The following is a 111,435-nucleotide window of genomic DNA, read 5'->3' as shown; positions in this document are numbered from 1 at the left end:
TGATCTATTGGGCACTGAATCAAAACAGGCGCTGCCCGGGTCCAGTTAGCGCCTGTTTCATGTGCTCTAGCCGAAAGATTATTCTTCGGCCTCGTCCTCATCGCCCTGATCGGCGATCCAGGCGACGCTGACGACCTCTTCTCCTTTGCCGGTGTTGAATACCCGCACACCGCCGGCGCTGCGGGACCGGAAGGAAATTCCATCGACCGGCACGCGGATTGACTGACCTTTTGAAGTGGCCAGCATGATCTGGTCATCAATCTCGACCGGGAACGAGGCGACAAGTTCGCCGCCGCGCATCGCCTTGTCCATTGCCGCAACGCCCATGCCGCCACGTCCGCGGACGGGGTAGTCGTGGCTGGAGCTCAGCTTGCCTGCACCGCCCGCTGTGATGGTCAGGATCAGGTTCTCCGCAGCCGACATCTCGGCATAGCGCTCCTGAGGCAAGACGCTGTCGGCATTGCCTTCTTCCTCATCGCCCTCGGCCTCATCAGTGACGCCCGCCATCAGACGGCGCATCTTGAGGTAGGCGGCACGCTCATCCGAGGTCGCATCGAAATGGCGGATGACAGACATCGAAACCACTTCGTCATTGCCGGAGAGGCGCACGCCGCGCACACCGACCGAAGAGCGGCTGTTGAACACTCGCACATCTGTCGTCGGGAAGCGGATCGCACGGCCGGATTTGGTGACCAGCATCACATCATCCTCTTCCGAGCAGATGCGCGCGTTGATCAGCTTCGTCTCGGCATGCTCATCCTCGAACTTCATGGCGATCTTGCCGTTGCGCTTCACATTGGTGAAGTCCGACAGGCGGTTACGCCGTACGGTGCCCGCGCTTGTGGCGAAGACGACCTGAAGGTTTTCCCATTCCTCGTCCGGAACGTCGACCGGCATGATCGCCGCGATGGAGACTCCGGTCGGGATCGGCAGGATGTTGACGATCGCCTTGCCCTTGCCGGTACGCCCTGATTGCGGCAGGCGCCAAGTCTTCAGCTTGTAGACCATCCCGTCGGTCGTGAAAAACAGCAGCTGCGTATGCGTGTTGGCCACGAAGAGGGTGGTAACCACGTCCTCTTCCTTGGTCTGCATCCCCGACAGGCCCTTGCCACCACGCTTCTGCGCCCGGAAATCGGCCAGCGGAGTACGCTTGATATAGCCGCCCGAGGTGACGGTCACGACCATGTCTTCCCGCTCGATCAGGTCCTCGTCTTCCATGTCGCCGGACCAGTCGACGATCTCGGTGCGACGGGGCACGGCGAACTGATCTCGTACTTCGCGCAGCTCATCGCCGATGATCGACATGATGCGTTCGCGCGAGGAGAGGATATCCAGGTATTCCTTAATCTTGGCAGCCAGTTGCTCCAGCTCGTCCGTGACTTCTTTGACGCCCAGTTGGGTCAGGCGCTGCAGGCGCAATTCGAGGATCGCACGGGCCTGAACCTCGGTCAGGTTATAGGTGCCGTCGTCGTTCATTTTGGACAGAGGATCGTCGATCAGGCGCAGATAGCCTTCGATCTCGGCGGCGGGCCAGCGTCGGGTCATCAGTTTCTCGCGTGCCTCAGCCGCGTCTGCCGACGAACGGATGGTGGCAACCACTTCGTCCACATTCGAGACGGCCACGGCCAAACCACACAAGATATGGCTACGCTCGCGCGCTTTACGCAGATCGTATGCGGTGCGGCGGGCTACCACATCCTCGCGGAAGTCGATGAAGGATGTCAGGAACCGGCGCAGGGTCAGCTGCTCGGGCCGACCACCATTCAGGGCCAGCATGTTGCAGCCAAACGACGTCTGCATTGGCGAGAAACGATAAAGCTGGTTCAATACCACCTCAGGTGTCGCGTCGCGCTTCAACTCGACCACCACACGCACACCGTTGCGGTCGGATTCGTCCTGCACATGCGCCACGCCTTCGATGCGCTTTTCGCGCACCGCTTCGGCAATCTTTTCGATCATCGAGGCTTTGTTCACCTGATACGGTATCTCATCCACGACAATGGCGTAGCGATCCTTGCGCAGTTCCTCGACACGGGTCTTGGCACGGATGATGACGCTGCCACGGCCTTCCAAGTAGGCTTTGCGCGCACCGGAACGACCCAGCATCACACCGCCAGTCGGGAAGTCGGGGCCGGGGACGTATTCGATCAGCTGCTCGGAGGTCAGGTCCGGGTCGTCGATCAGAGCCAGAGTGGCGTCGACCACTTCGCCCAGATTGTGCGGAGGGATATTCGTGGCCATACCCACGGCGATACCGCCAGCACCATTGACCAGCATGTTCGGGAAGCGGGCGGGCAGGACGGTGGGCTCTTTGTCTTTGCCGTCGTAGTTGTCCTGAAAATCGACCGTCTCTTTTTCGATATCGGCCAGCAGGGCGGCGGCGGGCTTGTCCATCCGCACTTCGGTGTAACGCATGGCCGCCGGGTTATCGCCGTCCATCGAGCCGAAGTTGCCCTGACCATCCAGCAGCGGCAAAGACATCGAGAAATCCTGCGCCATCCGCACCAGCGCGTCATAGATCGCGCTATCGCCGTGTGGGTGGTATTTACCCATCACATCGCCGACCGGACGGGCCGATTTGCGATACGCCTTTTCATGCGTGTTACCCGTCTCGTGCATGGCGTACAAAATCCGCCGATGCACGGGTTTCAGGCCATCGCGCAGATCTGGGATCGCGCGGGAAACGATGACCGACATGGCATAGTCCAGATAGGACGTGCGCATCTCGGATTCGATGGAGACCGTCGGGCCGTCATAGACAGGGCGCTCGGGCGGGGTTTCATCCATGTTTTCAGGTGTTTCTGGCGTATCGCTCACGTAAACTGCTCGTTTCTTGTGCAGACTCTATATTTTGTGGTTCTACTCTATCAGACCCAGCACATAAGGTGCAAGCAAGCAACGAATCCGCGCGTGAAAATCCAAAGTAACACTCGGGTAACATCTTGTTATCCAACTGTTAGGTGGTTTTGCTGCTATCATGGAGAGACCCTGAATGAAATCGGAGGTCTGAATGCAGCAAAGCGAAACCGAATTGATGCTGAAGGGATACGGTCTGACGACGGCGGAATTCTTCTACCATATGCCTGACTATATCCATGTCCTGAACACGTTCATCTGGCAGGAATATGATCTGGCGCCAGATCATCCAAAACTGTTCGAATTTATCGACTTTTGGCAGCGAGAGATTGAGGGGCCTTTGCACTCGGTCAAGTTCACCCACCGCAAGATGATCGCGCCGGGGGAATGGCGCAATATGGTGGGTGAGTTCCGCGTGAACTGACGCCTTATCCCGCCCGCCACGCGTAGACCGAACACCCGGTTGAGCCCGAGCTGGTGAAGCTGTTGCCATCTTCAGCCAGACGACCGCGCCATTGAACTGTGATGCCAGGGAAATAGTCGGTGCCGCTGATCTGTTGGTCATTCACGTAGATCACCGTGTTGGCTTTTTGACCCAACGAGTCGGTGAGGCTTCCGGTGTATTTGTTGCCTCCGGCATGAGAGTAGCGCACTGTTCCGGTCACTTTCACGACCACCGCGCAGGTGGCCTTGAACTGCCAGGTGCCAGCCATAGAAAGGCTGGTGGATACCGACGGCGCAGGGGACGGTGTGGGGGATGGAGCAGCGACCACTTTGCAGATCGTGCCGCTTTTGCCCTGCAACTCTTCCAATGCGTGCTGAGTTCCCAAATCATCCGCCCCCAATTGCGACGCGCTCGCTTCACGGTAGCGCGCAAAGGCCTGACGGGTGCGCGGTCCGGCGACACCATCTGCGCCGCCTGCACTGCAGCCCAGCGCGTTCAAGGCCGATTGCGTGGCGCGCATCACTTCGCGCGAATCTGAAATAATCGGGGTGTCTGGGGCTTCGGGGGCCGGAGTACGCTCTGTCTCGATTGGCAGCTCAACCGAGGCAAGGCTGTCGCGCAATTGCAGAGCCACCTCGTAGGAGTAGTTCTCGGACCGATCCTCATACTTCTCAAGAAATGCGTCCAGTGCGGTCACCGTTCCGACCGAGCGCGCAAGCTCTAGATCGGCGCGCATGTCATCTGTCGGGGGCGTTGGTGCGGTCCGCGGGACCGTTGCGACAGCTGGGGTGAAATAGAATTCTCCCAACAGTTCATCATAGTAGGCGGGGATCTGCGTATGCTGAACGGTGCGGGACAGATCACGCACCTCGCGCCGCAGGTCTGAGACCATGCTGCGCAGCTCAAGACCGGGTTCTGACAGACGCGGCAGCAATGCGCGGGTGAAGACCGAGTTCTTCGCGGGTTCATCATCGCTCAGGCGGTCCAGCGCCATCTGGCCAGCCCCGGCGGAGAAGATCACGAACATACCCTCAGGCGCGTTGATGCGGCCCAAGCCACGCGTACGCCCTACGCTGCGCCCCGATACGGTTTCAAACGGATTGTCGCGGCAGGCGTCAATAATGGCGATTGAGGTGCGCGCGCCGGTGGCACGGACGCGGTCTAGCAGGTTCGACAGGGCGATGGATTCGGACTTCACGAAATCGGTCTCGCCGGACGAGGGCGCGACAATATCGGTGGGCAGCAGGTAATTCTCTCCGTCAATCTCGACGCCGTGACCGGCAAAGAACACAAAAGCGGTATCGCCAGCCTCAAGCCGAGCCGTAAAGTCGGCGATTTTCTGGTTCATGCCGCGCCGGTCGAGGTTGAGACCTTGGATAGTTTCAAAACCCAGATTTTCCAGCTTGTCGGAAACAGCCTCGGCATCGGCGACGGCTTTCTTCAAATCAACGACCGAGTTGTACTGATCATTGCCGATCACCAGCGCCAAACGCTCTTGCGCCCAAAGCGGGGCGGCGAAACATGCAAACAGAAAAAACAGAAACTTGTTCATCTCAACAACCCAAACTGGAATGATCCTGTTACATCTATATCGGAAAACCGCCGCGTCCCTCAGTGATTTGGATTACTTTGGCTGTACCAGTCGAATAAGAGGCGGTTTTCAGGTCATGCGACGGAAAAAAGACGCAATATGATTGCGCTAACATTGGACATGACCTTAGGTGCAGGTTAAGGACAACTCATGGTTTCACGCGTCATTCCCGTCGATCCGTTCGATCTGGTCATTTTCGGCGGCACCGGGGATCTTGCGCAGCGCAAGATCCTGCCCGCTTTGTTTCGCAGATTCTGCGCGGGGCAGTGGCCCGAAAGCGCGCGCATCATTGCGGTTGCACGCAGTGAGCTTTCGGCGGATGCGTTCCGGATCCTCGTGGCCGAGTCGTTGCGGAGCTATGCGCCCAGGCGGTCGGGTGAGGTTGAAAATCTCCAAGGTTTCCTGCAGCGCCTCGACTATGTTCGGCTGGATGCGCTCTCAACCGGCGGGTGGGATGAGCTGGCAGGCAAACTGACCCCGGACCGGGTGCGGGCTTTCTATTTCTCGGTCGGTCCCAGCCTGTTTGCCCCTCTGGCCGAACGTATCCGCGCGCATGCGCTTGCAACCGAGGATACAAGGATCGTGGTAGAGAAACCCTTTGGCCACGATCTAGATAGCGCACGGGATTTGAACGCTACGCTGGCGGCGCATTTCGACGAAGGGCAGATCTATCGGATCGACCACTATCTGGGGAAAGAAACCGTCCAAAACCTGATGGCCGTGCGGTTTGGCAACATGCTGTTCGAGCCGCTTTGGAACAGCCAGTATGTGGATCACATCCAGATCACCGTGGCCGAAACGGTCGGTGTCAAAGGGCGCGAAGACTATTACGAGCGCGCCGGAGCCATGCGCGACATGGTGCAGAACCACCTGATGCAACTGCTGTGCCTGATCGCGATGGAGCCGCCCGCAAAATTCGATCCGGACGCTGTACGCGACGAAAAGCTCAAGGTCATCCGCGCGCTTGATCCGGTTGAGCCGCACCACATTGTACGCGGGCAGTTCGCCGCCGAGGCTGATGGGGCGGGCTATCGTGAAGTTGTCGGAAATCCCCGCTCGACTACGGAAAGCTACGTGGCCTTGAAGGCGCATATCAGCAACTGGCGATGGGCCGGGACGCCGTTCTACCTGCGCACCGGCAAGCAGCTGGTGGCGCGCTCCTCGGTGATCAACGTGCAGTTCAAGGATGCACCGCATTCGATCTTTGGAGAGGCGGCGGGGCGACACGCCAATGCGTTATCTATCCGGTTGCAACCGAATGAGGGGATCACCCTGAAGGTGACAATCAAGGAACCGGGGCAAGGTGGAATGCGTTTGATCGACGTCCCGCTCGACATGAGCTTTGCCGAGGCGCTCGGGCCGGAAAATCAAGACCCGCCCGATGCCTATGAACGCCTGATCATGGACGTGATCCGGGGCAACCAGACCCTGTTCATGCGTGGTGATGAGGTCGAGGCCGCCTGGGCCTGGACCGATCCGATCATCGCCGGATGGCAGGCGCGGGGCGATGTCCCCAAACCCTATGACAGTGGCAGCACAGGGCCGGGCGACGCCGAGCTGCTGATGAAACGAGACGGTCGCCACTGGCAAGGAATCAAGCCATGAATATTCAGGAATATGCCGACCGCGACATGTTGGCGATCGACGTGGCCAACGCATTGGCCGGAGAATTGGAGGCCGCGTTGTTGCATGACGACAAGGTGGCCCTTGCAGTGCCGGGCGGAACGACTCCGGGGCCGGTTTTCGATGTCCTCTGCGCTGCAGATCTCGATTGGGCGCGGATACGCGTGCTGCCGACCGACGAACGCTGTGTACCTGCCGACAGTGACCGCTCGAACGAGCGTCTGATCCGCGAACGTCTTCTGACCAACCGTGCCTCGGTGGCGCAATATGTACCTCTCTATGTCCCTGGGGTCGCTCCTGAGGACGCACTGCCTGAGATCGAGTCATTGATCGCACCAGTGCTGCCTTTGTCGGTGCTGGTGTTGGGGATGGGTGGTGATATGCACACCGCCTCGCTGTTTCCGGGAATGCAGGGGCTGGCCGAAGCGTTGGACAGCAACGCGCCGACGCTGGCTGTGGCGCGGACGGATGTGCAGCCGGAACCGCGTATCACCCTGACGGCTCCGGTCCTAGATGGGGCCTTGTCGAAACATCTGATCATCTTCAGCGCCGAGAAGCGGGAAGCGCTGGAGAAGGCCATGTCTCTGCCGCCCGAAGAGGCGCCGATCGCGGCCGTTCTGGGCGGCATGACCGTGCATTGGGCGGAGTGAGCCATGCGACTGGATAGATTGAAAGCACTAGCAGCATCGCAGCAGGCGCGCATTCTAGACCTGTTCGAAGCGGACGCGGATCGTGCACAGAATTTCTCCGCCACAACCGGCGATATGCTGTTCGACTACTCAAAAACGCAGCTCGACGGCGAGATTCGGGACGCTCTGATCCAACTATGTGACCAAGCCGATCTGGAAGCACGCCGCGAGGCGATGTTTTCTGGCCAGAAAATCAACGAGACCGAAGATCGCGCGGTGTTGCACACGGCGTTGCGAAACCTGGACGGCGACGCGGTGCAGGTCGATGGTCAGGATGTCATGCCGGACGTTCTGGACACTTTGCAGCGGATGCGCGTCTTCGCTGAGGAAGTGCGCGGAGGTACCGCTGCCGGGGCAGGGGGCAGCTTTACCGATGTTGTGAATATCGGTATCGGAGGTTCGGATCTGGGGCCGGTGATGGCGACCCACGCGCTGTCGCCCTACCATGATGGGCCGCGTTTGCGCTATGTCTCGAACGTCGATGGCGCGCATATCGCTGATACGTTGCGCCAGCTGGACCCGACCCGGACATTGGTGATCGTGGCCTCGAAAACCTTCACGACGATTGAAACCATGACCAACGCCCTCACCGCGCGGGCCTGGATGAGCGAGGGCGGAGGCGATCCTTCTAAGCAGTTTGCCGCCGTCTCAAGCGCGTTGGACAAAACACACGCCTTCGGCATCCCCGAGGATCGCGTATTCGGTTTCGCAGATTGGGTCGGCGGGCGGTACTCTGTCTGGGGACCTGTCGGTTTGCCGGTGATGATCGCGATCGGCTCGAATGCATTCGATGCTTTCCTGCGGGGTGGACAGGCGATGGACCTGCATTTCCGTTCGGCCGAATGGGCCGAGAGTGTGCCGGTAATGCTGGCTTTGGTCGGAATCTGGCATCGTCAGGTGCTGGGCCATGCTAGCCGAGCGGTGTTGCCCTATGACCAAAGGCTGCTGCGCCTACCGGCCTATTTTCAGCAGCTCGAGATGGAATCGAACGGCAAATCGGTTGCAATGGATGGCAGCGCGCTTTCGGTGCCGTCCGGGCCTGTTGTTTGGGGTGAGCCGGGCACCAATGGTCAGCATGCCTTCTACCAGTTGATCCATCAGGGCACCGACGTGATCCCCTGCGAATTCATGGTCGCTGCCGAAGGGCATGAACCTGAACTGGCCCATCATCACCGCCTGCTTCTCGCCAATTGCCTTGCCCAGTCCGAGGCTTTGATGCGCGGCAGGTCTCTCGACGAAGCCAGCGCCCGTATGGCTGCCAAAGGCCTGCAGGGCGATGAACTCGACCGTCAGGCACTGCATCGGGTGTTTCCGGGCAACCGGCCTTCGACCACCTTGATCTACCCCAAACTGACGCCCTTTGTGTTGGGGCAGATCATTGCGCTCTATGAACATCGGGTGTTCGTCGAAGGCGTTCTTCTGGGCATCAATTCTTTCGATCAATGGGGCGTCGAACTGGGTAAAGAACTTGCCACTTCACTCGGGCCGATCGTGGACGGAGAAGAAAGCGCCGACGACAAGGATGGCTCGACCGCCGCCCTTGTCGCCTATGCCCTGCGCCACCGCAATTGACGTGCTGAAATGCGGCCCGGGCCAATCTCGGGCCGCAATCTTTTTATTGTCAGACAAATAATTGCTTGGCAGGGTTCTTTCCAATGAACCGTCATGATTGATCGCCCTGCCACAGGCCCGCGTATCTCTCAATGTACGGAATGGCCGCCGACAGCGTGGCCTGAACAAGAAAGGGAGTATGTCCATGCTGGGACAGATGATGACGCAGCCCTTGCTGATCTCGTCACTGATTGATCACGCCGAGCGCTACCACGGTCAGACGGAAATCGTGTCGGTTGAAACAGACGGCACCGTAACGCAGACCAATTGGTCCGAAGTGGCACGCAACGCTCGCCGGTTGGGATCGGCATTAACCAAGCTTGGACTGGAACCACAAGACCGCATCGGCACCCTGGCCTGGAACAACCGCCGCCACCTTGAGATCTACTATGCGACTTCGGGCGCCGGTTTCGTGTGTCACACGATCAATCCGCGCCTCTTCCCCGAGCAGCTGACCTACATCATCAACCACGCCCAGGATCGCGTTCTGTTCTTCGACGCCACCTTCATCCCTCTGGTCGCCGCGTTGCAAGAAGGGCTAGGCGAGGTTCATCACTTTGTTTTGATGGGCCCTCGTGATGACGAAGCGGCGGCGCAGATCGACGGGCTGCAATTCTATGTTGAATTGATCCAGACGGGTGATACCGATTTCGCATGGCCGGTCTTGGATGAAAACACTGCCTCCGGCCTGTGTTACACCTCGGGCACGACGGGCCATCCCAAGGGGGTGCTCTATTCGCATCGCTCGACCGTATTGCATGGCTTTGCCTCGAATGCGCGAGACGTCATTGGCTATTCGGCCATGGATGTCGTGATGCCCGTGGTGCCGATGTTCCATGTCAATGCCTGGGGGTCGCCCTATGCCTGTGCCATGTCCGGGTCGCGCATGGTTCTGCCGGGGCCGGGACTGCATGGTGAGGCGCTGGTCAATCTGATTGACAGCTATGGCGTGACGGTCGCGATGGGTGTTCCCACGATCTGGCAGGGCCTTCTGGCCCATGCCGCGCAATCCGGCAGCAAACTCGCCAGCCTTGATCGCACCGTGATCGGAGGTGCCGCTTGCCCACCCTCGATGATCGAAACCTTCCGTGAGGTCTACGACGTCGACACCGTCCACGCGTGGGGCATGAGTGAGATGAGCCCGCTTGGTACAACCAATGTCCCGATTGCCAAACATCGCGACCTACCGATCGAAGAGCAACACCGTCTACGCGAAAGCCAGGGGCGGCCTCCCTACGGGGTTGAGCTGAAGATCGTGGATGACGACGGTAACGATTTGCCCCATGACGGCGAAACTCAGGGCGACCTGATGGTGCGCGGCCCGTGGGTACTGGACAGCTATTTCCAGATGCAGGACGAGGCGCTTTTACAGGATGGCTGGTTCGCCACCGGGGATGTCGCAACACTGGATGCCGACGGCTACATGACGATCCGCGACCGGTCAAAGGACATCATTAAATCGGGAGGCGAATGGATAAGCTCGGTTGAGTTGGAAAACATCGCAGTCGCTCATCCAAAACTCGCCACAGCTGCAGTGGTCGGGGTTTCGCACCCCAAATGGGACGAGCGTCCGATTCTGGTCGCCGTGAAGGCCGAGGGAGAGGAGCCGTCAGAGGAAGAACTGCTGTCCTTCTTTGATGGCAAGATCGCCAAATGGCAAGTGCCGGATAAGGTTGTGTTCATCGACGCTTTGCCGTTGAACGCAACAGGAAAGGTGCTGAAACGGACCCTGCGCACGCAGTTTGCCGACGCGTTGACGGGGTGATTTGGGGGAATTGGCTCCGGCGGTAGGGATCGAACCTACGACCAATTGATTAACAGTCAACTGCTCTACCGCTGAGCTACGCCGGAACGGTTCGCGCCGTATAGCAAGCTGTTTTCATGGCGTCTAGATCATCTTGTGGGATTTTGAGTAAAATTATCAAACAGGCCGCTTCTCCCCGGCACTGATCTCTTCAGACTTCGGTTCAACCCCCGGTTCGTTTGCCGCGAGAACGAATTGCAATTTGCTATCGTCGTTCGAAAAAGGCACAAGAAGTACGCCAAATACGGCACTCGTCGGCATAAAACGCAACAGCCGTTTCGAGACAGTGTTTGTCAGGCTTGAACACTGGCGTCGCGAAGTAGAGCGATGCGACCGATGACTCAAAAACCTCTTCCTAGACCATCGCCCTGGCTTTGACACTCATTTAGCTGCAAAAGAACTCAATGAGTTCAGAACCCAAAGGCCTCTGCGCGTATTTTAGTACGCTTGACCTTGATTTAGTTTTCTTTTGTTTGTCAGCTGCGGAGCGCAGTATCTGGTTCAAATCACTGTCGTTCATGATACTTTTCTTTGGAGGTCAGTTAGATGCATTGCAACAACTTGGAGACCGAATTGAACACAGCTCAGCTCAAGAAACCAGTTCTAACTATGCCTAATGACGTGCAGGAAGTACTGCGCGAGCATTATCAAAAATCTTCTGTCATTCTGGAGTATGGATCCGGGGGATCCACTGTATTGGCAGGGGAATTGGAGAATAAAAAAGTCTTTAGTGTGGAAAGTGATCAATACTGGGCTCAAATGATGCATCGGTGGTTCCAGGAAAATCCTCCTAAGACGAGTACTGAAGTCAATATTTCATGGGTGAACATTGGGAAGACAAAGAAATGGGGTTTCCCGGTAAATACGAAGGAATCGAACCTGTTTCCCAGATACCCATTGTCAATTTGGCAAAGCGATGGGTTTCAGCATCCTGATGTAGTGCTGGTGGACGGACGGTTTCGCGTCGGTTGTGCCCTGGCGACGGCTTTTAACATCAAGCGACCGGTGACACTTTTGTTTGATGACTACCTTCACCGCCCGCGTATGCGCGCTGCCGAAGAGTTTCTTAGGGCTCCGAAGTTTGTCGGTCGGATGGCGATTTTTGACGTAGAGCCTATGGAAATTCCAGTAGATCGGTTGGTTCGTGTGATTCGTTTGTTGACAACCGCCTAGTCGAATCCTTCGACCCCACGTTGTGTGGCTCTGTAGGTGCTATGATTTGTTCATAGGCGTTAGGATAGTGTGGGTTCTACCAAACGGAGGCGGTGGGCTTTATTGTCCGATTAATACCCGAAAAAGCTCTAACCCTATTTGTCTTTTTCTCACCAAGACCTGCGAAGGTTCTACGCAGAGGAAAACTAACCAACTTGCTGAGAAGATTGGCTCCGGCGGTAGGGATCGAACCTACGACCAATTGATTAACAGTCAACTGCTCTACCGCTGAGCTACGCCGGAACTGAGGGGCGTATAACAACCCCGATTTTTGACGTCCAGAGGGGAAGCGCGCGAAATCAGAATTTTTTCTCATGCTCACGAAAGTCGCCGGAAAACCGCATCTGATGCGAGGGCGCCATCGTAGGTGACCTTGGATTTTCCCGTCAAATCAATCAAATGCGCCAGGACGTTACGCTCGGCTGCGGGCAGCAGAGCTTTCGGGGTGTCGGTGTAGATACGCTCGGCCAATTGCCGGGCCGAGCCTTGCCGATCTGCCAGCGCCGCGAGGATTTGCGCTTCTCGTCCTAGCCTATGCTGAATCAACCACTGCAGCCGCTCGGCAGGATTTTCGATCGGCGCGCCGTGACCCGAGTGAAAGACGGACCAGTCGCGTTGTTGCAACCTATGGCAGGCCGCCATGAAATCGGTGAGGTCTCCGTCAGGGGGAGAGACGAGCGAACTGGCCCAACCCATCACGTGATCCGCCGTAAAGCACACATCGCCCCAGGCCAGCGCAATATGATTGCCCAGATGGCCGGGGGTGTGAATGACCTCAAGCTGCCAGTCGTCACCTGTGATGCGTTCTCCGTCCGCCAATTCGATATCTGGCCGGAATGCGGTGTCGATGCCTTCTCCGCCTTGCACCATGCCACTCTTGGCGAGGTCGGACATGACCGGACTGCGCCCGGCCTCGGGTCCTCCGAAGGCCAGAATTGGTGCACCCGTGCGGGCCGCGAGCGGGGCAGCCAGAGGCGAATGATCCAGATGGGTGTGAGTCACGAGGATTTGGCTGATTCTCTGATCAGGTGTCAGCGCGTCCAGAATCGCCTCCAGATGCGCGTCGCTCAGTGGTCCGGGATCGATCACCGCCAGATCCCGCGTCCCCAGAAGATAGGTGTTTGTGCCCCGATACGTCATCGGCGAAGGATTCGGAGCCAGGATGCGCCGTAAACCCGGGTGCAACTCCTGCGCCACGCCAGCCGGCGGGTTGAATTCGTCAGGTGCCTGCATTCTGTCCTCTTTCTCTTGTCCGGGCAGCCCGCTAGGTTTAGCGCATGTCCACGCAATGGCTCAAACCCTATATGCCGCGCGGCCTGTATGTCCGGGCCGCGCTGATTCTCGTCCTGCCGGTGGTGGCCTTGCTGCTGGTGGTGGGCATTGCGTTCCTGCAAAAGCATCTGGAGGACGTGACCGCGCAAATGACGCAAGCTGCCGCGCGTGAGGTCCGACTGATCACTCAGACGATGGCTGAGTCTGAGACCCGGCAACAGGCGTTGGCCGCTGTGCGTCCTGATCTGAGCGCTCTGTCGATGAAGATGCAGTTCCTCGATGCGGATGAGATGCCAGAAATCGGCCGGCGAAGATGGTACGATTTTATTGCGCCACAGGTTGAGGCAGATCTCATTGCAGAATTGCCTGACCTTGAAGCGGTTGCCCTGCCTAGTGGGCAAGAGGCGCGCCTCTATATGCCCACCCATCTGGGCCTGTTGCAGTTGACCTTTGATCGACGGCGTCTGTCCCCCGCGGCGCCGCATCAGTTGATTGTGACGATGGTTTTCTTTGCCATCATCATGACCTCGATCTCGTTTCTATACATGCGCAACCAACTGCGACCCATTACGCGGCTTGCGGATGCTGCACAGGCTTTTGGTCGCGGACGGGTGGTGCCGTATTCCCCCGGCGGCGCGGTCGAGGTTCGGGCCGCGGGCAACGCTTTTCTCGACATGCGGGCGCGGATTGAGCGGCAGATGGAGCAGCGGACAATGATGCTATCGGGTGTCAGCCATGACCTGCGTACTCCGCTGACACGGCTTAAACTGGGCCTGTCTATGCTGCCCGAAGAAGAGGCTGCGCCGTTGCAGCAGGACGTAACCGAGATGCAATCGCTTCTGGATGCGTTCCTCGACTTTTCCCGCGGTGCTGCCGAAGGTGCTCCCGAAGAGGTCGATCCCGAAGCTTTGCTGACGCAGATCGTCAGCGATGCAAGACGGGCTGGCCATAAGGCGGAACTGGTTACCGTCGACGGGCAGGGGACAGCGATGTTGCGACCATCAGCCATGCGCCGGGCGGTCGAGAACCTGATCGGTAATGCCGTGCGGTATGGCAGCAAGGCGGATGTCAGCCTGACGCTGACGCCCAAATCTCTACGCATCCGGGTCGAGGATGATGGGCCAGGTATCCCGCCCGAACAGCGGACCGAGGCCGTTAAGCCTTTTTCCCGGCTGGACCCTGCACGCAATCAGAACCAAGGCAGCGGTGTTGGTCTGGGCCTTGCCATCGTGGCCGACATCGCCCGTGCCCATGGCGGCGTCTTGCGCCTTGGCAAAAGCGAGAGATTAGGCGGGCTGTGTGCCGACATCATTGTAGGGCGCTAGAGGCGCGGCGTTCTTATGAAAACAGCGGAATTTGGTAGGCCCGGCAGGACTTGAACCCGCAACCAAAGCGTTATGAGCGCTCTGCTCTAACCAATTGAGCTACAGGCCCGCCTGAGCGCTTTGAGTACCACGGTGAACGCCCGCGTCAAGCCTGACCGTTGCATCAAAGCGCACAATCGACTAACTCGCCCGCAAACCATTCATGAAGGATAGGCCATGACAGCGGGCAAGAACGGAATCACCTACGCCGACGCGGGTGTGGATATTGATGCAGGCAACGCTCTGGTCGACCGCATCAAGCCTGCTGCAAAACGCACCAATCGCCCCGGTGTCATGAGCGGTCTGGGCGGGTTCGGCGCGCTGTTCGACCTCAAGGCCGCTGGCTATGAAGATCCGATTCTGGTGGGGGCCACCGACGGTGTCGGCACCAAGCTGCGGATCGCGATTGATACTGGTGTTGTGGATGGCGTTGGCATTGATCTTGTGGCCATGTGCGTCAACGACCTGATCTGCCAGGGCGCTGAGCCATTGTTCTTTCTCGATTATTTCGCCACTGGCAAGCTGGACACCGATACTGCCGCGCGGATCATCGAAGGGATTGCCGAAGGCTGTGCGCAGTCGGGATGCGCCTTGATCGGTGGCGAAACTGCCGAGATGCCGGGCATGTATCCCGATGGCGATTTCGATCTGGCCGGGTTCTCGGTCGGCGCGATGGAGCGCGGTGCCGATCTGCCCGACGGCGTAGCGGCGGGCGACGTTCTGTTGGGATTAGCCTCCAACGGGGTGCATTCCAATGGCTACTCTCTGGTGCGCAAACTGGTCGAGATTTCCGGGCTGGGCTGGGAGGCCGACTCGCCCTTTAGCGACGGCACGTTGGGCGAGTCGCTGCTGACGCCGACGCGGCTTTATGTAAAGCCTGCACTGGCCGCGATCCGCGCCGGGGGTGTGCATGCGCTGGCTCATATCACCGGCGGCGGTCTGACCGAAAACCTGCCGCGTGTTCTGCCCGAAGGGCTGGGCGCGCAGATCGATCTGGACGCATGGGATTTGCCGCCTGTCTTCGGTTGGATGGCCGAAACTGGCGGGACTGCCGAAGCTGAGATGTTGAAGACTTTCAACTGCGGCATCGGCATGATCGTGGTCTGCGCCGAAGATCAGGCCGACGCGCTGACTGCTTTGCTGACTGAGGCGGGTGAGACCGTGTCGCGCATCGGCACCGTGACTGACAAGGCTGGCGTGGCCTATTCGGGCAAACTGCTGTGAGCCACAAGCGCGTCGCGATCCTGATTTCCGGCGGCGGGTCAAACATGGTTTCTCTGGTCGACAGCATGACCGGAGATCACCCTGCGCGCCCATGTCTGGTTCTGTCTAACGACGCGCAGGCCGGTGGTCTGGCAAAGGCGCGGGATCGCGGGATAGAAACGGCTGTGGTTGATCACCGCCCTTTTAATGGGGATCGAGCGGCGTTTGAGGCGGAGTTACTGAAGCCGCTTGAGGCCGCGCAACCCGATATTGTATGTCTGGCCGGGTTCATGCGGGTCCTGACCGGCGATTTCGTCTCGCGCTTTCAGGGGCGGATGCTGAACATTCACCCCTCGTTGCTGCCGAAATACAAAGGCCTGCACACCCATGCCCGCGCGATCGAAGCCGGTGACGCCGAACACGGCTGCACCGTGCATGAGGTCACCGCGGCGCTGGATGATGGCCCAATTCTGGGGCAGGCGCGGGTCGCCATTGAACCCGAGGACACCCCCGACAGCCTGGCCGCCAAAGTGTTGGTTTTTGAGCATCAGCTCTACCCGCCGGTGCTGCGGCGGTATGCGGAAGGCAACAGGTCCGTTCTTATGCTGCCCTGATCGTCCTTGGGTGATTTACACCCGGCGGAAATTCGTCCTATGGTCGCCGATAACGCTCGGGACGGTAGAAAAACGGGCAGTCACACAAAGAACAAGAATAGTACGGCGCATGAGAACTCTGACAACGACGCAAGAGCTGGCTGATTTCTGCTGGGCTGCTGCTGCCTTTCCCTATGTCACTGTAGATACAGAATTTCTGCGCGAGCGGACCTACTATTCAAAACTATGTCTGGTGCAATTGGCCGTCCCCTCCGAGGAAGAAGACAGTGCCGTTCTGGTTGACCCACTGGCCGAAGGTATCTCGCTTGAGCCGCTCTATGAGCTGTTCCGGAATGAGAGCGTGGTCAAGGTGTTCCACGCCGCACGTCAGGACCTTGAGATCTTCTGGGTCGATGCGCATGTATTCCCGACCCCGCTGTTTGACACGCAGGTTGCCGCGATGGTCTGCGGCTTTGGTGAACAGGTCGGCTATGAGACGCTGGTGCGCAAGATCTGCAAGCAGGGGGTGGATAAAACCTCGCGCTTTACCGACTGGTCGCGGCGTCCTCTGACAGATGCGCAAAAGACCTATGCGCTGGCCGATGTGACCCATCTGCGCAAGATTTACGAACATCTCGCGGCCGAGCTTGAGAAAACCAAGCGCAGCCATTGGGTGTCCGAGGAACTACGCATCCTGACCCAGCCCGGCACTTATGACATCCGGCCCGAGGATGCTTGGAAGCGTGTTAAAACGCGGACGAACTCGGCCAAGTTTCTGGCGGTTGTGCGGGAGTTGGCGCAGTTCCGCGAAACTCACGCACAGGACAACAACATCCCGCGCAACCGCGTGTTCAAAGATGACGCGCTGATCGAACTGGCCTCAACTAAACCCAAAACGCCATCGGACCTTGGCGGCTCGCGCCTACTGCTGCGAGAGGCGCGCAAAGGGGCAATTGCGGAAGGCATTCTGGCGGCCGTTAAAAAGGGTGTGAACTGCCCACTCGAACAGCTGCCCAAGGTCGACACGAGCCGCGACAAACTGAAGGTGAACCCAGCGCTGGCTGATCTGTTGCGGGTGCTGCTGAAATCGAAAACCGAAAGCTCGGGCGTGGCGGCAAAGCTGATCGCCACCAGCGCCGAACTGGACCAGATCGCAGCGGGCGAGCGCGGCCTTCCCTCAATGACCGGCTGGAGGTTCGAGGTGTTCGGTGAGGATGCTCTGAAGCTGTGCGAAGGCAAGATCGCACTGGCTGCAATGGGGCAAAACGTGAAGGTCGTGCCCCTCTGATCGCTTAGCGGCGACGCGATTCCAAGGCGTTTTGCTGCCCAACCACGCGGACCAGACGGATGCCTTCTAGCTCTTGCCGGGAGACGTTGATGGCGTCGGAGACCATGCGCGAACGCTCTGTACCCTGCGCAGTCTGCGCCTTGGGGTAATTCACTAGGAAGGTGAACTCCATCACGGCGTTCTTCTGGTTTTCCTCCGAATTCACGGGCACCAGACGGGCGTTGAACGCGCCTTGGCGTTGCGCCGTGCCCGAAGAATAGACAATCGCTCCGGTCGGTGTTGCGTCGATCCGCAGTTCGTCAATTTTTGCAATTGGAACACTGGTGTCTTCTTCTATGGGACGGTCAAAAAGGCCGATGCCATCGCTTTGTCTTGGCACCAGCGCATAGGCCTCGTCTACCGGGGCTGTTTCGACTGGGGCGGGCTGGCTGGATCCGAACCAGTTCGACGGGTTCGCTCGAGAATTGCGCCAGCTGTTGCAGGCAGACAGGGTCAACGCGGCGATGATAAGAAGAGACAGTGATTTTTGCATGGACCCACGGCTTTAACAGTCATTCACGCAATGGGTTAGCGCAATTTCCTTGCCTTGAAAAGCCACGGCGAGGGCTGGACAGGTGGCTATCGTCGGCATAGGTCACAATTGTGAATGAAACAGAAGGACCGCCGCGCCATGGCAACGCCCGCCTTTGAAGAAATTGTCGAAGACTTCGAGTTCCTCGAAGATTGGGAGGACCGCTATCGCCATGTGATCGAGCAGGGCAAAGCGATGGAGCCGCTGGACGATGCGCTCAAAGTTCCAGCCACCAAAGTGGACGGTTGCGCCAGCCAGGTGTGGCTGCACCCTATGATCGATGGCGGCGTGTTTCGTTTCGATGGGGATAGCGATGCGCTGATCGTTCGTGGTCTGATTGCGGTTTTACGTCTTCTTTACAACGGCTTGCCGGTTGCTGAGGTGATCAAGGTCGACGCCGGCGGAGAGTTGGCGCGGCTGGGCCTGAATGACCACTTGTCCGCTCAGCGGTCGAACGGTCTGAGGGCGATGATCGAACGCATCCGCGAAGTCGCGCAGGAAAAAGCGTAGCGTCAGCGCGTTCTAGTCGCCCAATCGGTTAGCGTGGTTTCCAGATCGCCATAGCCGGTCAAGCGGCGCTCAAAATCCAGTCCCATACGCTCGGCACATTCCTGCGCGCGCGCCGTTAGCGCGGGATCATCCGTTTGGGCCTGATAGACCAGTTTGGTGTAGTTCCCGAAATACATGTCTCGCAGCTGGGGATGGCGATCCAAACCCAGCGGTTTCCAGACAAATGCGTCGAACTGCCGGGCCAGAAAATCGGTAAGGTAAAAGGCGGTTGTCTCGTCCTCGCCCTGTGCGGCAAAGGCTTCATTCCCTTCGAAGAACGAATAGCAATGCGGGCCCTTGACCATCTCGACACCAAGCCGGTCGCAGGCCTGCTGTAGCAGGCCACCGGTGCCGCAATCCGCGTAGACGACGAAGACCTGATCATACTGCTCACGATGCTTGGCAATCGCATCTTCAACGGCCTGAGTGATCTTCTCAGGGTGGACATGAAGGATCGCGGGTAGGCAGGTCAGGTCCATATGGTCCCAGCCGTTGCGGTTCTTGAGGTCCAGAATCTCGCGCGCCAAGGCCCCGCAGGCCAGCAAAAGGATACGCCCCTTGCCGGTTTCGTCATATCCATCGGTCGTTAGACGGGCGTCATCGGGATGCTGGTTCTGTGACATTCCGGAGTCCTCTGGCTGGCTGGTCCGGGTGATTTTGCCCGAAAACGCGGCTTGAAACAAAAAGGCCGCCCGAAATCGAGCGGCCCTTTCAGAACAGAAACGGTGTTCTTATCCCGCCAGCTGGTTGTGCTTGCGCGAGACGAAGTCCTTAGCGGTCTCAACAGCCACAGCCGCGTCACGGCAATATGCGTCAGCGCCGATGGCTTTGCCGAACTCTTCGTTCAGCGGTGCGCCGCCGACCAGAACGATGTAGTCATCGCGAACGCCTTGCTCGACCAGCGTGTCGATCACAACCTTCATGTAAGGCATGGTCGTGGTCAGCAGGGCCGACATGCCCAGGATGTCGGGCTGTTCGTTTTCCAGCGCTTCCAGGTAGTTCTCGACCGGGTTGTTGATGCCGATGTCTACAACTTCGAAGCCAGCGCCTTCCATCATCATCGAAACAAGGTTCTTGCCGATGTCGTGGATGTCGCCCTTCACGGTGCCGATGACCATCTTGCCCACGCGCGGTGCGCCTGTTTCAGCCAGCAGAGGCTTCAGGATCGCCATACCGCCCTTCATGGCGTTGGCGGCCAGCAGAACCTCGGGCACGAACAGGATACCGTCGCGGAAGTCGTGGCCAACCACGGTCATGCCGCCGACCAGAGCTTTGGTCAGGATGTCGTAGGGGGTCCAGCCGCGCTCGAGAAGGATGTTGGTGCCTTCTTCGATCTCTTCTTTCAAGCCGTCGTAGAGATCGTCGAACATCTGTTCAACAAGCTCTTCGTCGTTCAGTTCGGACAGGATGATGTCTTCTTCGTCGGACATGGGGTGTTTTCCTGAGCTGTGCGGACCCTTGGTCCGGGGTGGCATTTTTTTCGTTTTGGCCAAAACGTCGCAGATTTACTGTGACGATTGCGACCTCGGCGGTTTCGGGACCGACGTTTATGTCAAAAATCGGCATCGGGCGACAGAATAATATGCATGATCATCCTGTGTCTGGCTCAGGTTAGCTAAAACAGGGGGTGGTTGCCTCGCGTTCAGTATTCGCTTACCTATAGTATGAGAACGTATGGTGAACAAATGCAACCTCAAACCAATATCCGCGCTCGGGGGACCGCATCCAACGACGCGGGTCGCTTTGAAAAACTTGCCACGGTCCAAACGGATGACGGCTGGGACATCGAAGAAGACCAACCGCTTCTGAGGACCGAGGTCCGGGACGAGGTGGCGCGCAGTGTGATCACCTATAATCGCTCTCCCGACCTGCCGTTCGACCGCTCGATCAACCCGTATCGGGGGTGCGAACATGGCTGCGTTTATTGCTTTGCGCGGCCCAGTCATGCCTACCTTGGACTGTCGGCAGGGCTGGATTTTGAGACCCGTTTGACCGCGCGTGGCAATGCAGCCGAGGTACTGCGCAAGGAATTGTCCGCACGGTCCTACAAAGTCGCGCCGATTGCCTTGGGCACCAACACCGACCCTTATCAACCCGTTGAAAAAGAACGCGGGATCACGCGGGCCTGTCTTGAGGTTCTGAGGGATTTCAACCACCCCGTAGCGATCGTGACCAAAGGGACCCTGATCGAGAGGGATCTGGATATTCTTGCCCCCATGGCCGCGCAGGGTCTAGTTCGGGTCGGGATATCCCTAACAACCTTGGACGCGGGCCTCTCTCGCCGGATGGAGCCGCGCGCGCCGTCTCCCAAACGGCGGCTGGAGGTCATTCGACGTCTCACCGGGGCAGGGGTGCCGGTGCGGGTAATGACCTCGCCCGTTGTGCTCGGGCTAACCGATCATGAACTGGAGGCTCTGCTGGAGGCCGGGCATGAGGCCGGTGCCGACACCGCGAGCTGGATCATGTTGCGCCTACCCCGAGAGGTTTCGGTGCTGTGGCAGGACTGGCTGGCCGAACATGAACCCGCGCGGGCCGAAAAGGTCATGACGCGGCTGCGCGAGATGCATGGAGGTCGCGACTATGACCCGCGCTGGGGTCACCGGATGCGGGGAGAAGGCGAGTATGCCGAATTGATCTCAAAGCGCTTCAAGGTAGCCGTTAAACGTTTGGGCCTGAAGGTGAAGTCCGACGAACTGCGTCGCGATCTTTTCGCAAAACCTGCGCAGCCGGGCGATCAGATGAGCCTGTTTTAGGTCGCGCGTCAGAAACTGATACCGATCCCGGCTGTGAACCCGTTGACCGTGTCGCTGCCATAGTAGCGGACCATGATCCGTGTGGTACTCACCCATGGCACCCAGGTGTCGGACAGATCAACCTCGATCCCGCCGCCGACGCGGGCCAGCCAATCTGTGCCCAGAACAATCGACTGATCCCCGGCCAGGTAAGAGATAGACAGATCCCCGACCCAACGTACCGGTCGGCCAAACATCCGACCGCCTGTCGGAAACCGGTACCGTGACCAAAGCACTGCATTTGCAGCCGTCGATTGCACGAGGAGGTCTTCGTCGTCACCAATGGGCCAGTATTCGATATGCGTGTAGCGAAGGCTCATCTCGAACTCTCGGTCATTGGTCAGAGGGCGTGCGTAATCCAGCGTCAGCGAACCGCCCGCACCTCCGGCCCAGAGACCGCCGCTTTCGAGGAAATCAGCTTCTATGCCAAGCCGCTCGGCGATCACTTGAGCGGCGACTGACGTGTCAGATTGGGTGCGCCCGATCGAGATATGCGCCATGGGCGTCAGTTTCCATCGCTCTCCCAAGTCAAATTGGTAGCCGATACCGCCTGTTACAGCGGCGCTTGTCCATTTGAGTGGCAACGTGGTGGTCTCGCCGGAGCCAGAGAAGAACAGGACCGGGTCATAGCGCGCATAGCCGATATAGCCTTCAAGGTAGATGGGTACGCCTTCGCTCAGCCGAAAGCCCCCGCCCAATTGCGCGGATTTGAAGTCGTACTCGCGGTTTCCCGTGTTCGATTGCAGCGAGATCGCACTGGCTGAGTCATCAGGGATGCCAGCAAGGCCTAAAATCGCCAGAGAACCCGCCGCGTTTTCGCGCTGGACCTGTTTGAAAATGTCCTCAAGAATCCCTTGCGCCAAGCCAGACGCCGGAAAGGCAAAGAACGCCAGAAAGGCTATTTGAAGGAACCGACATACCATCGCAACACAGGGTTTCTACAATTTCACGAGACCATATCCATGGTCTTAGGCTGAGAGAAGCAGGTGCAAAAACCGACGGGGCAAGTGACGCAGCGCTACAACAACTCAGGATCAAAAAAGGCCCCGGAGAACGTCCGGAGCCTTGGTTCTGTTTGGTTTGACGCGCGGTTCAGCGCTTTTCGATATCCACGTAGTCGCGGAGTGTTTCGCCTAGATACAGCTGACGCGGGCGGCCAATCTTGTTCTGAGGATCGGCGATCATCTCTTTCCACTGGCTAACCCAGCCAACAGTGCGCGACAGGGCGAAGATCGGTGTGAACATCGAGGTTGGGAAGCCCATCGCCTCGAGGATGATGCCCGAATAGAAGTCCACGTTCGGGAACAGCTTTTTCTCGGCGAAATACGGATCTTCCAGCGCCTGTTTTTCCAGCGCTTTTGCGACCTGAAGCTTGGGGTTGTTTTCGACACCCAGCAGATCCAACACTTCATCCGCCGATTGCTTCATGACCTTCGCACGCGGATCGAAGTTTTTGTAAACCCGGTGACCGAAGCCCATCAGGCGGAACGGATCGTTCTTGTCCTTGGCGCGGGCTATGTATTCGGGGATACGATCGACGGTGCCGATCTCTTCCAGCATCTCAAGGCAAGCCTGGTTCGCACCACCATGCGCCGGACCCCAGAGGCAGGCGATACCGGCGGCGATACAGGCAAACGGGTTCGCACCCGAAGACGATGCCAGACGCACGGTCGAGGTCGAGGCGTTCTGTTCGTGATCCGCGTGCAAGGTAAAGATGCGATCCATCGCACGGCTGAGGATCGGGTTCACCTCATACTCTTCGGCCGGAACGCTGAAGCACATGCGCAGGAAGTTCGACGCATAGTCCAGATCGTTGCGCGGATACACGAAGGGCTGACCTGTGTGGTATTTGTAGGCCCAGGCCGCAATCGTCGGCATCTTGGCGATCAGGCGGTGCGAGGCGACCTCACGCTGATGCGGGTCCGAGATGTCGGTCGAATCGTGATAGAAGGCCGACATCGCGCCGACAACACCGACCATGATGGCCATCGGGTGCGCGTCGCGACGGAAGCCGCGGTAGAAATATTGCATCTGCTCGTGCAGCATGGTGTGACGCGTGATCGTGGATTCGAATGTTTCGAGATCGTTCGCGCCCGGCAGTTCTCCGTAAAGAAGCAGGTAGCAGACTTCGAGGAAGTGGGATTTCTCGGCCAGCTGATCAATCGGATAGCCGCGGTGCAGCAGCTCACCTTTGTCGCCGTCGATATAGGTGATGGTGCTGTCGCAGCTGGCAGTCGAAGTAAAGCCGGGATCGTAGGTGAACACACCTGCCTGACCGTAAAGCTTGCGAATATCGACAACATCAGGCCCGGCAGTTGGAGAGTGAACGGGCAACTCATACTCTTTGCCATGGACGGTCAGAGTTGCTGTCTTATTGCTATCAGTCATGGTTGTCCCTTCTTCATTTGTGCGCAGGTCAGTTCATTGCCCTGACCTGCGGGCAATGGCTGCGCGCGGGCGCGCAGCCCGGGTGTGTTAGCGGTGCAGCGTTACCCGAATATGAAGATTGGGTTTAATCCGCTGCTTCAGAAAGCCGCGCCAGGGTTTCATCGCGCCCCAGCACAAGCATCATGTCAAAAACCGAAGGAGTGACTGCCCGACCCGCCAATGCCGCCCGAAGCGGGCCTGCCAGCTTACCGAACTTGACCTCCTTTGCTTCTGCAAAGGAATTCAGAGCCTCCTCCAGCTCGTTCCGGGACCAGCTAGCATTTTGCAGCTGCGGCGTCAATTCACTCAGTATACCATCGGATACAGATGACAGCGCCTTTTGGGCTTTCTCATCGCACTCGATGGGGCGCGAGGTCAGTACAAAATACGCTTTTTCAAGCAGTTCCGGGAAAGTCCGAGCGCGGTCCTTGAGACAATACATCGCGCTTTCCAGATCACTGGATTGTGTTTCTGAGAGAGGTGGCAGGTCGGCCGCCGCCAAGTAGGCTTCGATTTCACGCCGCAGCGCAGCATCATCTGAGATCGCAATATGCTGGCCGCACAGGTTCTCGAGCTTTTTCAGATCGAACCGCGCCGGGCTTTTGCCGATTCCGCCCAGATCGAACCATTCTTTGGCCTGTTCATCGGTAAAGAACTCGTCGTCGCCGTGGCTCCAGCCGAGCCGGGCCAGATAGTTGCGCATCCCTGCGGCGGGGTAGCCCATCGCCTGATATTCCTGCGCGCCGAGGGCCCCGTGACGTTTCGACAGCTTCTTGCCGTCGGGCCCGTGTATCAGTGGGATATGGGCCCAGACCGGAACATCCCAGCCCATCGCCTCGTAGATCATCATCTGGCGCGCAGCGTTGTTCAGGTGATCGTCACCCCGGATCACATGGGTCACCCCCATGTCGTGGTCATCCACCACAACCGCGAGCATATAGACCGGTGTCCCATCCGAGCGCAGCAGAATCATGTCGTCCAACTGGTCGTTCCGGATGGTAACGTCACCCTGCACTTGGTCACGGATCACGGTGGCACCGTCTTGCGGGGCCTTGATGCGGATCACGAAGGGCATATCCGGATGCGTGGCCGGATCAGCATCGCGCCACGGGCTGCGGAACAGGGTCGATTTACCCTCGGCCCGCGCCTGCTCACGAAAGGCCGCGATTTCGTCCTGAGTCGAGAAACATTTGTAGGCTTTGCCTTCGGCCAGAAGCTGATGCGCCACCTCGGCGTGGCGCGCAGCCCCTTCGAACTGGCTGATGACATCTCCGTCATGATCCAGACCTAGCCACTCCATCCCTTGCAGGATGGCCGCCGTGGCCTCAGGGGTCGAACGTTCGCGGTCCGTGTCCTCAATCCGCAACAGGAACTTACCGCCGCGTCCACGCGCATAGAGCCAGTTGAACAGCGCAGTGCGCGCGCCGCCAATGTGAAGAAAACCGGTAGGCGAAGGGGCGAAACGGGTGACGACCTGATCGGACATTGTGTTGATTAACCTTTTGGTAACCGCGATGGGCTTAGCTTGGCGCCTGTCTAACGAGCCTCAAGGACGGGGGCAACCATGCGCGTTCTCGCACAGATCCGGTTGGCGCTGCTGAACCAGATCGGGTTTTTGTTTCCGTGGTCTCCGGTGTGTTTGGCCCTTGGGATCGGTCTCTATTTCGGATTGCGGTTCGAACCTGAGGGGCCTTTGTACCTGGGTTTGGCCGTCGCAGGTTTGGCTTTGATCGGCTTGGGTCGTGTGTTGCCCGCCGGATGGGGCGCGTTGGCAATCGGGGGGGCGCTGGTGGCGGCTGGCTTTCTGCTGGCAGGTGCCCGCGCCCACATGGTGGCGGAACCGGTTCTGTCGTGGCGATACTATGGCCCTGTCGAGGGGAGGGTCGTTGCCATGGACCGCTCCGCCTCGGATGCGCTGCGATTGACGTTGGATCAGGTGCGGGTAGGGGACGTGCCAGAGCACCGACGTCCGCAGCGCATCCGTCTTTCCGTTCATTCCCAGGTCGGGCCCATCGCGCCGGGACAACGGATCATGACCACGGCGCATCTGTCCCCGCCGCAAGGCCCTGTCGAGCCCGGAGGGTTCGATTTCCGTCGTCACGCCTGGTTTCAGGGACTGGGTGCCGTTGGGTACACCCGGGTACCGGTGATGACCATCGCGCCGCCGCAGGACGCGGTGAAGGGCGTTCGGGTCACGGCCATTCGCATGGCAATCTCAGACCACGTGCGGGCCCATCTTCCGGGTGAGGTCGGCGGGTTCGCAGCCGCTGTTACAACAGGCGACCGCAGCGGCATGGGGCAGGACACGCTCGATGCGCTGCGCGCGTCAAATCTAGCGCATCTGTTGGCGATATCGGGCCTGCATATGGGGCTTCTGACCGGGTTTGTCTTCATGGTCTGCCGCGTTGGATTGTCTGCAATCCCCGCGCTGGCCCTCCGTGTACCCGTCCGCAAACTCGCCGCTGGATGTGCGTTGTTGGCCGCCGTTATTTACCTGATGCTGTCCGGCGGCAATGTCGCGACCGAACGGGCCTTTGTCATGGTCAGCGTCATGTTCGGAGCAGTTCTGATCGACCGGCGCGCCATTTCGCTGAGGGCCGTCGCGGTGGCTGCATTGATCGTGTTGACCCTTCGCCCCGAAACCCTGCTCAGCCCCGGCTTTCAAATGTCTTTCGCGGCGACCACCGCTCTGGTCGCTGTGTTCGGAGCGCTGCGTGATTTTGGGCCGATGCCGGGGCCGAAATGGTCCAAAGCCGCTATTGGCCTTCTGATGTCCTCTGCCATCGCGGGCCTTGCAACCGCACCTATCGGAGCTGCGCATTTCAATACGATGTCGCATTACGGCCTGCTGGCCAATCTGCTTTCCGTGCCGGTCATGGGGTTCATCGTCGTGCCCGCAGCCGTTGTCTCGGCGCTGTTGGCACCTTTCGGGCTGGAGTGGATCGCGCTTGAGGTCATGGGGCTTGGACTGCGTTGGATATTAATGATCGCGAACTGGGTGTCCGGGTTGGACGGATCTCAGGGCTATGTGGTCGGCCCGCCATGGTTTGTTCTGCCCATGATCGCGTTAGGGGCGCTTTGGCTGGCTTTGTGGCAGGGCCGTGCGCGATGGGTCGGGGTGGCTCCGGTGGTCGTGGCTTTCGCGCTTTGGACCTCGGACAGTCGGCCTGAGGTTCTGATCGCCGAATCCGGTGGGCTGGTCGGCGTCTTGACCAGAGAGGGCCGCGCGCTCAGCAAAGAAAAGGGCAGTGGATTCGTGGCCACGGTCTGGCTTGAGAATGACGGAGACGGTCTGACGCAAGGGCAGGCGGCCAGTCGATGGCCTGGCAATGCGGATCGGGTTCAAAGGATCGCTCTAACCGGGGCCGAGGTGATCCACCTCACCGGCAAACGCGCGGCGCTTGAGTTTGACGAATGCAAAACCGGTCAGATCATTGTGTCTTCGGTCGATCTGAAACTTAGTGGAGGTTGCACCATCTTCGACCCGGACCGGCTGTATGAAACCGGAAGCCTGTCAATTTCAGGCGGGAAAATGACCTCAAGCGCCGACATATCCGGCAACCGGCTGTGGTCCCCGAAAGCCACGGGGACCCGCGCGAAAACGGACAATCAGTAGGTCCGGATCAACCCGACCAGACGGCCCTGAACCTTGACCTTTTCCTGCGGTAGAACGCGGGTTTCATAGGCGGGGTTCGCGGCCTCCAGCGCAATGGCTTTGCCACGGCGGAAGAACCGTTTCAGCGTCGCCTCCTGATCCTCGACGAGAGCAACAACGATATCGCCATTGTCTGCGGTTGAGGTTTCGCGGATCACCACAACATCGCCGTCGTTGATCCCGGCGTCGATCATCGAATCTCCGCGGACCTCAAGCGCGTAATGCGACCCTTGACCCGAGACCATCGGGCCGGGCACCGCCACGCGGTGTGAGACATGGCTGATCGCCTCGATCGGCACACCGGCTGCGATCCGGCCCATAACCGGCAGTTCCATCGCGTCGACCGAAACCGGCTCGAAATTGGCAGGGCGCGGGCCTTCGGGCTTGTCGCCCTCGATCACGCGGGGGGTGAAGCCCGCCGTGGGCTCTCCGCCTAAGCTCTCTGGAAGTTTGACAATCTCAATCGCGCGGGCGCGGTGCGCCAGACGCCGGATAAAGCCGCGTTCTTCAAGCGCTGTGATCAGTCGGTGGATGCCGGATTTGGATCGAAGGTCCAACGCCGCCTTCATTTCGTCAAAGCTGGGCGGAACGCCGTCTGCTTGTACGCGTTTGTGGATGAATTCCAGCAAATCCAGCTGCTTCTTGGTCAGCATCGCTCATACCTCGTCGCTTATGCGTTTGCATTTGTTCTACGCATGTTCACGTTTTGTGTCAACGATTTTGAGGATGTTCTACAGCGGCAGGTACTGAACTTTGGCCCCTACGGGCAAGGCCGGATCCTGAGGCGGGCGCATCAGCAGAGCATTGGCGTCGGCCAGAACGCTCAGCAAAGAACTGTCCTGATCCGCGCAGGCCCGAATGCCGTTTTCATCGAAAACAGCGCGCATGTAGTGTTCACGCGGACCATTGGCTGCAAGCGGTTCCGTCAATACGGTCGTTTTGAACGGGTTGAGAATGGCCTCCAGCCCCAGCATCCGCCGTACCAGAGGAACAAGGAACAAATAGCCGCAAACCATTGCGCTCACAGGGTTTCCAGGCAGTCCGACCATCGCTGCATCCCCCATGCGACCCGCCATCAGAGGTTTTCCGGGTCGCATACGGATTTTGTAGAAGGACCTATCCATGCCCAACGCCTCGGAGACGTCAGAAACAAGATCATAGTCGCCGACAGAGGCGCCTCCGATCGTGACCACCAGATCCGCACCTTTGGCCAGCCCAAAGGCGGTTTCCAGCGACGATGCGGTATCCCGCGCGATGGGGAGGATGCGAACATGCGCGCCCTCACGCTCCAACAGCGCCTTCAGGCCGAACGTATTGGACGCGATGATCTGATCCGGACCCGGAACCTCTCCGGGCATCACCAACTCATCCCCGGTCGAGATCAACGCGATCTGAGGTTTCCGCGTCACGGGGACCTGAGGGATATTCATCGCCGCCATAAGCGCCATATCCTCGGGGCGGATCACGCGCGGGGCGGTGATTGTGGTGCCCTTTGTGAAGTCAATGCCCGCCGGTCGGATGTTGGTCTTTTGGCCGGGATCGTCGCTGATGGTGATCAGGTCGCCCTTACGATCAACATCTTCCTGAATCACAACGAAATCAGCACCTTCCGGCACCGGCGCGCCGGTGAATATCCGCACGGCCTGACCCGGACCCACCACGCCGTCAAAGCGGTTTCCGGCTGCCGATTCACCCACCAGTTTGAACATGGCGTGCAATTCGACCTCGGCCGCTTTGACTGCATAGCCATCCATGGATGAGGCCGCGAAAGGCGGTTGATCGCGCGTTGCGCTCACGTCCTGCGACAGGACACGACCTGCGGCCTCGGCCAGAAGGACGGTTTCTACGGGAAGGGTCTCAACCAGATCAAAAAGCAGGGCGCGGGCGTCTTCGACAGTGATCATGTCGCTTCGTAACGCCCTGATTTACCGCCGTCTTTCAACAACAAGCGAATGCCGCCGATCTCCATCGCTTTGTCGACCGCCTTGGTCATGTCATAGACCGTCAGCGCCGCTGTCGAGACGGCGGTCAGGGCCTCCATCTCAACGCCTGTCTGGCCCGAGGTCTTGACGGTCGCCTCAATCTGAACGCCGGGCAGGTCGGGATCAAGCGTCAACTCGACCGCGACCTTGGTCACCGGCAGAGGGTGGCAAAGCGGGATCAGGTCCGGAGTTTTCTTGGCCCCAATGATTCCCGCAAGCCGTGCGATACCCAGTACGTCACCTTTCTTGGCGCGACCTTCTGAAATTAAATCAAAGGTTTCTCGGGCCATCTTGATGTGGCCGGCGGCCACGGCCACGCGGTCGGTCACCTCTTTCTCCGAGACATCGACCATATGAGCCTGTCCCTGCGCATCAAAATGGGTGAGAGGCATCACATCACCCCGGGTATCAGCGGGTTGGAGAGGATGTGGCGGGTGGCCGAGGTAACGTCATCCTGCCGCATCAGGCTTTCACCGATCAGAAAGCAGCGCGCGCCGTAACGAGCGATATCCGCCAGATCCTCGGGTGTACCCAAGCCGCTTTCACAGACGATGGTGCGATCTCCAGGCACCAACTTGGACAGGCGGCGCGTTGTATCCAGAGTGGTCTCGAAGGTCTTGAGATTGCGGTTATTTATCCCGATCAGCGGGCTCTTGAGTTCCGTTGCGCGCTCTAACTCTTCCTGATCATGAACCTCGATCAGGACGTCCATGCCCCAGTCAAACGCCGTTTGCTCCAACTCGGCGGCCTGACTGTCCTCGACCGAGGCCATGATGATCAGAATGCAGTCAGCGCCCAAAGCGCGTGCTTCGACCACCTGATAAGGGTCATACATGAAATCCTTGCGCAGCGCAGGCAGGTTGGTCGCGGCACGTGCGGCGGTCAGGTATTCCTTGGCACCTTGGAAACTGGGCGTATCCGTCAAAACCGACAAACAAGCCGCACCACCTTCTTCATAGGCCTTCGCCAGAAGCGGCGGATCAAAGTCGGGACGGATCAAACCTTTGGACGGGCTGGCCTTTTTCACCTCGGCAATCAGGCCATAGCCAGACCGGGCGGCTTTACGCAGAGCTTCGGCAAAGCCGCGAACCTCGGGTGCGCTCCTGGCTTCGCTTTCAAGCTCATCCAGGGATTTTTGCGCCTTGTCCGCTTCGATTTCTTCCAGCTTGTAGGCTTTGATTTTGTCCAGAACGGTCTCGGTCATGCAGCTTCCTGTGTGATCCGCGCTAGTGCGGTAACTTTTTCTTTTGCTTTGCCACTGTCGATGCTTTCAGCAGCCATTTCAACACCTTCGCGCAGATCTGACGCGGCATCAGCCACGACCAGAGCGGCCGCCGCGTTCAACAGCGTCGCATCGCGGTAGGCCGAGGGCGCGCCGTCGAGCAGAGCGCGGAACGCGACGGCGTTGTCTTCGGGTGCGCCGCCGACGATGTCTTCGAACGGATGGACGGGCAGGCCAGCATCTTCGGGATGCAGTTCGACCTCCTTGATGCGGTCGTCTTCCAAAGCGGCGACCCAGCTGATGCCGGTGATTGTCAGTTCATCCGTGCCGTCTGAACCATGTACCAGCCACGCGCGCTCGGACCCCAGCAGACCCAGCGTTTCGGCCATAGGACGGATCAGCTCGCGCGTGAAGGCACCGGTTAGCTGACGCTTCACGCCTGCAGGGTTGGTCAATGGCCCGAGAATGTTGAAGATCGTGCGGGTTCCAAGCTCTTGTCGCGAGGGCATGACATGAGCGATCGCAGGGTGATGCATGGGGGCCATCATGAAGCAGATACCGGCTTCATTCAGCGCCTTTTCAACCACTTGAGGGCCGACCATCACGTTGATCCCCATCTGCGACTGCAGATCAGCGGTCCCCGATTTCGAGCTGAGATTGCGGTTGCCGTGTTTGGCGACCGTCACACCGGCCCCGGCAGTCACAAAGGCCGTCGCGGTGGAGATATTGAGGGTGTGCTTGCCGTCACCGCCCGTTCCGACGATGTCCATCGCGCCGTCGGGTGCGTTCACCGCATTACATTTGGCGCGCATCACGGCGGCGGCGGCGGCGTACTCCTCGACCGTCTCGCCACGCGTGCGCATCGCCATCAACAGACCGCCAATCTGGCTGGGCGTGGCTTCGCCGTCGAAGAGGATGGCAAAGGCCTGCTCGGCCTCGGCACGGGTCAAGGGGCGGTCGGCGGACGCTCCGATCAGCGGTTTCAGGGCGTCGCTCATGCGGGGACTTTCAACTCTTGCAGGAAGTTCTTTAGCAGGGCGTGGCCATGCTCGGAAGCGATGGATTCCGGGTGGAACTGGACGCCGTGGATGGGCAGCTCTTTGTGTTGCAGACCCATGATGGTGCCGTCTTCCAGCTCTGCCGTGATCTCGAGGCAGTTGGGTAGGCTCTCGCGTTCAACCACCAGCGAGTGATAGCGCGTGGCCTCAAAGGGTGAAGGAAGCCCGGCGAAAACACCTTTGCCGGTGTGGTTCATGGTGCCCATCTTGCCATGCACGATCTCATGGCAGCGCACGACCTTGCCGCCAAAGGATTGCCCGATGGTCTGATGCCCCAGGCAGACACCCAAAAGCGGAGTTTTGGTTTCGGCCGCAGCTTCGGTCAGGGCAAGACAGATGCCCGCCTGATCCGGGTCGCAGGGTCCGGGGCTCAGCAGGATACCGGCGGGATTCATCGCCATGGCCTCTTGCACGTCCAGCGCATCATTTCGGCGAATGACCATTTCGGCCCCAAGTTCGCCCAGATAATGCACCAGGTTGTAGGTAAACGAGTCGTAGTTGTCGATCAGCAGCAGCATTTGGCACTTGTCTTCGCTTGGGCATTTCAGGCTGGCGATGCAGCCCCGGGCCACGGTATAATGTCCGGACATACATGCTCAGGCTTGTGAGGCAGCGTCAAGAGGACATCCCGTTCTTGACACGCCATCAGGTCGAGCGCCACAGAAGATGGCGTAGGATGGGCGAGGCAAGATAAGAAGGCGAGAGGCACGAGCAATGCGTGGATTTTTCGGAGGAATGATCGTCGGGGCGGTCGTTGTTTTGATCGTAGGGGTGATGTTGTCGCTCAACACACCGCTGGCCGATAAGCCGGTGGTCAAGACCCAGGCTCCCGAACCGGTGGATGTGGAAACACCCGAAGCACCGGAACAAATCGCCGAGACCCCGTCGGATGCGGATCTTGTCGAATTGCCGCCTGCTGGGCCGAAACCCGCCGAAGAGCCGGATGAGGCGCTTGATCTGTCCGATCTGGAAACGGTGCCCGACGAACAGCCCGTCGTGGCTGAGGCCGAGGACGCGTTGCAGGAACCTGAGGCCGAAGATCAAACCAGCGTGACCGTCATGACCGACGCGCCGGCTGCTCCGCAGGCACCTATTACCGCCCCCACCTTGCCGGAAACAGACGCGGCACCTGTTGTTGTGGATGAAGCCCCGGAACCCTCTGACGAGCCAGAAGATGTGGCGACGCTTTTGCCTGAACTGCCGTCGCAGCTTGCACCGGAAGAGGCTGAGTTGGATGAAGAGAATCCCTTTGAAAACAGCCCAATCGCTGTGGAAGGGGATGAGGACACCTTACCCCGCAATCTGCCCAAACTGGCCGCACTCCCCCAAATCGGCGGAGAGGATACGACCTCGACCAACTCACTGGTTGGCACGCGCGTTGTCCCCCTGACCGAACGAGACGATGCCCCGGTCGAAGCCGATGAAGCAGTCGTAGAAGAGATGACCGGAAAGCCGATCGAGGACTACGCTGCCAGCTTTGAAAACCCCGAAGCCAAGCCGCTGATGTCGATTATCCTGATCGATGATGAGGGCTCTTTCGGAGCCGAAGCTTTGCAGGATTTCCCATATCCCGTCAGCTTTGCGATCAGCCCCTCTGATCCCGACGCCGCCGAGAAAATGGCCCGCCACCGCGCCGCCGGGTTTGAGGTTCTGGCCATGGCCGATCTGCATGAATCCGCCAGCGCGCAGGACGCCGAGGTGTCGATGGCCGTATGGTTGGACACGCTGCACGAGACAGTCGGGATTCTGGAAGGGGTCGAAAGCGGAATTCAGGGCAATCGCAAACTGGCCGATCAGGTTGCGTCGATTGCGGCGGCCACCGGTCGTGGGTTGATCACGCAGGATAACGGGCTGAACACGGTCCAGAAACTGGCCGCACGCAATGGCATCCCCTCGGGCGTGGTGTTCCGTGACATTGATGGTGCGCGGCAGGACCCGAAAATCATGCGTCGTTTCCTGGATCAGGCAGCGTTCCGCGCCGGGCAGGAGGGGACGGTTGTGATGCTGGGACGCGTTCGCCCCGAGACGATCTCGGCTCTGCTGCTGTGGGGGCTTGAGGATCGCGGCAACCGGGTTGCCATGGCGCCGATTTCGGCGGTTATGAAACGCGAAGTTCAGTAACGTTTCCGCAGAAAAGAGAAGGGCGGTTGATCCTGTGATCAGCCGCCCTTTCTTTATGAGTTGCGGTTGCCCGTGAACCGGGCCGCATCAGCCGCCGCGCGTCGTATGGCGTTGGATTTATGGACCGTTTCCATATATTCCGCCTCGGGGTCGCTGTCATAGACAACACCTCCGCCGGCTTGAATATAAAGCTTGTGGTCCTTCACGATGGCCGTGCGCAGGGCGATACACATATCCATGTCGCCGCCCGCGCTGAAATACCCAACACCGCCGCCATAAACGCCGCGCTTTTCGGGCTCCAGCTCATCAATGATCTCCATCGCGCGCACTTTGGGCGCGCCGGATACGGTGCCCGCAGGCATCCCGGCAAAGAACGCATCCAGTGCGTCTTTGTCTTCGGCCAACTCTCCGACCACGTTCGAGACGATATGCATCACGTGGCTGTAGCGCTCGATGATGAACTCTTCGGTTGGGCGAACGGTGCCGATCTTGGCGACGCGGCCGGTGTCGTTGCGACCAAGATCCAGCAGCATCAGATGCTCGGCCAGTTCCTTTTTGTCGTCCAGCAGGTCAAGTTCATTTGCCTTGTCCTCTTCCGGGGTCGCGCCGCGAGGGCGGGTGCCGGCGATCGGGCGAATAGTCACTTCGCTGCCGAAGACGCGCACCAGGATCTCGGGGCTGGCGCCCACGACCTGAAAGCCTCCGAAGTTGAAGTAGAACATAAAGGGCGACGGGTTCGTACGGCGGAGCGACCGGTAGAGCGCAAAAGGCGGCAGCGGGAAGTCCTGCGTCCAGCGTTGGGCTGGGACGACCTGAAAGATATCGCCTGCGCGGATGTACTCCTTGGCCTTTTCGACCGCCTCCATATAGCCGGATTTGGTGAAATTCGACACCGGAGGCGCAACCTCATGCGCTTCGCCCAGATCGCGGGTTTCGGCGGGCATGGCACGTTCCAGATCACGCACCGCGTCCATCACACGCTCGGCGGCCTGCGCATAGGCGGCCTTGGCGGACTGGCCATCGGTCACCCACGCCGGGGACACGACGGTCACTTCGCCCTTCACGCCGTCCAGCACCGCAATGACAGAGGGGCGTTGCATGATGGCGTCTGGCAGGCCCAGTGGGTCGGGGTTCACGTCGGGCAGATGCTCGACCAGACGGACCATGTCATAGCCCAGATAACCAAACAGCCCAGCCGCCGCCTGAGGCAGATCATCGGGCAGGTCGATGCGGCTTTCGGCCAGCAGCGCGCGCAGATTATCCATCGGATTGCCGTCTTGCGGCGTGAAGGCTTCGCCATCGAATCGGGCCGAGCGGTTCAGCTCGGACTCCTCGCCCCGGCAACGCCAGATCAGATCGGGCTTCATACCGATGATCGAGTAGCGCCCGCGCACTTCGCCACCGGTGACCGATTCAAGCACAAAGGCATCCTTCTGCGCCCCTGTCAGTTTCAGCATCAGCGAGACAGGTGTGTCGAGATCGGCCGCAAGGCGCGTATATACAACCTGGTTTTCGCCCGCTTCATAGGCGCGCGCGAAGCTTTCATATTCGGGTGTCAGGGCCATTTGGGTCTCGTTTAATAACTCGCCTGCACGGCGTTCAGGGCCTGCTGGTCGACAACCGGGCGAGCGCGGGTTTGGGCGTCGCGGACATAGGCATCAAAGATATTCTGCGCCAGTGCCTGATTCATTTGCGCGGTCAGGGCGTCGCTCAGTTGGCGTAGCTCACCACTTTCTGCAGGAGGCAGAACCTCGTCCAGGCGAACGATCAGGGCCGTTCCTTCGCCGCCAATGACGCGCAGGTCGCCCGGCTCCATCTCGAAAACTTCGTTCATGAAGTTTGCGGGGACGTCATCCAGAAACGCAGTCCGCGTCAGGGCGTTTTCCACGCGGAACGGCAGGCCGGTGGCGGTGAAATCGCCATCTGTTGCCAGGGTGGTGACAACAGAATTGGCCTGCTCTTGCAGTGCTTTGGCGGTCTCGGCGGCAACCCATGCAGCGGCCACGCCGTCACGGGCGCTGTCCAGAGGCTCCGGGCGCGGCGCCAGTTCTTCGTTCAGACGCAGGGCGAAGATTGATCCGTCCTCCAGGAAGTCGATCTCGGGGAAGTCGCCGTCGCGTACAGCCTCAGCCGCGCTGCGGAAGCCGTCATATGCGGCGACTTCATCCACACTGTCGCGGGTCCAGTCGATTTGGCCCAGCTCCATATCGGTTTCCTGGGCCAGCTCTTCCAGCGTGGCGCCACCGGCGAGCATATCGTTGATGTCTTCGGATTGTGCTTCGATCAGACGACGTGCGCGGTCCGAGGCCAGTTCTTCCCGCAGGGCAGGCTCGGCATCCTCGAACGGGACGTTGTTGGCCGCCAGAGAGCCGTTGATGCGGAACAGCGCCGGGCCGAACACGGAGGGCAAAGGGCCAACGACCGAGTCCAGCTCCGCGGCAAAGACCTCATCTGCAGCTTCGCCCAAATCGTCGCGAGTCACGTCGCCCAGATCAATGTCGCTTAGCTCCAGCTCGCGTTCGCGTACGAGTTGCTCGAAGGTTGTACCGCCGACCTCAAGCTGGGCTTTGGCGTTGTTCGCGGCGTCCTCATCCGGGAAATTCAGGCGTTCGACCAAGCGGCGCTCAGGCTGCTGGTATTCGTCGGCGCGCTCATCATAGAGGCGGCGCAGCGTGTCCTCATCCACTTCGACCGTATCCAGCAGCATTTCTGGCGACAGGATCGCATAGGTCAGACGCTTGGTGCGGGGCAGGGTGAATTGGTCGGTGTTCTCGTCATAGTAGGCTTGGATTTGCGCATCGGTCGGATCGCCGACTGGCGTTTCCAGCGCATCCGCACCCAAAGTCGCCACGGTAAAGCTGCGGCGCGCGCCAATATAGTCTGTCAGAGTGTCGGTCAGCGTTGCAGGCATTTCAACACCGCCGATGATCGCGCCCTGCACGATGGTGCGCGAGGATTCTTTGCGCAGGTCCGATTCGAACTCGGTATCGGTCATCCCGATCTGTTCCAGCTGAAAGCGATAAGCTTCGCGGTCGAACGTGCCGTTCACGCCTTGAAAGGCCGGGATCGAGACGATCTCGTCCTGCAGGTTTTCGTCGCCGATAGACAGACCCAGTTGACCAACCTCGTTATCAAGCGCGGCCAGAGCGGTCAGGCGGGACAGGGCGAGCTGTTCCAGACCCAGTTCGCGCGCCTGAGACATCTGCAGGGCTTGGCCGGTCTGCGCCTCAACCGCGCGGATTTCGCGTTGAAGCTCGCGGACATAGGCGTCGACCGAGATACTCTCATCCCCGACCTGCGCAACCGTGCGGATGGTGCCGGTCAGGCTGGTGGCGCCAAACCCTGCGAGGCCTACGAACAGAAGGCCCATCAGAATCCAGACAAAGGTTTTCGAGATGCTGTTTTTGCCTGCGGCCATGATGCCCTCTTACTGCTTGCCCTGTTGGTTGCGGCCCTGAATACGACGGGCACCGCCGGGGGGCAAGCTTAGAAGGACAGAGCCTGCAACCGGTCGAACAATTGGGCGATCCCGGCGCGGTCGAGATTGGCGAAGGCGATGCGCACCTGACGTTTTCCGGCCGGGTCATGATCAGGCATGAACATGGTGCCGGGCAGCAGCAGGATACCGGCCTCGGGCACCAGTCTTTGCGCCAGCTCGTCCGACGGGAGGTCGAACGGGTGTTCGAGATAGGCGAAATAAGCGCCGAGTCCCAGCAGGCGCCACCCTTGGGCCTCGAGCTGAGGCATGCCTTCAGCAATCGCGGCGCGGCGGTCGAGGATTTCGTCCCGCTCTCCGGCAAGCCACTGCGACAGGTTCTGCATGCCCCACAGGGCGGCAAACTGGCCGATCTGACCGGGGCATATGGCGACGGTGTCTAGAAATTTCTCGGCCTCGGCCAGCAGGCTTGCGCTGGTTGCAACCGCGCCGACGCGATGTCCGGTCAGGCGGTAGGCTTTGGAGAAGGAATAAAGATGCACCAGCGTCTCATCCCAGCCGTGCTTTTGGAACAGGTCATGCGGAGGACCGCTGCGGCTGTCAAAATCGCGGTAGGTTTCGTCGACCAGCAGGCGAATACCTGCATCGCGCGCGAGATCGTAGAAGGTGCTGACCAGTTCGGTCGGGTATTCGACGCCGCCCGGGTTATTTGGGGTCACCAGAGAAATGGCGCGGGTTTTTTCGGTAATCAAAGCGCGCGCCGCCTCTGGATCGGGCAGCAGATCGTCGCCCGTGGGCAGGTCAACGGCCCGCACGCCTGCCATGTCCAACCACATTTTATGATTGAAATACCATGGGGTTGGGAGGATGACCTCATCCCCCTCGTCGGTGAGCGATGAAATCACAGCTGAGAATGCCTGATTGCAGCCCGACGTTATGGCGATCTGATCTGCTGAAACCTGCCCGGCATAGTGATTGCTGATTTCCGCGGCCAATTCGGCGCGGAGATCGGCATTGCCGAGCACTGGCCCGTAGAGATGGGCGCTGTCTTCGTTTACAGCGAACTCTGCCATGGCCTCCCGCATGGACAACGGCGGAGGGTCAACCGGTGCAGCCTGGCTGACATTGATGAGGGGCCGGTCATCAGGAAACACGACCCCGTCCAACCAACGCCGTGCCTCCATCACTGGTGGCGGGAAGGTGGACCGGGTGCGTGTTTGGGACATGGCAGAATCTTTGCGAGGCTCTGCCTCGCGCTCCGAGGTATTTTTGAACAGAAGAAGTTAGTCGGTGCCGCGATAAGGCTCGACATATTGCAGGGCCATATCCCAGGGGAAGAATATCCACGTGTCCTGGCTGACTTCGGTGATGAACGTGTCCACCATGGGGCGGCCTTTGGGCTTGGCATAGACGGTGGCGAAATGCGCCTTAGGGTACATCGCGCGCACCAGTTCCAGCGTTTTGCCGCTATCGACCAGATCGTCGATGATCAGAACGCCTTCACCATCGCCCATCAGATTTGCATCTGGTGCCTTCAAAACTTCGGCCTCGCCTTGTTCCTGATGGTGATACGAGCGTACGCTGATTGTATCGACGGTGCGGATGTCCAGCTCGCGGCTGACGATCATGGCGGGGGCCATGCCGCCGCGGGTGATCGCGACAACGGCGCGCCATGCGCCGTCATCCGGGCCTTGACCATCCAGCCGCCACGCCAGAGCGCGCGAGTCGCGGTGAATTTGGTCCCAGCTGATGTGGAAGCCTTTTTCGTGGGGCAGGCGGTCTTTGGCGCTCATTTTATCTTAACCCTTTTCAACGTCCGGGGCATCGACGGCTTTCATACCAACGATGTGATACCCCGAATCCACGTGCAGATTCTCACCGGTGACACCGCTGCTGAGGTCGGACAGCAGATACAGGGCCGAGTTGCCCACATCGTCGATCGTCACGTTGCGGCGCAGGGGCGAGTTGTATTCGTTCCACTTCATGATGTAGCGGAAATCTCCGATGCCGCTGGCGGCCAGCGTCTTGATCGGTCCGGCCGAGATCGAGTTAACGCGGATACCGTCCTTGCCCAAATCTTCGGCGAGATACTTGACCGAAGCCTCAAGCGCAGCCTTGGCGACACCCATCACGTTATAGTGGGGCATGACCTGCTCGGCACCGTAATAGGTGAGCGTAATGGCACTGCTGCCCTCGGACATCATCTTTTCGGCCCGCTGCATCACGGCGGTAAAGGAATAGACCGACACATCCATGGTCAGTTTGAAATTTGCACGGCTGGTGTCGACATAGCGACCGCGCAGTTCGTTCTTGTCCGAGAAACCGATGGCGTGGACTACGAAATCCAGCTTGCCCCATTTCTCTTCGAGTGAAGTAAACAGAGCGTCGATCGACCCCTCGTCACTGACATCACATGGCAGCACGATTTCACTGCCGAGTTGCGCTGCCAGAGGGTCAACACGTTTTTTCAGAGCATCACCCTGATAAGAAAAGGCCAGCTCGGCCCCGGCGTTGGACAAGGCGCGGGCGATTCCCCATGCGATTGATTTGTCATTGGCCAGTCCCATGATGAGGCCGCGTTTTCCGGCCATCAACTGATTTGACATGATTGGTTCTCCGCCTGTCGTCGCGTTATGTTGCGATGGGTTTATGCCATTGACTGCCCTGCTTCAAGGCCGTGTGGTCTTGCCCGCGGCGGGTAATCGCCCTAGGCTTCCGACAAATACTTTCCAGGGGATGGAAATGACCGAGCGTGATGGCATTTTTGCTGGCTCCGATCCGTTTGAAATAGCGGCGCGGTGGCTGGGTGAGGCCGAACAGAATGAACCGAATGACCCGAACGCGATTGCGCTGGCGACCGTTGATAAAGATGGCATGCCAAACGCGCGCATGGTTCTTTTGAAAGACATCGAGCCGGAGGCCTTTGTTTTCTATACCAACTATGAAAGTGCCAAGGCGGCTGAGTTGGATCAGGCTGAAAAAGCCGCTTTTGTCATGCATTGGAAATCTTTGCGGCGTCAGATTCGTGTTCGTGGTATAGTCAGTCGAGAAAGCGGGCCCAAGGCGGACGAATATTACGCGTCACGGTCGCTGAAAAGTCGGCTGGGCGCTTGGGCGTCAAAGCAGTCGCGACCCCTGAGCAGCCGGACAGCACTGATGGCCGAGGTTGCCAAGGTGACGGCAAAACTTGGATCCAATCCGCCGCGCCCTCCATTTTGGGGAGGATACCGGTTGGTTCCGACTGAAATTGAATTCTGGGCCGATGGCGCATTTCGCCTGCATGATCGGTTCAGATGGCGGAGGGCTGATCCGGGTTCCGCTTGGGATGTGCAGAGGTTAAATCCATGACGTTCACGTATCGCGAAATGCAACAGACCGAAATCAAAGGTTTTTTTCAGCTTGAATTTGCCTGCCATTGCCATAAAAACCGAAACCTTAACGCACTACTAAATCATTCGATGGGAACACCGTGCCTGAAGACCTGAACAACATGTACCGCGTTCGTGGACACGTAAAATGGTTCGATCCCGCAAAGGGATACGGGTTCGTTGTGTCTGATGAAGGCGGCCCGGATATTCTGTTGCATGTGAACGTGTTGCGGAATTTCGGGCAGAGCTCGGTCGCCGATGGGGCAGGCATCGAGATCATGACCCATCGTACGGATCGCGGTGTTCAGGCGGTCGAAGTTGTTGCTGTCGATCCTCCGGTGCGCGCCGACTCAATGATGTTGGCCGACTTTGCCGAGCTGGATCCGGCGGCGATTGCGGCCGCGCCGTTGGAAGCTGCACGGGTGAAATGGTTCGACAAAGGCAAGGGATTCGGATTCGCCAATGTGTTCGGTCGGGATGAGGATGTGTTTTTGCATATCGAAGTTCTCCGCCGTTCTGGCCTTGCCGATCTGCAGCCGGGCGAAGCGCTTGCCATGCGGGTGATTGATGGCAAACGGGGCCGTATGGCGGCTCAGGTCTTGGCTTGGGAAGCGGCGCTGGATCACTAACACCATGATGCGGTTTTGGGCTTCTCTGGCAGTATGTGTGACATTTCTGGCAGAAGGCGTGGCCGCCGAATGTCGCCCTGACCGGGTCGAGTTGCGCAACGATCAGACTCATGTCCGGTTTGACGTCGAACTGGCCGTGACCGGCCCCGAGAAATCGCGTGGGCTTATGTTTCGCGAGAATTTGCCGAACCGGTCGGGCATGCTCTTCGTCTACGATCCACCGCAACAGGTGGCGTTCTGGATGAAGAACACACTGATTCCTCTGGATATGATTTTCGTGGACCAGGTGGGCGTCGTGACGCGCGTACATGAAGGTGCGATTCCCGGTGATCTGACCCCGATTGAAGGGGGTGGCGACATCTTTGCCGTGCTTGAAATCAACGCCGGTTTGTCCGCGCGTTACGGCATTCAGCCCGGCACCCAGATGCGGCACGAAATTTTTTCACAAGCGAGTGCGATTTGGCCCTGTTAGGGCTTTTCAAATCAGATCAGCATCGTTAGGAACGGCGCACGGTCCGGGGCGTGGCGCAGTCTGGTAGCGCACCTGTTTTGGGTACAGGGGGTCGTAGGTTCGAATCCTGCCGCCCCGACCACTTCTTCACTTATGTTGGTGAACCACCCATCGCTTGGTAGAGCGCGCTCAGCGCTTTATCCAGCGTTTTGCTTTCAACGGGAACTTCGACGGTTGCGCCGCTTTTCTGCGGCACTTGAAAGAACAGCCGCGCGTCCACGCGATACCCGCCAGAGGTCTTGGTTGAGGTCATGCGCATAATGCTCTGCGGCAGATCCTCAGGCGAGCCATCATAGCTGAGAATCAAAAAGGCTGTTGTGTCCGGTGGTAGAAACTCGCGGCATTCAAAAGAATTGGCGTCGATCTTTAGGAACGTCTCGCCGGGGCCTTCGCAACTGGTCTGGAAGGTTTCGAACAATCTGTCGGGGTAGGCGCTGAATTGAGCGCTGAGCGACGCCGTTGGCAATTCTTGCGCTGTGCAGGCCGCGATCAGGGCGCCTATCGGGGCGAGGTGAAGCAACTTCATCGTTTTGCCTGCTCTTTGTTCAATGGGTTGACGCAAGGATATGGCCGAAAGGCCACAACATGATTCCCTGCCAGCTTAGCCAGCACAGGTCTGGATGATCAAACCCGGATAACCATGCTGGTAAAAAAGGCAATTTCATCTGGCCGGTTTTGCGATCGGCGTCGTCTCGCCGTGGATCATTCTGTGGAGGAATCAGATCGCCGAGCACCCGACAAACAGGTCAACACAAAAGATTTCAAAAATGACTTAAAAAGGTCGTTGACCTGATATGCAAAGATACGCCAGATTGTATGGGCCGAATATGACGCTACTACATCTGGTATGAAAGCCGGAGAGGGCGCAGGGCAGGGACGGAACGCACACGAGTACATTTGTGCAACCGCAGTGGCGGTATCGCGCTCATACGGGCAGCGGGTGGTCCTTTGCGTCTGTCAGGTTCGGCATTGCTGGTGGCTTTGCATTTCCCAAGCCGCGGCGAGGGTTGACGGACATTAAAAGGCGGCGGACATGAAGATTGAAAGAAGATTTACCAAATCAGGGCAGGATGCGTATGCGGACCTCGATTTCGTCTCGGCAACGTCCGAGATTCGAAACCCTGACGGCACAATTGTTTTTCGTCTGGACAACATCCAGGTCCCCTCAAGCTGGAGCCAGGTGGCCAGCGATGTCATCGCACAGAAGTACTTCCGCAAGGCGGGGGTTCCCAGCAAGCTGAAGAAGGTCAAAGAAAAGGACGTTCCTGAATTCCTGTGGCGCTCGGTCCCGACTGACGATGCCGAGTTCGAAGGTGAGACATCTTCGAAACAGGTGTTTGACCGTTTGGCAGGCGCTTGGGCCTATTGGGGTTGGAAAGGCGGTTATTTCTCAACCGAGGAAGACGCGCGCGCTTACTTTGACGAAATGCGCTACATGCTGGCGACTCAACGCGCCGCGCCGAACTCGCCGCAATGGTTCAACACGGGTCTGCACTGGGCCTATGGCATCGACGGCCCGGCGCAGGGGCACCACTATGTCGACTACAAAACCGGCAAACTGACCAAATCGAAATCCGCATATGAGCATCCGCAGCCGCATGCGTGCTTCATCCAGTCCGTCGATGATGATCTGGTGAACGAAGGCGGCATCATGGATCTGTGGGTGCGCGAGGCGCGCCTGTTCAAATATGGCTCGGGCACCGGCACCAACTTCAGCCACCTGCGTGCAGAGGGCGAAGCGCTGTCGGGTGGTGGCAAGTCCTCGGGCCTCATGGGTTTTCTCAAGATCGGCGACCGCGCCGCTGGCGCGATCAAATCAGGCGGGACAACTCGTCGAGCAGCAAAGATGGTAATCGTCGATGCGGATCACCCGGACATCGAGCAATTCATCGAATGGAAGGTGATCGAAGAGCAGAAGGTGGCCTCGATCGTTGCCGGATCGAAGATGCACGAGAAGATGCTGAACGGCATTTTCGAGGCCATCCGCAGCTGGAACGGGGCGCAGGACGATGCGTATGATCCTAATACGAACGACAGTCTGAAGAAAGCGGTGCGCGAAGCCAAAAAAGTCGCGATCCCCGAGACTTACATCAAGCGCGTGTTGGATTATGCGCGACAGGGCCACGACAGCATCGAATTCCCCACCTACGATACGGACTGGGATTCGGAGGCCTATAGCTCGGTCTCGGGTCAGAACTCTAACAACTCGATCCGCGTGACCAATGCCTTCCTGACCGCTGTTGAGAAAGACGCCGATTGGGAATTGATCAACCGGACCGACGGCAAGGTCGCCAAGACCGTAAAAGCCCGCGATCTGTGGGAGAAAGTCGGTCACGCCGCTTGGGCCTGCGCCGATCCGGGCATCCAGTTCCATGACACCGTTAACGAATGGCACACATGTCCCGAAGACGGTGAGATTCGCGGCTCGAACCCGTGTTCGGAATACATGTTCCTAGACGACACGGCCTGTAACCTGGCGTCCATGAACCTGCTGACCTTCCTGAAGGATGGTGAGTTCCAGGCGGCCGATTACATGCATACGGCGCGCCTGTGGACCCTGACTCTGGAAATCTCTGTGACCATGGCGCAGTTCCCGTCGAAGGAAATCGCCAAACTCTCCTATGATTTCCGCACCTTGGGTCTGGGCTATGCCAATATCGGCGGTCTGCTGATGAACATGGGCTACAGCTACGACTCGGACGAGGGTCGGTCGATCTGTGGCGCGCTGACCGCAATCATGACTGGTGTGGCATATGCGACCTCGGCTGAGATCGCCGGAGAGCTGGGTCCGTTCAAGGGCTATGAGCGCAACGCGGACCACATGCTGCGCGTCATTCGCAACCACCGCCGTGCAGCGCAAGGCGTGGCCAATGGGTATGAGAAACTGGCCGTAAAGCCCGTGCCTCTGGACCACAACAACTGCCCGGACAAACGTCTGGTCGATCTGGCCATGTCGGCATGGGACGAGGCACTGAGCCTTGGTGAACAGAACGGTTACCGCAACGCGCAGGCCACCGTGATCGCGCCCACCGGCACCATCGGTCTGGTAATGGATTGTGACACCACAGGGATCGAGCCGGATTTTGCTCTGGTAAAGTTCAAGAAGCTCGCGGGCGGCGGCTACTTCAAGATCATCAACCGGTCGGTGCCGTCGGCGCTGGAGAAGTTGGGCTATTCCTCGTCTCAGATCGAAGAGATCGTGGGTTACGCGGTTGGGCACGGCACCATCGGCAACGCGCCGGGGATCAACCACACCTCGCTGACCGGTCATGGCTTTGGCCCGAATGAGCTGGCCAAGGTGGATGCCGCGCTGGAAAGCGCCTTTGATATCCGGTTTGTCTTCAACCAATGGACACTGGGTGAGGATTTCTGCACCGGCGTGTTGGGCATCCCGGCGACCAAGCTGAACGATCCAACCTTTGATCTGCTGCGCCATCTTGGCTTTACCAAAGCCGATATCGACGCAGCGAACGATCATGTCTGCGGAACTATGACGCTAGAGGGCGCGCCGCATCTGAAGGAAGAGCACTATTCGATCTTCGACTGCGCCAACCCGTGCGGCAAGAAAGGCAAGCGTTTCCTTGGTGTTGACAGCCATATCACTATGATGGCGGCTGCGCAGAGCTTTATCTCGGGCGCGATCTCGAAGACGATCAACATGCCGAATGACGCAACCATCGAGGATTGCCAGAAAGCATACGAACTCAGCTGGTCGCTGGGTGTGAAGGCGAACGCGCTGTATCGTGACGGCTCGAAACTGTCGCAACCGCTGGCCGCAGCGCTGGTCGAGGATGATGATGAGGCGGCAGAAGTGCTGGAAAGCGGATCGACGCAGGAAAAAGCTGTCGTTCTGGCCGAGAAGGTGATCGAGAAGGTCGTGGTCAAGGAAATGATCCGCAGCCATCGCGAGAAACTGCCCCATCGCCGCAAGGGCTATACCCAGAAGGCGATCGTCGGTGGCCACAAGGTTTACCTGCGGACCGGTGAGTTCGAAGACGGCAAGTTGGGCGAGATCTTCATCGACATGCACAAGGAAGGTGCTGGCTTCCGGGCGATGATGAATAACTTTGCCATCGCGGTCTCGGTCGGCCTGCAATACGGCGTGCCGCTGGAGGAATTCGTCGACGCCTTTACGTTCACCAAGTTCGAACCGGCTGGGATGGTACAGGGCAACGACTCGATCAAGAACGCGACGTCGATCCTCGACTACATCTTCCGCGAACTGGCCGTGTCTTATCTGGACCGCACCGATCTGGCCCACGTGAAACCCGAAGGCGCGAGCTTTGATGATCTGGGTCGCGGTGAGGAAGAAGGCGTTTCCAACGTCTCCGAGGTTAGCGACAGCGCGGCGTCCAAGTCTTTGGAAGTGTTGAAGCAAATCAGCTCGACCGGGTATCTGCGGAAACGCTTGCCGCAGGATCTGGCGATGTTCAACCCGCAGGCCGAACTCAACGGAATGTCCGAACCGACAGCCGCGTTTGAAGCGTCGGCGGAAACCGCTGTGGCGACCGGCATGGACGCACGGACCAAAGCCAAGATGCAGGGCTATGAGGGAGACCCCTGCGGCGAATGCGGAAACTACACGCTGGTGCGCAACGGCACCTGCATGAAATGCAACACTTGCGGCGCAACAAGCGGGTGTAGCTGAGTTTAGCGCCCCGGCAACCCGGGGTGCAGGGGTCGGTCGCTGCCTTATGTACCGGCCCCGACGAATACGGAGCATGGCGCTGAGACTTACCATCAAAGCCATGTTCCACTCGGCCGACATGCCCGTGTTGGCCGGGAACAGGGTGGGGCGGAATATTGCTCCCTCCCACTCTTTCACGGGGCGGGTGCGCTCGCCCCATGCGCAGTCCAGGCCGCAGGCAAAAAAATACCGGGCGGTCAACGAAATGAGCCTGGAAGGCGAAACTGACAGGGGGCTTCGGCCCCCTTTCTTTTTGTCTAAAGCGTCTCGGGTTTTACCTGAACCATCAAGTGACACGAATGTCCCGAGAACGCTGAAAGCGTGGCAGGGTATTCGTGTCTCAGGTTTAACCCGAAACGCTATAAAGACCGGTCGCTGAGCTGAGTTTTGCCAGATCACCTCAAAACCGTCGGGCAAGTTCTGCCGAGGCGCGATGGGGGATTTTTGCCCGGCAACAAGCCGCAGAGGCGACTCGGCCAAACACGCGGAGATTGGCGCGAAGTGGCCTCGATCTCGCTATGCGGGTGACGCTGGCCCAGTCCTGAGGTTTCTTGCGCTCGTCCGGACGCAAAATCCAAATATTCACTCAGGAGGCAAACTTATGACACCGAAATATCTGACCGCTCTCGCGGCGGTAGCACTCGCACTGCCCACTCTGGCCACTGCGCAATCGGCAGCCGACGCAAATGGAGATGGCGTGTTGACCATCGAAGAGGTTCAAGCTGTCGTGCCCGAGGTTAACGCCGACACGTTCTCGGCCATGGATGCAAATGGGGATGGCGCATTGGACGCGGATGAAATCGCCATTGCACAAGAAGCTGGTCTGCTTCCCCCAAGCAACGGTTGATTGCTGAGATATTTTAGCGGCCCGAGTAAAATCGGGCCGCTTTTCATCGCCTTACAACGGTAAGTGGATGTTAAATTTGGCGCGAATTTCCGCGTCGAGCAGAGGGTCGAAATTCGCTGCAGACGGGCTGGAGAGGATTTCGTTTTTGCGCTCGATTGCTTTTTCGATCAGGTCAGGCTTGTCCAATTCGGCCCATTCCTTAGGTGAGGTGCGGTCGCCGAAGGTCGGATACACATAATCCGCCTGCATCCGGCTGAGCGTCGCATCAGTGCCAAGATAGTGGCCGGGCCCGCCCATACACACCTCAGCAATCTGATCCAGCGCCAGAGTTTCGTCCGAAACCTCGATCCCGCGCACACAGCGCTGCGCTTGTCCGATCAGGTCATCGCCCAGGATCAGGCTTTCAAGACAAAACCCCAGAAGGGACGCATGCATGCCAGCGGCCTCATAGATCATGTTGGCGCCAGACAGGCCGGTCATGACGTTGGAACACATCTGCTCCCACCCAGCCTGCATGTCGGGCAGTTTCGAATCCGATGCTCCGGCGGCGGTTCCACCCGGAAGGTTGTAGAAATTGTGCATCTGGGCGCATCCCGCGCTCAGCAGGGCCTGTTCGCCCGATCCCACGGACATTGCTCCGGTGCGAAGGTCCAGACCGAATGGCCACGTGCCAAACACGGCGGGCGCGCCAGGCACGACGGCGTTTACGTAGACCAGACCGGCCAGGCATTCCGCTGTGGCTTGAGTGATGGCCCCTGCGATGGTCGACGGTGCGGTTGCTCCGGCCATGCCAGCCGACAGCAACAGGACCGGCATTCCCGCTTTGATGACCGCTTCCATGACCTCGCAGCTTTCGGTCGCGAATTTCATAGGTGGCACAACAAAGCAGTTCGAGTTCGAGATGAAAGGACGTTCGCGCCATTTATCCTCACCGCCGGCGATCATGTAGATCATCTCCATCGCTGGGGCGACGTGGCTGGGTTCTGTAAAGGATGTGCCGATATGTTTGAACGTACCTGCGCATGCCGCGTAGATCGTGTTCAGGTCCATCTCGAGGTTGTCGGCGATGTCACGACACACCATGGGGCGCTGAACGAAGTGGATATTGTCGAGCTGCTCGCAGATGCGAGAAGCATCGTGCAGGTCCTGCACGGTCGAGTCGCGGTAATTCCGCCCATCCACATCGACCATGCTGACCGCGGCACCCGCCGTGCCGTAGTGAACCTTTGTCCCGCTCAGCTCCAAATCCGTCTTGCCGTTTCGACTATACAGAGTGACCGAGCGGTTTGCCTTTGCGATCGTGTCCTCGACCAGTGCGCGAGGGAAACGAATGCGCCCATCGTCGCCTAGAGTGCAGCCAGCGCCCACCAGATAGTCGATCCCGCTTTGCGGGGCGTCCGCCAGCCCGATAGTTTCCAGAGCCTGAAGCGCCGCTTCGTGAATACGCTCCATCTGCGCTTGGGTCAGAGGCTTGTAGGTGCCGCCCTCCATCCCCGGGCGGACCGGGCGCAGGTGGTCGGGCAGGGCTGCGGCGCGGGCAGCACGACGCGCTGCGCGTCCGCCAGTTCTTGCAGAGCTGCGAGTTTGTTCGTTCATTTTAGATATCCGATTATTCAGGTGATTGAGATTGCGAGCAAAATCAGACCTGTGCTGGGCGTCCCCGTGCCGCACGCCCACGATCCGCGCCAATCGTGCGGCTGATCAGACGTATTTTCCAAACTTCGTTGTGCATTCAGTTCCTCGGACTTGCACGCCCATCCTGAGCAGCGCTAGATTTAAGTCTGTTCTGTTTGCGACCTCGCTGTCAATTATGTTGCTTTCTCGGTCGCGTGACGTTTGCCCATTGTCTTTTCCACAGGACTGCTTTTATTGTGTCCGAACGGGCATGGCGATTTTGACGCCCATAAGTCCCGCTTTTTTGAGTTTCGCTGCTGTGCCGCATGTGATGATCCATCTTTCACGGCATGGCAGACCGATTGTGCCCCGATCGGGGCAATGGAGTGCCTGAGCCCGGAAAATTCCGGGCGAAAGGAATAAATGGGCAGGCGGCGACCAAGATCGCGCCTGTCGGAGAAGAACCGCGATGACGCGCGCGCAACGTTTGAAAGACCGGGCAGGGGGCCACAGCGCCAGACCCTGCCGCGCGCCGTCTGATATCGCCCGTACAAGACACCTCCCCAAAAGTGCCTGTCCGCCTGGATGGGTCAGGACAACGCGTTTGGCGCGGTGCATCAAGGACACATGGCTAAGAAAATGCTTATCGATGCCACCCACGCCGAGGAAACTCGGGTTGTGGTGGTTGACGGAAACAAGGTCGAGGAGTTCGATTTTGAATCCGAAAATAAACGCCAGCTCGCTGGCAATATCTATCTAGCAAAAGTTACCCGGGTCGAACCGTCTCTGCAGGCGGCATTCGTGGACTATGGCGGCAATCGTCATGGTTTCCTGGCGTTTTCGGAAATTCATCCCGACTATTATCAGATCCCCGTCGCCGACCGTGAGGCGCTGATGGAGGAAGAGCGCGCCTATGCCGAGGCGATGAAGGCGCGTGACGAGGCCGAGGAAGCCAAGCCCAAGAAACGCCGTTCGCGGTCGCGCAGCAAGGCAGCGGACGTCAAGTCGAACGATCCGGTCGAGACATTGGATGTCACGTCCGAGCCGACGGGTATGGAGACCATTGATCTCGACGACAGCGAAGAGAGCGATGATCTGACAGTGCCCGAGGGGACCTCTCCGATGGAGACGGTTGCCGAGACGCCGGTAGAAGAACCTTCTGAGGATGAAGTGTCTGAGACCACTGACGCGCCGACCGCAGAAGAAGAGACTGCTGAGGTTGAGGCTGTTGAGGTCGAGACCGTTGAGGCGACCTCTGATGAGCAGGCTGAAACCGAGGCGGAAGAACAGCCCGAAGCTACTGCTGATGCGGAAGAAGCCGAGGCTGACTCTGAGGAAACCGCGCAGGCTGAGCCTGAGGCAGAAACCACTGAGACAGAGCTTGCCGAAGGTGACGACTCAGACGACGAAGAGAAAAAACCTGATGCGACTGCCAAGGATGATTCGATTGAATCGGTCGCCGATGAGGACGACAGCGAGGATATCCGTCCTCCGCGCAAGCCGCGCCCGCGTCGCTACAAGATCCAGGAAGTGATCAAAGTGCGCCAGGTTCTGCTGGTGCAGGTCGTCAAGGAAGAGCGGGGCAACAAAGGTGCCGCGCTGACCACCTATCTGTCGCTGGCCGGCCGCTACTGCGTTCTGATGCCCAATACCGCACGCGGCGGCGGCATCAGCCGCAAGATCACCAATGCGCCCGACCGTAAGAAGCTGAAGGAAATCGCAGCCGAGATCGACGTGCCAACTGGCGCGGGCCTGATCATCCGGACCGCAGGCGCCAAACGCACGAAATCCGAGATCAAGCGCGACTATGAATACCTGCAGCGCATGTGGGAGCAGATTCGCGAGCTGACTCTGAAATCCATCGCGCCCGCAAAAATCTACGAAGAAGGTGACCTGATCAAACGGTCGATCCGTGACCTCTATAACCGCGAAATCGACGAGGTTCTGGTCGAAGGCGAGGGCGGTTACCGCATCGCCAAGGACTTCATGAAGATGATCATGCCGTCCCACGCCAAGAATGTGAAACGGTATGAGGACGCGCTGCCTCTGTTTGCGCGCTATCAGGTGGAAAGCTATCTGGCCGGGATGTTCAACCCGACCGTGCAGCTGAAATCCGGCGGCTATATCGTGATCGGCGTGACCGAGGCGCTGGTGGCGATCGACGTGAACTCAGGCCGGGCGACGAAGGAAGGTTCGATCGAGGAAACCGCGCTCAAGACCAACCTTGAGGCCGCCGAGGAAGTGGCACGCCAGTTGCGTCTGCGTGACCTTGCCGGTCTGATCGTCATCGACTTCATCGATATGGACGAGCGCAAGAACAATTCAGCCGTCGAAAAGCGGATGAAAGACAAGCTTAAGACCGACCGCGCGCGCATTCAAATGGGCCGCATCTCGGGCTTTGGTCTGATGGAGATGAGCCGCCAGCGCTTGCGCCCCGGTATGCTTGAAGCAACGACGCAGCCGTGCCCGGCCTGTCATGGCACCGGTCTGATCCGTTCGGACGACAACATGGCGCTGTCGATTCTGCGTCAGATCGAAGAGGAAGGCACCCGCCGCCGCTCACGCGAGGTTCTGGTGCGCTGCCCGGTCAGCATTGCCAACTTCCTGATGAACCAGAAACGCGAACATATCGCCCAGATCGAAGGGCGCTATGGTCTGTCCGTGCGTGTCGAAGGCGACATGCATTTGGTCAGCCCCGATTTCTCTTTGGAGAAGTTCAAGACCGCTAGCCGGATCGTGCCCGAAGCGACAGCTCCGGTCGTCTCGGTCGATGCGTCGCTGATGGATCTGGTCGACGCGACCGAAGAAGAAGAGGTCGAAGAAGAGGCGGTTCAGGCCGAAGAAGACGCCAAGCCCAAGCGCAAGCGTCGTCGGCGTCGCCGCAAGAAGGGCGGCAACGATCAGCAGGAGGCTGAGGCATCGGAAGCTGTTGAAGACGCGGCTGCTGAGGCTCCCTCGGACGACGCTCCTGAGGCATCGGACGAGGACGAAAAGCCTGCCAAGCCCAAGCGTCGCCGTGCGCCGCGTCGCAAGAAGAAAGACGTGGAAGCCGAAGCGCAGGATGCCCCCGAACAGGAGGCAGAGGCCAAGGAAGACGCCCCAGTGGAAGCAGTCGATGTGGTTGCCGAGGCTGAGACAGCTCCGGAACAGGTCGAAGAAGCTCCGGCGGACTTCGCTGAGGTTGCAGAAGCGGCACCGGAACTGGCGCAAGACGCCGAAGAACCTTTTGAGGCCGTTGAAACGGCAGAGCCTACTAAGGCGGTGGAAGCAGAAAAACCAGTCGATACTCAACCGGCTGAGGAGCCCGCTCCGGTCGAAGAGGTTGCCGAGGTTGAGGCCGCACCCGAAGTAGAAGAAACCCCAGCCGAACCCGTTCTGGAGACGGTTTCGGAAGAGCCGGAACAACCGGCTGAGCCGCCCAAGCCTAAACGGCGTGGTTGGTGGTCGCTCGGAAGCTAAAGCGAGAAGCTAAAATGAAAAGGCGGGCTTGAGGCCCGCCTTTTTCGTTTTGACAGCCAAGGTCTTAGCCCGCTTTCTGGATCAGATAGACCTGATAGCCGTTCTCTTCCTCTTGGGACAGTAGGGTGTGGCCGCTCTCCGCGCAAAAATGCGGGACATCAACTATCGCCGCAGGATCATCTGCCAGCACGCGCAACACGGCACCACCGGGCAAAGACTTCAACCTTTTGCGCGCTTTCAACACAGGCAAAGGGCACAACAGGCCCAGGGCATCGAGGGTTTCAGTAGGATTAGACATAAGGCTCAGATATTTCGCCCAAGGCGCAGTGTCCAGCGCGCAACCACGAGGATGTGACCGAATAGCCCCGTGACGAAGCCGCCTTCATACCATATGTGCTGAAACATGTTCGGAATAGATATCATCGACGCGGGTCTGCTGCCTGCTATGTTCATCGCCCTGATCGGCGGTTTGATCAGTTTTCTGTCGCCTTGTGTGCTGCCGATCGTGCCGCCGTACCTGGCGTATATGAGCGGCGTCAGCATCAACGAGATGCAGGATCAGGCCCGCGCCCGGCGCAAGGCGACTTTGACCGCCTTGTTCTTCGTTCTGGGGCTGTCGACCGTGTTCCTGCTGCTTGGCTTTACCGCCTCGGCCTTCGGGGCGTTTGTTCTGAAAAATCAGGTGCTTTTCGCCAAGCTCTCGGGTGCGGTGGTGATTGTCTTTGGCCTGCACTTTCTGAACGTGTTCCGTATCCCTCTGCTGGATCGCGAAGCGCGGGTTGAAACCGGAGACTCCGGCGGCTCGGTCTTTGGCGCTTATATTCTGGGTCTTGCGTTTGCCTTTGGCTGGACGCCGTGTATTGGCCCTCAGTTGGGTGCAATCCTGTCGTTGGCCGCGTCTGAGGCATCGGTCGCGCGGGGCACTTTGTTGCTCGGCGTCTATGCGGCGGGTCTGGGTATTCCGTTCCTGCTGGCTGCGATGTTCCTGAATCGCTCAATGGGTGTCATGAACCGGATCAAACCCTATATGGGCACGATCGAGAAGGTCATGGGCGGGCTTCTTCTGTTCGTGGGCATCATGCTGATCACGGGCCTCTTCACCGAATTCAGCTGGTGGCTGCTGGAAACCTTCCCGGCGCTGGCGGTTCTGGGCTGATCCACCTTACCTTGGCCGCAATGCTGCGTTAACCTGCGCAGCAGAAGGTAAGGCCATGAGCAGTCAGATAAATCAGCCACAGCTGCGCAGGCGGCATGTGTTTTACATTCCCGGCTACGACCCGATCCCCGCGCGGCGTTACCGCGAGCTGTATCGGACCGAGTCGCAAGCGCAGGCTGAGATCTCGGGATACCAGATCAACCTTGCGCCAAAGACGGGCGACGGCCCGTTTGGCTGGCATGTTTCATCTGTTCAGGATGGGGTTGAGGTTCAAACAGATGTCGAGGTTCTGGTCTGGTCCGATATCGTGCAGGACAGCATGTCGGGCTCGATTCTCGCGACCTATTTGCAGCTTGGTCAGACGGCGTGGACCTATATCTCATCGGGTACGTTAAAAAGGCTGCGGCAGCTCAGGAAGGGCCCGGTGATTGCTGCGCTCTATCCGGTGGGGATGCTGCTGTTGCAACTTCTCGCTGCCGTGTTGATCGTGATCCTTGCGGTCACTCTGGCTGGATGGTGGGGGCTGCTGCCGGGTTTGGCTTTGGCCTATGGCTTGCTGCGCTGGTTCCGCAAAATCGACAATCGCCTTTTCGCCTATTACCTGATGCATGATTACGCATACTCGGCGCAATTTCAGGGGGAGATTCCGGGCAAACTGCAACACCGCCTGGAGGAGTTCGCGGATTTGATCGAGGCCGCGCTAAAGACGGATGTTGATGAGGTTCTGGTCGTCGGCCATAGCTCGGGCGCGCATCTTGGCGTTTCTGTTCTGGCGGATGTTCTGCGTAGACAGACCGCAAGTGGGCCAGCACTGTCGTTTCTGACACTCGGGCAAGTGGTGCCGATGGTCTCGTTCCTGCCCAAGGCTCAGAAACTCAGGTCGGACCTTCAGTTCCTGTCCACGCAAACCACTTTGACATGGGTGGATGTCTCAGCGCCCGGGGATGGCTGTTCTTTCGCCCTATGTGATCCGGTCGCCGTTAGCGGTGTTGCGGGCCACGACAAGACATGGCCTCTGGTCCTGTCCGCCGCCTTCACCCAAACACTGTCACCCGAGCGATGGAAAGCCCTGCGGTGGAGGTTCTTTCGGCTGCATTTTCAATACCTCTGCGCCTTTGACCGACCGGGCACCTATGACTATTTCCGCCTCACGGCGGGACCTCTGACATTGGCAGAACGGTTCAAAGACCGCGCGCCGTCGAACAGCCGGATTGAGACGCCGGTCTCGAAATACACGGATACGAGCCGATGAAGCCGCCCAAGCCGCAGTCTCGCCTAGATCGAGTCTCTCTCTGGCGCTATCTGAAACTGTTCCGGCAGGACCTGTTGTCGGCGCAGCCTCAACGCCTCTATCGCGCGTGGATGGCCGAGTTTCGCACGCCGTTTTTCCGGTCCTACATGATCAATCAACCGGATTTGGTGGATGAGGTCCTCAAGAAACGTCCGGATGAGTTTCCGAAATCCAACCGCATCAGCGAAGGGTTGCGGCCATTGCTGGGGGAGTCCGTGTTTCTGACCAACGGCGCGACATGGAAACACCAGCGCCGTATCATTGACCCCGCTTTTGAGGGCGGACGGCTGAAGGATACGTTCCCGGCCATGGTCGCCGCTGCGGATGCTTGTGTGGATCGGCTGCGCCCTTTGGCAGGAACGCAGGTCGAGTGCGAACAGATCACCAGCCATGCCGCCGCTGACGTGATTTTCCGAACCCTGTTTTCTGTGCCCATCGAACACGACATCGCCGCACAGGTCTTCGACAGGTTCCGAGCGTATCAGCGCGAGCAGCCTTTGTTGAACCTCGCCGCTTTTGTACCGCTCCCACGTTGGTTGCCCCGGTTTCATTCGCGAAAGACGCGTGGAACCGCGCGAGAGATCCGCGCCCTGATTGCCAAACTGACGAAAGATCGGGCTGCGGCGATTGCTGCGCATCGCGCGCCCGATGATCTGGCAACCAAGATCATGACGACACCTGACCTGGAAACCGGCAAGTGTTTTGAGCCGGAGGAGATGGTCGATCAGGTTGCGATTTTCTTTCTGGCCGGACACGAAACCAGCGCCTCGGCTTTGGCGTGGACGCTCTACCTGATGGCGCTTTACCCCGAGTGGCAGGAGAGCCTAGCGAAGGAAGCTGAAGCACTTGACGATCGTTCTTTCGCGGTGATGTCCAAGCTGAAACTCAGCCGCGACGTGTTCCGTGAGGCCCTCAGGCTCTATCCGCCAGTGCCGATGATGGTCCGGCAGGCCAGTTGCCCCGAGAGGTTTCGCAACAGAGACATTCCAAAAGGGTCGCAGATCGTGATCAGCCCCTGGCATCTGCATCGGCAAGAGCGGCTGTGGGACAACCCGGATGGTTTCGATCCCAATCGTTGGAGCACGGAAAACGGCAAAACCTGTCAGCGTGAGGCCTATATACCCTTCTCGACAGGCCCGCGCGTCTGTCCCGGGGCCGGGTTTGCGATGGTCGAGGGGCCTTTGATCCTTTCCACTTTGCTGCGCCATTTCAGATTCGAAACAATCCCGGACAAAACGCCCGTTCCGGTGGCTCATCTGACGGTCAGATCGCGGGATGGCATATGGTTGCGCGTGGTTGAGCGCTAACAAACTACCATCACCCATAACTGTGCTGTATGCGGTGAAGGAAATCGGAATCAGTCTTGAACGGGAAAATACTATGTCCAAAGCAGAACAGCGCGCGCAGATGTCAGATGGAGCAGGCTTTATTGCAGCACTGGATCAAAGCGGCGGATCAACCCCGAAAGCTCTGGCGCTCTACGGCGTGGATGCCGCGCAATACGCCTCGGAAGAGGAGATGTTCGGCGAAATCCAGAACATGCGCGCGCGGATCATCCTGGCGGATGACTTCACCAAGGACAAAGTGATCGGCGCGATCCTGTTCGAACGCACCCTTGGCGAAGAGATCGAAGGTCGCAAGGTCGCCGATTACCTATGGTCCGTCAAAGGGATCGTGCCGTTCCTGAAAATCGACAAGGGTCTGGAAGATACTGCAAACGGTGTGCAGATGATGAAGCCCATCCCGGGGCTGGCCGAGACATTGGCCCAAACGGAAGGCGTGTTTGGCACCAAGGAACGCTCGGTCATTCATGAAGCCAACGCCGAAGGTATCGCCGCCGTTGTTGCCCAGCAATTCGACGTGGCCCGCGTCGTGACCGAAGCTGGCATGGTGCCGATTGTCGAGCCCGAGGTGAACATCAACTCGGAAACCAAGGTCGAAGCCGAAGATATTCTGAAAGCCGAAATCCTGAAAAACCTCGACCAACTGGCCGAAGGGCAGGAGGTCATGCTGAAGCTGACTATTCCAAGCGTCGCGAACCTCTTTGACGAAGTGGCCGATCACCCGCGTGTTCTGCGCGTAGTGGCCCTGTCAGGTGGTTACTCGACCGAGCAGGCCTGTGATCTGCTGGGGCAAAACGGCAAAATGATCGCGTCCTTCTCGCGCGCGCTGACCGAGGGGCTTTCGAAACAGCAATCGGATGCCGAATTCAACGCCGCCCTCGGCAGCAATATCGACAAGATCTTCAAAGCGTCGGCGTGACGCCTAAACCGGTTTGACAAAATCGCGGCGCATCTGCGCCGCTTTTTCCCGGCTGATGCAGCCTATCGCGTGATCATTGATCAGCCCCATTGCCTGCATGAAGGCAAAAACGGTGGTGGGGCCGACAAATTTCCAGCCCCTCTTTTTCAGGTCTTTCGACATCGCCACTGACTCGGCTGAGGTGCTGGCTGTCTGTGGCTCTGGCGGTGAGGTTGGTTCATACCGCCAGACATATGCCGCGAGGGAACCTTCCTTCGCCACCAACTCCTGCGCACGACGGGCGTTGTTGATCACGGCTTCGATCTTGCCGCGATGGCGGATGATACCTGCATCTTGCAGAAGGCGTTCGATATCAGCCTCAGAAAACTCGGCCATCTTGTTGAAATCTAAATCGCAAAAGGCCCGGCGAAAGTTCTCGCGCTTGTTCAGGATCGTTCGCCAGCTGAGGCCGGACTGAAAACTCTCAAGACACAGTTTTTCGAACAATCGTCGATCATCGGACACCGGGTAACCCCATTCCGTGTCATGATAGTCGAAGAACTCAGGCGCCGCTTGGCACCATGCGCATCGGGCGAGGCCATCAGGACCCAAAACGGTTTTGCTCATGAATGTACCTATTTTGTTCTCATTCAGCCTACACTCAAAGCTGAGGCTCTGACAAGCGTCAAAGCTTGTCGCGATACCAGTTCAGAACGAAAACACGTATGGCCGATGCCAGCCCTGTATCAGGGTCGCGTGCAACATCAATATCGGCAGCCAAAGCATTGATGGGCTGCTGTTTTTCTTCGGCAATATCGCGGAACGCACGCCAGAATTCATCCTCAAGCGAGACTGACGTCCGGTGCCCCTTGAGGGTCAGAGAGCGTTTGACCGGAGGGCCGCTCATTCATCCAACTCGTGATTGTCCAAATCGCGGTTCTGCTTGTCTTTTCGCAGCTTCACGACCTGTTTTTCGGCCTTGCTGCGCCCGAACGCGACCGCGTTTTGATCCGCGCGGGCCTTTTTTTCGGCCCGCGCTTTTTCTTTCCGATACCGGTTCAAGTTGACCGGCTTACCCATCAGTCTTTCGGGCCGATCATCTGTTCGGGGCGCACGACGGCGTCAAAGGTCTCTTCATCGACAAAGCCTAGTGCGACGGCCTCTTCCTTGAGGGTCGTGCCGTTCTTATGCGCCGTTTTGGCAACTGTGGTGGCGTTGTCATAGCCAATGGTTGGGGCCAGAGCGGTCACCAGCATAAGCGACTCCTTCATCAGCTTGTCGATGCGCGGCTCGTTGGCCTGAATGCCCGACAGCATCCGTTCAGTGAAACTGTCGGTGGCATCGCCCAGCAGTTGGATCGACTGCAGAAGATTGTAGGACATCATAGGGTTATAGACATTCAGCTGGAAATGACCCTGAGAGCCCGCAAACTTAATCGCAGCATCATTGCCCATTACATGGGCGGCCACCTGTGTGAGGGCTTCGGCCTGTGTCGGGTTCACTTTACCAGGCATAATGGAAGACCCCGGCTCGTTTTCCGGTAGAATCAGCTCTCCTAGACCCGAGCGAGGGCCTGAGCCTAGCAGGCGAATATCGTTGGCGATCTTGTAGCAAGACCCGGCGATGGTCGCCAATGCACCCGACAAGAAGACCATGGCGTCATGCGCGGCCAGGGCTTCAAATTTGTTCGGAGCCGTCACAAAGGGCAGGCCAGTGACTTCAGCCATGTTGGCGGCGACGGCTTCGTCCCATCCACCATGGGTGTTCAACCCGGTTCCAACGGCAGTTCCACCTTGCGCCAGCTCGTAGATACCGGGCAATGCAGCCTCAACACGGGTAATGCCCTGACGGATCTGATGGGCGTAGGCTCCGAATTCCTGTTCCAGCGTCAGCGGAGTCGCATCCTGCGTATGAGTGCGGCCGATCTTGATGATACCCGCGAATTCAGCAGCCTTTTTCTCAAGCGTTTCGGCAAATTTGGTCAAACCGGGTAGCAGCACGTCGCGCACGCTGACCGCAGTTGCGATATGCATGGCGGTTGGGAATGTGTCGTTCGACGATTGGCCCATGTTGCAGTGATCATTTGGATGAACCGGATCTTTCGAGCCGATGACGCCGCCCAAAATCTCAATCGCGCGGTTTGCGATCACTTCATTCGAGTTCATGTTGGACTGCGTGCCCGAGCCGGTCTGCCATACGACCAGAGGGAAGTTGTCGTCGAACTTGCCCTCGATCACCTCGCCAGCGGCCTGAATGATTGCGTCGGCGATCTTGGCGTCCAGCTTGCCGGTCGCTTTGTTCTCCATCGCGCAGGCTTTTTTGATCACGCCCAGAGCGCGCACGATGGCCACGGGCTGCTTCTCCCAACCGATGGGGAAGTTCATAATCGAGCGCTGCGTCTGCGCCCCCCAGTACTTGTCAGCGGGAACCTCGAGCGGGCCAAAGCTGTCGGATTCGGTGCGGGTCTGAGACATCGGGTACTCCGTCTGGTATGCAGTTGTATGCCGTTTAGCCAAGGCAGCGCCGCAACGCAATCGGCCAGTTGCGCGCAGCTTAAACTCAACAAAACCCAAGGTATAGGCGCAAGGCGGGTGAAATTGTTCCAATCGCGCGCGCAAGCCCCATTGTGCGCGCCTGCCGCTGAGCTACAATATATGTGTGGCCATCGTGGAGGATGAAATGCCAATCTCAGCTCGGATGATCCCGTTGAAAACCATGCTGTTGGCCATGGGGCTGGTCCTGCTGGGCACGCTGGCAAACGCATCCAGTATCACGCCCTTCGTCGGGGACTACACCGGATCCGCCAATGTTGTCGACGTAGATGGAACTGCAACGCCTCGGGATATGAGCGTTTCGATCCATGAGACCCGCCACGGGTTCAATGTCAGCTGGACCACAACGACCTACAAGCTGGACGGGCGGGTCAAGCAACAGAAATTCTCGGTCGACTTTGTGCCCTCGGACCGGCCCGATGTGTTTTCGGCAGCCATGCAACGGAATGTGTTCGGCCATGAGGTGCCTCTGGACCCAATGAAAGGAGAACCCTTTGTCTGGGGCCGGATTGAAGGGGACACGATGACCGTGTTTTCCCTGTTTATTGATGCGCAGGGCGGCTACGAGTTGCAGCAATATGATCGAACCCTGGCCGAGGGCGGGCTGAATCTGTCGTTCTCGCGCTTCATCAACGGAGACAAATCCCGCGCGGTCGAGACCTTTTTGCAAAAACAATAAACCCCGCGAAGAGCACGGGGTTTGATGGACTACTTGCGGAAGCTGTCCAATGAGACGACGTCGGCGTCGTGATGAACCTCGGGTTCTTCGACCTCAATTGCCTCTTCTACGAACTCCTCTTCCGCGTCGTCATCCTCGGGTCCTTCAAAGCGCAGGCCGAATTCGACGGACGGATCCACGAACGTTTTGATGGCCGTGTAAGGGATGTAGAGCGGTTCCGGCGCATCGCCGAAGTTCAACGTAATCGCAAAGCCGTTTTCGCCGACCTCAAGGTTTTCGAACCAATGTTGCATCACGATCGTCATCTCTTCGGGATAGCGGTCACGCAGCCAGTCTGCGATGTCGACGCCGTCTTCTCTTGTATCGAACGTGATGAAGAAATGGTGCGCGCCTGGTAGCCCGGTTTCAGAGACACCGGTCAGAACGGTTTTGATCAGCCCGCGCATGGCGGTGTGCATCAGGTTTCCATAGTCGATGTCTTGCGACATGTGTCATCCTCGAAAGTGGTTACTTCCAGCATAGGCGTTTTAGCTGGAAACGAAAGGGCGGGTATCGCCGGATTGATCATAATAGCTGGATAGCGATGCCAGCGACGGACATCAGCGCCAGAACCGTTGCCATCCCTAATTTTGCCCGAAAAATCAATACCCCAGCGGCGATAGTGAGCGCACCCGCAGTGAGGTTTAGCGATTCCCAAACAGGCAGAGGTATCGAGACAGGCCCCCAACTGTACTGCGTGACCACATCGAATAGAACGTTCAAGGCGAACCACACGGAGAGGTTGAGAATCACACCTACGACGGCTGCCGTAATGCCATGCAAAGCGGCAGAGAGCCGAGGGCGCGTCGCCAGTTTGTCCAAATACGGAGCGGCGAGAAAGATCCAAAGGAAACACGGAACGAACGTTGCCCATAGCGCAACCGCACCTGCGGCGAAGGCCAGCGAGACCCCTCCGTTGATTTGTCCGGTCAGCATCGCGACGAATTGCGTGACCAGAATCAACGGCCCGGGGGTGGTTTCCGCAAGGCCCAGCGCGTCGATCATCTGGCCGGTGCTGATCCATTGATACTGATCGACCACTGTCTGTGTCATGTAGGCCAAAACAGCGTAGGCCCCGCCAAAGGTCACCACGGCCAGACGGGCGAAGAACCATCCCAAGTCGCTGAGCAATTGATAACTGGACAGGGACAGGAGGACCAATGGTCCGAGCCAGAGCGGCACCCAAATGGCAACCGTGCGTAGGGTGCCGGAAAAACTTGCGCGTGGGGAGGTGTCTTGCTGCGCAACGGGTCCTTTGAAAGACACATAGCCCCATAGCGCGGCGGCCAGAATGATCAGTGGAAAGGGCAGGTTGAACAGGAAGATTCCCAGGAACCCGATCCCCGCGATGAGGCGGTGTTCCGTGTCGGTCAATGCCTTTCGTGACAGCTTCAGGAGCGCTTGAAGGACGATCACGATGACCGTGGCCTTGATCCCCAGAAAACCGGCTTGCACAAGGGGCAGGGTGCCGAAGCTCGCGTAGAGCAGAACCAGCGCCGAGATGACTATTGCCCCCGGCAGAACAAACAGGGTGCCAGCAATCAACCCTCCGGTCACGCCCCGAAGACGCCAACCCGCATAAGTGGCCAGCTGCATCGCCTCTGGCCCCGGCAGCAACATGCATAGGGACAGGGCGCGCAAATAGGTTTCTTCAGACAACCAAGCGCGACGGTCTACCAACTCCTGATGCATCAAGGATATCTGCGCCGCAGGGCCGCCGAAGGACAAAAGGCCAATTCTGCCGAAGACCAGAACAAGGTCGCGCACTGAAGGCGTCATGTCACGTTAGCCCAACGGTCAAAATGCGCTCGGACAGCTGGTTTTTTCGATCACGAAGCATGACCCATTTCCTCGCAATGGCGGCCGTGCGCCGAATGCGCGCGGTACGTATGGCCTTAGCTATCGCGTCAGAAACTTGGGGGTCAAGGCGGCTTGGGTGTTCAGCTCCAATCCAGTCGCTGACCGGTCATGCAGACGGGCAGGGTATCCTGCGGAAACTGACCAAGTTGTTCAAAAAACGATATGAAATCGAACTGGTTGTAGGCCTCGACCATCTTTTCGCCTTTGAAGCGGGCCATGACCTGGCCCGTCACCTCCAGCGGGGCACCGTTGTCGGCGCGGCAGGTTTTGACGTGCAGAATGGCGGACACCCAGTCCCCGTTTTCGATGATCTTTGGCAGCTCGACCGAGATTTCACCCAGAATATGCCGGAAGGCCATCACAAGATCGCGAAAATCATCTGCGCCAACCTGCATTTCGGGGATCAGCCCCTCGGCCATGGTTTCCGGCGCAAAGTACTGATCAATTGCATCGGTATTCCCTTGTTCCCAAACTTCCGAATACCACGCTTTCAAGATATCTGAGTGGGTCATCCCGGCCCTCCTGTCTGTCCGAGATGACTTTGGACAAAAGAGATGAATAAACTCTGAATCTGAGCCGAAATAAACGCAGACATAAGGTGGGGGAAATGCAGGTTTCTGTTGCCAGGTACCTGCGAACCCCGCCTTACGCGGCTAGGCGCAAGGGCTTAAGTTTCGGTCTTGCTACTGCTTACGCAGCAACTGCAACCGGAGCACGATTGTCGTTTGCAATTGTACTAGTTTCGCCGATAACGGTGGCAGACAGCCGAGACAAAGCTAACCCCTTTAGACGTTCGTCGATCCTATTTCGGCCCCAGAATCCTCAAACGAAGGATGGTTGGTGGAGCCGCCGGGTACCGCCCCCGGGTCCGATCCGCTTATTACGAGCGCGTTTATGTCCATAGTCCCGAAGGACAGACCTTATATAGGTGAGGAGATTTCGGGATGCAAACCCGGAAATGCCCTCAGGGCACTGTAAATCACGGGGTGCGGTTCAGGTTTGCGGCGATCAGCCAGACGGCCAAGACCAGCTCAATTCCCCCGAAAATCATGGCCTTAGCAAGTGGTGGATTGTCCAGCAGCACCGACACGAACCGCCCCAAAGCCGCCCCGGCATAGGCTACGCCCAGCATGGCGTATGCCATTGGGTGGTTTAGCCAGATCACGGCGATGCCCGTGACAACGAACAACCCTCCGACCGAGGCGCGCATCTCGCTCAGACCCATGTTGCTGTTCGTCGGGGCCAGATCCAGCGCCGTCGCGGTGTGCAAAGGTGCGAGAAAGCCGAACAGGCCAAAGCCGATGGTCAGCAGAGCTGCGATGACGTTGAGGATATGTACCATGATCGTGCCTTTATTCGGTTACACCGCGTAGGCGGCGTCAAAGAAGTCTTTCTCCAGCTCGACCGCCCGGTGGAACAGCCTTGCGACCTCGGCTTGCGCCTCTGGCGTCAAGGTGGGCCAGGTTTTGTCAAGTTGCCCGCGCAGATACTCGACCACGCTTTCAAAGCCTTCCCCGGCATGTAGCGTGATCCATTCCGCGAACCAGAAGGGTAAATCGGGTTTCGGCGGATTTTCCGGGCTGGCCCAGCTGAGATAGACCCACTCGGCGACAACCAGCACCGCCAGCATGTTCTCATACCGGCCCGAGGCTGCCGCCTCGGCCATCAGGTCCTGAAACGCTTTGGTGGCGGGGGCAGGGTCGGTGCTCGGTTGGGTGCCCAGCGCCTCGAGCGAGCGCAGGAAATAGGTGTTTTCAGGACCGGTGATCACCGCTAGAAACTGGGCGGCCGGAACGCTGTCGGCCAAGGTGGGCGCGTGTGCGATGGCGCTGGCCAGCAGGCGAACAAAGCCATCGACGAACTGATAGTCCTGCTGCAGATACCAGCGCATCTTGTCCTTGGGCAAAGTGCCGTCTGACAGCTCACGCGTGAAAGCATGAGTAGTGGCGGCCTGCCAGTCGGCAGCCTTGCCCTGACGCAGAAACTCCGTGGGGCGCGTGTTCTGGGACACTTCGAAAACTCCTAACTTCTTTCAAAGCAGGACAAAGCGGTTTTTCGGAACATGTGCAAGGTAGTCGTGCAGCGACTAGATTGCGGACCAAAGTCCCAGCACGCCGACCAAAATCAGGCTGAGCGCCCAGATGAGTTCCAGGTTGAACCAGGTGCGTGACAGGAATTGCAGCCCGAGCCAGCGATAGACGCCATAGGCCAGTAGACCGCCTCCTAAGATCATTGCCGCCGTGTGCAGCGCGGCCACGGCCAGAACCAGCAGGGTGTTTGTTGTCATGATCTGAGAGATGGCCTGATGCCCGGCGTCCAGCTCATCCAAGTTGCACAGGCCCAGATAGATCGGAACCAGCATCAAAGCCGCGCCATGGGCCAGCGCGACCAAAAAGGACCACAGCGCGAGTTTGCTGGGCGGCACGCGCGACAAAAACCGAGGGTGGTTGCGTGTGACGGCAATGTACAGCCCCATCGCAATGACGATCAGCGCGGCACCTATGCGGATTTCGCGTTGGTAGTCGATCAACACGGCCATCATCGCAAACGGCAACAAGACACCCAGCATCGCCAGGAAATGACCGCCCGCAAGGGCCGCCAACGCGCGCCAGAGGGCGGATTGACGTTGCTCCATTAAGGCGGAAGAGACAGCAAGCGGCCAGCCCATACCGGGATTCAGCCCGTGATAGGCACCGCTGAGAACAACGGCCAGCCAAAGGCCAGCCGTTGATGTCATCAGAAAGTCCAACTCAGACCGAGGGGTAGCAGAAACTGTCGGTCGAACAGTCTCCACCCTCCAACCGGATCTGGTGGCTACGATAGCCTTCGGGGAACTCGACCCAGAACTTGGGATCCAGGGTCAGGCCGCCGTTCTCGCCGACGTCGGCTTTGACCATCGCCGCGCCGCGTTCGCCGGGATAGAACTGGTCATCCCAAGTGGAATAGAGCGAGTTGGTCCAGTAGACCCGTTTCCCGTCACGGCTGATTTCGACCATTTGCGGTCCATAGCCAAAGTCCTGACCGTTCGGATGTTTGGTCTTTTTGACGATCCCACCGATCTCGACCTTACCTGCCAGTGTCGGGTTCATCGGGTCCGATACGTCATATTGATGCATCTCTCCGGTGCCCCAGCAGGCGACATAGAGGTATTTGTCGTCGAGGCTCAGGTCGATATCCGTCACCAGCGGCGGAACGGCCGAGAAGCCTTTCAGCAAGTCCGGCAGGTCATCCGGGTCAGCCGGTTGCGGGTCGATGGTAATTGTCTTCTTGGCCTCAAACGTGCCGTCGTCGTTTCGCCACCATGTGAAGATCGCGCCTTGCAGGTTGGTTGTGTCCACAACGACGCCGCAGAACCCATACTGTTTGACCGGATCATGCGCAGGCCGGATCTCCAACGCCATCTGGTGGTTTTCGCCCAGATCAATGGTTTGGATATTGGTACGGCTGCGCAGGTTCCAGAAATGGATGCTGTGACCATATTTGTTGGACAGCAGATCCTCGGCCACGATTCCGTTCTCGAACTGTGGCGGCAGACCCCATTCGGAACTGACCATGTAGTCGCGGGGCAAGTTCCACCAGAAATCATAGTGTTTGTCCTGCACGCCGCGTTCGATCTCATACCGTCCGATGATCTCGAAACTTTCGCAGTCCATGATGAAGATACCCGGAGGGCCATCGGTCCCGTCCGCGCCGCCACCGCCCAAGGTGCTGACATAGATGCCCTCAGGCCCGCAATGAATGGTGTGTGGGCGGGAATATCCTGTTTTTGCAAAGACTTCTTCGGGTTCGATAATCTTGTGGATTTTGGCCTCAAGCGGGTTCTTCACATCGATGACATAGATCCGGCTTGAGCGGATGCCCGGAACGATCAGATAGCGCCGTTCCAGAAACGCGTGCCCCGTCAGCGGCGACAGCGCCGAAGAGCAAGCATTCCAGCCAAAGTGGTGAAATTCATCGCCTTTTTCCGGCATGATGACCTGATGGACGATCTTTCCATAGTCGTCGGAAGTCGGATCGACATTCACAACCGCCAGCCCGTCAGGTTGCGAAAAATCCGGGCTGAGCATCAGCGTAAAAGCAAGCGTCTCAGTGGGGCCCTCCATCGCCAGCTTGGCAGATGGGTAAAAGGTTGGGTCCGGTCTTGTATTCATAACATCCTCCCGTAAGTCATTGATCTTCAATTCGTTCTGAGAGTTCCGGTCTTGGCGCCGGGTGACATCCTGCCTGCTCGTGCTTCCTTTCTGCCTGTTGGTCTGCGTCAGATTTCGGGCCTGAGTGTCAGGCGGTTTTACGTTTGCGCTCGGCCACATCTCGGGCCAGTTGGCGTGTATAGGTTTCAAGTTCGATCAGTGTCGCGTCTACCGATGGGGCATCGCGCGCCTCAAGCGCGTCGGCGATCTTGGTGTGCAGCGCAATGATCTCTTCGCGCGAGCGCGCGGTGAAGGTGATCATGTTCATCAGAGGCTGCATGGCCTCGACTGCACCCGCCAGTTGATAAGACAACACTGGATTATCCGCGCCATCGACCAGCGCGCGGTGAAAGGCGACGTCCGAGGCGCAGAAAGCCTCATCGGTCAGACCTGGCTGAGCCTGACGAAAGATCTCAGCCCGCATCGTTGCCAGTTGATCCGCAGTGCGACGTTGGGCCGACAAGGGCGCGCAGGCGCGCTCCAGCGCATACCTCGCCTCGCACGCTGTGTCGAAACTAACGGCGTTCATCGACAGCAGCAGGGTCGAGGTGGTAATTTGCTGCGAATAGGCGTCCTCAAAGCTGATCCGGTTCACAAAGGCCCCGCCGGTTGCACCGCGTTGGGTTCGGATCAGGGACTGCGCTGCCAAGCGCTTCAGCGCCTCGCGCACCGTAGGTCGCGACACCTGGAACTGATCCGCAAGCTCTGATTCGGAGGGCAGGCGCTCATCCACGATCAATTCGCCGGACACAATCGCGTTCCGAATGGCCTGTGCGATCTGGGCAGAGAGGTCTGCGGGATTGGCGGGGTCTATCTTCATTTGTGGCCAGTCTGAAAATTTTATTTGTCTGACATTTAAAAGTCTGACATTTGAAAAGCAAGAGAGTTGAGTCGGAGGATCACATGAGTCGCGCATTATTCCGCAGCGGAATGTGGCTGGCGTTCTATGCTGTGATCCTGTGGGCGTGGTGGGTCATGTTCTCGATGAGCCGAGACATGGACCTCGACTTCATTGGCCGGCCAGGGCCGATGGGACAGGCTATGGCGGCGATGGATCCGCGCATGGATATGTATATGCCCATGGCCGAGTTCGGACCTTTGTTCTGGATGTGGGCGATCATGATGGCGGCAATGATGCTGCCTACGCTGGTGCCGACGCTCCGCAGCTATGACGACCTTATCCGCAGCGCCAATGGCACGCGGGCTGGATGGCTGGGCGTACTGGCCGGGTATTTCATCGTCTGGGTGGGATTTGCGGCGCTGATCGCAGGTTTGCAACTTGCCCTGCTGTTCGGTGGGTTTGTCGATATGCTGGGCATTGCCAAGTCCAATTGGCTGGCCGGAGGGCTGCTGATCGTTGTCGGCGCCTTCCAGTTCACCCGAGCGAAAGAGGTTTGCCACGGCGTCTGTCACGCCCCAATGACCTATTTCCTGGGCCACTGGAAAACCGGCTTTGCGGGAGGTGTGAGAATGGGGCTGGGGCTCGGCGCTTTCTGCGTCGGTTGCTGCTGGGGCTTCATGGCGCTCGGCTTTGTTGGTGGCGTCATGAGCCTTTTATGGATGGGTCTGGCGACCTTGTTCATGGTTTTGGAAAAACTCCCTCAGATCGGGCATGCTGTGACCCGACCCATGGGGTTCATACTGATCGCAGGCGGTGTTGTGCTGCTGATCTATCCCTTTGCTTACGGAGGATAAGCTGATGGCGAAAAACAGAAAACCCGAGGCCGACCGGCTTCCGATTAGTCAGCGGATCGACAGCCGTATGCCCAACCCCAAACGGCGTGAGATGAGCCCGACGGACTGGTCCATCAAAGGTGAGTTGATCCTGAACTGCTCATGCGATGTGTTCTGCCCCTGCGTGGTCTCATTGGGTGCGCACCCTCCGACCGAGGGGCACTGCCACGCATGGATGGGTGTGATCATCGACGAAGGGCATTATGAGGGTGAAGATCTGTCGGGCCTGAATGTTGGTCTTCTGGTCGATATTCCGGGCCGCATGGGCGAGGGACAGTGGAAAGTCGCCGCCTATGTCGATGAACGCGCGAGCGGCAAGGCCTATAACGGGCTGCTGCAGATTTTCAGCGGTCAGGCCGGTGGCACCACGGGCCTGTTCACCATGCTGGTGAGCGAGATCATCGGGGCCGAGCGTGCTCCGGTCCAGATCGAACGGGACGGCAACAAGCGCAGGATCGCGATCGGTCGTAAAATCCAAGGCGAGATCGAGATGCTGGGCGGTAAAGACCCCGAGCATCCGGTGATGGTGTCGAACTCCAAATACTGGATGGGGCCGGACATCATCGTGGCTCGCGGAAACAAATCGAAAGTGCGCGATTATGGGCGCGTCTGGGATTTCGGTGGTAAATCAGCAGAGATTTGCCCGATCGACTGGCATGGACCTAAGTGATGATCACCGGAGCCTATGCAAGGGAAATGGCACGCTACAACCACTGGCAAAACAGCCAGTTGGCGGAATTTCTTCAAGCACTCTCACCCGAGGAACTGATGCAGGAACGCGGTGCGTTTTTCGGCTCGATCATGGGCACGGCGAACCACTTGCTGTGGGGTGACTGGATCTGGATGTCACGCTTTGACAAAGGGCCGGGGCCAGAGAGCAATATCCACCGACCCGGAGGCGGCATCCACGAAAGCGTGCATCTCTGCCCCGATCTCGACAGCTGGCTGGCTATGCGCGTGGCTATGGATGACCGGATCTCGGATTGGGCGGATACGCTTGGCGATGAGGTTCTGTCGAGGCCTTTCACTTGGTACTCAGCCGCAAAAGAGGCTGATGTTACTTTGCCTTACGCGCAATGCGTGATGCATTTCTTCAACCATCAAACCCATCATCGTGGACAATTACACAAAATGCTGACCGAAGCCGGTTCCGAGGCCCCGGTCAGCGATCTTTGCTTCATGCCAAAGGAGGGCTGAATGCCGCAAATATCCCTGTCTCGTCGCCTGCGCCGCACGCCGTTCTCCGAAGGCGTCGAAGCCGCTGGTGTCAAAGGCTACACGGTGTACAACCGGATGTTGTTGCCGACGGTTTTTGAAAGTGTCGAGGCCGACTACCATCACCTGAAAAAGAATGTTCAGGTCTGGGACGTCTCATGCGAACGTCAGGTTGAACTGCGCGGGCCCGATGCTGCGCGTCTGATGCAAATGCTGACACCGCGTGACCTGCGCGGCATGCTGCCCGGACAGTGCTTCTATGTGCCGATTGTGGACGAAACCGGCGGTATGTTGAACGATCCCGTGGCGGTGAAACTGTCGGAGGATCGTTGGTGGATCTCTATCGCCGACAGCGATTTGTTACTTTGGGTCAAGGGGTTGGCCAACGGATATCGTCTGGATGTGCTGGTTGATGAACCGGACGTGTCGCCCTTGGGCGTTCAGGGGCCAAAGGCAGATGAGCTGATGGCCCGCGTTTTCGGAGACCGTGTGCGCGATATACGTTTCTTCAAGTTCGACATGTTCGAATTCGAAGGGCGCGACCTTGCAGTTGCCCGCTCGGGCTACTCGAAACAGGGCGGGTTCGAGATTTATGTCGAGGGCAGCGACATCGGTATGCCTCTGTGGAATGCTCTGTTCTCAGCGGGTGAAGACTTGGACGTGCGGGCTGGGTGTCCCAATCTGATTGAGCGGATCGAAGGTGGGTTACTCTCCTACGGCAATGACATGACCGACGACAACACACCGCATGAATGTGGGCTGGGCAAGTTCTGCAATACGCATACCGCAATTGGCTGTGTGGGCCGGGATGCGTTGTTGCGTGTGGCCAAAGAAGGTCCAGTGCAGCAGATACGTCCGATCGCGATTGACGGAGATGCAGTGCCGCCTTGTGTCCAGCCGTGGCCTGTTCTTGCGGACGGAAAGCAGGTGGGTCAGGTGACGTCTTCTGCCTGGTCTCCGGATTTCTCGACCAATGTTTCGATAGGTATGGTCAAATTGAGCCATTGGGACGCCGGAACCAAGGTCGAGGTTGAAACGCCTGACGGTATGCGAGGCGCGACAGTGCAGGGGCAGTTTTGGATCTAGCGGAGGCAGGGGGCTTTGCCCCCGTCGCTGCGCGATTCCCCCGAGATATTTTGGGCCAGGTGAAGGATTGGGCTGGCCGCCAAAAATGAAAGGATAGCAATATGTTCAATGCTTTGGTTATGGAAAAGGATGAAGAAAGCGGTTTGGCCAGCCCCTCGGTCAAGCAGCTCTCGCTGGAGGATCTGCCTGACGGAGAGGTAACGGTTGCTGTTGAGTATTCGACGGTGAACTACAAGGACGGTTTGTGCCTGTCGGCCAAGGGTGGTGGTCTGGTTCGGAACTATCCGCACATTCCCGGTATCGACTATGCCGGAACGGTCGAGGCGTCTTCGGATGACCGTTACAAGCCCGGTGACAAGGTGGTTCTAACCGGCTGGCGTGTTGGTGAGGCCCATTGGGGCGGATATTCGCAAAAGGCTAACGCTCGGGCCGATTGGTTGGTGCCCTTGCCGGATGGTCTGGACGCTCGGCAGGCGATGGCCGTTGGAACAGCCGGGTTTACGGCCATGTTGGCGGTGATGGCTCTGGAGGATCACGGGTTGACGCCGGATCGTGGGCCTGTGTTGGTGACTGGTGCTGCAGGCGGCGTTGGGTCGGTGGCGACGGCCATTCTGGGCAAGTTGGGCTATGAGGTCGCAGCTGTGACCGGACGTCCCGAGACCGGCGACTACCTGAAATCGCTTGGCGCCACGACCATCGTGCCGCGTGAAGAGCTGAACGAAACCACGAAACGCCCGCTTGAAAGCGAAACCTGGGCGGGCTGTGTCGATGCAGTTGGCGGTGACATGCTGGCGCGTGTTCTAGGGCAGATGAAGTATGGCTGCTCGGTCGCCGCGGTTGGGCTTGCTGGCGGTGCGGGGTTGCCTGCAACAGTGATTCCCTTCCTGCTGCGCGGTGTGAACCTTCTGGGGATCGATAGCGTGATGCAGCCCTATGACAACCGCCTGCGGGCTTGGCAGCGCATCGCGACCGACCTGCCGATGGACAAGCTGGAGGCTATGGTGCATCCGGCCGCTCTGTCCGATTTACCGCAGCTGGGTGCGGATATTCTGAAAGGTCAGGTCAAGGGCCGCGTCGTTGTCGACGTAAACGCCTGATTAAAAAATTAGCCGGGGCAGAACTGCCCTGGCTTAACCTTCTGGGCGGCAAAAGGACCGAAACAGTTCTGGTCATTGCCACAATTCATGCTCATGATTGCTATACATCCCAAATGCGATGGCTTAAGACCCATCCAAACAGCACTTGAAGACGGGGAGTGAGCAGCATGTCTGACGACTTCGAACTGGACACCGACGATCTGAAACGCCGCATGGACGGCGCGATGTCCAATCTCAAAACTGAATTTGCCTCTCTGCGCACCGGGCGGGCCTCGGCCTCGATGCTGGAGCCGGTGATGGTGGATGCCTATGGCTCGATGACACCGATCAACCAGGTTGGCACGGTCAATGTGCCTGAACCTCGGATGGTGACGGTGAATGTCTGGGACAAGGGCCTTGTGGGCAAGGTTGAAAAGGCGATCCGTGAAAGCGGGCTGGGCATCAACCCGCAGCTGAACGGCACGATCATCATGCTGCCGATCCCGGAACTGAACGAAGAGCGCCGCCGCGAGTTGGGCAAAGTTGCCGGGCAATATGCCGAAAGCGCGCGGGTTTCGATCCGTAACGTGCGCCGGGACGGTATGGATCAGATCAAGAAAGCGAAATCGGACGGAATGTCCGAAGATGACCAGAAGTTCTGGGAGAGCGAAGTTCAGGATCTGACCGACACGATGATCAAAGCTGTTGATGCCGCGCTTGAGACCAAGCAGTCGGAAATCATGCAGGTCTGAGCCGGTACTGATGCCCAAAGATCCCCATACGGACGTGCAGACTGGCCCAAAGCATGTCGCAATTATCATGGATGGCAATGGTCGGTGGGCGCAGGCGCGTGGCCGCCCTCGGCTTTTTGGTCACCACGCAGGTGCGCGGCGCGTACGTGAGGTGGTCGAGGCCTGTCCGGGGTTGGGCATCAAATACCTAACCGTTTTTGCGTTTTCGACGGAAAACTGGAAGCGGACTCAGGTCGAAGTGGCTGGCCTCATGAGCCTGTTTCGGCGCTACATCATCAAGGAAACCCGCACTCTGGCCGAGAACGGCATTCGCGTACGCTTTATCGGCGATCGGGTCCGCTTGGATGCCAAGCTGATCGATCTGATGGATTCGCTGGAAGAGGCGACGAAGGACAACGATTTGGTCCATTTGACCGTTGCGTTGAACTATGGCGGCCGAGATGAGGTGGCGCGGGCCACGAAACGTCTTGCACGGGATGTGGCCGAAGGGCAGCTAAAGCCCGAGGATGTGGATGAAGAGACCCTCCCCAAGTATCTGGATACGCGCGTTCTTCCTGATCCCGATCTTGTCATTCGCACCAGCGGAGAGGCGCGGATTTCGAACTTTCTCCTCTGGCAGTCCGCCTATTCCGAGTACGAATTTATCGACACCCTCTGGCCGGATTTCACCGCAGCCGAGTTGGAGCGTCTATGCCGGAACTACGGCTCGCGCGAGCGGCGTTTCGGAGCGGTTCTGGCATGAGCGAAGGCCGATGGTCTGATCTGACAGCACGGATTCTGTCCGCAGTCGTTTTGGTCGCAATTGGCGCCGTTGAGGTCTGGCTGGGCGGGTTGTGGTTTGAAAGCTTCATCGCGGTTGCCTGCGGTTTGATGACCTGGGAACTGGTACGCATGATCGAACCGCAGCGCGGCGGCATGGCCGTGCAGCTCGGTATCCTGTCCGGGGTTGCGGTGATTATCAGCTATCACGTGCCGCCACTCTACAAGCTACCGTTTCTGGTGGCTCCGGCGCTGGTCGGTGCTGGGCAAGTCACCCGTTCGCGCGGGTTGTACTTTCTGTTTGCCTTGTGGATTGCAGGCGCTGGTCTGGGCTTCATCTCCATCCGTGAAAACATGGGCTTCGGCTGGATGGTCTGGCTGATCGCGGTTGTCGTGGCCACGGATGTTGCCGGGTATTTCGTGGGCAAGGCCATTGGTGGCCCGAAATTCTGGCCCAAGGTCAGCCCCAAGAAGACATGGTCGGGCACGGCAGGTGGTTGGGTCGCGGCGGGCCTGATTGGCGCGGGTTTCGCAATGCATGGCGGGTTCGGGGTACCGTTCGTTCTGGTCTCGGTTCTGGCGTCCATGGCCAGCCAGGCGGGCGATATCTGTGAAAGCGCGGTCAAACGGAAATTCGGCGTCAAAGACAGCTCGAACCTCATACCGGGGCATGGCGGGTTTCTCGACCGATTTGACGGCATGATGGGCGCGGCTTTGTTTGTGCTGATCGCAGGGCTGGTTTACGCACCCGGAGCGATGTGATGCGCAAGGTCTCGATCCTTGGGGCGACCGGATCCATTGGTCAGAATGCGATTGACCTCATTGCGCGGGATATCGAAGCCTATGACGTGGTCGCCCTGACAGGTGGCGCGAATATCCAGCAACTGGCCGAGGATGCGAAGCGGCTTGGCGCACAACTCGCGGTCACCGCGTTTGAGGATCGGCTACATGACCTGCGCGATGCGTTGCAGGGCAGCGGGATTGAGGTGGCGGCGGGTCAGCGCGCGATCGTTGAGGCCGCCGCGCGCCCCGCGGACTGGGTGCTTTCCGCGATCGTTGGCGCCGCCGGTCTGGCCCCCGGAATTGAGGCGCTAAAACAGGGGGCAACGCTGGCGCTTGCCAATAAAGAAACTTTAGTCTGTGCGGGCGCCCTGGTTTTGCAGACGGCCCGCGAGAACGATGCGCGTGTGCTGCCTGTTGACAGTGAGCATTCGGCAGTATTTCAGGCTTTGGTCGGTGAGGATATGGACGCGGTCGAACGCGTGATCATCACTGCAAGCGGCGGGGCGTTCCGGGATTGGCCGCTCGAGGATCTGGCGTCCGCGACCGTTACGCAGGCCTCCAAACATCCGAACTGGGACATGGGGCAGCGGATCACGATTGATAGTGCATCCATGTTCAATAAAGCGCTCGAAGTCATTGAAACCCGGGAATTCTTTGGCTTCGACCCCGCTCAGATCGAGGTTTTGGTACATCCCGAATCCATTGTGCATGCGATGGTCGGGTTTCGGGACGGGGCGCTGATGGCACATCTGGGTCCACCGGATATGCGGCATGCAATTGGCTATGCTCTGCACTGGCCCGAACGGCGCGATCTGCCGGTTGAGCGGTTGGATCTGGCGCAGCTCAGCCAGTTGCGCTTTTCCCATCCCGACCTGAACCGTTATCCCGCGCTGAAACTGGCCCGAGACGTGATGGCGCGTGGAGGTCTGTCCGGGGCGGTTTTTAACGCGGCGAAAGAGCGCGCGCTGGATCACTTCATCGCAGGCCAAATCGGATTCACGACCATGGCGGATGTCGTCTCATGCGTTCTGGACCGATTTGATGCCGAAGATGGCCTTATTAACGCCCCTTTGACCCTTGATAACGTACAGCAAACGGACCATCTCGCACGGAAGTGGGCGGATGAAGCCGTGATCAAACGAGCAGGATAGAGTTTTGGACGTACTTTCGCTGATCCCTCAGTTCGGAAATTTGCTCTGGACGATTGTGGCCTTTGTGATTGCCTTGTCCGCGATCGTCGCGGTTCACGAATACGGGCACTACATCGTCGGCCGCTGGTCCGGTATTCATGCCGAGGTGTTCTCGATCGGGTTCGGCCCTGTTCTGTGGAGCCGCGTGGATAAACGCGGCACGCGATGGCAGATCGCGCTGTTGCCGTTTGGTGGATATGTGAAGTTCCTTGGCGATGCCAATGCGGCCTCGGGCAAGGATGAAGACGCGATGGATGACATCGCGCAGCAACAGCCGGAATATCTGCGCCATACAATGCACGGCGCACCCTTGTGGGCGCGAACGGCCACTGTGGCGGCGGGGCCGGTGTTCAATTTCGTCATGTCCATTCTGGTCTTTGGCCTGATCTTCTGGTCTCAGGGCGTCACGCGTGAGCCGCTGACGGTTGGCGAACTGAAGCCGCTGCCGGGAACAGAGCAGGGGCTGCGGGAGGGCGATGAGATTCTGGCCATTGCCGGGATTGAAGTCCCTGATTTCGATGAAGAAGGCGCCTGGAGTGATTTCACGGACGCGCTGCCGGTCGAGCCGGTGCTGGATTATAGGGTCCTGCGCGACGGCGAAACGTTGGATGTCTCAGCCCCGTGGCTGTTCCCGCCGCTGATTCAGCAGGTCACACCGCGCAGTGCGGCGTTTGATATTCAGCTGGAAGGGGGCGACGTCATTACTTCGGTCGATGGAGATCCAATTTTTGCCTTCGAGCAGCTGAAAGAACATGTCGAAGGCTCGGACGGTCGGGTGTTGTTGCTGAACGTCTGGCGTGACGGGGCCGAGCTTGAATTCGCGCTTGCTCCGCGCCGGACCGATGAACCGAAGCCAGATGGCGGGTTCGTCACCCATTGGCGGATCGGGATCGTTGGCGGCATGATGCTGCAACCCGCGACCGAGCCCGCGGGGCTTTGGGATTCGCTGGTTGGTGGCGTGGGTCAGACCGGGCGCATCATCGAAGGTTCTTTGTCCGGCATGTGGCACATGATTACCGGTGCGATCAGCACCTGTAACATCTCGGGTCCGATCGGTATCGCCGAGACCTCAGGCGCTATGGCCAGCCAAGGCGCTCAGAACTTCATCTTCTTCATCGCGGTGCTGTCAACGGCCGTGGGTCTTCTGAACCTGTTCCCGATCCCGGCGTTGGACGGAGGGCACCTCGTCTTCTACGCCTATGAGGCGGTCTCGGGCAAACCGCCCAGCGACAAAGCCCTGCGGATTTTGATGACCCTCGGGATTGCGGTCGTTCTCAGCCTCATGGTCTTCTCGGTCAGTAACGATCTATTTTGCTGATTGTGGCGCAAGCGGCGCAATTGCGCCGCATTGATGCCTCATTTCGAAGGTAGAAAATAGCCGCTGAAATGAGGCGGCCATGACCAAAGCTATTCAAAAATCCTATCAGAGTGTCAGCGTCCTGTTTGTTCTGAACTGGGATGTGCTTTTGTGCTTTGGTCTGACGGCGCTGGCGCTTGCTGGCGGCGCTTATCTCGCCGGTCTCTGATTCCCCAAAAACCTTAGAAGAATGCGTGTCAGGTGACCTATCGTCGCCCCGATGGTTTTGGAGTTTTGACAAGCGCATTCAATCTCGTTACTCAGCATTAAGTCCTAAATTTTTGGGTAGAGAAAAAATGGCTGACGGGCGAGGCGCGGGTATATCCTGCGGAGGGCAGATGACAACAAACAAGATTTTGTGGCGCACACGATCATTTCTTTTTCTTACTGCGGCAATGGGTTTACTGGCTTTGCCGCATGCAGCGCAGGCGCAAAACTTTACCATCAACTCCTTCGAGGTTGAGGGGAACCGGCGCATCGAGACAGGTACAATCATCCAACGGACGGGAATCGAACCCGGGCAGACGGTTTCGGCCGGTCAGTTGAACGACGCCTATCAGCGTGTGCTTGACAGTGGTGTTTTTGAAACAGTCGAATTGACACCTCGAGGCACGACTCTGGTGATCGAGGTGCAGGAATACCCTACGATCAACCAGATCAGCATCGAAGGGAATCGCCGCGTCAAAGATGACCTTTTGCTGGATGTGATCTCGTCCGAGCCGCGCCGTGTTTTCACTCCGCAGGCAGCCGAGGCGGACGCCGATCTGATTGCCGAAGTCTATTCCGCCCAAGGTCGTGTTTCGGCAACCGTAATTCCGCGCGTAATCCGCCGAAACGACAACCGCGTCGATCTGGTGTTCGAAGTTGCAGAAGGTACCACGATCGAGGTTGAACGTGTCAGCTTCGTCGGCAACCGTGCCTTCTCGGACCGCCGCCTGCGTCGCGTGCTTGAGACCAAACAGGCGACCTTCCTGCGGACGTTCTTCCGCAACGATACGTTCATCGGGGACCGGATCGAGTTCGACAAACAGGTCATCCGGGATTTCTACCTGTCACGTGGTTATGTCGACTTCCGTGTGAACAGTGCCAATGTTGAATTCACCCGCGAGCGGGATGCTTTCTTCTTGGTCATGAATATCACCGAAGGGCAGAAGTTCTCGTTCGGCAGAATCACGACCGTAAGCGAGATCCCGGGTGTGGATCCGTCGATCTATCAGGATGCTCTGAAGATCAAACCGGGCGTGACCTATTCGCCGACCCTGATCGAGAACTCGATTGCGCGTCAGGAGCGGTTGGGTGTTAAGCAGGGCGTGGATTTCCTGCGGGTCGAACCGCGCGTAACACGCAACCCGCGTGATCTGACGCTGGATGTGGAATTCGTCCTCAGCCGTGGGCCACGGATTTTCGTGGAACGGATTGATATCGAGGGCAACACAACAACGCTGGACCGGGTGATCCGTCGTCAGTTCGACACCGTGGAAGGCGACCCGTTCAACCCACGTGAAATCCGTCAAGCGGCTGAGCGGATCAACGCACTAGGTTTCTTTGCCAACGCAGAGGTCGAGCCGCGCGAAGGGTCTTCGCCAAGCCAGGTGATCCTGGATGTGGATGTCGAGGAACAGCCTACCGGCTCGCTGAGCCTTGGTGGTAGCTACTCGGTTTCGGATGGTTTCGGTGTTGCAATCGGCCTGAATGAATCGAACTTTCTGGGCCGGGGGCAGAACCTTGGTCTGACCATCTCGACTGCTCAGGACTCCGAGCAATACTCGCTAAGCTTTACTGAGCCGTACCTTTTGGGCCGCAAACTGCGTTTTGACCTGGGTCTTGGTGTCGCGACGACGAACTCCAGCTTTGCCAGCTACGATACGGACCGGTTGTTCTTTAACCCTCAGCTGACCTATGCGATCGGCGAACTGTCGGCCCTGCGTGTGCGCTATGGCTGGGAACGCTCGGAAATGACCCAGCAGGACAACGAGACGAACGGTGCGGTCATCACATCGGAGATCGCACAGGGTGAGCGGGTCAACAGCAGCTTTGGCCTGACCTATGTCTATGACAGCCGTATCGGCGGTCTGAACCCGAATGCGGGTGTGCTGTTCGAACTTGGTTTCGATGCAGCCGGTCTGGGTGGCGACAACAAGTACTTCAAGACCACAGCGCGCACGATCGCGCAAACCCGTGTATGGAACGAAGAGGTCGTTCTGCGCGCGACACTTGAGGCCGGTGCGCTTCACTGGTCGGGGAATGACTTCAGCCGTACCATCGACCGTTTCGTTCTGGGGCCGAACACGTTCCGTGGGTTTGAACCTGCCGGTCTTGGCCCGCGTGATCTATCCAACGGGCAGGACGACGCTATCGGAGGCAACTACTACTGGGTGGCGCGGTTCGAAAGCGACTTCCCTTTGGGACTGCCGGAAGAACTGGGTCTGCGGGGCGGTTTGTTCTACGACGTCGGCAACCTTTACAACATCAATGACGTAAACACCGCAGGTGCAAATATTGTGGGTGCGGATGGCTCTATTCGTCACGTCATCGGTGTATCGGTTCTGTGGGAAACTCCGTTCGGCCCGCTGCGCTTCAACTTCTCGAAAGCGTTGAAGAAGGAAGACTTCGACAAGGAACAGAATTTCGACCTGACCGTTCAGGCTCGGTTTTGATCCGGCATGTTGTTGCGAATATTTAGACGCGCATGGGGCCCGGTTCGGGCCCTTTGCCTTTTGCTGGGCCTTGTGCTTGCATCCCAAACAGCGGCGCAGCAATTGGGCGTGCGTGATCCGCTGGTCCTGACCATCTCAAGCGACCGGTTGTTTGCGGATTCGGCGTTCGGCCAGCGCGTGTTACGCGAGATCGAATCCGAAGGCGCGCAGCTCGCGGAAGAGAATGAGCGGATCGTCGCGGAACTCAGCAGCGAAGAGAAAGACCTAACGCAGAAGCGCGCCGAGTTGGCCCCAGAGGATTTCCGCCCTCTTGCGCAGGCCTTCGACGAAAAGGTGCAATCGCATCGCGAAGGCCAGCGCGCCAAACTGGACGCTTTGGCCCGGCGTAGCGAAGAAAGCCGCCAAACGTTTTACGCCTTGGCGCAGCCCGTTCTGATCGAACTTATGCGCGAGACGGGGGCCGCGGTAGTGCTGGAACGCGCAAATGTATTCCTCAGCGCCGACACCTCCGACATTACCGATGATGCGATTGCCCGCATCAATGCCGCAATTGGCGATGGAACCGGCCTGCAGGACGGCACAGGCGAATAGGTTCGCTTGCCCTCGGGGGCCGGTATTGCTAACCACGCGGAAACTGACACATCCAAATAACGGGACGAGTGAACGATGACGACGGAAACCAAAAGCGCCGACATTCAGCTGATTCAGCGGATATTGCCGCATCGCTATCCGTTTCTGCTGGTCGATAAGGTGGTCGACATCAACGGCTATCAATCGGCCCGTGGCATCAAGAATGTCACCATGAACGAGCCTCATTTCCAGGGCCACTTCCCTGGAACGCCGATCATGCCGGGCGTCACCATTGTCGAGGCGATGGCGCAGACCTCGGGCGTGATGCTGGGCGTTGGCATGGATGTCATTGATACCGAGCTGCTGATCTATTTCATGAGCATCGACAAATGCAAATTCCGCCGCAAAGTAGTGCCGGGTGACGTGCTGGAAATGCATGTTGAAACCCTGCGCGGCAAGAAGGGCGGCAAGCTGTTCAAGTTCAATGGACGCGCCACCGTCGACGGTGAGGTCGCAGCCGAAGCTGAATTCTCGGCCTATGTCGATTGGGACATGGAAAAAACGACATGACCGGTATTCACCCAAGCGCAATCATCGAAAAGGGTGCGCAGATCGGTCAGGACTGTGTGATTGGTCCGTTCTGCTACGTGGGCCCTCAGGTCAAACTGGGCGACCGGGTCGAGCTGAAGACGCATGTGGTCGTCACAGGTGATACCTCGGTCGGCGACGATACTGTCATCTTCAACTTCTCGGTGATCGGTGAGATCCCGCAGGATCTGAAATTCGGCGGCGAGAATACGCGGCTTGAGATCGGCCAGCGCAACCGCATCCGCGAGCATGTGACCATCAACACGGGCACCGAAGGCGGTGGTGGTGTGACTCGGATCGGTGACGATTGCTTGTTCATGGCCGGAGTTCACGTGGCCCATGACGTTCAGATCGGCAACCGCGTGATCATGGTGAACCATGCGGGCGCGGCGGGGCATTGTATCGTCGAAGATGACGTAATCGTTGGCGGTATCTCTGGCCTGCACCAGTGGGTCCGCGTCGGTCGCGGTGCCATCATCGGTGCGCTGACCATGGTGCCCAATGACGTTATTCCCTACGGTCTGGTGCAAGCGCCGCGTGGCGAGTTGGATGGGTTGAACCTTGTCGGCCTTAAACGGCGCGGTGTGTCGCGTGAGGATATCTCGGCACTGCGGGCGGCGTTCAAGGAACTGTCCAGCGGCGAGGGGACCTTTCAGGAACGCGCCCATCGCGCAGGCAAGGACACCGACAGTGAATTTGTTCAACGCATTGTCGAGTTCGTCACCGGTCAATCAGATCGCTCGTTCCTGACGCCGAGGAAATAACTAAATGCTTGCTTTGATCGCAGGGACGGGTGTTCTGCCAGACGCTGTCGTGGACGCTCTGCCAGACCGTCCGTTGGTCTGCGCGATGGAGGGGTTCGAGCCTGAGAACTTGACGGCGGATGTCGTTTTCCGACTGGAGCAGCTCGGCAGCTTTCTTGCGGATCTCAAAGCGCGCGGCGTGACGCAAATCTGCATGGCGGGTGCGGTGCAGCGGCCTAAAGTCGATCCAGCGCGGATTGATGCCGCAACGATGCCTTTGGTGCCGATCATTCAAAAGGCGATGATGTCGGGTGATGATGGCGCTTTGCGCGCTGTGATCGGTATCTTTGAAGATGCGGGCCTGGTCGTCAAAGCCGCGCATGAGATCGCACCTGATCTGCTGCCTCCGCTGGGATGCCTGACCGAGGCGCACCCGTCCGAGGGTGATCTGGCAGATGCCGACCGCGCCGCAGGTATTCTGCGCGCGATGGGCAGCGCCGATATCGGTCAGGCCTGTGCCGTCTCCAAAGGCCAGGCTCTGGCGGTTGAGAGCATTTTTGGCACAGCCTGGATGTTGCAATCCCTAACCCAGCGCCCGGATGCGGGCGGCGGGGTTCTGTTCAAAGGTCCGAAACCCGATCAGGATCGGCGCGTTGATCTGCCTGCCATTGGCCCGGAATCCGTTACCGATGCGGTGGCCGCGGGTCTCACGGGCATCGTTATCGAAAAAGGTGGCGTGATGGTGCTGCGACGGGATCACGTGATCGCGGAGTGCAACCGCCTTGGCCTGTTCCTCTATGTGCGCGAGCGGGTCGTCTGATGCGCGTTTTTCTGGTCGCCGGGGAACCTTCGGGCGATCGGCTGGGCGGCGCGTTGATGGAGGGCCTAAAGGCGCTGGTCCCTGACGTCGCGTTTGACGGGGTTGGCGGGCCGTTGATGCAGGCGCAGGGTCTGAACAGCCGCTTTCCCATGTCCGAACTCAGCGTCATGGGCCTGGTTGAGGTGCTGCCCAAGTTCTTCCACCTCAAACGCCGGATATCTGAGACGGCGCAGGCGGTATTGGACACCCAACCAGATGTTCTGATAACCATCGACAGCCCGGATTTTTCGTTGCGAGTGGCCAAACTGGTCAAGGCGAGCAGCGACATTCGCACTGTTCACTATGTCGCCCCCAGCGTCTGGGCCTGGCGCCCGGGTCGAGCGGACAAGATGGCGAAGGTGATCGATCACGTTCTGGCTCTGCTTCCTTTCGAGCCGCCCTACATGGAGCGCGCGGGGATGGAGTGCGATTTTGTCGGCCATCCGGTCGCCAGCGAACCGCAGGCGACGGAGGCGGATATCAAGGCCTTTCGTGATGCCTATGATCTGGGGGATGCGCCGCTGTTGCTGGCCCTGCCGGGGTCGCGCCGGGGCGAGGTCGACCGGCTTGCACCTGTCTTTGGCGAGGCGCTCTCGCTCTACCTGAAAACCCGCCCCGAAACGCGGGTTGTTGTGCCAGCGGTGGCCCATATGGTCGACACCGTGACCGATCATTTGCGCAACTGGCCCGGATCGCCAGTGGTTGTTGATCCACGTGATCTGCCCTCGGATCAGGCGGTGACGCAAAAGCGGGCGGCCTTTGCGGCGGCGGATCTGGCATTGGCCGCGTCAGGGACTGTGTCACTGGAGTTGGCGGCGCAGGCCACGCCGATGGTGATTGCCTATAACCTCAACTGGCTGACAACTCTGATCGCAAAGCGGATGGTGCATCTGGACACGGCGACGCTGGTCAATCTGGTCTCGGACACGCGGACAGTGCCAGAGTGTCTGCTGGACGATTGCCAGCCCGACCGGATCGCCGAAGCCCTGGAACGTGTTGCAGCGCAGCCGGAGGCCCAGCGTGAGGCCATGGCGGTCACGATGGATCGTCTGGGCCGCGGTGGTGAGGCGCCGGGCCTACGCGCCGCCAAGGCCGTTTTGGCCGGGATGGCCAAAGCTGATGCTTGAGTATCTTCTCTTTTCGATCTCGGCCGGGGTTGTGATGGTGTCGACCAATCTCGACAATCTGGCCGTGTTGTTGGGGCTGATGCTGGTGATGGATCACCGCCGCTCGCTTGTGGGGTTCGCCGTCGCGCATGGGCTTGTCCTGTGCCTGTCATTAGCCGTGGCAACAGGCCTAAGCCAGAGCGGCTTGCCAGAGTGGATCGGGTATCTTGGGATCGTTCCATTGGCACTTGGCCTGCGCGGTATCTGGCACCAGATTTCAGGTGTTGAGCAAACAGACGACACGCCAAAGGGCGCTGTGACCTCGGTTGTGACACTGTTTCTCAGCCTGTCCGTCGATACATTCGCCGTGATGACACCCTTGCTGGCAGATTCCAGTCCTGCGTTCCGGCTGGCGGCTCTGATTGGTGCGGGCTGTGCCTCGGCAAGTTTGGCAGCCGTTGCTGCCTGGGGCGCGCCTCATGCGCAGAAACTGGGTCCACGCGTCACTCGGCTAGAAAAGATCGCGCCCTATATCATGGTCTGCGTCGGTCTCTACATTCTGCTGAACTCGCCGACGGATATACTCTAATCTGTGTCGCTGTTGTGAATGAAGCAGCGTTGCAGTTGGACCTGCAGCTTGCGATATCTTGCGGCAGAAGGAGAGCCTCGATGACCCGTATTCCCGCCTTGACCGACGATGACATGACACCGGCCGCGCGAGCCGCGCATGCGGAATTGGGCGCATATGGGCCGTTCGACAATTGGGCGCGGGTGGCGGCGCATTGCCCGCCGGTTCTGGAACATGTCAGCGGGATGCTCACCACCTTGCGCGCGCAGGCGACCCTTCCGCGCCGCGCGTTGGAGCTGGCGATGGTTACGGTATCCAAGCTGAATGCCTGTGACTATTGCGTGTCGCATCACGCGCCCTTGCTGACCGTGGCAGGTCTCAGCGCAGAAGGTGTCGCACGGCTGCCGGAGGTCGAAGATCACCCCGAGCTGGACGCCTGTGACAAGGCGGTGGTCCGTTATGCCGAAGCGGTGACCACCCGCTCAGGCCGGATGCGCGACGCGGAGGTCGCAGACCTGAAAGAGTGGTTCACTGACGCGCAGATCGTTGAACTGACATGGCGCATTGCCCTGTGCGGGGCCTTCAACCGGTTCAACGACGCCCTTCAAATTCAGATCGAACCCGAGGTTACGCCGGTCTCGGCCTAGTAGCCGCGCCAAATCCAGCCGCCACCAAAAATGCGGCTGCTGTTTGGGTCGTAGAACACGCAGGCCTGACCGGGAGAGATGCCTTCTTCGGGTGTCAGCAATTCGACCTCGGCTGTGGTGTCAGACAATGGTCGAATGATCGCCTCGCGCGGGGGACGGGTTGATCGCACTTTGACCGACACATGCCATTCGTCGCGTGACGTGAAGGGTTCATCGCCCAGCCAGTTGATCTCGCGCACGGGAACGGTTCGCGTGGCCAGCATCTCTTTCGGGCCGACAACGACCTGCTTCTTGTCGACATCCAGTTTCACCACGTAAAGCGGCTCGCTCAGGCCTCCGATACCCAACCCGCGGCGCTGTCCGATCGTGTAGTGGATCACGCCGTTATGCTGCGCCAGAACGCGGCCGTCGGCATGGACAATCTCACCGGATTCGGCAGCACCGGGGCGCAGCTTTTCGATGACGCTGGCATAGTTGCCATTGGGCACGAAACAGATGTCCTGACTGTCGGGCTTGTCCGCTACGGCCAATCCGTATTGCGCCGCCATTTCGCGGGTCGCATCCTTCGAGGGCAGGTGGCCCAGAGGGAAGCGCAGGAAATCCAGCTGCTCGGGCGTGGTCGAGAATAGGAAGTAGGACTGATCTCGGTTCGCATCCTCGGCACTGTGCAGCTCCGGCCCATTGGGTCCCATCTTCCGCTGGATATAGTGGCCGGTCGCCATGCAATCAGCTTCCAGGTCTTTCGCCGTTTCAAGCAGGTCTTTGAACTTCACCCGCTCATTGCAGCGAATGCAGGGCACCGGGGTCGCGCCCGCCAGATAGCTATCGGCGAATTCGTCAATCACCGCGTCCTTGAAGACGTTCTCATAATCCAGAACGTAGTGCGGGAACCCACGCTCTTCGGCCACACGGCGCGCGTCATGGATGTCGATTCCGGCACAGCACGCGCCTTTTTTGGCCAGCGCAGCACCGTGGTCGTAAAGCTGCAACGTCACGCCCACGACATCATAGCCCTGATCCGCCAGATACGCGGCCACGACGGAGCTGTCGACGCCGCCCGACATAGCAACCACCACCCGCGTTTCCGAGGGCGGTTTGGCAAAGCCAAGCGAATTGAGTTGGGTCTCGGCGGCGAGGGCCATGGCGATTCCAGTCCGGGTTAAGAAAGACCGGCAGAATATAGGAAAATTCTACACACTCTCAAGGGGCGGTTTCACGCAGCATTAAGTAGGCTGGTGTCAACTTTGTCGCAGCAGAAAAGGGTTGAGAGATGTATTTGCACAAAGTTGAAGGTCCGCGGTCTGTAACCCTGCCGGATGGCACGATTTTGTCGCAGGCCGACCTGCCTCCGCCGGACACGCGGCGCTGGGTGGCGTCGCGCAAGATCCTTGTCGTGCGCGGGGTACTTTATGGCCTGATCACCTTGTCCGAGGCCAAGAAACGCTACGGCATCAGCGATGAGGAATTCAACATCTGGGTCTCTGCCGTGGCAGAGCATGGCGTTGATGCACTGAAAGTTACCGCGCTAAAAAAATATCGACAACCTAAAGGCGAAAGTGAATAAATGATTCAACGGTAACGCAAGATTAACCATTCTTGGTCAGGTTTATTTTTAGTTGGAAGTTTTGACCCGAATTGGAGCAGTGAAATGAGAATACTTCTTGTCGAGGATGATCCTACCACGTCCAAAAGCATTGAATTGATGCTGACTCATGCCAACCTGAATGTGTATGCGACGGACCTTGGGGAAGAGGGGATCGACCTGGCGAAGCTCTATGATTACGATCTCATTCTTTTGGACCTGAACCTGCCGGATATGAATGGGCATGAGGTTCTGCGCCAATTGCGCATTGCTCGGGTGGAAACGCCAATTTTGATCCTGTCCGGTGCCGATGACACCGAAAGCAAAATTAAGGGCTTTGGGTTTGGAGCAGACGATTATCTGACCAAACCGTTCCATCGCGAAGAACTGGTGGCCCGTATCCACGCCATCATTCGCCGCTCAAAAGGCCATTCGCAATCGGTGATTCACACCGGTCGTGTTGCGGTCAATCTGGATGCAAAAACCGTCGAGGTTGATGGTCAGACGGTGCATCTGACCGGCAAGGAATATCAGATGCTCGAACTGTTGAGCTTGCGAAAGGGCACAACCCTTACGAAAGAGATGTTCCTCAACCATCTCTACGGTGGCATGGATGAACCCGAGTTGAAGATCATCGACGTGTTTATCTGCAAGCTGCGCAAGAAGCTCAGCAACGCAACGGGCGGTGACAACTACATCGAAACCGTATGGGGGCGCGGCTACGTTTTGCGTGACCCGCAAAGCAACTCCCTCGACGAGACGCGGATGGCGGTCAACGCCTGACGTTCGAAGACATTTGCCCCCTATGGTCCAGAGGGTGGCATTTCCACTCACGGCTCAGCACATCTGGACCTAGCCATGACCTCGCCCTATCACTGAGGTCCAGAATAAAGTGACAGGGCGAGGCCATGAGCATTTCTATCTCGATAGCAGACCTGACAGAGGCTGAGGCACGCGCCGAACTCGCGCGTCTTGCAGACCTGCTGTCGCGGGCCAACAGGCTGTATCACGGGGAAGACGCGCCCGAGATTTCGGATGCCGAATACGATGCGCTGAAACGGCGAAATATCGAAATAGAGGAGAAATTTCCGCATCTAAAACGCTCTGACAGTCCAAGTGATCAAGTTGGCGCGCGACCGGCGGACGGCTTTTCCAAAGTCACGCATGCACAGCGCATGATGTCATTGGGCAATGCCTTTGATGATGAGGATGTTGCAGATTTCGACCGCTCGATTCGCAAATATCTCGGCCTTTCTGCGGACGCGCCTTTGGCCTATACGGCTGAGCCCAAGATCGATGGGCTTTCATTGTCCCTGCGGTATGAGCAGGGAAAACTGGTCCAAGCCGCCACGCGGGGCGATGGAGAAGTGGGAGAGAATGTGACGGCGAATGCCCGAACGATCTCGGATATCCCACATACTATCGCAGGCGCCCCCGATATTCTGGAGGTGCGCGGTGAGGTCTACATGTCTCACGCGGATTTCGGAGCGCTCAACCAACGTCAGGCTGAGGCTGGCGGCAAACCCTTTGCCAACCCCAGAAATGCTGCAGCCGGTTCGTTGCGACAGTTGGATGCCGAAATCACGCGCGCGCGACCGCTGAAGTTCTTTGCCTACGCGTGGGGAGAGCTGTCGGCCCCTCTGGCGGAGACGCAAGATGGGGCGATTGAGCGTCTGAAAAGCTTTGGGTTCTCGACCAATCCGCTGACACGTTTGTGCAAGACAACTCAGGACATGTTGGCGCACTACCGGTCGATCGAAGAACAGCGCGCGACGCTGGGTTATGATATCGATGGTGTGGTCTACAAAGTGGATGACCTTGGCCTGCAAGCCCGTCTCGGGTTTCGATCGACGACACCCAGATGGGCCATCGCGCATAAATTTCCCGCTGAACTGGCCTGGACCCGGCTTGAAGCGATTGACATTCAGGTCGGCCGCACCGGCGCGCTCAGCCCTGTTGCGCGTTTGCATCCGGTCACAGTTGGCGGAGTTGTGGTTTCGAATGCAACGCTGCACAACGAAGACTATATCGCCGGGCGCGATGCCAAGGGGGGCACCATCCGGGATGGCAAGGACATCCGCGAGGGGGATTGGGTGCAGGTCTACCGCGCCGGGGATGTGATCCCTAAAATCGCCGATGTCGACCTGTCGAAACGGCCTGAAGATGCGGTTCCTTATGAGTTCCCGCGCACGTGTGGGAAGTGTGGAAGTGCGGCGGTGCGCGAAGAAGGTGACGCGGTGCGGCGCTGTACGGGCGGTATGATCTGCCCGGCGCAAGCCGTTGAGAAGTTAAAGCATTTCGTGTCTCGTAAAGCCTTCGATATCGAAGGCTTGGGCGCAAAACAGATCGAGATGTTCTATGAAGATCCCGTCCTGCCGATCAAAACGCCTGCCGATATCTTCAATCTGCAAGAGCGGGACTCAAGTGCTCTGTCCCGTTTGAAAAATCGCGAAGGATGGGGGGACACCTCGGCCAGTAATCTGTTTGCGGCCATAGATGAAAAACGGACTATTCCCTTTGCGCGATTGCTGTTTGGCCTTGGCATCCGCCATGTAGGTGAGGTCGTCGCGCGTGATCTTGCGCTGCATTACCGCGACTGGGAGGCAATGTCCCAAGCGGTCGATGCCGCGCGGTCGGCGGCGCTTGCGTATCGCGCCGCGGATCAAGCGGAAGAGGCTGAACGGGTGGCCGCAGCCTCTCAAGGACGCCGGGCACGGATCAAGGAAAGCCGCACCGCCGCCATCGCGGAATTGTCCGTCCCCGAGGAGGCCTCGGCCGCGTGGTCGGATCTGATTGCGGTTGACGGCATCGGCGCGACGGTTGGTCTGGCCCTGTCCGACGCCTTCGCCAATGTTGAGGAGCGACAGGCCTTTGATGCGCTCAAGGCGCATTTGACTGTCGTGCCGCCTGATGCGCCCGCCGCAGAAAGCCCGGTGGCGGGCAAGACCGTGGTTTTCACCGGCACGCTGGAAAAGATGACACGTGCCGAAGCCAAGGCGCGGGCCGAGGCGTTGGGGGCCAAAGTCTCAGGGTCGGTTAGTAAGAAAACCGATATTTTGGTTGCGGGGCCGGGCGCTGGTTCGAAGGCCAAAAAGGCGGCAGAGCTGGGGATCGAAACCCTGGATGAGGATGGCTGGTTGCAGCTGATCGACGGCGCATGAGCGGACGGCCAGAATCCTTGTTTCCCCTGTTTGCAGGGGTTGAAACCTTAGAGGGGGTCGGCCCGAAGACTGCTCAGGCGATGGCGCAGGCCGGGATGGAAAGCCCGCGCGACGTTCTTTTCGGCTTGCCCTATGCCGTGATTGATCAACGCAGGCGCGACACGATCCAAGGGGTTGATCTGCCGTCGACGTTGACGGTTGAGGTGACGGTCGGCCCGCATCGCCCATCTCGGAACAGGGGCGGCGCGTATCGGGTCCATGTCGAGGACAGTCAGGCCGATTTCCAACTGGTGTTCTTTCACGCGCGTGGCGACTACCTGAAGAAAGTCCTGCCGGAGGGATCGCGCCGTGTGATCTCGGGCAAGTTGGAGCTGTTCGACGGCATGGCGCAGATGGTGCATCCCGATCATATGCTGCCGGTAGAACAAGCCTCGGAAATACCGGAGTTTGAACCAGTCTATCATTTGACGCAGGGGATCACGCAAAAGACCATGTTTAAGGCCGTCCGTAGCGCTTTGACGCGTGCACCAGACCTGGCCGAATGGGCTGATCCGGCGCAGATCAGCAGTCAGAACTGGCCCTCATGGCACGCGGCAATTCAGGCCGCACACAACCCTCAAGGCGCGGATGACGTGGCCTCATTCGCCCCGGCGCGCGAGCGTTTGGCCTATGATGAGCTGCTGGCGCATCAGTTGACGCTGGCTCTGGCGCGGCAACGGGAACGCAAAGCACGCGGGATTGTCAGCGTTGGCACGGGCGCGTTGCAATCAAAGGTTCTGGCGAGCCTGCCGTACCGGCCAACTGGTGCGCAGACACGGGCGATAGATGAAATCGCGGGCGATATGGCCTCGGAATCGCGCATGAACCGGCTGCTTCAGGGTGACGTGGGCGCAGGAAAAACTCTGGTGGCGTTTATGGCTCTGCTAGTCGCGGTCGAGGCCGGAGGGCAGGGGGCCATGATGGCTCCGACCGAGATTCTGGCGCGCCAGCATCTCGAGGGGTTACGCCCTTTGGCGGAAGAGGCTGGCGTTGTGTTGGAAATCCTGACCGGACGCGACAAGGGGGCAGAGCGGCGGGCCAAGCTGGCTGCTTTGGAGGCTGGCGATATTCAGATTCTCGTGGGCACCCATGCAGTGTTCCAGGGTGATGTGGCATTCAAGGCCTTGCGTCTGGCGATTGTCGACGAACAGCATCGCTTTGGCGTACGCCAACGGATGGAGCTTTCGGAAAAAGGGCAGGGTGCCGATGTTCTGGTCATGACGGCCACGCCGATTCCGCGCAGTCTCGCTTTGGCGCAATATGGCGATATGGATGTCTCGGTTCTGGACGAAAAACCGCCGGGGCGAAAACCGATCAAGACCGCGATTGTAAGCACGGGACGGATGGAAGAAGTCGTCGCCCATCTGCGCCGCGCCATTGAGGAAGGGCGGCAGTGTTACTGGGTCTGTCCGCTGGTCGACGAATCCGAGGTCTCCGACCTGACAGCGGCGGAAGAGCGGTTCAAACGGCTGCGCGCTATCTTGGGCGAGGGCACCGTTGGTTTGGTCCACGGGCAGATGCCGCCTGCCGAAAAAGATGCCGCCATGACCGCTTTCCAGACAGGTGAAACCAAGGTTCTGGTGGCGACGACTGTGATCGAGGTCGGCGTAAACGTCCCCAATGCCTCGATCATGGTGATCGAACGGGCTGAGATTTTTGGTCTGGCTCAACTGCACCAGTTGCGCGGACGCGTTGGCCGAGGGGATGCGGATTCGACCTGTCTTCTGATGTATCAGGCACCTCTCAGTGAGGGCGGCCGCAAACGGTTGGAGGTCCTGCGTGAGACCGAGGATGGCTTTCGCATTTCTGAGACCGATCTACAGATGCGCGGTGCGGGAGATCTGATTGGAACCGCCCAGTCGGGCCTGCCGAAGTTTCGTATTGCGGATCTGGAACGGCAGGCAGGATTGATGGCCGTGGCCCAGACCGATGCGCGGGCCTTGCTGAATACCGATCCCAAACTGACCTCGGACCGGGGAAAGGCCGCGCGTGTTCTGCTTTGGCTGATGAAACAGGATCAGGCGATCCGTTTGATTTCAGTAGGTTAGTACCAAAGTATCCATAAAGTTCGCAAATGTTCTCAAAAAGTTCTTTACCGACTCGGGGAAATATGAGAACAAAAGGTCAACAAAGGATTAAATCCCTGACCCGGAGGTGACCCATGCTGACCCAGATCAAGACCGTAATCACGCGCTCGCACTCGACCATCCTGCAGGATGCTGCGGGTGTTGCGTCTCTGGTCGTTATGCTGATGGTGGCTCTTCACCTTCCGGTTGGTTTCTAACCCTTTTTTGCCTGCGATCTCGTGCCGAATAGCCCGCGCCTGTCATCCCCAGTGAAATCAAGGGTGACCTGCCTGTCCCAAACCCCTTGAGGGGCCATGCCTCGGCCCCGCGCGGTGTCCCGGACCCCACACGAGAAACGCATTGCCTGCCGCCGCCCTTCCCGCCCGGAAGGAGCGGCGGTTTTTTTATAGCTGACCGGTTTTGATGATTTCCAACATGGCCGACAGAACGGAATTCACCGCGACCGAGGCCAGGATCATCCCCATCACCCGGCTGATGATTGCCGCGCCGGAATGGCCGATCAGGCGTATGATCGGTTCAGCCAACAGCATCAGAATAAAGGCGATAAGCACGACCGACAGCATGACCAACGCAGTAATCCCCTGGTCGGCGGCGCTGTAGCGGTGGTTGTCGGTCAGGATCACGATCGCTAGCATCGCACCGGGTGACGCCAGGGATGGTACAGCCAGAGGGAAGATCGCTGGGTTGTGCTTATGGACCTTATCTTCCTTGTCGTCTTCGGCGGCGCGTTGTTCGATCTCCTGTTTACTTTCGCCAAAGATCATTGTCAGCGCGAACAGGAACAGGATGATCCCTCCGGCAACCTGGAACGAGTTCAACCCGATATCCAGCGCCTCGATGAGCAATTGTCCGAAGACGAGGAAGAACAGCAGCACGCCGGCACTGATCAACGACGCGAGCATCGCCGTTTTGCGCCGTGCAGCGGCTTCGAGGCCCGCAGTGACGGCGATGAAAACAGGAATTGTGCCGATCGGGTCAATGACAACCCACAACGTCACGAAGTGTTCGAGCAGGTTGTTCAAGCCCATTCCTCCACCGAAGTTTGGGTGAAATTAAACAGGTTTGGTTTAGAACGCCAAGCTTAGGCGCAGTTCGACTGTTCGGCTTGTTCCATCGCTTCAGCTGTTGCCTCAAGCGCCAGCATGATTGAGGCATGGCGGTTTTTGTATTCACGGGCGGGGATCAGAACCTCAAGCCCGTCAAACGGGGCATCCGGGGCGGGGCCATCCTTTTTTAGCATGGTCTTCAGCTGATCGCGGGCGGTTTCAACTTGCGCCCGCGTGGCCCCAACCACGGCGTCACCCACCACCGAAGCGGCCGCTTGACCGAGGGCGCAGGCTTTGACGTCCTGCGCAAATTCAACAACGCGACCGTCTTTCATCGTCACGTCAACGGTTACGGTTGATCCGCAAAGCGGCGAGCGTTTCTTGACCGTCGCATCAGGCTGATCCAGCCGATCAAGATGCGGGATATCAGCCGCCAGCGCCAGAATGCGCCCGGAGTACAGCTTAATCAGGTCGTTCTCGCCGCTCATGGCTTTCCCTCGTTCCGTGTTCCCCATACATAGTGGTCAGCCCTCGGGATGCAAAAGGTTTTTGTCATGTCTGACACAGTCACGTTCGATCCATCGGATCTGAAATATAATGAAGCCGGGTTGATCCCCGCAATTGCGCAGGATCACGCCTCGGGTGAGGTGTTGATGATGGCCTGGATGAACCAGCAAGCGGTTGAGCGCACGCTGGAGACGCGGCGCGTAACCTACTGGTCGCGCTCGCGCCAGGCGTTCTGGATTAAGGGCGAGACGTCCGGGCATATTCAGGAACTGGTCGATTTCCGCTTTGATTGCGACCGTGATTGCATCTTGGTCGTGATCCGTCAGACCGGCGCGGCGTGTCATACCAACCGCCGGTCGTGCTTCTACACGGCCGTGCGCGACGGTGAAGAAGTCGAGTTGATGAAGCCGATGGAGTGAGTGGCGCAGATGTCGCCACCTTCGGTCTGAGTATTTTTGAAAAGACAATGCGGGGTCAGAGGTTGACCATGGCGCGGATGTCCTGAGGGCTTGCGCCTTCGGCCCTGTATTTTGCGATGGCGCGGGCGTCGTCTCGTTTGGCGAGGCGTTTGCCGTTCGGGTCGCGGATCAAGCGGTGGTGCAGGTATTCGGGCGTGGGTAAGCCCAGCAGAGCCTGCAATAAGACGTGAATACGCGTTGCCTCGAACAGATCCTGACCGCGAATGACGCGGGTGATCCCCTGTGCCGCATCGTCGAGGACCACGGACAGGTGGTAGGAGGTGCCCATACCTCGGCGGGACAGGACAACATCACCGATCGTTGTTTCCAGTTCGGTTTTGTCGAAGGAAATCCGTCCGGTTTCTCCGTTTGGGCCAGTGGCCAATTCGAGAAAACTGCTGCTTCCATGTGACAGAGCGGATTGCGCCGCCATGGCCATATCAAGCCTCAGGGGCGTGTCTTTAGGTCGTTCCTTGCTGTTTCGGCTGGCTTTATGCCGACAGGTGCCGGGATAGATGATCCCATCCGGCCCGTGCAGAGGTGCCCCTTCCTGCGGGGCGCTGGCCGCTGCGGCGATATCCTTGCGATTGCAGGTACAAGGATACAAAAGACCTTTCGACCATAGGGTATCGAGGGCCTGTTCATAGATCTGCATGCGCTCGGATTGCCTCATAACGGGTGTCGGCCATCTGAGGCCCAGCCATTCGAGATCTGCATAGATCTGATCCACCCACTTCGGTCGCGCGCGGGACTGGTCGATATCCTCGATCCGCAGCAGGAATGTGCCGCCTTCGCAGGCAGCCATGTCACTGGCCAGCATCGCCGAATAGGCGTGACCAAGATGCAGAGGACCTGTAGGGGAAGGCGCAAAGCGAGTCGTAAAAGTCACGTCTTTTCAAGTATTTACACGTCAGATTTCATGTTCATTCCGGGCAGATGAGGCCCGTATTCCTTAAACAGCAGGCGCGCGGCACCCATGTCCAACCAGTCGTTCAGGCGTGAAGTATAAGAGTAGTCCGCAAGTGAATGATCGTTATAAGAAAATGCCAGCAGACCATCCTTGGGCAACGCGTGCATGAGGAGGTCCAGAGTTTCAGGCGGTGCTGCTCCGGCACCGATCACTCCGATGGCTGAAATGGTTGAGTAAGCGCCGTGTTCAATGGGTTCGGGATCCGATATATCAAAGCCGATCAGCGATCGATAGACGTTCTTCGCTTTGGCCTCCTCAAGCATATTGGGCGTGGGGTCCATTCCGTCGATCACTTCAAACCCGACTGAGCGCAGCGCAACACCGGACAACCCCGTTCCACAGCCATAGTCGAGAATGGGCGTTTGTGCCTCAGGCCTCTTGGACCACAGCGCTTTAGCAACCCGACCCGGGGTGGCATATCCCTGTTCCGCCACAGAATCCTCATAGGTTGCGGCCCATTTCTGGTAATGCGCTTGGGTGTCCTGCGGAGATTTCGATCCGTATGTGTCCTTGAAAAACTTGTCACTCATAGCCGCATGTTAAGCCGCTGGGTCCGCTATCGTCCAGTCAGCTTTGCGCGAGCCACTCCGTCCATTCAGCCTTGGCGCGGTCGGTGTAGGCTTTGTAGCGGTCTTTGCGTCCCCGGCGGCCACCTTTCAGGCCATCCACAGGGCGGAACAGGCCGAAATTGACGTTCATGGGCTGAAACGTCTTGGCCTCCGCGCCGCCGGTAATGTGGTGGATCAGGGCACCCATGGCGCTGTCTTGCGGTAGCTCGGGCAGGGCGCGGCCGAGAATTTCAGCTGCCGCCAGTCGACCTGCCAAAAGCCCCATAGCCGCGCTTTCGACATAGCCTTCGACACCGGTGATCTGACCGGCGAAGCGGATATTTTGCTTTGATTTCAAACGCATCTGCGCGTCCAGAAGCGTCGGAGAGTTGATGAACGTGTTGCGGTGTATCCCGCCAAGGCGTGCGAAACTGGCGTTCTCTAGGCCGGGGATCATGCGGAATACCTCGGTCTGGGCGCCGTATTTCATCTTGGTTTGGAAGCCCACGATGTTGAACAGCGTGCCAAGAGCGTTGTCGCGACGCAGCTGCACAACGGCATGAGGTTTCACGTCTGGCTGATGGGGGTTGGTCAGACCGACGGGTTTCATTGGCCCGTGGCGCAGAGTTTCACGGCCCCGTTCAGACATCACCTCAATCGGCAGGCAGCCATCGAAGTAGCCGGCGGTTTCGCCTTCGTGGAACTCGGTTTTATCAGCGGCCAGAAGGGCATCAATGAAAGCCTCGTACTGGTCGCGGTCCATGGGGCAGTTCAGATAGGCGGTGCGCTCTTCCTCGGTCTCGCCTTTGTCATAGCGCGACTGCATCCAGGCTTTGCTCATGTCGATGCTCTCGGCATAGACAATCGGCGCGATGGCATCAAAGAAGGCCAGCGCGTCCGATCCGGTTTCGGCTTGGATGGCCTCACCTAACTTGGCTGAGGTCAGAGGGCCGGTGGCAAAGATCCACTGCCCGTCGTCAGGCAGAGAGGTAACCTCTTCATCCGTCACCGTGATCCGCGGGTGCGCGCGCAGTTTAGCCGTGACCGTCTCGGCAAACGGATCGCGGTCGACGGCCAGCGCCCCGCCTGCGGGCAAGCGGTGGGCATCTGCAGTCGTCATGATCAAGCCGTTCGCAGCGCGCATTTCCCAATGCAGCAGACCCACGGCGTTTTGTTCATCATCGTCTGAGCGGAACGAGTTGGAACAAACCATCTCGGCCAGATTGCCGGTCTGGTGCGCAAAGGTGCCAACGGTGGGGCGCATTTCGTGGATCACAACATCCACGCCCATTTCCGCCGCTTGCCATGCGGCCTCGGACCCGGCCATGCCGCCGCCCACGATATGCAATGCTTGTGTCATGCGCTGCCACATAGGGCAGAGCCCAAGCAGGCGCAACTGAGCAACCGTCAAATGATTCAGATTTTAGGGGAGGTCTTGGGGTCGCCGCTGCGGGAATGTCAACGCCAGTGAGAGAAACCAGCTTGGAGGGACCTTCCGCCCACGGCGACCCAAAAGTGTAGCTGAGGCCTTAGCCTCGTCCCAGCATTGCCACAGTGTTGCCCTTTTGAAAAGTGCAAAAATGATGACATTGATGAAAAATGTTCGGAATAATTGTCTTATTGAGACCAATTCGGGGGGCGTTTTTCGATAAACGCAGAAATGCCTTCTTCGGTGTCGCGATGCAGCATATTCTGCACCATTACCTCTCCGGTATAGGCATAGGCTTGATCCAGCGGCATCTGAAGCTGTTGATAAAACGCCTCTTTTCCGATTTTGACGGCGATGCCCAGCTTGTCTGCGATCTGTTCGGCCAAGGCGAGGGTTTGGTCGTTGAGTTGAGATTCAGGGACAACCCGATTGATCAACCCCAGTTCCTGCGCGCGTTCGGCTGAGAGGAAACCTCCGGTGGTCAGCATCTCAAATGCCTGCTTTCTGGGAATATTGCGGCTGAGCGCGACCATGGGGGTCGAGCAGAACAGGCCGATATTCACTCCGTTCACCCCAAAACGCGTACCTTCGGCTGCGACAGCCAGATCGCAGGTGGCGACCAATTGACAACCCGCAGCTGTCGCAATGCCGTGGACCTGCGCAATAACGGGTTGGGGCAGGGACTGAATCGACATCATCATCCGCGCGCACCGGTTAAAGAGGTCCTGAAAGTAGGCCTTGCCGCCATCCTCAGACTGACGTCCGGCTGTCATCTGTTTTAGATCATGCCCGGCGCAGAAGGCCTTGCCTTCGCCGGACAGGACAACGGCCCGGATCGAACGGTCGACGCGCAACGCATCGAACTCGGCCTGCAACGCGGCCAGCATCTCGTCGCTCAGCGCGTTCAGCCTTTCAGGTGCGTTCATGTGCAACCGCGCGATGGCACCTGTGTCGTTACGTTCTAAAATTGCCATCTTGCCCTCCCGCTGGCTGTTGGGCCAACTCTAGGGTGAGAAGTGAAGGAGGGGAAGCATGGGATTGGCGTTAAGCAAAGACGAGCTGTCGCAGTACCTTAAGGAGGTATTCCCACAGGTTCATCGCGATTTCGTGGTTGAGAACCTGACCGAGGAGACAATTACCATGCGCCTCGTGGTCGAAGACCGTCATTTGCGCCCCGGCGGTACGGTTTCAGGACCGTCCATGTTCGGTCTGGCGGATGTTTGTGTCTATGCCATGGTGTTGGCGCGCAAGGGGCGTCAGTCCTTGGCGGTGACGACCAACAGCTCTCTGGACTTTTTGCGCAAACCTGAAGGTGGCAAAGATCTGATCGCTGAATGTCGCCTTCTGAAACTGGGGCGCACTCTGGCCGTTGGCGATGTATTGATTTACTCGGTCGGATCAGATCAGCCCGTGGCGCGGGCCAGTATGACCTATTCCATCCCGCCCGCCGGGTCTTCGGCTGCAAAATTCGGATAAAAAGGGCCGGGGCGAACCCCGGCCAGGGAAGAGGTCCCAAATGAATTTGGGACTGGGGATGGGTTAAAGCTGCCAGAAATAGCGCTTGATTTCGCGGTCGGCTTGCAGACGGGTCAGGCCTACGTCCTTGAGCAACCTGTCATCCAGCTTTCCCAGATTGACGCGACTGCGACGACGGCGTTCCCATTGAGTGACCGCCGCCGCAAACTGCACGGCCAGCACAGCGATCAGCGGCAGCCGGGGGCTGGCGTTCAGCAGTGTAAGGGCGGGAGTGTGCATTGTGCGTGTCATCTCAGTATTCCTTTCAAATTGTATTGACACAAAGTAGCAATGTTCGGTACATGTGTTTGATACATTCGCAATTGTGTCAAGTGCAAAGGAAGAATTGTAATGGATACAATTTGGCCGGAGACGCTGCCAAAATCCAAAGGGCCCAAGTATACGTTAGTGGCTGATACAATACGAAAAGCGATTGAAAGTAAGACGTTAAATATCGGGGCCAAACTGCCCCCTGTGCGCGAACTTGCGTATCGGCTCCAGATCACTCCGGGAACCGTCGCGCGGGCCTATACGATTCTGACCGAAGAGGGCTTACTACAAGCTGAGGTCGGACGTGGTACATTTGTAGCTCCTCCCAAATCCCCGATTCTGGACGATGTCTGGTCCAGGCAGCTTCATCTGGCTGAGGCTCAGAATGCCAATCACGTCAGCCTGTTCAGCCCGAGGCTCGCGGATATGGGGCAGGTGTCTCTTATCCGCGAGTGTCTACAGAAAGTCGCGCAGTCGGATCCGGCTTTGTTCATGAATTATCCGACACGCGATGCGTATAGACCTATGCGTCAGGCGGTTGTTGAATGGTTGTCGGACTTGCCGCTTGGCAAGTTGAGCGACGACGACATTGTACTGACACACGGAGGTCAGAACGGCCTCTGCCTTGTATTCCAGACCATCCTGCAGGGTCCCAAACCGATCGTTATGGTCGAAGATCTTTCCTATGCCGGGTTCCGTCGTGCGGCAGAGTTGATGCGGGCCGATGTGGTTGGCATCCGAATGGACAAATGGGGCATCGACCCGGCAGCGATGGAGCATGTCTTGCGCCAGACGCCAGCGCAGGCAGTCTGTGTCTCGCCCGAGGTTCAGAACCCGACCGGACTGCATACCCCTTTGGAGCGGCGTAAAGAAATCGTGGAAATTGCACGGAAATTCGATGTGCAAATTGTCGAGGACGACTGCTACCGGATGGGAGACGCAAAAGAACCCAGTTTCCGCGCGTTGGCCCCTGAGCGGGGATGGCACGTGTCTTCGATCTCGAAAGTGCTGACACCGTCCTTGCGCGTCGGCTTCGCTATTGCGCCCAGAGACCGGAGCGTGGATCTGCGCCGATCAGCCGAATACGGATACTTTGGTCTGGCACAGCCGCTGGCTGAACTGACCAGACTGCTGCTCTCTGACCCTCGCACGCGCCAAATCGCGCGGGATGTGCGCTCGCGGATGGGAGAGTATGTGCGGGTGACAGTGAATGCTCTGGGCGGGTTCGATCTAAACTGGGCGCCTGATGTGCCGTTTGTTTGGCTGCATTTGCCGTCGGGTTGGCGGGCTGCTGCGTTCAGCCGTGCCGCTGAGCGAGAAGGGATTCAACTGCGATCTGCGGATGAGTTCGCGCTGCGGGACGGGCGCGCCCCGAATGCGGTGCGCATTGCGATGAACGGGCATGTATCCCTGCAGAGGTTCGAGGATGCGATGCTCCGCCTGCGGGCTTTACTGGATAATCCGCCTGAACAAATCAGCGTTTAGAGTGGGGTAAAATAATACCTATTTTATAAGTCATTAAAAAAGAACAATAAAAACTTGATTACGTGTGTTGACGTGCATTCTAAGCAGGTCTAAACCCCCTCCATCGAATTCGGACCGCTCTGTCTTGGGGCGGTCTTTCACATCAAACAGGACTATCCTGCCATGAAAACCTTTTCTGCAACACCTGCAGACATCGACAAGAAATGGATCCTGATCGACGCCGAGGGCGTTGTTCTGGGCCGTCTTGCTTCGATCGTCGCCATGCGTCTGCGTGGCAAGCACAAAGCGTCGTTCACCCCGAACATGGACATGGGCGACAACGTCATTGTGATCAACGCTGACAAAATCCAGATGACCGGCAAGAAGCGCGAAGAGAACTTCTACTGGCACACTGGCCACCCGGGCGGCATCAAGTCGCGCACCAAACAGCAGATCCTGGAAGGTGCACATCCTGAGCGCGTTGTCGTTCAGGCCGTCAAGCGCATGCTGCCGGGCAACCGTCTGGCGCGTCAGCAAATGACCAACCTGCGCGTTTACGCCGGTGCCGAGCACCCGCATGAAGCCCAGGCCCCCGAAGTTCTGGACGTTAAGTCCATGAACAAGAAAAACACCCGGAGCTAATGACCGATGGCTGATCAGATCAATACTCTCGAAGAGCTGAGCGCCGTCGCAGGCGTTGAAACCGTGGCCGAAGAAGTCATCGTGCGTGAACCCGTACGTGACGAGCTGGGCCGTTCCTACGCCACCGGCAAGCGTAAAGACGCTGTTGCCCGCGTTTGGATCAAGCCGGGTTCCGGCAAGGTCACCGTGAACGGCAAAGACCAGGACAAGTACTTCGCTCGTCCGGTTCTGCAGCTGATCCTGCGCCAGCCGTTCCAGGTTGCTGGTGTTGAAGGTGAGTTCGACGTTGTTGCAACCGTCAAAGGCGGTGGCCTGACCGGTCAGGCCGGTGCGGTCAAGCACGGCATCTCGAAAGCGCTGCAGCTGTACGATCCCTCGCTGCGTGGTGCTCTGAAAGCCGCTGGCTTCCTGACCCGCGACAGCCGCGTTGTGGAACGTAAGAAATACGGTAAGCGCAAAGCGCGTCGTTCGTTCCAGTTCTCGAAGCGTTAATCGCTGCGAACAACGAAATTCAAAAGGGTTCGCAAGTGCGGGCCCTTTTTTCATAGGGTTAGGGCGTGATCATCACCTTCCCGTCACTCGTTTTCAAAGCGTCCGCCAGGTTGGCGATCAGATCGCCCAGCGCCAGACGCTCGGATACGTCCGTTTTCCAGCGCCCGTCGGCAAAGCGCGCCTGAACCTCGGTCACAACGCGCATCTGGTCGGCTGGAGGGGTGGTCATCATCCAGTTGGTCAGCCAGAACCCTTCGATCCGTTTGCCCATGAATATCAGCTGCCCGGTTTGGGTCAGGGTCGGGGCGTCGCTGCCGAGTTTGCCATAACAAATCCAGCGCGCGCGATTGGGCATGGCGCAGAATATCTGCTCGGACAGAGGGTCCATAACAGCGTCGAGAAAGACGCGGGGCTTCAGCTTGGCGCTCAGTTCGGCAAATTGGTGCGCAACGTCAGGGTCCGTTGTGACCAGAACTTCCGCAGCCCCAAGCTCTTTCAGCATCGGAGCGGCCTCAGCGCGCCGCACCATGGCGATGGGCTTTAAGCCCAGATCCCGCCCAAGGCTGCACATCAGCTTACCCAACTGGCTGGTTGCGGCTGAAACAACAAACGCATCGCCGTCTTTCTTGGCTATATCGACCATGGCCATCGCTGTTAGCGGATTGACGATCTGCGCAGCCCCGTCATCGTCCGAGATGTCGGGGCGCAGAGGGATACACATTTGCATTTGGGTCACGACATATTCGGCCCACGCCCCCGATCCGGCGGCGACAAAGGCGACGCGCAGGCCTTGTAAGCCTTCCGCTCCTTTTCCCGTTGCCACAACATCTCCGCACCCTTCAAAGCCCGCAGCGGCACCATTGACACGGGGTTGGCCGTATTCGCCCTTGATGAAGTGAATATCTGACGGATTGACCGAGGCAGTGCGCAGCCGGATCAGAACCTGTCCGGGGCCGGGGGTAGGGACGGGTAATTCGGCGTCTGCCAACCACTCAGACGCGTCTGTGATTTTGGGGCCTGTCATGGTGCCGGAATAGCCGTCATGTTTCAGGACAACGGCGCGCATGGTGGAGGGCAAGTCGGTCATTGGTCAGTCCTTGAATTGCGCGTTTCTCCGGATCAGGAGTTAGCCTGATGGCAAAGAAAAACGGCGCGGGGTTCTTGTTGGGTCAAGCCAAACAAAAGCTCCGCGCCGCGTCAATTCTGCCGCTGTCTAACGTCGCGGCATGTGGAGATGGCCGACAGTGGACGGCCTGACCCTCATTGGCTCATCGCATTCTGCAGGTCCTGAAGCTTGGTCAGAACGGCCTCGGGCGAGGCTTTGATCTCATCCAGGATCTTGATCACCTGATCTTTGACACCCTGTGCCATCTCGCTGTTCTGGACCGAGGCGACCATAGCGTCATAGTCGAAGTTCTGAGCTGTCAGCATGCCCTCTTCAACCCAGGAGTTGAACAGCTCCTGACCTTGATCTGCCAGCGAGGCAACCTGATCACCGGCTTGGTCTGCAGCCTCGGACGCCTGATCCGCGATTGAATTGGCGGCCTCAGTAGCCTGATCCGCAACAGATGACGCGGCCTCAGAGGCCTGTTCGGTCAGAGATGACGCCGCTTCGCTGGCTTGTTCCGTGGCCGATTCCAACGCTTCGCTTGCGGCGTCCTGCACGGCCGAGGCCGCTTCGCTGACGGCATCGCTCGCATCCTCGGCTGCGGCTTCAAGTCTTTCGGCCGGCGTCGGTTCAGGTTGGTTGAGATAGAAATACCCGCCCGCGCCAAGACCGACGAGGACGATGATTATAAGAAGAGTACGCGACATTATGAGTCTCCTTTGGAAATTTGTGCCGCTGGGATGATCCAAATCTAGGACGACTCAAAGGGGAATTCTTGTGATTTCTCAGCAGAATACGGGTTTGGGCCAAGCTACGCTGATTGTGCGGCTTGTTCCGGCGACAAAGCGCCCACCGCTTTGCGCTTTGCATTGAATTTCGAGGATATCGCATTACCGCGTTGAGCCTGGCGTTTGAGGTATGGGCGTTGCACGAGAACGTGGTGCCGAGCGAAACCTGCGACGATGCTCGCACTTTACTGCTCGGTCGAATTTTTGGTCTTATGTGAAGGACTTCACTGCCTTTGACCCCAAAATGACCGACACTGCAGTCAGACGGGGCAAAAGTGACATTGTGGGGGTCGCGCTCGGGTTTGGTCCCCAAATTAACGAGTAACGTTTTTGTTTGAATAGGCCTATTGGGCCAAAAGGGGCACTGATCTCTCACTTTGTGGTTGAATGTGAGGGGCGGTGTGAGGGGGGCTGGATGAGGGGGTCTTGGCCAGCCCCTCTCTTTGCGCAGAGCAATAAGCCAGTCGGTCTGTAAAAGCAAAGAACCCAATTGGAGATTATGGCGGAGAGACAGGGATTCGAACCCTGGGTGGGCTTGCACCCACAACGGTTTTCGAGACCGTTTTCTACATCAAGACAAAAGTCCTCATATCAATAAAACAAGGGTCTTGTGACAGCAAGATGAGCAGGTTCGGCACAGAAAGCGGGTAGGGGTGTCATAGGAAAGCGTCATAGCGATTGAAGGTGAGTGAATTTCGTCAGCGGTTACCGAACGCGCATTGAAGTTCTGAAGGGCGGGATCCGGCCATTCGCCGCCAGTGCGATGAGATGGTGCCAGGACAGTGAGAGCGGACGTTCAGAATGGCCTGAAACCGAGCATCTCGCCGCACGACGGCATGGCAACTCCGAGTCCAACTCGGACATAGCATATTTGTTTTGCGTGCGCTCGCGGCGCAGATTTCGCTGCAAGCCGATCTGGAAGAATGGCTGCACCACTACAACCAAGAGCACACTCATCAGGGCAAAATGTGTTGCAGAAGAATACCCTTCCAGACCATGATCGAGAGCAAAGAGATCAGGAAGGAAAAGATCCGGAACCAAACTAAATCTGGCATACACCACAGGAAAAACGGCCAACTGTCAGATCACATCGGAACCACTACATGTCAGTACATCAGCGACGCCGAGCAAACCCAGGGCTTTCCGATACGCCATTTCGCCACGCGTTCAACCCCTTGCAGCGTCGACAAATCCGCTCTCCGAACCCTTCGCTCCAGAATGGAGTTCTGCAACGAAGACACGGGCGTTCTTGCGGCACGTCATTGTGGGCGCGAGCCATGATCGTATCTGCTTCGTCGTCGGAGTCTTCCATCAGTTCTTAGCCTCGATTTCTGTTTTGGTTTATACAGCGACTGGAAAAGAAAGTTCCGAGCCCTAAGCCTTGAGATTGAAGGAGCTGCCTATTTCAGTCTGTCCAATGGGACGGCCTGTAATCCGAGGGGTTTTAATAGGACGAACCGGCATTCCTTCGTTCTCTGCAGCTTGGACAGCGAAAGTATACCGAGAACCGTTTCCGCATCCTCGCGGTAGGGCTCGTTGATCTGATTATATGTCGTCTGCCTCAGAGATGAGCGACTCCGAGTAGAGGTGCCGAAGTTGAGTCTCTGAAACGCCATCCGCTTCCATAATCAATTGCACCATGGGATCGGCCAAAAGTTGGTCGAGCAAGAACTGCGACAACTGCTTTGAAGACAATTTATCCTTTGCGCGGGCTCTCTCCAAATCAGTAAGAGAAACGGTCAAGGTACGCGCCAGACCGGGGTAAGATTTCCGTGGATGCAGACAGATTAACACCGAGGCCTTCCAGGCTTCTGGGTCCGAATAATCTGGTGGTGCGGAAAGCTCAGTTTCTATGTCGTACTCGCCTGCCGGGAGTAATTCGTCGAAGCCAGGGAAAGTAAACGGCCTGGAAAAGACTGCGATTGTCTTGCTGATTATCTGGTTCATTTGGGTAATTCTCCTTTGCTGATACCGCTCGCTCGGAGATGCAGACAAGAACAAGCCACCCACTCCCGGCAGGGTATTATCAGTTTTGAGGTTTAGGCTTTGGTTTTTCCGGGACGACGTCAGGCGCTTCAGACGTAACTTCTTTTTTCGGCGCGTCCGCATCGTTTTCCTTCAGTGCGGCAGCCGCTCTGGTCGTCAGGTCTTTGAAAGACATCATTTTGATCCTTTGATTGTCCGCAACACCTACGAGCCCAGATAGGGTGTGAAAAGTGAATGCGGCTACGTCCAATATAGGGATTGGGTGCCTCATTTACTACGTAAAGCCGTAGAATAAGACGAATGGCTGAAGCAGAACCGAGGCGGCGGCACCTTGGCGCGCTATTTTCGATTCGAGTATGGGCGATCAGTGTTCGCTGCGTTGCAGTCAACCAAAGCGCTATCACCATGGAAGACTTTTGCTACATCGGGTGCAGCCATGCCGCGCGAGAGCGCGCTATACTTCATTCTCAGCTTCACCTCGCCACCAGGGCGAAGCAGCCAATTGGTGTTTTCTACAACGATATGATCACTGGTGGCTCCGACGAACGTGACGCCAGCAGGGAATATTAGACCCGCCGCATCAGTGTCCTGGAGTCCGATCGCAAGGATCGACCGAGTATTCGAAGGACTGTCTAAAGTCACACACTGCATTGAAGGTATAGGATAATTCATTTGCAAGGGATTTGGATTTGATTTGGTCTTCGTTTCGATCACTTCCGCCCAAAGCGTAAAAACATCTGTGTAAAGCCCGTCGATCGCGTATCCCGAAACGGGATCGGTACCCAGCAGGATGGCCTCACCCAGACGCAGGTTGTTGATCTTTCCGGTCGCCCCCTTGCCAAGCGCCCATGGCAAACTGGCAGAGCCGCCGCCTGACACTGTTTCCAGAGCGGGTCCACTTGCAAGTTCGGTGTCGGCGGCAAGCGACGAAAGCAATTCCATTGCTCCTGCAGAGGGTGCCACATGACCCAGACAGGCAAAATTTGCGCCAATCCCCTTCAGAGAAATCCCTTTCATTCTAAGAATTTGAGACACAGTGCTTTCAAGGTGTTCAGGCAAGATGCCATCCCGCATATCCCCCATTTCCACCATCAGGATAATATTGTGAGTAATGTTCTTCCCCAGCGCCTCGATGGCCAGGCTGGCGATAATGTCCATCTCAGTGTTGAAGCTGACATCGCAGTTATCAAGGACTTGCGCGACCTGGCTCAGCATGGGCGTTCGGATCAAGGATATGGAGCACGAGATTCCAGCATCGCGCATACGCATGATATTGCTGATCCGCGCGTCCGCCAGCCCTGTCACGCCACCTTCAAGCATAGCATTCGCAATCTCAGGATGACCGCAAACGGCTTTTGTCACACCTGTCACCGATATTCCGCGGGGTCTAAGGTGGTCGACCAGGAACCGTGTGTTGTACCGAATTTTGTCCAGATCAACGTCGATACGCAGCTTGCTCATTCAATCGTCGTAACACGTAAGGGTTGCAAGCGCGGAAAGGCAGATAGAACCATATTCACCAAGTTTTTTGGAGGTCGGTTCAATGCGTCAGTGACCGGGAGATACAATTTGCAGTTGTAGTCTGTGATGGCCTTTGAAATCTCAACATCATTCATTCCTTCATGGTTGATCGTCATGCCAATTACCTCTGTGTTCGCAAATGCCTCGATCAGGGTGATTTCATCGCAAGGGGCGGGCATAGTCATGTTGGGGAAATCACATCGACGTTTTCGTTTAGGCGCGTGTTGAAGAATAACTGCATGTGGCTGACTGCCTCGCAGAATGAAGGCTGATGTGCAAAAAGCCGGATGGCTTAGCGCGCCCTGGCCCTCGATCACTATTACATCCGGGTGCTCACCCTCGGATGCCGCAACGACAGCGCGCTCAAGTTCGCCACAACAAAATTGCGGCGGCACCGAATCCATCGCGACACCATACTTGGCGCCCTGCATCAAGCCAGTTTGGCCGGTGCCGACCAAAACTGTTTTGATCCCATGCGCGTTAAGTGCGCCTGTCAGGATTGTCGCGGTTGTACGCTTTCCAATTGCACAATCGGTGCCGAACACCGCGATGCGGATCGCCTGGACGTCTCCAATACTGCCATCTAACAGGCGCAGGTCGGGATTTGGCCGCGGCTTGCGAATGTCGCGTATCGTGACATCGTGAATTTTGGCCAATCCGGCGAGCTCCTTGTCATCGCTAAGAAATTCATGCAGCCCACTGACGATGTTCATTCCGAGCGTTATCGCATCCACAACAACTTCGCGATCCTCAAGGGACATTCTGCCGCTGGCCGGCGCCATTCCGTAAATAAAAGTGTCGGGGATCGTAGCTTCATTAGCGACGGCGGCATCAAGATCATCGAAGATGGGAACCTGATTTGCGATATTATCAAGCACTTTGCCACTGTCACAACCGCCATACGTGCTGTCGATCACCGAAAGAACGCGATAGGCCTGTGAATGTCGAACGAGACCATTAGCCGTCTTGCCATCGATCTTTGCGAAGTTTCCTTCGCAATACACAATTGCAGACGGTGTATCTGTCACGAGTGTCTTGCGGTGAAGCTCTGGAAAAACTGCTTGTTCAGGCGCCAGCTTTTGCGCATCGCTGGCAACGAACTGCTTGGCATCCGACGCAAGGGGTACGGGTTTCATATTTGTTCCTTTTTAGAGTGTGAAACGCGCATCCTTGGTAAGGACGGGCAAAAATTGTGAAGTTTGGGAAAGTGGGCTTTCTGTCTGAATTCTCACTGGTTCAGAACACACAGCCCTTCTGATCGATGATAGTTTTTGTGGCATTGCCACCCATTGCCGGATCGGTCGATATGGGCATTTGCCGGTAGCTCGATTGCATTGCAGCGATCACCGGACGCCTCGTAGCCACGTTCGCATTTCCATCCAACTCCATGGATCGCGTCATCGTAGAAAGCATTTTCAGGCACAAAGACGGCATCGCACCGTCCGTCGCGCTCAAAGTACCCACGCTCGCATGTCCAGGGACGCCCGCTGGTTGATGCGTTCAGAAAAGCGTTTTCCGGCACCGCTACTGCCACGCATGCTTCTCCGTCTATTTCGTAGCCACGGTTGCAACGCCATGCAGATCCATAAGTGCTGTTCGTCAGGTAAGCATTATCCGGCACCACGATTTTCTGGCAGCTATCGTCTACTCTTGTGTATCCACGCAGGCACCGCCACCTCTCACCTGATGGATCGAGATATCCACCCTCAGGCACAATCACTTCAGTGCATGTGGTGCCGCCAACTGCAACAAAGCCGTGCATACATGCCCACCCTGAGCCGTAGGTTCTGTTTGTGGGGTAGGCATTTCCCGGCACGACAATGGCCACGCATTCTTCGCCTTCCAACCGATAGGACAAATCGCATTCCCAACCGTCGCCATACTTTTTGGGATGCGCGTTATCCGGGATCGAATTTGTTTCGGCCGATGCGGGACTTGATGAGATAAAGGAGCCCACCAAGCAGCTGAAAACGGCAACAAACAACGCAGTCATGAAGTGAGAGCAAAACCAGTGCTGATTTTTTCTATTTGTCCTGGTGCAAACGGCGTCGTCCGAAAGTTGAGTTGTTGAGTTACGATTCATCCAGGTTCAGCCCCTCAATACAGGCCTGCGCCAGATCTTTGTTTGGAGTTTGGGATCCTGGTACCGTTGCCCAGCCAGCGGCCATGACGGCATCCTTCTGCTTGAAAGACGAAGCTTCTTTGATTGTCGTCAGTTTTTCGGCGCGTTGGGCGTCAGTTCTCGCCATGTCGACGCAGACCGGAACCAACGCAGCGATTACATTGTCGCGGGACATGGCGTTGGCCATCTTGTCCGCGCTACCGCCGGTCATCCATCCACCCCAAGAAAACCCAACGACGCCTACGAAAACCCCTCCGATCAGGGCACCGTAGATTCCGGGTTTAAGCCATTCGGGCGTGTTCATAATCTATTCCTCCTGCGGGGAAAGCGCCGCATCGCTGTCATTGTTAGATGTAGCCAAGGTCTGGTCGTGCTTGAGCGCCAGTTCAAAATCTTCTGGGTCAATTGGGCGCATTTCTGTGCGGCCTGGCTTGCTGCCCTTGCCCTGAACGGTCAGGTAGGTTCCGGTTCTTCGATATGCTTCGAAACTCAGGCCCTGGAGTAGTTCTTCTTCAACAACTACTTCATACTCGCCTGCAGGAAGTTCATCCGGGTAGCCGGACAAAGAGAACGGATTTGAAAACGTCACCAAAGAACTGGACGATCTCGTGCTCACCTTGGTCCTCCATATAGTTTGTTGGATCTTCCCCGCGCAGTCTGCCGCGGTACACGCTCGTAAGCGCCGCGGTAGTACTGGCGTTGTAATTTAGAATAATGTGCAAATGGCAGACGCGCGCTGATCGATGTTAGTCTGCGGCCAATGACCTGAGATTTTATTGGAATCTCAAATGCATTTAGTGCCCGAGGATCAGGTACTGCCAAAAATTGACTAACCTGCGTCAGTGCAACGATGTTTGGATTCCTGCAACGTGATGTGTGTTGGCGGGATATTTGCTGGCGTGTTCTTAACGAGTATTTGAGAAGCGCAGGAAATCCAGTACCGCAATCGGACTGTATTTATCTTGCGCTTCTTTTTCAGTGAAATCCCAAATCTGCCGAAGCGAATGGCGTCTCTAACCAGGCAACTATCATCAAAATCCCGGCATCGCTGAAGGGGTGAACTTATTGCTTCAACAGTGGCCCGGCCTGATCCAGATAAGTGGGGTCAAAACCGGCCAACGTCACCAGTCCGTCATAATCATCAAATACCACTTGCCCGGATTGAAAAGTAACCAGCCCCTTTTCCCGCAGTTGCCGTAGGACACGATTAACATGTACGGCACTCAGTCCCAGCGTATCGGCAAGGTGGTATTGTGTCAGTGGGCAGGCGTATCCCGTCTTGCTTGCCATCCCGACCTGAGTCAGCCTCACACCAAGTTCCAATAGAAAATGCGCCATGCGCTCACCCGCATCTCGCCGTCCTATGTTGACCAGGTGCTCAACCACCATCGCTTCATCTCGAGAGACCGCCCAAAGAATTGCTGTCGCCAGCCGGGGCGTTTGCGCAAATGCTTCCAGGAGATCATCCACCACTACTTCAATGGCTTGGATTTCCATGATTGGTTCTATGCTGTGATCCGAGGTGTGCAGCAGAACGCTTCGCAAGCCCAGAAAGTCACCCGGTATTTGGAAATCGACGATCTGACGCGACCCGTCAGTCTGGGTTTTGTAGGAACAAACCCAGCCCGAGGCCAGAATGTAGGCAGCCTGCTCTGATTGCCCTTGATGCACAAGGTCACGTCCGGCTTCAAAGGTTCTGCGACGCTTGTGCAGGCGTGCCAATGCCGCAAGTTCAACCTCAGTCAGAGCGACGAAGTTTGAAAGCTTTCGGGTGAGTGGACTGTTTTTGATAGTGCGCAAGTGTTCTTCCTTCATCGATGAGCAGCTCGCGAAACTATCCGACGACAAGACTGCTTTCGATCAGTTAAGTATACAGCAATCTATGCCAGTATGATGCAATTCATTGTGGCGCTTCCTTGCTTGGACGCCTGTTAAAAAAGGACGTCTACCATGGCTGACCGGCAAGACCACTCTGGAATGGCCGCACTCTCAATTTGTGAAGCGCTTTTGCTTGCAATCAAAGATCGTGAGCTCCTGCCCGAACATGAAATTGTGGGAGTTCTGCGTGACGCAGCTGCTGCCCACGAAACAGCGGTCGGCAATAACGATGAAAAGGATATGCACCAGGCCGTCGCCTTTCTCATTAACCGGAACATTGCTTCCGGCTATCGGGTTCGGCAGTAGCGTAAAGTCCCGTATCGGAAAAACAAGATTATGCTCGTCAAAAAAGCTTAACAGCAAGAAGACACAAAATTGGCGTCTCGTTTCTAATCAGTTCAAACACGAAGCAAAAACCAATGTTTCAATACTTGCCATATCCCGCGTCTTGCTCGTCCGACCGAGCCGCGGCGAAGGTACGGTTCCCGTTAACGCAAATACAACGGCTGCGAATGACCTGATTGGTGACACTTGCCGCGACGCAACAATAAGTACGCCGCGACCGCGAGCAAGTGCTGCTTTAGCGAAGGCTCCAGATCGAAAGACGGCAAAGTCAGCTTACCGTGAGTTCACCAAAGCCCATATTTCGCTTGCGCAGCGAACGGCAGGAACGCGGTCAGCAGCCGCAGCATCCGAGGGGTGCACTGGATGTCTCCTTTGGGCCGTCCGTGATGTATCCTCTCGCCATGCGACAGCTGATACTGCGTTGCCTCTGATGTCGGCAGGGAGCCCTTTTTGACCAATGCCGCGCAGTGTTCTAACCGGAGCAATCGGTGCATTTCGGCCATTGAACTTTGTTTGCTCGGAATGGATGTTGGAGTTCGTGTGAATTCCGCAGATGCAAGCCGGCCTAACAAATTCTCTGCACCGTTCTACGCATCTCCGTATAGTGTAGTTGTTGTGAAGTCGCAGGGGTTCGTATCGGCGGATAGCCACCCCGAAAGCGCAGTCAAGGAGAGGCGTTGCCATGAGATCGCGTAGTGACATTACCGCTCTGAAAACCCTGGTTATATCAGGCGGACACACGTTGTCGCTGGTCAGTGGCGATGTCGAAGACCGAGTTACATTTCAGCTCGAACGCTTAGTTTCGGAAGGACTGGCTACGCGAGATTCACCAAAATCCAGACAAGGTACAACATACCGCATCACCGCGTTGGGTAAAAAAGTATTGCAGGAATTTGAAGATGATCAAAAAGGGTGACGGTATGAAGCGGATTTTTTGCAGGATATTTGGGCACAAGTGGCGCGTTCGCTGGGCATCGACCTACCCCTTTCATCATTGTCTTCGCTGCGGGGTGGGTGGAGATATCCACTGCAATGAAGTTCACTAAAGGGGGGTAGGAAACACAGATCCAATCGCGCCATTGCTTCGAAAAGCAGCGAAAGACAGTGTTTGCGATTTCAGGATCTACCACTCAGCGGCCAATATGGCCGCTGAGTGGAGTTGCTTAAAAGCAATTTACTGCAATTGCAGGTTTTCGGCGGACGTCTTGCCGCGCATCCGGTCTTCTTTCAGATCGAAGCCGACCTTTGCGCCTTCTTTCAGGCTGTCGAGGCCGGAGCGCTGAACCGCGCTGATGTGCAC

113 protein-coding genes, 4 tRNA genes, 1 other RNA gene and 1 pseudogene (2 of these 119 only partly in view) are annotated in these 111,435 nt (G+C 58.1%); 61 read left to right on the top strand and 58 right to left on the bottom strand.

From position 1 onward, the window contains the following. Window positions 1-49, top strand: partial view of a DsbA family protein gene (locus tag ACRZ95_RS01675; RefSeq protein WP_480554419.1) — the end only. It extends 1,220 nt beyond the left edge of the window; the window shows 49 of its 1,269 coding nt (coding positions 1,221-1,269); its start codon lies off the left edge, out of view; it ends in the stop codon at window positions 47-49. A gap of 29 nt (window positions 50-78) precedes the next feature. On the opposite strand, the gene gyrA is transcribed toward ACRZ95_RS01675, so the two are convergent. Beyond that, a complete protein-coding gene (gene gyrA, locus ACRZ95_RS01670) occupies window positions 79-2,817 on the bottom strand; it encodes a DNA gyrase subunit A (protein ID WP_170676157.1) in 2,739 nt (912 codons plus the stop codon). Window positions 2,818-3,010: 193 nt separating this feature from the next. Here gyrA and ACRZ95_RS01665 point away from each other — a divergent pair, with 193 nt between their 5' ends. Continuing rightward, window positions 3,011-3,280, top strand: a complete 270-nt coding sequence (locus tag ACRZ95_RS01665; protein WP_170373832.1) for an usg protein — start codon at window positions 3,011-3,013, stop codon at window positions 3,278-3,280. A gap of 4 nt (window positions 3,281-3,284) precedes the next feature. Here ACRZ95_RS01665 and ACRZ95_RS01660 read toward each other — a convergent pair whose 3' ends face one another. Continuing rightward, window positions 3,285-4,853 carry a caspase family protein gene (locus ACRZ95_RS01660; RefSeq protein ID WP_170676156.1) on the bottom strand — a complete coding sequence of 523 codons (1,569 nt, stop codon included), beginning with the start codon at window positions 4,851-4,853 and terminating at the stop codon, window positions 3,285-3,287. Window positions 4,854-5,042: 189 nt separating this feature from the next. On the opposite strand from ACRZ95_RS01660, the gene zwf reads away from it, so the two are divergent. The 4 genes from zwf to ACRZ95_RS01640 all read left to right on the top strand — a co-directional run bounded on the left by zwf (window position 5,043) and on the right by ACRZ95_RS01640 (window position 10,580). Continuing rightward, on the top strand, window positions 5,043-6,497 hold the full coding sequence (gene zwf, locus ACRZ95_RS01655; RefSeq protein WP_170676155.1) for a glucose-6-phosphate dehydrogenase: 1,455 nt from the start codon (window positions 5,043-5,045) through the stop codon (window positions 6,495-6,497). Beyond that, window positions 6,494-7,165 (top strand): 6-phosphogluconolactonase, encoded by a 672-nt coding sequence (pgl, locus tag ACRZ95_RS01650; protein WP_170676154.1) that lies wholly within the window; start codon window positions 6,494-6,496, stop codon window positions 7,163-7,165. Before zwf ends, pgl begins: the two co-directional genes overlap by 4 nt. A 3-nt stretch (window positions 7,166-7,168) precedes the next feature. Further along, the gene (pgi, locus tag ACRZ95_RS01645) at window positions 7,169-8,776 is read left to right on the top strand and encodes a glucose-6-phosphate isomerase (RefSeq protein ID WP_170676153.1); all 1,608 of its coding nucleotides are present in this window, start codon (window positions 7,169-7,171) and stop codon (window positions 8,774-8,776) included. Window positions 8,777-8,960: 184 nt separating this feature from the next. Continuing rightward, window positions 8,961-10,580 carry a long-chain-fatty-acid--CoA ligase gene (locus tag ACRZ95_RS01640; RefSeq protein ID WP_170676152.1) on the top strand — a complete coding sequence of 540 codons (1,620 nt, stop codon included), beginning with the start codon at window positions 8,961-8,963 and terminating at the stop codon, window positions 10,578-10,580. 11 nt (window positions 10,581-10,591) lie between these two features. On the opposite strand, the gene ACRZ95_RS01635 is transcribed toward ACRZ95_RS01640, so the two are convergent. After that, a tRNA-Asn gene (locus ACRZ95_RS01635) sits at window positions 10,592-10,666 on the bottom strand. Window positions 10,667-11,192: 526 nt separating this feature from the next. Between ACRZ95_RS01635 and ACRZ95_RS01630 the strand changes: the two genes are divergently transcribed. After that, window positions 11,193-11,792, top strand: coding sequence for a hypothetical protein (locus ACRZ95_RS01630; protein WP_480554415.1), 600 nt, complete (start codon window positions 11,193-11,195; stop codon window positions 11,790-11,792). A gap of 207 nt (window positions 11,793-11,999) precedes the next feature. Here ACRZ95_RS01630 and ACRZ95_RS01625 read toward each other — a convergent pair. Both ACRZ95_RS01625 and ACRZ95_RS01620 read right to left on the bottom strand, forming a co-directional pair. Continuing rightward, a tRNA-Asn gene (locus tag ACRZ95_RS01625) sits at window positions 12,000-12,074 on the bottom strand. Between the two features lie 75 nt (window positions 12,075-12,149). Further along, window positions 12,150-13,064 carry an MBL fold metallo-hydrolase gene (locus ACRZ95_RS01620; RefSeq protein WP_170676134.1) on the bottom strand — a complete coding sequence of 305 codons (915 nt, stop codon included), beginning with the start codon at window positions 13,062-13,064 and terminating at the stop codon, window positions 12,150-12,152. A gap of 44 nt (window positions 13,065-13,108) precedes the next feature. Here ACRZ95_RS01620 and ACRZ95_RS01615 point away from each other — a divergent pair, with 44 nt between their 5' ends. Further along, window positions 13,109-14,428 (top strand): ATP-binding protein, encoded by a 1,320-nt coding sequence (locus ACRZ95_RS01615; RefSeq protein WP_170676133.1) that lies wholly within the window; start codon window positions 13,109-13,111, stop codon window positions 14,426-14,428. 32 nt (window positions 14,429-14,460) lie between these two features. Here the strand turns inward: ACRZ95_RS01615 and ACRZ95_RS01610 are convergent. Next, a tRNA-Ile gene (locus ACRZ95_RS01610) sits at window positions 14,461-14,537 on the bottom strand. A 107-nt stretch (window positions 14,538-14,644) separates the two neighbouring features. Here ACRZ95_RS01610 and purM point away from each other — a divergent pair. The 3 genes from purM to rnd all read left to right on the top strand — a co-directional run bounded on the left by purM (window position 14,645) and on the right by rnd (window position 17,551). Beyond that, window positions 14,645-15,691, top strand: a complete 1,047-nt coding sequence (gene purM / locus ACRZ95_RS01605; RefSeq protein ID WP_170676132.1) for a phosphoribosylformylglycinamidine cyclo-ligase — start codon at window positions 14,645-14,647, stop codon at window positions 15,689-15,691. Then, the gene (gene purN, locus ACRZ95_RS01600; protein ID WP_170676131.1) at window positions 15,688-16,284 is read left to right on the top strand and encodes a phosphoribosylglycinamide formyltransferase; all 597 of its coding nucleotides are present in this window, start codon (window positions 15,688-15,690) and stop codon (window positions 16,282-16,284) included. The genes purM and purN overlap by 4 nt, the downstream gene beginning before the upstream one ends. Before the next feature lie 109 nt (window positions 16,285-16,393). Beyond that, the gene (gene rnd / locus ACRZ95_RS01595; protein ID WP_170676130.1) at window positions 16,394-17,551 is read left to right on the top strand and encodes a ribonuclease D; all 1,158 of its coding nucleotides are present in this window, start codon (window positions 16,394-16,396) and stop codon (window positions 17,549-17,551) included. A 4-nt stretch (window positions 17,552-17,555) separates the two neighbouring features. On the opposite strand, the gene ACRZ95_RS01590 is transcribed toward rnd, so the two are convergent. After that, the gene (locus tag ACRZ95_RS01590; protein ID WP_170676129.1) at window positions 17,556-18,083 is read right to left on the bottom strand and encodes a hypothetical protein; all 528 of its coding nucleotides are present in this window, start codon (window positions 18,081-18,083) and stop codon (window positions 17,556-17,558) included. 138 nt (window positions 18,084-18,221) lie between these two features. Between ACRZ95_RS01590 and ACRZ95_RS01585 the strand changes: the two genes are divergently transcribed. Then, a complete protein-coding gene (locus tag ACRZ95_RS01585; RefSeq protein WP_170659781.1) occupies window positions 18,222-18,632 on the top strand; it encodes a SufE family protein in 411 nt (136 codons plus the stop codon). Between the two features lie 2 nt (window positions 18,633-18,634). On the opposite strand, the gene ACRZ95_RS01580 is transcribed toward ACRZ95_RS01585, so the two are convergent. Both ACRZ95_RS01580 and ACRZ95_RS01575 read right to left on the bottom strand, forming a co-directional pair. Beyond that, the gene (locus tag ACRZ95_RS01580; RefSeq protein WP_170676128.1) at window positions 18,635-19,294 is read right to left on the bottom strand and encodes a DUF1638 domain-containing protein; all 660 of its coding nucleotides are present in this window, start codon (window positions 19,292-19,294) and stop codon (window positions 18,635-18,637) included. Window positions 19,295-19,402: 108 nt separating this feature from the next. Next, window positions 19,403-20,101 carry a corrinoid protein gene (locus tag ACRZ95_RS01575; protein ID WP_170373819.1) on the bottom strand — a complete coding sequence of 233 codons (699 nt, stop codon included), beginning with the start codon at window positions 20,099-20,101 and terminating at the stop codon, window positions 19,403-19,405. A 255-nt stretch (window positions 20,102-20,356) separates the two neighbouring features. On the opposite strand from ACRZ95_RS01575, the gene ACRZ95_RS01570 reads away from it, so the two are divergent. Next, window positions 20,357-21,424 carry a PA0069 family radical SAM protein gene (locus tag ACRZ95_RS01570; RefSeq protein ID WP_480554412.1) on the top strand — a complete coding sequence of 356 codons (1,068 nt, stop codon included), beginning with the start codon at window positions 20,357-20,359 and terminating at the stop codon, window positions 21,422-21,424. An 8-nt stretch (window positions 21,425-21,432) separates the two neighbouring features. Here ACRZ95_RS01570 and ACRZ95_RS01565 read toward each other — a convergent pair whose 3' ends face one another. From ACRZ95_RS01565 to gltX, 3 genes are all read right to left on the bottom strand, one after another. Next, a complete protein-coding gene (locus ACRZ95_RS01565; protein ID WP_480554410.1) occupies window positions 21,433-22,326 on the bottom strand; it encodes an autotransporter outer membrane beta-barrel domain-containing protein in 894 nt (297 codons plus the stop codon). A gap of 229 nt (window positions 22,327-22,555) precedes the next feature. Continuing rightward, on the bottom strand, window positions 22,556-23,851 hold the full coding sequence (gene gltA, locus ACRZ95_RS01560; RefSeq protein ID WP_170676126.1) for a citrate synthase: 1,296 nt from the start codon (window positions 23,849-23,851) through the stop codon (window positions 22,556-22,558). A gap of 124 nt (window positions 23,852-23,975) precedes the next feature. Beyond that, on the bottom strand, window positions 23,976-25,376 hold the full coding sequence (gene gltX / locus ACRZ95_RS01555) for a glutamate--tRNA ligase (RefSeq protein WP_170676125.1): 1,401 nt from the start codon (window positions 25,374-25,376) through the stop codon (window positions 23,976-23,978). 78 nt (window positions 25,377-25,454) lie between these two features. On the opposite strand from gltX, the gene ACRZ95_RS01550 reads away from it, so the two are divergent. Next, window positions 25,455-27,506, top strand: a complete 2,052-nt coding sequence (locus ACRZ95_RS01550) for a ComEC/Rec2 family competence protein (protein WP_170676124.1) — start codon at window positions 25,455-25,457, stop codon at window positions 27,504-27,506. Here the strand turns inward: ACRZ95_RS01550 and lexA are convergent. The 6 genes from lexA to ACRZ95_RS01520 all read right to left on the bottom strand — a co-directional run bounded on the left by lexA (window position 27,500) and on the right by ACRZ95_RS01520 (window position 32,325). Beyond that, window positions 27,500-28,198: a transcriptional repressor LexA gene (gene lexA / locus ACRZ95_RS01545; RefSeq protein WP_170548481.1), complete on the bottom strand. Its 699-nt coding sequence runs from the start codon at window positions 28,196-28,198 to the stop codon at window positions 27,500-27,502. The genes ACRZ95_RS01550 and lexA overlap by 7 nt on opposite strands. 78 nt (window positions 28,199-28,276) lie before the next feature. Next, window positions 28,277-29,449: a molybdopterin molybdotransferase MoeA gene (locus ACRZ95_RS01540; RefSeq protein ID WP_170676123.1), complete on the bottom strand. Its 1,173-nt coding sequence runs from the start codon at window positions 29,447-29,449 to the stop codon at window positions 28,277-28,279. Continuing rightward, window positions 29,446-29,919: a cyclic pyranopterin monophosphate synthase MoaC gene (gene moaC / locus ACRZ95_RS01535; protein ID WP_170676122.1), complete on the bottom strand. Its 474-nt coding sequence runs from the start codon at window positions 29,917-29,919 to the stop codon at window positions 29,446-29,448. The genes ACRZ95_RS01540 and moaC overlap by 4 nt, the downstream gene beginning before the upstream one ends. Continuing rightward, window positions 29,919-30,731, bottom strand: coding sequence for an indole-3-glycerol phosphate synthase TrpC (trpC, locus tag ACRZ95_RS01530; protein ID WP_170676121.1), 813 nt, complete (start codon window positions 30,729-30,731; stop codon window positions 29,919-29,921). The genes moaC and trpC overlap by 1 nt, the downstream gene beginning before the upstream one ends. Beyond that, a complete protein-coding gene (gene trpD, locus ACRZ95_RS01525; RefSeq protein WP_170676120.1) occupies window positions 30,728-31,747 on the bottom strand; it encodes an anthranilate phosphoribosyltransferase in 1,020 nt (339 codons plus the stop codon). The genes trpC and trpD overlap by 4 nt, the downstream gene beginning before the upstream one ends. Then, window positions 31,744-32,325: an aminodeoxychorismate/anthranilate synthase component II gene (locus ACRZ95_RS01520; RefSeq protein WP_170659780.1), complete on the bottom strand. Its 582-nt coding sequence runs from the start codon at window positions 32,323-32,325 to the stop codon at window positions 31,744-31,746. The genes trpD and ACRZ95_RS01520 overlap by 4 nt, the downstream gene beginning before the upstream one ends. A 196-nt stretch (window positions 32,326-32,521) precedes the next feature. On the opposite strand from ACRZ95_RS01520, the gene ACRZ95_RS01515 reads away from it, so the two are divergent. Next, the gene (locus ACRZ95_RS01515) at window positions 32,522-33,928 is read left to right on the top strand and encodes a divergent polysaccharide deacteylase family protein (protein ID WP_170676119.1); all 1,407 of its coding nucleotides are present in this window, start codon (window positions 32,522-32,524) and stop codon (window positions 33,926-33,928) included. A gap of 53 nt (window positions 33,929-33,981) precedes the next feature. Here the strand turns inward: ACRZ95_RS01515 and trpE are convergent, their stop codons facing one another. The 5 genes from trpE to fabI all read right to left on the bottom strand — a co-directional run bounded on the left by trpE (window position 33,982) and on the right by fabI (window position 39,970). Then, window positions 33,982-35,493: an anthranilate synthase component I gene (gene trpE, locus ACRZ95_RS01510; protein WP_170676118.1), complete on the bottom strand. Its 1,512-nt coding sequence runs from the start codon at window positions 35,491-35,493 to the stop codon at window positions 33,982-33,984. Window positions 35,494-35,504: 11 nt separating this feature from the next. Further along, complete coding sequence (locus tag ACRZ95_RS01505) at window positions 35,505-37,346, bottom strand: SurA N-terminal domain-containing protein (RefSeq protein WP_170676117.1); 1,842 nt, start codon at window positions 37,344-37,346, stop codon at window positions 35,505-35,507. Window positions 37,347-37,414: 68 nt separating this feature from the next. Then, complete coding sequence (locus ACRZ95_RS01500) at window positions 37,415-38,590, bottom strand: aminotransferase (RefSeq protein WP_170676116.1); 1,176 nt, start codon at window positions 38,588-38,590, stop codon at window positions 37,415-37,417. A 57-nt stretch (window positions 38,591-38,647) separates the two neighbouring features. Beyond that, window positions 38,648-39,157, bottom strand: coding sequence for a xanthine phosphoribosyltransferase (gene gpt / locus ACRZ95_RS01495; protein ID WP_170373804.1), 510 nt, complete (start codon window positions 39,155-39,157; stop codon window positions 38,648-38,650). Window positions 39,158-39,163: 6 nt separating this feature from the next. Then, the gene (gene fabI, locus ACRZ95_RS01490; RefSeq protein WP_170676115.1) at window positions 39,164-39,970 is read right to left on the bottom strand and encodes an enoyl-ACP reductase FabI; all 807 of its coding nucleotides are present in this window, start codon (window positions 39,968-39,970) and stop codon (window positions 39,164-39,166) included. Between the two features lie 136 nt (window positions 39,971-40,106). Between fabI and pdxH the strand changes: the two genes are divergently transcribed. The 4 genes from pdxH (at window position 40,107) to ACRZ95_RS01470 (ending at window position 41,954) form a co-directional block, all read left to right on the top strand. Next, window positions 40,107-40,712, top strand: coding sequence for a pyridoxamine 5'-phosphate oxidase (gene pdxH / locus ACRZ95_RS01485; protein ID WP_170676114.1), 606 nt, complete (start codon window positions 40,107-40,109; stop codon window positions 40,710-40,712). A 121-nt stretch (window positions 40,713-40,833) separates the two neighbouring features. After that, complete coding sequence (locus ACRZ95_RS01480) at window positions 40,834-41,361, top strand: cold-shock protein (RefSeq protein WP_170373801.1); 528 nt, start codon at window positions 40,834-40,836, stop codon at window positions 41,359-41,361. A gap of 4 nt (window positions 41,362-41,365) precedes the next feature. Beyond that, complete coding sequence (locus ACRZ95_RS01475; protein ID WP_170676113.1) at window positions 41,366-41,833, top strand: DUF192 domain-containing protein; 468 nt, start codon at window positions 41,366-41,368, stop codon at window positions 41,831-41,833. A 44-nt stretch (window positions 41,834-41,877) separates the two neighbouring features. Next, window positions 41,878-41,954, top strand: a tRNA-Pro gene (locus ACRZ95_RS01470). A 9-nt stretch (window positions 41,955-41,963) separates the two neighbouring features. Here ACRZ95_RS01470 and ACRZ95_RS01465 read toward each other — a convergent pair. Next, window positions 41,964-42,398, bottom strand: a complete 435-nt coding sequence (locus ACRZ95_RS01465; RefSeq protein WP_170676112.1) for a hypothetical protein — start codon at window positions 42,396-42,398, stop codon at window positions 41,964-41,966. Window positions 42,399-42,905: 507 nt separating this feature from the next. Here ACRZ95_RS01465 and ACRZ95_RS01460 point away from each other — a divergent pair. Together ACRZ95_RS01460 and ACRZ95_RS01455 are read left to right on the top strand one after the other, a co-directional pair. Then, entirely contained in the window at window positions 42,906-46,520 is a 3,615-nt protein-coding gene (locus ACRZ95_RS01460; RefSeq protein ID WP_170676111.1) for a vitamin B12-dependent ribonucleotide reductase, read from the top strand. 640 nt (window positions 46,521-47,160) lie between these two features. Further along, the gene (locus tag ACRZ95_RS01455) at window positions 47,161-47,406 is read left to right on the top strand and encodes an EF-hand domain-containing protein (RefSeq protein WP_170638644.1); all 246 of its coding nucleotides are present in this window, start codon (window positions 47,161-47,163) and stop codon (window positions 47,404-47,406) included. A gap of 51 nt (window positions 47,407-47,457) precedes the next feature. Here the strand turns inward: ACRZ95_RS01455 and ACRZ95_RS01450 are convergent, their stop codons facing one another. Further along, window positions 47,458-49,002: a trimethylamine methyltransferase family protein gene (locus ACRZ95_RS01450; RefSeq protein WP_170676110.1), complete on the bottom strand. Its 1,545-nt coding sequence runs from the start codon at window positions 49,000-49,002 to the stop codon at window positions 47,458-47,460. Between the two features lie 645 nt (window positions 49,003-49,647). Between ACRZ95_RS01450 and ACRZ95_RS01445 the strand changes: the two genes are divergently transcribed. Continuing rightward, window positions 49,648-52,479 (top strand): ribonuclease E/G, encoded by a 2,832-nt coding sequence (locus tag ACRZ95_RS01445; protein WP_170676109.1) that lies wholly within the window; start codon window positions 49,648-49,650, stop codon window positions 52,477-52,479. A gap of 64 nt (window positions 52,480-52,543) precedes the next feature. Here the strand turns inward: ACRZ95_RS01445 and ACRZ95_RS01440 are convergent, their stop codons facing one another. Further along, window positions 52,544-52,777 carry a sulfurtransferase TusA family protein gene (locus tag ACRZ95_RS01440; protein WP_170548534.1) on the bottom strand — a complete coding sequence of 78 codons (234 nt, stop codon included), beginning with the start codon at window positions 52,775-52,777 and terminating at the stop codon, window positions 52,544-52,546. Window positions 52,778-52,882: 105 nt separating this feature from the next. Between ACRZ95_RS01440 and ACRZ95_RS01435 the strand changes: the two genes are divergently transcribed. The 4 genes from ACRZ95_RS01435 (at window position 52,883) to ACRZ95_RS01420 (ending at window position 57,188) form a co-directional block, all read left to right on the top strand. Further along, on the top strand, window positions 52,883-53,635 hold the full coding sequence (locus tag ACRZ95_RS01435) for a cytochrome c biogenesis CcdA family protein (protein WP_170373794.1): 753 nt from the start codon (window positions 52,883-52,885) through the stop codon (window positions 53,633-53,635). Window positions 53,636-53,690: 55 nt separating this feature from the next. Then, entirely contained in the window at window positions 53,691-54,887 is a 1,197-nt protein-coding gene (locus ACRZ95_RS01430) for a hypothetical protein (RefSeq protein ID WP_170676108.1), read from the top strand. Beyond that, window positions 54,884-56,233: a cytochrome P450 gene (locus tag ACRZ95_RS01425; protein ID WP_170676107.1), complete on the top strand. Its 1,350-nt coding sequence runs from the start codon at window positions 54,884-54,886 to the stop codon at window positions 56,231-56,233. The genes ACRZ95_RS01430 and ACRZ95_RS01425 overlap by 4 nt, the downstream gene beginning before the upstream one ends. Before the next feature lie 73 nt (window positions 56,234-56,306). Next, window positions 56,307-57,188, top strand: coding sequence for a fructose bisphosphate aldolase (locus ACRZ95_RS01420; protein WP_170676106.1), 882 nt, complete (start codon window positions 56,307-56,309; stop codon window positions 57,186-57,188). Between the two features lie 3 nt (window positions 57,189-57,191). On the opposite strand, the gene ACRZ95_RS01415 is transcribed toward ACRZ95_RS01420, so the two are convergent. The 4 genes from ACRZ95_RS01415 to fumC are packed head-to-tail and all read right to left on the bottom strand — an operon-like array spanning window position 57,192 to window position 59,641. Then, window positions 57,192-57,794 (bottom strand): DNA-3-methyladenine glycosylase I, encoded by a 603-nt coding sequence (locus ACRZ95_RS01415; RefSeq protein ID WP_170676105.1) that lies wholly within the window; start codon window positions 57,792-57,794, stop codon window positions 57,192-57,194. Window positions 57,795-57,852: 58 nt separating this feature from the next. Beyond that, window positions 57,853-58,074, bottom strand: a complete 222-nt coding sequence (locus ACRZ95_RS01410) for a ribbon-helix-helix domain-containing protein (protein ID WP_170659606.1) — start codon at window positions 58,072-58,074, stop codon at window positions 57,853-57,855. Continuing rightward, complete coding sequence (locus tag ACRZ95_RS01405) at window positions 58,071-58,247, bottom strand: DUF4169 family protein (RefSeq protein ID WP_170638651.1); 177 nt, start codon at window positions 58,245-58,247, stop codon at window positions 58,071-58,073. The genes ACRZ95_RS01410 and ACRZ95_RS01405 overlap by 4 nt, the downstream gene beginning before the upstream one ends. Beyond that, complete coding sequence (fumC, locus tag ACRZ95_RS01400) at window positions 58,247-59,641, bottom strand: class II fumarate hydratase (RefSeq protein WP_170676104.1); 1,395 nt, start codon at window positions 59,639-59,641, stop codon at window positions 58,247-58,249. The genes ACRZ95_RS01405 and fumC overlap by 1 nt, the downstream gene beginning before the upstream one ends. A gap of 241 nt (window positions 59,642-59,882) precedes the next feature. Here fumC and ACRZ95_RS01395 point away from each other — a divergent pair, with 241 nt between their 5' ends. Then, entirely contained in the window at window positions 59,883-60,398 is a 516-nt protein-coding gene (locus ACRZ95_RS01395) for a hypothetical protein (RefSeq protein ID WP_425083199.1), read from the top strand. Between the two features lie 29 nt (window positions 60,399-60,427). On the opposite strand, the gene ACRZ95_RS01390 is transcribed toward ACRZ95_RS01395, so the two are convergent. The 9 genes from ACRZ95_RS01390 to ACRZ95_RS01350 all read right to left on the bottom strand — a co-directional run bounded on the left by ACRZ95_RS01390 (window position 60,428) and on the right by ACRZ95_RS01350 (window position 67,307). After that, a complete protein-coding gene (locus tag ACRZ95_RS01390; RefSeq protein ID WP_170638653.1) occupies window positions 60,428-60,886 on the bottom strand; it encodes a ClpXP protease specificity-enhancing factor SspB in 459 nt (152 codons plus the stop codon). Between the two features lie 76 nt (window positions 60,887-60,962). After that, the gene (gene chrA, locus ACRZ95_RS01385) at window positions 60,963-62,216 is read right to left on the bottom strand and encodes a chromate efflux transporter (RefSeq protein WP_170676103.1); all 1,254 of its coding nucleotides are present in this window, start codon (window positions 62,214-62,216) and stop codon (window positions 60,963-60,965) included. A gap of 161 nt (window positions 62,217-62,377) precedes the next feature. After that, window positions 62,378-62,809: an ester cyclase gene (locus tag ACRZ95_RS01380; RefSeq protein WP_170676102.1), complete on the bottom strand. Its 432-nt coding sequence runs from the start codon at window positions 62,807-62,809 to the stop codon at window positions 62,378-62,380. Between the two features lie 94 nt (window positions 62,810-62,903). Next, window positions 62,904-63,251, bottom strand: a transfer-messenger RNA (tmRNA) gene (gene ssrA / locus ACRZ95_RS01375). Window positions 63,252-63,276: 25 nt separating this feature from the next. Further along, window positions 63,277-63,639 carry a DUF4345 family protein gene (locus ACRZ95_RS01370; RefSeq protein ID WP_170638655.1) on the bottom strand — a complete coding sequence of 121 codons (363 nt, stop codon included), beginning with the start codon at window positions 63,637-63,639 and terminating at the stop codon, window positions 63,277-63,279. 18 nt (window positions 63,640-63,657) lie between these two features. Continuing rightward, entirely contained in the window at window positions 63,658-64,308 is a 651-nt protein-coding gene (locus ACRZ95_RS01365; protein ID WP_170676101.1) for a TenA family protein, read from the bottom strand. A gap of 75 nt (window positions 64,309-64,383) precedes the next feature. Then, a complete protein-coding gene (locus ACRZ95_RS01360; RefSeq protein ID WP_170373782.1) occupies window positions 64,384-65,034 on the bottom strand; it encodes a hypothetical protein in 651 nt (216 codons plus the stop codon). A 13-nt stretch (window positions 65,035-65,047) separates the two neighbouring features. Continuing rightward, on the bottom strand, window positions 65,048-66,448 hold the full coding sequence (locus ACRZ95_RS01355) for a selenium-binding protein SBP56-related protein (RefSeq protein ID WP_170676100.1): 1,401 nt from the start codon (window positions 66,446-66,448) through the stop codon (window positions 65,048-65,050). A 127-nt stretch (window positions 66,449-66,575) separates the two neighbouring features. Continuing rightward, window positions 66,576-67,307 carry a GntR family transcriptional regulator gene (locus ACRZ95_RS01350; RefSeq protein WP_170487018.1) on the bottom strand — a complete coding sequence of 244 codons (732 nt, stop codon included), beginning with the start codon at window positions 67,305-67,307 and terminating at the stop codon, window positions 66,576-66,578. 83 nt (window positions 67,308-67,390) lie between these two features. On the opposite strand from ACRZ95_RS01350, the gene ACRZ95_RS01345 reads away from it, so the two are divergent. The 19 genes from ACRZ95_RS01345 to ACRZ95_RS01255 all read left to right on the top strand — a co-directional run bounded on the left by ACRZ95_RS01345 (window position 67,391) and on the right by ACRZ95_RS01255 (window position 84,177). Beyond that, window positions 67,391-68,182 carry a DUF2182 domain-containing protein gene (locus ACRZ95_RS01345; protein ID WP_170676099.1) on the top strand — a complete coding sequence of 264 codons (792 nt, stop codon included), beginning with the start codon at window positions 67,391-67,393 and terminating at the stop codon, window positions 68,180-68,182. Between the two features lie 4 nt (window positions 68,183-68,186). Then, complete coding sequence (locus tag ACRZ95_RS01340) at window positions 68,187-68,891, top strand: DUF1326 domain-containing protein (RefSeq protein ID WP_170458301.1); 705 nt, start codon at window positions 68,187-68,189, stop codon at window positions 68,889-68,891. Continuing rightward, window positions 68,891-69,418: a DinB family protein gene (locus tag ACRZ95_RS01335; protein ID WP_170676098.1), complete on the top strand. Its 528-nt coding sequence runs from the start codon at window positions 68,891-68,893 to the stop codon at window positions 69,416-69,418. Before ACRZ95_RS01340 ends, ACRZ95_RS01335 begins: the two co-directional genes overlap by 1 nt. Then, complete coding sequence (locus ACRZ95_RS01330) at window positions 69,419-70,522, top strand: dimethylsulfoniopropionate demethylase (RefSeq protein WP_170676097.1); 1,104 nt, start codon at window positions 69,419-69,421, stop codon at window positions 70,520-70,522. Between the two features lie 101 nt (window positions 70,523-70,623). Further along, on the top strand, window positions 70,624-71,619 hold the full coding sequence (gene acuI, locus ACRZ95_RS01325) for an acryloyl-CoA reductase (protein WP_170487026.1): 996 nt from the start codon (window positions 70,624-70,626) through the stop codon (window positions 71,617-71,619). A gap of 167 nt (window positions 71,620-71,786) precedes the next feature. Then, entirely contained in the window at window positions 71,787-72,350 is a 564-nt protein-coding gene (gene frr / locus ACRZ95_RS01320) for a ribosome recycling factor (RefSeq protein ID WP_170373774.1), read from the top strand. A 10-nt stretch (window positions 72,351-72,360) separates the two neighbouring features. Further along, window positions 72,361-73,092, top strand: coding sequence for an isoprenyl transferase (locus ACRZ95_RS01315; RefSeq protein WP_170676096.1), 732 nt, complete (start codon window positions 72,361-72,363; stop codon window positions 73,090-73,092). Next, the gene (locus ACRZ95_RS01310; protein WP_170676095.1) at window positions 73,089-73,871 is read left to right on the top strand and encodes a phosphatidate cytidylyltransferase; all 783 of its coding nucleotides are present in this window, start codon (window positions 73,089-73,091) and stop codon (window positions 73,869-73,871) included. Before ACRZ95_RS01315 ends, ACRZ95_RS01310 begins: the two co-directional genes overlap by 4 nt. Further along, window positions 73,871-75,043, top strand: a complete 1,173-nt coding sequence (dxr, locus tag ACRZ95_RS01305; RefSeq protein ID WP_170676094.1) for a 1-deoxy-D-xylulose-5-phosphate reductoisomerase — start codon at window positions 73,871-73,873, stop codon at window positions 75,041-75,043. Before ACRZ95_RS01310 ends, dxr begins: the two co-directional genes overlap by 1 nt. Before the next feature lie 4 nt (window positions 75,044-75,047). After that, window positions 75,048-76,400: an RIP metalloprotease RseP gene (gene rseP / locus ACRZ95_RS01300; protein WP_170676093.1), complete on the top strand. Its 1,353-nt coding sequence runs from the start codon at window positions 75,048-75,050 to the stop codon at window positions 76,398-76,400. Window positions 76,401-76,479: 79 nt separating this feature from the next. Beyond that, a complete protein-coding gene (locus ACRZ95_RS01295; RefSeq protein ID WP_419737989.1) occupies window positions 76,480-76,608 on the top strand; it encodes a hypothetical protein in 129 nt (42 codons plus the stop codon). A 169-nt stretch (window positions 76,609-76,777) separates the two neighbouring features. Further along, the gene (gene bamA, locus ACRZ95_RS01290; protein WP_480554402.1) at window positions 76,778-79,096 is read left to right on the top strand and encodes an outer membrane protein assembly factor BamA; all 2,319 of its coding nucleotides are present in this window, start codon (window positions 76,778-76,780) and stop codon (window positions 79,094-79,096) included. A gap of 72 nt (window positions 79,097-79,168) precedes the next feature. Further along, window positions 79,169-79,687: an OmpH/Skp family outer membrane protein gene (locus ACRZ95_RS01285; RefSeq protein ID WP_480554400.1), complete on the top strand. Its 519-nt coding sequence runs from the start codon at window positions 79,169-79,171 to the stop codon at window positions 79,685-79,687. Between the two features lie 75 nt (window positions 79,688-79,762). Then, window positions 79,763-80,236 (top strand): 3-hydroxyacyl-ACP dehydratase FabZ, encoded by a 474-nt coding sequence (gene fabZ / locus ACRZ95_RS01280; protein ID WP_170665096.1) that lies wholly within the window; start codon window positions 79,763-79,765, stop codon window positions 80,234-80,236. Beyond that, window positions 80,233-81,018, top strand: a complete 786-nt coding sequence (gene lpxA / locus ACRZ95_RS01275; protein ID WP_170676092.1) for an acyl-ACP--UDP-N-acetylglucosamine O-acyltransferase — start codon at window positions 80,233-80,235, stop codon at window positions 81,016-81,018. Before fabZ ends, lpxA begins: the two co-directional genes overlap by 4 nt. Window positions 81,019-81,022: 4 nt before the next feature. Beyond that, window positions 81,023-81,817: a UDP-2,3-diacylglucosamine diphosphatase LpxI domain-containing protein gene (locus ACRZ95_RS01270; RefSeq protein ID WP_170676091.1), complete on the top strand. Its 795-nt coding sequence runs from the start codon at window positions 81,023-81,025 to the stop codon at window positions 81,815-81,817. Continuing rightward, entirely contained in the window at window positions 81,817-82,983 is a 1,167-nt protein-coding gene (lpxB, locus tag ACRZ95_RS01265; RefSeq protein ID WP_170676090.1) for a lipid-A-disaccharide synthase, read from the top strand. Before ACRZ95_RS01270 ends, lpxB begins: the two co-directional genes overlap by 1 nt. After that, entirely contained in the window at window positions 82,976-83,551 is a 576-nt protein-coding gene (locus ACRZ95_RS01260) for a hypothetical protein (protein ID WP_170676089.1), read from the top strand. The genes lpxB and ACRZ95_RS01260 overlap by 8 nt, the downstream gene beginning before the upstream one ends. Window positions 83,552-83,631: 80 nt before the next feature. Next, window positions 83,632-84,177, top strand: coding sequence for a carboxymuconolactone decarboxylase family protein (locus ACRZ95_RS01255; RefSeq protein ID WP_170676088.1), 546 nt, complete (start codon window positions 83,632-83,634; stop codon window positions 84,175-84,177). On the opposite strand, the gene mnmA is transcribed toward ACRZ95_RS01255, so the two are convergent. Then, the gene (gene mnmA / locus ACRZ95_RS01250) at window positions 84,174-85,319 is read right to left on the bottom strand and encodes a tRNA 2-thiouridine(34) synthase MnmA (protein WP_170676087.1); all 1,146 of its coding nucleotides are present in this window, start codon (window positions 85,317-85,319) and stop codon (window positions 84,174-84,176) included. The two genes, ACRZ95_RS01255 and mnmA, sit on opposite strands and share 4 nt — an antisense overlap. A 128-nt stretch (window positions 85,320-85,447) precedes the next feature. Here mnmA and sciP point away from each other — a divergent pair, with 128 nt between their 5' ends. From sciP to ACRZ95_RS01225, 5 genes are all read left to right on the top strand, one after another. Further along, window positions 85,448-85,741, top strand: coding sequence for a CtrA inhibitor SciP (gene sciP / locus ACRZ95_RS01245; protein ID WP_170466867.1), 294 nt, complete (start codon window positions 85,448-85,450; stop codon window positions 85,739-85,741). 84 nt (window positions 85,742-85,825) lie between these two features. Further along, window positions 85,826-86,542 carry a response regulator transcription factor CtrA gene (gene ctrA / locus ACRZ95_RS01240; RefSeq protein WP_170466869.1) on the top strand — a complete coding sequence of 239 codons (717 nt, stop codon included), beginning with the start codon at window positions 85,826-85,828 and terminating at the stop codon, window positions 86,540-86,542. A gap of 125 nt (window positions 86,543-86,667) precedes the next feature. After that, on the top strand, window positions 86,668-88,920 hold the full coding sequence (gene ligA, locus ACRZ95_RS01235) for an NAD-dependent DNA ligase LigA (protein ID WP_170676086.1): 2,253 nt from the start codon (window positions 86,668-86,670) through the stop codon (window positions 88,918-88,920). After that, window positions 88,917-91,007, top strand: a complete 2,091-nt coding sequence (gene recG / locus ACRZ95_RS01230) for an ATP-dependent DNA helicase RecG (protein WP_170676085.1) — start codon at window positions 88,917-88,919, stop codon at window positions 91,005-91,007. The genes ligA and recG overlap by 4 nt, the downstream gene beginning before the upstream one ends. 113 nt (window positions 91,008-91,120) lie before the next feature. Next, window positions 91,121-91,243: a hypothetical protein gene (locus ACRZ95_RS01225; protein ID WP_256439826.1), complete on the top strand. Its 123-nt coding sequence runs from the start codon at window positions 91,121-91,123 to the stop codon at window positions 91,241-91,243. Window positions 91,244-91,429: 186 nt separating this feature from the next. Here ACRZ95_RS01225 and ACRZ95_RS01220 read toward each other — a convergent pair whose 3' ends face one another. Both ACRZ95_RS01220 and ACRZ95_RS01215 read right to left on the bottom strand, forming a co-directional pair. Beyond that, on the bottom strand, window positions 91,430-92,068 hold the full coding sequence (locus ACRZ95_RS01220; protein WP_170373756.1) for a MarC family protein: 639 nt from the start codon (window positions 92,066-92,068) through the stop codon (window positions 91,430-91,432). A gap of 59 nt (window positions 92,069-92,127) precedes the next feature. Continuing rightward, window positions 92,128-92,580, bottom strand: coding sequence for an iron-sulfur cluster assembly scaffold protein (locus ACRZ95_RS01215; protein ID WP_170638675.1), 453 nt, complete (start codon window positions 92,578-92,580; stop codon window positions 92,128-92,130). Window positions 92,581-92,628: 48 nt separating this feature from the next. Here ACRZ95_RS01215 and hisI point away from each other — a divergent pair, with 48 nt between their 5' ends. After that, window positions 92,629-93,018, top strand: a complete 390-nt coding sequence (gene hisI, locus ACRZ95_RS01210) for a phosphoribosyl-AMP cyclohydrolase (RefSeq protein ID WP_170548634.1) — start codon at window positions 92,629-92,631, stop codon at window positions 93,016-93,018. Between the two features lie 55 nt (window positions 93,019-93,073). Here the strand turns inward: hisI and gluQRS are convergent, their stop codons facing one another. From gluQRS to ACRZ95_RS01190, 4 genes are all read right to left on the bottom strand, one after another. Further along, the gene (gluQRS, locus tag ACRZ95_RS01205) at window positions 93,074-93,946 is read right to left on the bottom strand and encodes a tRNA glutamyl-Q(34) synthetase GluQRS (protein WP_170676084.1); all 873 of its coding nucleotides are present in this window, start codon (window positions 93,944-93,946) and stop codon (window positions 93,074-93,076) included. A gap of 14 nt (window positions 93,947-93,960) precedes the next feature. Next, complete coding sequence (locus tag ACRZ95_RS01200) at window positions 93,961-94,557, bottom strand: class I SAM-dependent DNA methyltransferase (protein WP_480554396.1); 597 nt, start codon at window positions 94,555-94,557, stop codon at window positions 93,961-93,963. Between the two features lie 37 nt (window positions 94,558-94,594). Further along, window positions 94,595-95,935, bottom strand: coding sequence for a methylenetetrahydrofolate--tRNA-(uracil(54)-C(5))-methyltransferase (FADH(2)-oxidizing) TrmFO (gene trmFO / locus ACRZ95_RS01195; RefSeq protein ID WP_170676082.1), 1,341 nt, complete (start codon window positions 95,933-95,935; stop codon window positions 94,595-94,597). A gap of 257 nt (window positions 95,936-96,192) precedes the next feature. Next, window positions 96,193-96,978 carry an enoyl-CoA hydratase gene (locus ACRZ95_RS01190; RefSeq protein WP_170676081.1) on the bottom strand — a complete coding sequence of 262 codons (786 nt, stop codon included), beginning with the start codon at window positions 96,976-96,978 and terminating at the stop codon, window positions 96,193-96,195. A gap of 58 nt (window positions 96,979-97,036) precedes the next feature. On the opposite strand from ACRZ95_RS01190, the gene ACRZ95_RS01185 reads away from it, so the two are divergent. Beyond that, window positions 97,037-97,480 (top strand): PaaI family thioesterase, encoded by a 444-nt coding sequence (locus tag ACRZ95_RS01185; protein ID WP_170373749.1) that lies wholly within the window; start codon window positions 97,037-97,039, stop codon window positions 97,478-97,480. Between the two features lie 63 nt (window positions 97,481-97,543). Here the strand turns inward: ACRZ95_RS01185 and ACRZ95_RS01180 are convergent, their stop codons facing one another. After that, entirely contained in the window at window positions 97,544-97,771 is a 228-nt protein-coding gene (locus ACRZ95_RS01180; protein WP_170373748.1) for a DUF1127 domain-containing protein, read from the bottom strand. Between the two features lie 99 nt (window positions 97,772-97,870). Between ACRZ95_RS01180 and ACRZ95_RS01175 the strand changes: the two genes are divergently transcribed. From ACRZ95_RS01175 to rpsI, 3 genes are all read left to right on the top strand, one after another. After that, window positions 97,871-99,274: an aminotransferase-like domain-containing protein gene (locus ACRZ95_RS01175; protein WP_170676080.1), complete on the top strand. Its 1,404-nt coding sequence runs from the start codon at window positions 97,871-97,873 to the stop codon at window positions 99,272-99,274. 162 nt (window positions 99,275-99,436) lie between these two features. Then, complete coding sequence (rplM, locus tag ACRZ95_RS01170) at window positions 99,437-99,895, top strand: 50S ribosomal protein L13 (RefSeq protein WP_170373746.1); 459 nt, start codon at window positions 99,437-99,439, stop codon at window positions 99,893-99,895. A 6-nt stretch (window positions 99,896-99,901) separates the two neighbouring features. Beyond that, on the top strand, window positions 99,902-100,387 hold the full coding sequence (rpsI, locus tag ACRZ95_RS01165) for a 30S ribosomal protein S9 (protein WP_039535473.1): 486 nt from the start codon (window positions 99,902-99,904) through the stop codon (window positions 100,385-100,387). A gap of 58 nt (window positions 100,388-100,445) precedes the next feature. On the opposite strand, the gene ACRZ95_RS01160 is transcribed toward rpsI, so the two are convergent. Then, window positions 100,446-101,474: an alcohol dehydrogenase catalytic domain-containing protein gene (locus ACRZ95_RS01160; protein WP_170676079.1), complete on the bottom strand. Its 1,029-nt coding sequence runs from the start codon at window positions 101,472-101,474 to the stop codon at window positions 100,446-100,448. A gap of 47 nt (window positions 101,475-101,521) precedes the next feature. Between ACRZ95_RS01160 and ACRZ95_RS01155 the strand changes: the two genes are divergently transcribed. Continuing rightward, window positions 101,522-101,644, top strand: coding sequence for a hypothetical protein (locus tag ACRZ95_RS01155; protein ID WP_480554393.1), 123 nt, complete (start codon window positions 101,522-101,524; stop codon window positions 101,642-101,644). A 3-nt stretch (window positions 101,645-101,647) separates the two neighbouring features. Here the strand turns inward: ACRZ95_RS01155 and ACRZ95_RS01150 are convergent, their stop codons facing one another. Continuing rightward, window positions 101,648-102,202 (bottom strand): hypothetical protein, encoded by a 555-nt coding sequence (locus ACRZ95_RS01150; protein WP_170548657.1) that lies wholly within the window; start codon window positions 102,200-102,202, stop codon window positions 101,648-101,650. A 981-nt stretch (window positions 102,203-103,183) separates the two neighbouring features. On the opposite strand from ACRZ95_RS01150, the pseudogene ACRZ95_RS01145 reads away from it, so the two are divergent. Then, window positions 103,184-103,321 (top strand): annotated as a pseudogene (locus tag ACRZ95_RS01145) (IS481 family transposase); the annotation flags it as partial. A 507-nt stretch (window positions 103,322-103,828) separates the two neighbouring features. Here the strand turns inward: ACRZ95_RS01145 and ACRZ95_RS01140 are convergent. The 8 genes from ACRZ95_RS01140 to ACRZ95_RS01105 all read right to left on the bottom strand — a co-directional run bounded on the left by ACRZ95_RS01140 (window position 103,829) and on the right by ACRZ95_RS01105 (window position 109,727). Beyond that, window positions 103,829-104,230, bottom strand: coding sequence for a hypothetical protein (locus ACRZ95_RS01140; RefSeq protein ID WP_170466897.1), 402 nt, complete (start codon window positions 104,228-104,230; stop codon window positions 103,829-103,831). Window positions 104,231-104,309: 79 nt separating this feature from the next. Continuing rightward, window positions 104,310-104,444: a hypothetical protein gene (locus tag ACRZ95_RS01135; protein WP_256367863.1), complete on the bottom strand. Its 135-nt coding sequence runs from the start codon at window positions 104,442-104,444 to the stop codon at window positions 104,310-104,312. 164 nt (window positions 104,445-104,608) lie between these two features. Then, window positions 104,609-105,730 (bottom strand): alanine/ornithine racemase family PLP-dependent enzyme, encoded by a 1,122-nt coding sequence (locus ACRZ95_RS01130; RefSeq protein ID WP_170641636.1) that lies wholly within the window; start codon window positions 105,728-105,730, stop codon window positions 104,609-104,611. Beyond that, window positions 105,727-106,926 carry a DUF1611 domain-containing protein gene (locus ACRZ95_RS01125; protein WP_170641635.1) on the bottom strand — a complete coding sequence of 400 codons (1,200 nt, stop codon included), beginning with the start codon at window positions 106,924-106,926 and terminating at the stop codon, window positions 105,727-105,729. The genes ACRZ95_RS01130 and ACRZ95_RS01125 overlap by 4 nt, the downstream gene beginning before the upstream one ends. A gap of 92 nt (window positions 106,927-107,018) precedes the next feature. Next, the gene (locus ACRZ95_RS01120; protein WP_170545366.1) at window positions 107,019-107,873 is read right to left on the bottom strand and encodes a hypothetical protein; all 855 of its coding nucleotides are present in this window, start codon (window positions 107,871-107,873) and stop codon (window positions 107,019-107,021) included. Beyond that, complete coding sequence (locus ACRZ95_RS01115) at window positions 107,863-108,216, bottom strand: hypothetical protein (protein WP_170336655.1); 354 nt, start codon at window positions 108,214-108,216, stop codon at window positions 107,863-107,865. Before ACRZ95_RS01115 ends, ACRZ95_RS01120 begins: the two co-directional genes overlap by 11 nt. Before the next feature lie 3 nt (window positions 108,217-108,219). Further along, on the bottom strand, window positions 108,220-108,528 hold the full coding sequence (locus ACRZ95_RS01110; RefSeq protein ID WP_170336653.1) for a hypothetical protein: 309 nt from the start codon (window positions 108,526-108,528) through the stop codon (window positions 108,220-108,222). Between the two features lie 446 nt (window positions 108,529-108,974). Then, entirely contained in the window at window positions 108,975-109,727 is a 753-nt protein-coding gene (locus ACRZ95_RS01105) for a Crp/Fnr family transcriptional regulator (protein ID WP_170336651.1), read from the bottom strand. 135 nt (window positions 109,728-109,862) lie between these two features. On the opposite strand from ACRZ95_RS01105, the gene ACRZ95_RS01100 reads away from it, so the two are divergent. From ACRZ95_RS01100 to ACRZ95_RS01090, 3 genes are all read left to right on the top strand, one after another. Further along, entirely contained in the window at window positions 109,863-110,096 is a 234-nt protein-coding gene (locus ACRZ95_RS01100; protein ID WP_170676077.1) for a hypothetical protein, read from the top strand. A 721-nt stretch (window positions 110,097-110,817) separates the two neighbouring features. Then, window positions 110,818-111,051 carry a helix-turn-helix domain-containing protein gene (locus tag ACRZ95_RS01095; protein WP_170641634.1) on the top strand — a complete coding sequence of 78 codons (234 nt, stop codon included), beginning with the start codon at window positions 110,818-110,820 and terminating at the stop codon, window positions 111,049-111,051. After that, a complete protein-coding gene (locus ACRZ95_RS01090; protein ID WP_170329066.1) occupies window positions 111,035-111,181 on the top strand; it encodes a DUF1660 family phage protein in 147 nt (48 codons plus the stop codon). Before ACRZ95_RS01095 ends, ACRZ95_RS01090 begins: the two co-directional genes overlap by 17 nt. A gap of 128 nt (window positions 111,182-111,309) precedes the next feature. On the opposite strand, the gene ACRZ95_RS01085 is transcribed toward ACRZ95_RS01090, so the two are convergent. After that, window positions 111,310-111,435, bottom strand: partial view of a cold-shock protein gene (locus ACRZ95_RS01085; RefSeq protein ID WP_170329064.1) — the 3' portion only. It continues 84 nt past the right edge of the window; the window shows 126 of its 210 coding nt (coding positions 85-210); its start codon lies off the right edge, out of view — the gene reads right to left on this strand; the stop codon is at window positions 111,310-111,312.

Source organism: Ruegeria sp. AI3, from assembly GCF_056541245.1.
The sequence above is the reverse complement of the archived record's forward strand: the minus strand, read 5'-3'. Positions and strand labels throughout refer to the sequence as shown.

Coding starts and splice junctions, on each gene's coding strand:
- ACRZ95_RS01665 (WP_170373832.1), top strand. CDS start 3,011: ATGCAGCAAAGCGAAACCGAATTGATGCTGAAGGGATACGGTCTGACG.
- ACRZ95_RS01660 (WP_170676156.1), bottom strand. CDS start 4,853: ATGAACAAGTTTCTGTTTTTTCTGTTTGCATGTTTCGCCGCCCCGCTT.
- zwf (WP_170676155.1), top strand. CDS start 5,043: ATGGTTTCACGCGTCATTCCCGTCGATCCGTTCGATCTGGTCATTTTC.
- pgl (WP_170676154.1), top strand. CDS start 6,494: ATGAATATTCAGGAATATGCCGACCGCGACATGTTGGCGATCGACGTG.
- pgi (WP_170676153.1), top strand. CDS start 7,169: ATGCGACTGGATAGATTGAAAGCACTAGCAGCATCGCAGCAGGCGCGC.
- ACRZ95_RS01640 (WP_170676152.1), top strand. CDS start 8,961: ATGCTGGGACAGATGATGACGCAGCCCTTGCTGATCTCGTCACTGATT.
- ACRZ95_RS01620 (WP_170676134.1), bottom strand. CDS start 13,064: ATGCAGGCACCTGACGAATTCAACCCGCCGGCTGGCGTGGCGCAGGAG.
- ACRZ95_RS01615 (WP_170676133.1), top strand. CDS start 13,109: ATGTCCACGCAATGGCTCAAACCCTATATGCCGCGCGGCCTGTATGTC.
- purM (WP_170676132.1), top strand. CDS start 14,645: ATGACAGCGGGCAAGAACGGAATCACCTACGCCGACGCGGGTGTGGAT.
- rnd (WP_170676130.1), top strand. CDS start 16,394: ATGAGAACTCTGACAACGACGCAAGAGCTGGCTGATTTCTGCTGGGCT.
- ACRZ95_RS01590 (WP_170676129.1), bottom strand. CDS start 18,083: ATGCAAAAATCACTGTCTCTTCTTATCATCGCCGCGTTGACCCTGTCT.
- ACRZ95_RS01585 (WP_170659781.1), top strand. CDS start 18,222: ATGGCAACGCCCGCCTTTGAAGAAATTGTCGAAGACTTCGAGTTCCTC.
- ACRZ95_RS01580 (WP_170676128.1), bottom strand. CDS start 19,294: ATGTCACAGAACCAGCATCCCGATGACGCCCGTCTAACGACCGATGGA.
- ACRZ95_RS01575 (WP_170373819.1), bottom strand. CDS start 20,101: ATGTCCGACGAAGAAGACATCATCCTGTCCGAACTGAACGACGAAGAG.
- ACRZ95_RS01570 (WP_480554412.1), top strand. CDS start 20,357: ATGCAACCTCAAACCAATATCCGCGCTCGGGGGACCGCATCCAACGAC.
- gltA (WP_170676126.1), bottom strand. CDS start 23,851: ATGACTGATAGCAATAAGACAGCAACTCTGACCGTCCATGGCAAAGAG.
- gltX (WP_170676125.1), bottom strand. CDS start 25,376: ATGTCCGATCAGGTCGTCACCCGTTTCGCCCCTTCGCCTACCGGTTTT.
- ACRZ95_RS01550 (WP_170676124.1), top strand. CDS start 25,455: ATGCGCGTTCTCGCACAGATCCGGTTGGCGCTGCTGAACCAGATCGGG.
- lexA (WP_170548481.1), bottom strand. CDS start 28,198: ATGCTGACCAAGAAGCAGCTGGATTTGCTGGAATTCATCCACAAACGC.
- ACRZ95_RS01540 (WP_170676123.1), bottom strand. CDS start 29,449: ATGATCACTGTCGAAGACGCCCGCGCCCTGCTTTTTGATCTGGTTGAG.
- moaC (WP_170676122.1), bottom strand. CDS start 29,919: ATGCCTCTCACCCATTTTGATGCGCAGGGACAGGCTCATATGGTCGAT.
- trpC (WP_170676121.1), bottom strand. CDS start 30,731: ATGACCGAGACCGTTCTGGACAAAATCAAAGCCTACAAGCTGGAAGAA.
- trpD (WP_170676120.1), bottom strand. CDS start 31,747: ATGAGCGACGCCCTGAAACCGCTGATCGGAGCGTCCGCCGACCGCCCC.
- ACRZ95_RS01520 (WP_170659780.1), bottom strand. CDS start 32,325: ATGCTGCTGCTGATCGACAACTACGACTCGTTTACCTACAACCTGGTG.
- ACRZ95_RS01515 (WP_170676119.1), top strand. CDS start 32,522: ATGCGTGGATTTTTCGGAGGAATGATCGTCGGGGCGGTCGTTGTTTTG.
- trpE (WP_170676118.1), bottom strand. CDS start 35,493: ATGGCCCTGACACCCGAATATGAAAGCTTCGCGCGCGCCTATGAAGCG.
- ACRZ95_RS01505 (WP_170676117.1), bottom strand. CDS start 37,346: ATGGCCGCAGGCAAAAACAGCATCTCGAAAACCTTTGTCTGGATTCTG.
- ACRZ95_RS01500 (WP_170676116.1), bottom strand. CDS start 38,590: ATGTCCCAAACACGCACCCGGTCCACCTTCCCGCCACCAGTGATGGAG.
- gpt (WP_170373804.1), bottom strand. CDS start 39,157: ATGAGCGCCAAAGACCGCCTGCCCCACGAAAAAGGCTTCCACATCAGC.
- fabI (WP_170676115.1), bottom strand. CDS start 39,970: ATGTCAAATCAGTTGATGGCCGGAAAACGCGGCCTCATCATGGGACTG.
- pdxH (WP_170676114.1), top strand. CDS start 40,107: ATGACCGAGCGTGATGGCATTTTTGCTGGCTCCGATCCGTTTGAAATA.
- ACRZ95_RS01475 (WP_170676113.1), top strand. CDS start 41,366: ATGATGCGGTTTTGGGCTTCTCTGGCAGTATGTGTGACATTTCTGGCA.
- ACRZ95_RS01465 (WP_170676112.1), bottom strand. CDS start 42,398: ATGAAGTTGCTTCACCTCGCCCCGATAGGCGCCCTGATCGCGGCCTGC.
- ACRZ95_RS01460 (WP_170676111.1), top strand. CDS start 42,906: ATGAAGATTGAAAGAAGATTTACCAAATCAGGGCAGGATGCGTATGCG.
- ACRZ95_RS01455 (WP_170638644.1), top strand. CDS start 47,161: ATGACACCGAAATATCTGACCGCTCTCGCGGCGGTAGCACTCGCACTG.
- ACRZ95_RS01450 (WP_170676110.1), bottom strand. CDS start 49,002: ATGAACGAACAAACTCGCAGCTCTGCAAGAACTGGCGGACGCGCAGCG.
- ACRZ95_RS01445 (WP_170676109.1), top strand. CDS start 49,648: ATGGCTAAGAAAATGCTTATCGATGCCACCCACGCCGAGGAAACTCGG.
- ACRZ95_RS01440 (WP_170548534.1), bottom strand. CDS start 52,777: ATGTCTAATCCTACTGAAACCCTCGATGCCCTGGGCCTGTTGTGCCCT.
- ACRZ95_RS01435 (WP_170373794.1), top strand. CDS start 52,883: ATGTTCGGAATAGATATCATCGACGCGGGTCTGCTGCCTGCTATGTTC.
- ACRZ95_RS01430 (WP_170676108.1), top strand. CDS start 53,691: ATGAGCAGTCAGATAAATCAGCCACAGCTGCGCAGGCGGCATGTGTTT.
- ACRZ95_RS01425 (WP_170676107.1), top strand. CDS start 54,884: ATGAAGCCGCCCAAGCCGCAGTCTCGCCTAGATCGAGTCTCTCTCTGG.
- ACRZ95_RS01420 (WP_170676106.1), top strand. CDS start 56,307: ATGTCCAAAGCAGAACAGCGCGCGCAGATGTCAGATGGAGCAGGCTTT.
- ACRZ95_RS01415 (WP_170676105.1), bottom strand. CDS start 57,794: ATGAGCAAAACCGTTTTGGGTCCTGATGGCCTCGCCCGATGCGCATGG.
- ACRZ95_RS01410 (WP_170659606.1), bottom strand. CDS start 58,074: ATGAGCGGCCCTCCGGTCAAACGCTCTCTGACCCTCAAGGGGCACCGG.
- ACRZ95_RS01405 (WP_170638651.1), bottom strand. CDS start 58,247: ATGGGTAAGCCGGTCAACTTGAACCGGTATCGGAAAGAAAAAGCGCGG.
- fumC (WP_170676104.1), bottom strand. CDS start 59,641: ATGTCTCAGACCCGCACCGAATCCGACAGCTTTGGCCCGCTCGAGGTT.
- ACRZ95_RS01395 (WP_425083199.1), top strand. CDS start 59,883: ATGCTGTTGGCCATGGGGCTGGTCCTGCTGGGCACGCTGGCAAACGCA.
- ACRZ95_RS01390 (WP_170638653.1), bottom strand. CDS start 60,886: ATGTCGCAAGACATCGACTATGGAAACCTGATGCACACCGCCATGCGC.
- chrA (WP_170676103.1), bottom strand. CDS start 62,216: ATGACGCCTTCAGTGCGCGACCTTGTTCTGGTCTTCGGCAGAATTGGC.
- ACRZ95_RS01380 (WP_170676102.1), bottom strand. CDS start 62,809: ATGACCCACTCAGATATCTTGAAAGCGTGGTATTCGGAAGTTTGGGAA.
- ACRZ95_RS01370 (WP_170638655.1), bottom strand. CDS start 63,639: ATGGTACATATCCTCAACGTCATCGCAGCTCTGCTGACCATCGGCTTT.
- ACRZ95_RS01360 (WP_170373782.1), bottom strand. CDS start 65,034: ATGACATCAACGGCTGGCCTTTGGCTGGCCGTTGTTCTCAGCGGTGCC.
- ACRZ95_RS01355 (WP_170676100.1), bottom strand. CDS start 66,448: ATGAATACAAGACCGGACCCAACCTTTTACCCATCTGCCAAGCTGGCG.
- ACRZ95_RS01350 (WP_170487018.1), bottom strand. CDS start 67,307: ATGAAGATAGACCCCGCCAATCCCGCAGACCTCTCTGCCCAGATCGCA.
- ACRZ95_RS01345 (WP_170676099.1), top strand. CDS start 67,391: ATGAGTCGCGCATTATTCCGCAGCGGAATGTGGCTGGCGTTCTATGCT.
- ACRZ95_RS01340 (WP_170458301.1), top strand. CDS start 68,187: ATGGCGAAAAACAGAAAACCCGAGGCCGACCGGCTTCCGATTAGTCAG.
- ACRZ95_RS01335 (WP_170676098.1), top strand. CDS start 68,891: ATGATCACCGGAGCCTATGCAAGGGAAATGGCACGCTACAACCACTGG.
- ACRZ95_RS01330 (WP_170676097.1), top strand. CDS start 69,419: ATGCCGCAAATATCCCTGTCTCGTCGCCTGCGCCGCACGCCGTTCTCC.
- acuI (WP_170487026.1), top strand. CDS start 70,624: ATGTTCAATGCTTTGGTTATGGAAAAGGATGAAGAAAGCGGTTTGGCC.
- frr (WP_170373774.1), top strand. CDS start 71,787: ATGTCTGACGACTTCGAACTGGACACCGACGATCTGAAACGCCGCATG.
- ACRZ95_RS01315 (WP_170676096.1), top strand. CDS start 72,361: ATGCCCAAAGATCCCCATACGGACGTGCAGACTGGCCCAAAGCATGTC.
- ACRZ95_RS01310 (WP_170676095.1), top strand. CDS start 73,089: ATGAGCGAAGGCCGATGGTCTGATCTGACAGCACGGATTCTGTCCGCA.
- dxr (WP_170676094.1), top strand. CDS start 73,871: ATGCGCAAGGTCTCGATCCTTGGGGCGACCGGATCCATTGGTCAGAAT.
- ACRZ95_RS01295 (WP_419737989.1), top strand. CDS start 76,480: ATGACCAAAGCTATTCAAAAATCCTATCAGAGTGTCAGCGTCCTGTTT.
- bamA (WP_480554402.1), top strand. CDS start 76,778: ATGACAACAAACAAGATTTTGTGGCGCACACGATCATTTCTTTTTCTT.
- fabZ (WP_170665096.1), top strand. CDS start 79,763: ATGACGACGGAAACCAAAAGCGCCGACATTCAGCTGATTCAGCGGATA.
- lpxA (WP_170676092.1), top strand. CDS start 80,233: ATGACCGGTATTCACCCAAGCGCAATCATCGAAAAGGGTGCGCAGATC.
- ACRZ95_RS01270 (WP_170676091.1), top strand. CDS start 81,023: ATGCTTGCTTTGATCGCAGGGACGGGTGTTCTGCCAGACGCTGTCGTG.
- lpxB (WP_170676090.1), top strand. CDS start 81,817: ATGCGCGTTTTTCTGGTCGCCGGGGAACCTTCGGGCGATCGGCTGGGC.
- ACRZ95_RS01260 (WP_170676089.1), top strand. CDS start 82,976: ATGCTTGAGTATCTTCTCTTTTCGATCTCGGCCGGGGTTGTGATGGTG.
- ACRZ95_RS01255 (WP_170676088.1), top strand. CDS start 83,632: ATGACCCGTATTCCCGCCTTGACCGACGATGACATGACACCGGCCGCG.
- mnmA (WP_170676087.1), bottom strand. CDS start 85,319: ATGGCCCTCGCCGCCGAGACCCAACTCAATTCGCTTGGCTTTGCCAAA.
- sciP (WP_170466867.1), top strand. CDS start 85,448: ATGTATTTGCACAAAGTTGAAGGTCCGCGGTCTGTAACCCTGCCGGAT.
- ctrA (WP_170466869.1), top strand. CDS start 85,826: ATGAGAATACTTCTTGTCGAGGATGATCCTACCACGTCCAAAAGCATT.
- ligA (WP_170676086.1), top strand. CDS start 86,668: ATGAGCATTTCTATCTCGATAGCAGACCTGACAGAGGCTGAGGCACGC.
- recG (WP_170676085.1), top strand. CDS start 88,917: ATGAGCGGACGGCCAGAATCCTTGTTTCCCCTGTTTGCAGGGGTTGAA.
- ACRZ95_RS01225 (WP_256439826.1), top strand. CDS start 91,121: ATGCTGACCCAGATCAAGACCGTAATCACGCGCTCGCACTCGACCATC.
- ACRZ95_RS01215 (WP_170638675.1), bottom strand. CDS start 92,580: ATGAGCGGCGAGAACGACCTGATTAAGCTGTACTCCGGGCGCATTCTG.
- hisI (WP_170548634.1), top strand. CDS start 92,629: ATGCAAAAGGTTTTTGTCATGTCTGACACAGTCACGTTCGATCCATCG.
- ACRZ95_RS01200 (WP_480554396.1), bottom strand. CDS start 94,557: ATGAGTGACAAGTTTTTCAAGGACACATACGGATCGAAATCTCCGCAG.
- trmFO (WP_170676082.1), bottom strand. CDS start 95,935: ATGACACAAGCATTGCATATCGTGGGCGGCGGCATGGCCGGGTCCGAG.
- ACRZ95_RS01190 (WP_170676081.1), bottom strand. CDS start 96,978: ATGGCAATTTTAGAACGTAACGACACAGGTGCCATCGCGCGGTTGCAC.
- ACRZ95_RS01185 (WP_170373749.1), top strand. CDS start 97,037: ATGGGATTGGCGTTAAGCAAAGACGAGCTGTCGCAGTACCTTAAGGAG.
- ACRZ95_RS01180 (WP_170373748.1), bottom strand. CDS start 97,771: ATGACACGCACAATGCACACTCCCGCCCTTACACTGCTGAACGCCAGC.
- ACRZ95_RS01175 (WP_170676080.1), top strand. CDS start 97,871: ATGGATACAATTTGGCCGGAGACGCTGCCAAAATCCAAAGGGCCCAAG.
- rplM (WP_170373746.1), top strand. CDS start 99,437: ATGAAAACCTTTTCTGCAACACCTGCAGACATCGACAAGAAATGGATC.
- rpsI (WP_039535473.1), top strand. CDS start 99,902: ATGGCTGATCAGATCAATACTCTCGAAGAGCTGAGCGCCGTCGCAGGC.
- ACRZ95_RS01160 (WP_170676079.1), bottom strand. CDS start 101,474: ATGACCGACTTGCCCTCCACCATGCGCGCCGTTGTCCTGAAACATGAC.
- ACRZ95_RS01155 (WP_480554393.1), top strand. CDS start 101,522: ATGGCAAAGAAAAACGGCGCGGGGTTCTTGTTGGGTCAAGCCAAACAA.
- ACRZ95_RS01150 (WP_170548657.1), bottom strand. CDS start 102,202: ATGTCGCGTACTCTTCTTATAATCATCGTCCTCGTCGGTCTTGGCGCG.
- ACRZ95_RS01140 (WP_170466897.1), bottom strand. CDS start 104,230: ATGAACCAGATAATCAGCAAGACAATCGCAGTCTTTTCCAGGCCGTTT.
- ACRZ95_RS01135 (WP_256367863.1), bottom strand. CDS start 104,444: ATGTCTTTCAAAGACCTGACGACCAGAGCGGCTGCCGCACTGAAGGAA.
- ACRZ95_RS01130 (WP_170641636.1), bottom strand. CDS start 105,730: ATGAGCAAGCTGCGTATCGACGTTGATCTGGACAAAATTCGGTACAAC.
- ACRZ95_RS01125 (WP_170641635.1), bottom strand. CDS start 106,926: ATGAAACCCGTACCCCTTGCGTCGGATGCCAAGCAGTTCGTTGCCAGC.
- ACRZ95_RS01120 (WP_170545366.1), bottom strand. CDS start 107,873: ATGAATCGTAACTCAACAACTCAACTTTCGGACGACGCCGTTTGCACC.
- ACRZ95_RS01115 (WP_170336655.1), bottom strand. CDS start 108,216: ATGAACACGCCCGAATGGCTTAAACCCGGAATCTACGGTGCCCTGATC.
- ACRZ95_RS01105 (WP_170336651.1), bottom strand. CDS start 109,727: ATGAAGGAAGAACACTTGCGCACTATCAAAAACAGTCCACTCACCCGA.
- ACRZ95_RS01100 (WP_170676077.1), top strand. CDS start 109,863: ATGGCTGACCGGCAAGACCACTCTGGAATGGCCGCACTCTCAATTTGT.
- ACRZ95_RS01095 (WP_170641634.1), top strand. CDS start 110,818: ATGAGATCGCGTAGTGACATTACCGCTCTGAAAACCCTGGTTATATCA.
- ACRZ95_RS01090 (WP_170329066.1), top strand. CDS start 111,035: ATGATCAAAAAGGGTGACGGTATGAAGCGGATTTTTTGCAGGATATTT.